Genomic DNA, 115,343 nt, shown 5'->3' with positions numbered 1-115,343 from the left:
GGTCACGGCCAGGGTGTTGCCGTTGATGATGTCGCCAGTGAGGCTGGCGTAGTTTTGCAGGGTGACGTTGAGGGTACTGGTGTCATCGGCGAGCAGATTGCCATAGAGGGTGCTGTCATCCACTCTAAAGTTCGACGTGCTGAGCTTAAAGCTTTCGAGAAGATTCCCGTTACCGGACAGCATTATGGAGTCGTTGAAAACGTCTATATCAGCCAAATGAGTGATGCCGTCTCGGCCTTCAACCCGAATCGTTGCGCCGTCCAGCGCCTCGAGAACCGAGTGATCCACTTTCAGGCGGCCTTCAATGAACCCTCCGCCGTCGCGACTGAACGTATGGGTCATATTGGCCGCGTTCCCATCACCTGTCACATGGCTGTTTATCACTTCTGCATCACCTCCATATACGCCAATCCCCCAAGCTGCCTTTCTATCTTGTTGAGTGCCGACAAGCGTGGAGTCCTTAACAGACACCTTGCTCGCAATCACGCTGAGCGCCGTGCTGAAAGAGGCATCGACGTTATTGATGGTAGCGTCCTTGACTCGATCCAGAACGATAGCGCCCTCGGTTTTGGAGTCGGACATATTCAGACTTCCGTGATACACCTGCAGCTTGTTCTTGAACGTGGTTCCAGGCTTCAACACGACATGTGAATCTTCGGCAAAAAGACTGTCTATCCTCGCACCATTGGATACAACAGTAGAACCATTACTCACCTTGTACTGAGCCGGCGCACTGGCGCCAGCGATGTAGACCAGCCCCCCACTATTAATATAAATGATCGGCACCTCCGGGACTCGTGCCACCTGACCTCCCGACAATACGGAATCAGCGCACACCAATTGAGATAACGCCACTCCTGCCACACCGACTGACACACGCAAACCATCAAAAACAATCTTCACAATAGATAACTCCAGGCAGTAAATACACCAAGAGCTTACAAACACTGAACGTAACGAAGGCCAAACTTCAAACGTAAAAATGTAATCCTTTTCCTTATCCAACAAAGAAAACTCTTACAGACGCTTCTTAAAGACTATCAGCCAAAAATAAATACCATAAAAGGCACTCGCAACCTATTGACACACCATTAAAACCTCTATTACTTCCGTACTCAGATAGCGCATCTTCTATCTCACGGCATAAAGACATACCTGCCTCTCTGCCAGTATTAATACTTATTAATCCCTCATACACAGAAGAGAATTACATGTTTAACAAGCACCTACGCTACCTCGCTTACCGCCCCAAAAAGCAAGGTCCCATTACTCTTTTGCCCCCCGTCGTCCCCCTTGCAGATGACGTTGACGGCCTGATCAAAACAGTCGATCTGGCGTCTGACGTTACCGTAGAGTTCCCGCTTTGGGACTTACCAGCCTTAGGCGACAAATATAGTCTCTTGCTGAACGGCTTGTCAGTTGGCGATGAACAAACACTGTCCGTCATCCCCTCCCCAGGCACAACACTTAACCTGACCATTCCCGTTGATGTGGCCCTCAAAACGGACGGAATGTATCAGGTTCAATATCGATTAATCACGTTCCCTGGATTGGATGAAATTACCTCCCCAGCCGTTCCCATCATCGTGGACAGAACCCCACCCGGCGCGTATCAACTGGGTTACATGGCGTTCCCGGATGAGGCAAAGGATGGCCTTACCCTGGAAGAACTGCGCCTGATGGGCGACACCCTGACAGGCAGTATTTTTGGTTATTCAGGCTTAAAGCGAGGCGATCTGATCAAGACGTACTGGGGCACAGTGCCCGGTCCGGAAGTTGAGTTGAGCGGTGATGAGGATGAAGAAAAGCCTATTGAAGTCCCGTTCTCAAAAAACTTTCTCATCGATCTGAAAAGCCCAGCAGGCGCTACCTATTACACCGTGACGGATCGAGCAGGTAACGTTTCTGCTGACTCGAAAAAAGTCACCATCCCGCTGTTTCTGACCGAGGTCGTTCCTGGCCTGCCAGCGCCCGTTATTGAAGATTTTGACGGTGTTATTGATTACAAAGACGCGAAAGCCGGCGTAGAAGTCCTTATTCCCGGCTCCAGCACTGTCGTTGAGGGTGACCAGATACTCCTCCATTGGGGTTCGGAAAAACTTGGGCCTGAACCCGTTGCAACAGACGACCTGAATGAGCCGTTCGTGCTTGTTTTCAATGTCCAGTTCCTCACGATCGAGACGGCGCAAAACGGTACCCGTCAACTCAAGTATGAAGTCATCCGAAACGGACAGGTCGCCGGCGTCTCCGACAACCTGATGGTGGATGTCAATATTGAACTGCCTGTGCCCTCACCGCTGAACAAACCTACTGTGAGAGGCAGCAGCAGCACGCCAAGCAATGAAGACAATGTCATTGATGAAAATGACTTTGAATTAAATGCCACCGTGCTGATTGACTGGAATACCGACTTCAAAGCCCTGCAAACCATTACCGTGTTCTGGGGTGATCAGGAAGTACTCGACCAACCTTATACCATTACCAACTCCGACGTTGTCACAGGCCGCCCATTGTTGCTCACAGCGCTGAACAGCAAGTTCAAACCGGTGGGTACCGGTGACGACATTAAAGTCCACTACACCCTCAACGCCACAGGAAATCCCAACATGTCTATTTCTGCTGATCAACGCATCGTTGTACGATCCAAAGAAGAACTGCCAGGCGGCGTTCAAGGACCGAACGCTCCCGTATTCACCGATTTGAATGTCAATGGAGCAATCAATGCTATCAACGGCGCCAACGGTGCTCCCGTCTTCATTGAACCCTATGACAATATTGAAATCGGCCAAACCATTACATTTTTGTATGAAGGTTACGACAGCCTGGTAGGTGGCAACAAAGTGCTTGAATGGACTTACCTGTCAGAGCCTCTTACCCAAACCCATGTTGAGAACGGCTTTCACCTGACTGTTCCCCGCGACACGCTGGATGAACACTATTACGGCCATGTCGAGGCCAGTTTCCAGGTCAAAGGCGATAAAGGCCAAGGCAACTCGAAGCGTGGTGGCGCATTGATCGATATGCGCACTGGCAGGCCAAGCTCCGTTTAATCCCCAAAGGGCGAGGCTTGCCTCGCCCACTTTATAATCAAGGAAGAATCAATGAACACACTTCACGCTCTCAAACCGCTCCCGGGTCCTGTCGTTCTCAGCCACAACGTTCAAGGTGTGGGTGATGTGGACGTCGCCGACCCGTCAAAACCGCTCGAAGTTATCATCGGGCCTATCGACATGAACCAACGTGATCGGCTTGACCTTTTTTGGGGCGCAAATGATGACGTCATCGATAGCTACACTCATTCGCCCGACGCACCCAATACCAATGGTCTGTTTTCGCTTTATGTCAACACCCGATGGATCAAATCCGGGCTCACGGACGTCAGGTATGCCTACACCCGCTTTCCGTCTGAAATCCAGGAACATTCACCCGTCCAGAAAGTTATCGTAAAACTGGACATCCCCGGCGGGCGGGATCCCGATCCTGCGACGCCTTACGAAAACGAAAAACTGGAACCGTTGCTCATCAACCCGGCGGGTATCATCACCACCCCGGAAAACGTGTCGGTCATTGTTCCTCCCTACGAAAACATGAGTGAGGGCGATGTCATTGCCGTTTACTGGCACGGCATTGAAGTCGAATGTCCGCCGTTGACCAATGCGCAGTTAAATAGAGCTGTCAACGTCGATATCCGCAAGGAAGTCATTACTGAAGCGGGGGATTCTGAAAACATTATCGTGCGTTACGAGATCCGCGACGTCGTCAATAATTGGTCGAGGTTTTCACTCCCCGCCCATACCGAGGTGGAAATCGGTCTCTCGAGCCTGCCCGCTCCTATTGCGCCACAAGCCCCCAATATGGAGCTCGATCTCGACAAGCTCGCGGGGGGAGATGTACAGGCTCTGGTGCTTTCCAACCCGAACATCGTTACGGGTGACACCATTCGTTTCGTGGTGGAACGTAGTACGGCAGAAGGCATTTCGCTCGAACCTTATGTCGCTACCAAGGTGGTACAAACCCCTGGTAGTTTCATCGAGTTTCTGATCGAAAATGAACAGTTTCAACCGATCGCACAGGGCCGAGCGCGTCTGAAATATACGGTCACCAAGGCATCCGGTGAGCTTCTGCGCTCCAAAAGCCTGCCGTTGACCATCCTCGGACAGGCTCAGCAACTTGAACCACCTCGCGTGCCCGCAGCCGTCAACGGCCTGCTGGACCCTTCACTGCGCAATGTTATCGCCGAAGTGCCGCCTTACCACTTCATGGCGGATGGCAACGACGTCACGCTCGTCTTGATGGGTAGAACGCCAAGTGGCGAAACCGTGATGCACGACGAGTTGAAGAACCTTAATCAGGACGACGTTAACAAAACGATTGGATTCCTGATTCCGGATGAAAAGGTCAGTGTTCTCGCAGGTGGCTCGCTGGAGGTCTATTACACCGTTAAGACTTACACAAAAGCATTTTTCAAATCCCCTGTGCTGCAATTGCTCGTAGATGTCGACAACCGTACGCCGCTGCCTGCACCTCTGGTTGATCGTGTCGGAGCCGACGGCATTCTGGATCCAGCTAACGTCGTGCTTGAAGCGACTGTCCGCATCCAGCCTTACCAGCCAATGGTAGAAGGTGACAAAGTTATCGTGCATTGGGATGGACGCGCGACGGACGGAACCTACAGTACCTACACGGTGATCAACAGCGGCACGATCAATCGTGAAGTTATCTTCAGGGTTCCCAAGCGCTATGTTGATGCCAACATCGACGGCATCATTGAAGCCTGGTACGAAGTAAAGCAAGGCAATCGGACTGCTCAGTCAGCGAAGCTGCTGATCAGTGTCCGCGAAACGAACGTCCCGGATGTCCCCACCCCCACCATCAAAGAAGCCACCGGCGACACCCTCAACCCGGTCAACGCCCCTCACGGCGCAACTGCGGTCATCGCCGCCAGTGCCGGCTTCAAAGCCGGTGATCGAGTCACGGTGCAATGGAAAGGTCCCAAGGGCAGCGACACCAAAGAAAAGACCATCGTCGGCAGTGAAGCGGGCAAGCCGCTGGAGACGGTGTTTGCCGCCGCGCTGGTCGTCGCCAATGCCGGACAGGTCGTGCAAGTGTCCTATACCGTCAACCGCGCCAACGGTCTGGTCCAGACTTCCGGGACACTGACCTTGAAAGTGCTCGACGGACTGACTGAACTCCCCGCGCCGCGTATGGACTCGGTGGGAGGGGACGGGGTCGTGACGCCTTCGCTGATTCCAGATTCCGGGGCAACGGTCCGGGTCAGCTACCCAGGCATGAACAATGCCGACAGCGTGGTGCTCAACTGGCGCGGCCGCACCAGTTATGACACACCGGCACAGGCTGGAAACTCCAGCGAGCTTCATTTCACTGTGTCCAAGGCCCTGATCCTTGCGGTGGAAGGCGGCTCTGCCAGCATCACCTATACGGTGACGCGAGCAGGCACAGCGAAGAAATCGGTTCCGCTGTGGCTCACGGTCAAGAAGGAACTGAGCTTCGGCACCTCGCCCGTCAAACTGGCAGGCAAGGTCTATCTGATTCCGAGCATGCCGGATTTTCTGCCGGCATTTCCAGCCGGGACCAGCGTTCAACGCCAGGCCTCGGGTGGACAGGCGCCTTACCGCTACGCAACGAGCAATCCGTTGGTGGCGAAAGTGGACGGTAATGGTCTGACGACGGTCCGGGGCAACGGGTCGGCAACCATCTCGGTGACCGACGCACTGGGCTCGACCAAAAGCTATGAGGTCACCGTCACAGGCGTTATCCATTGCCTTGGGCTGGGCAGTGGCAGTCTGGCGCAAATGAACAGCGCCGCGCATGCCAAGAACGCAAGGATTCCGTCCATTCAGGAACTCAACGAGATCTATGCCGCCTACCGCAACCGCTGGCCGCTGGGCAAAGGCAACTACTGGTCCTCGACCGTTGCGGCGGTGAATCTGCTGGGCTGGAAGTGGTACTTCGTGAAAAATCTGGTCACAGGCGCAGACTTCAAATTGTTGCACCACAATGCCAGTCTTGGCATCGCCATCCGCTAAGCCATCGCTGAAGCGTTAGCCAGGAAACCCCAGGGGCGTTACGTGAAGACGTAGCGCCCTCCTTTCATGTCTGCGCACAGGTTTACCGCCATCCTGCTTCAAGAGCCAGCCCATGCGCCGCACCGTCATTCCCGCCAAACGCTTCGTCCGCCCTCCTTCCAGCGAAGGGACCTTTGCGGCGAGCGTCAACCAGAAGCCCTTTGTCCTGTCGTCACTCGTGGGTCGGCTGACCAAACGTCCCGAGTTGTCCCACGCTCCCGATCACTGGATCTGGAAGGTGATTGCTGATGGCAAGGTCGGCAGAAAGCGCACCAGTATCGGCCTGTTCTTTGACCATGATTTGCGGTTGGGCAGCCATAACCTGATCGGTCATAACCGAATCAAGGTGATCTACAACGAGACGCCTCACTGGCAGAGCGTTATCTATCACTCGGGGCACTTTCAGACCGGCGTGCTCACGCTGATCGAAGCCAACCCCCACACAATGCGTCTGAAAGGTCATTTCAGCTTTGCCATCTCGGCCATGGCATTCGAGGTCACGGAGGGTACCTTCGATGTGCAGTGCAAATGATTCAGGCACGCAGGAATGCGGCAATCGCCTGAGCGGATTCGACCAGGTATTGCTCGTGGGTGGCACCCGAGGCCTTGAGCGGCTTAAGGTCGTGATTGGCCGTCGCCAGCCAGTGCAGGTCAATGGCGCCGGACAACTCATACCCCTCAACCGCCTTGCGATCACCCAACGCGTCACGCTCACCCTGAACGATCAGGGTTCGGGTCTGCAGATCGGCCAGATGCGCCACACGCGGCTTTTCCGGTTTGCCCACGGCATAGAACGGATAGCCCAGACACACCAGTGCATCGACCTTCGACTGATCGGCTATCAGACTGGCCATCCGGCCGCCCATGGACTTGCCGCCAATGGCCAGACGCCCCTCTACATGCGGTCTTAGCTGTTCACACACCTTGCGCCAGCAATCAAGCAACTGTGCCTGCTGATTGGGTGGACGTTTGCTGCCGCCATCACGTCGCTGGGCCATGTAGGGAAACTCGAAACGCATGACGTTCACGCCCAGCGCTGCGAGGTGCGCGGCCATACGGTTCATGAAATCGCTGTCCATGGGTGCTCCGGCCCCGTGCGCCAGCACCAGCGTGACGGGTTCCTGCGTCGTATCTCGCTGCCCGGCCGTCCACAGCCAACCATGGCTCTGCGCCAGCTGTGCGCACTGAGCCTGTGCTGCGTCATGAGTCATGCGTGCTTCCTTTTGATGGGTCTTCGATGGCCGGAACTATACCCGACAGCAACCGTTCAGCCGCAGCGGCGTAACGTATCCATGCCATGCATTTACAGGTGCCAGGACCCTGAACGCCCCAACACCACGCAACCGGGCGGTTTACTCGTGACACCCTGATCGCATGGCAGTGAAGCATGGCGGTTTGGTTGCCAGGTCATTCGCCTGCTCAGGCCAATTTGCTGGGCAATGACACAGGCAATCATCGACCGCAGGCGTGCGCAGCTTTCCCTTGGAGTCCTGATCAACTCCTGCATCGGGACAGGCTGTACTGTTAACGCCGCATGAAGTCCGCTCCTTGCAATGGGGTGCGGACTTTTTTTGACCACGCGGACAACTTTTACTCATCGACTTCCCACACTCATCTTTCAAAGTTAAGCTTGCCGACGGCGGTCTGCGGCGAACACCCTGTTCCAGAGCGCCTTGCCTGCTCCACTTGCCCCGCCCTTTCGGTCTGCCCTGGCGCTGTCCTGCGACGATGCCCGGCTTCGAATGCGCCTGTAAATCTGAACCCTGGAAGTGTGTAATGAGCGCAGCAATCAGCCCAACGGCCTACAACTACAAGGTGGTTCGCCAGTTTGCCATCATGACCGTGGTCTGGGGCATCGTTGGCATGGCACTGGGTGTGTTCATCGCCTCGCAACTGGTCTGGCCCGAGCTGAACTTCGACCTGGAATGGACGACGTTCGGACGCCTGCGTCCCTTGCACACCAACCTGGTGATCTTTGCCTTCGGCGGCTGCGCGCTGTTCGGTACCTCTTATTATGTGGTCCAGCGCACCTGCCAGACCCGGCTGATTTCCGACCGCCTGGCAGCCTTCACGTTCTGGGGCTGGCAAGCGGTCATCGTCAGCGCCATCGTCTCGTTGCCCATGGGCTACACCACCACCAAGGAATACGCAGAACTCGAATGGCCCATCGCAATCCTGCTGGCCATCGTGTGGATCGCCTACGGCGCGGTGTTTTTCGGCACCATCGTGCGACGCAAGACCCGCCATATTTATGTCGCCAACTGGTTCTACGGCGCATTTATCGTCGTAACCGGGATGCTCCACGTGGTCAACCACATCGCCCTGCCGGTCAGCCTGTTCAAATCCTACTCGGCCTACGCGGGTGCCACCGACGCGATGATTCAATGGTGGTACGGGCACAACGCGGTCGGCTTTTTCCTGACGACAGGCTTTCTGGGGATGATGTATTACTTCGTGCCCAAACAGGCCGAACGCCCGATTTACTCGTATCGCCTGTCCATTGTGCATTTCTGGGCCTTGATCACCCTGTACATCTGGGCGGGCCCGCACCACCTGCATTACACCGCGCTGCCCGACTGGGCACAGTCGCTGGGCATGGTCATGTCGATCATCCTGCTGGCCCCGAGCTGGGGCGGCATGATCAACGGCATGATGACCCTGTCCGGCGCGTGGCATAAGTTACGGACCGACCCGATTCTGCGCTTTCTGGTGGTCTCGCTGGCGTTCTACGGCATGTCGACGTTCGAAGGGCCGATGATGGCCATCAAGACCGTCAACTCACTGTCGCACTACACCGACTGGACCATCGGTCACGTGCATTCCGGCGCACTGGGCTGGGTGGCGATGATCACCATCGGCGCGACCTACCACCTGATCCCCAAGGTTTTCGGGCGTCCGCACATGCACAGCATCGGCCTGATCAACGCGCATTTCTGGCTGGCAACCATCGGCACCGTGCTGTACATCACCTCCATGTGGGTCAACGGCCTGACCCAAGGCCTGATGTGGCGCGCGATCAACAACGACGGCACCCTCACCTACTCCTTCGTCGAAGCCATGCAGGCCAGCCATCCGGGCTATGTCGTGCGCGCCATTGGCGGTGCGATCTTCACCAGCGGCATGCTGTTGATGGCGTACAACGTGTGGCGCACCGTGCGTGCGTCCAGCCCTGAAGACGCAGCGGCGGCGGCCCGCATCACCGTTGCGGGGGCGCACTGATGAAACATGAAGTGCTGGAAAAAAACATCGGTCTGCTGGCCTTTTTCATGGTGATTGCCGTCAGTATCGGCGGCCTGACGCAGATCGTACCGCTGTTCTTTCAGGACGTGACCAACCAGCCCATCGAAGGCATGAAGCCGCGTACCGCGCTGGAGGTGGAAGGCCGTGACGTCTACATCGCCAACGGCTGCGTGGGTTGCCACTCACAGATGATCCGCCCGTTTCGTGCTGAAACCGAGCGCTACGGCCATTACTCGGTCGCAGGCGAAAGCGTCTGGGATCATCCGTTTCTGTGGGGTTCGAAACGTACCGGGCCTGATCTGGCACGGGTTGGTGGTCGCTACTCGGACGACTGGCATCGCGCGCACCTGTATAACCCGCGCGATGTCGTGCCTGAATCAAAAATGCCGGCTTACCCGTTTCTGGTCGAAAAGATACTCGACGGCAAGGACACCGCCAAAAAGCTTGAAGTGCTGCGAACGCTGGGTACGCCCTACACCGATGCAGACATCGCCGGCGCCGCCGCGGCCGTACAAGGCAAGACCGAAATGGACGCGCTGGTCGCGTACCTGCAAGGCCTCGGTACCCTCATCAAGAGCAAACGGTGAACGATATGGACATCGGAACGATTCGAGGCCTCGGCACACTGGTGGTGATGGTGGCGTTCATTGGCCTGACGTTATGGGTGTTCAGCCCGAAGCGCAAGGCTGAGTTCGACGACGCAACGTTGTTGCCTTTTGCCGATGATCCAGAGGCCATCAGCAAGGTCGAGCCGTCCAGGAGCGACAAGCGATGAGTACCTTCTGGAGCCTGTATGTCACGGCACTGACGCTGGGCACGCTGGTCGCACTGATCTGGTTGCTGATGGCGACGCGCAAAGGCGAGCGCAAGGATCAGACCAACGAGACCATGGGCCACACCTTCGATGGCATCGAGGAATACGACAATCCCCTGCCTGCGTGGTGGTTCAAGCTGTTCATAGGCACCATTGTGTTCGCTGTGGGTTATCTGGTGCTGTACCCGGGATTGGGTAACTGGCAAGGCCTGCTGCCTGGCTACACCTATCTGGACACGGACAAAAAGCGTGAATTTGCTGACGGCAGGCAAGGCTGGACCGGTGTTCATGAATGGGAAAAGGAAGTGGCAAGTGCCGAAGCCCGTTTCGGGCCGTTGTTTGCCAAATACGCCGCCATGCCCATCGAGGAAGTCGCCAAGGATCCCAAAGCGTTGGGTATGGGTGCGCGGCTGTTCGCCTCCAACTGCTCGGTCTGTCATGGCTCGGATGCGAAAGGCGCCTATGGCTTTCCGAACCTGACCGACGCGAACTGGCGTTGGGGTGGCGACACAGAATCCATCAAGACCTCCATCCTGAACGGCCGTCACGCGATAATGCCCGCCTGGGGCGAGGTGTTGGGCGAGCAAGGCGTGCGCGACGTCTCGGCATACGTCATGACGCTCATGAACGATCGAGCCCTGCCTGAAGGGGCCAAGGCTGATCCGGTTGCCGGGCAAAAGCTTTATGCCACCAGTTGCATCGCTTGCCACGGGGCAGAAGGCAAAGGCCTGGCGGTGCTCGGGGCTCCAGACCTGACACAGCCTGGCGGCTTTATCTACGGATCGAGTTTTGCCCAGCTTCAGCAGACCATCCGTTATGGCCGTCAAGGGCAGATGCCGGCGCAGCAAGCGACGCAGGGCGATGACCGCGTGCATATTCTGGCGGCGTATGTGTACAGCCTGTCGCGTCAGGAAAAACCGGCGGCCTCTCAATGACCGCGCATTGTCAGCAAGCGGCTCGACGGCGGCCCGTTGAATACTTTCGCTGCTGGACCGCGCAATGAATGAACGGATCCCGGTACACAACATCACGCCCCCAACGGATGGCGAAGACGCTTTCGTCGACCTGTATGCCTCGCACGAAAAAATCTATACCCGTGCGTTCAAGGGTTTGTATCGCAACCTGCGTATGACGGCCGGGGCGGTGCTGCTGCTGATTTACTTCGGGACGGTCTGGCTCAACCTTGATGGGCATCAGGCCGTGTGGTGGGACCTGCCTGAGCGGCGGTTCTACATTTTCGGCGCAACCTTCTGGCCACAGGACTTTATCCTGCTGTCCGGCCTGTTGATCGTTGCGGCGTTCGGACTGTTCTTCGTGACGGTTTACGCAGGGCGCGTATGGTGCGGTTATACCTGCCCGCAGAGCGTGTGGACGTGGATCTTCATGGCGTGCGAGAAGCTCACTGAAGGCGACCGTAACCAGCGCATCAAACTCGACAGCTCGCCCATGAGCAGCGAAAAACTGCTGCGCAAGCTGGCCAAACACAGCCTGTGGCTGTTGATCGGCTTTGTCACCGGACTGACCTTCGTCGGTTATTTTTCGCCCATTCGGCAACTGAGCATCGACCTGTTCACCGGCCAGGCCGATGGCTGGGCGTATTTCTGGGTCGGGTTCTTTACCCTTGCGACCTACGCCAACGCGGGCTGGCTGCGCGAGCAGGTGTGCATCTACATGTGCCCGTACGCGCGCTTCCAGAGCGTGATGTTCGACAAGGACACCCTGATCGTGTCCTACGACCCGCAACGCGGTGAGCAGCGCGGTGCGCGGAAAAAAGAGGCGGATTATCAAGCGCAGGGGCTGGGCGATTGCATCGACTGCACGATGTGCGTTCAGGTGTGCCCGACCGGCATCGACATTCGCGACGGTTTGCAGGTCGAGTGCATCGGTTGCGCAGCCTGTATCGATGCCTGCAATACGGTCATGGACAGAATGGCGTATCCACGCGGGCTGATCAGCTACACCACCGAGCACGCGCTGTCGGGGCAGGCAACGCGTACATTGCGTCCGCGCCTGATCGGCTATGCGCTGGTACTGCTGCTGATGATCGGTCTGCTAATCAGCGCCTTCATGACCCGCTCGCTGGCGGGACTGGATGTCAGCAAGGACCGCACGCTGTATCGGGAAAACGCCGAGGGGCGTATCGAAAACGTCTACAGCCTCAAGGTCATGAACAAGGATCAGGTCGCTCATAACTACGTGCTGGAGGCCCGCGGACTGCCGGATCTGAAATGGCAGGGACTTCGTGAAATCACTGTCGAGGCAGGCGAGATCATCAGCATCGCGGTGCAATTGTCCAGCGCGCCTGAAGCCCTGCCGTCGAGTTCGCAGGAGGTCACCTTCATTCTCACGGATAACGACCACGACGACACCCGTGTCGAAACCCGCAGCCGGTTCATCGGCCCGTCCATTCGCTAAGAGCATCGCCATGCCAGCCGCAACCGCTGCACGTCCCTGGTACAAGCACCTCTGGCCCTGGATCATCATTGGCATGTTGAGTTGTTCGGTGCTGCTCAGCCTGACCATGGCGGGCATCGCGATCAATCATCCAGACAACCTGGTCACCGATAACTATTACGAAGCGGGCAAAGGTATCAATCGCTCCATCAACCGCGAGGTACTGGCCCAGACCCTCATGCTGCGTGCCAGCCTTCATCTGGACGACGTCACCGGCGAAGCCGAACTGCGCCTGAGCGGCAACAGCAACCCTGAAAGGCTGGAGCTGAACCTGATATCACCGACCCGGCCGGACATGGATCGCCGCGTATTCCTGACCCGCAGCCCGTCAGAAGCAGGTCGCTACATCGGGCAACTTCAGGACCGGGTCGAAGGCCGGCGCTTCGTCGAATTACTGGGCACCGAAGGCGGCCAGACATGGCGCCTGTTCGAAGAAGAATGGATCAGGCCGGAGCGAACGTTGACGCTGGGCGACGAGCCGTTGCAGGCGGCTCAAGGCCGAAAGGACTGACGTGAACGCGCCCCTGCTCTGCTATCACTGCGCCCTGCCCGTTCCGGCGGGCAGCCGCTTCACCGCCGTGGTGCTTGGCGAAACCCGCGAGCTCTGTTGCCCGGGCTGTCAGGCGGTGGTCGAGGCCATCGTTGCAGGCGGGCTAGAACACTATTACAGCCATCGCAGTGAGACCTCCACGAACCCGGAAAACCTGCCCACGCCAGTGCCCGACGAACTGGCACTCTACGATCGCCCGGACGTACAGGCCCCTTTTGTGCGTCATGACGCAGATGTGTCGCAAACCACCCTGCTCATCGAAGGCATCAGTTGCGCGGCCTGTGGCTGGCTGATCGAACAGCGGCTCGGCAGGCTTGCAGGCGTGGTCGAAGCGCGGCTGAACCTGTCCAATCATCGCCTGACGGTGCACTGGATCAGTCATCAGGTCAGCTTCAGTCAATTGCTGAACGCGCTGCGCGGCATCGGCTACGTCGCACATCCCTGGCAGGCGGATCAGGCCGCCGAGCGGCTGGCCTGCGAGAACCGGCGGGCGCTAAGGCAATTGGGCGTCGCCGGTCTGCTGTGGTTTCAGGCGATGATGGCAACCATGGCAACGTGGCCGGAATTCAACCTCGACCTGAGCCCGCAGATGCACACGATCTTGCGCTGGGTGGCGCTGTTTCTGACCACGCCCATCGTGTTCTACAGCTGCACGCCGTTCTTCCGTGGCGCATTGCGCGATCTTCGCAGCCGCCACCTGACCATGGATGTGTCGGTATCGCTGGCCATCGGCACCGCCTATGTCGCAGGTATCTGGACCGCCATCACCGGAACAGGAGAGCTGTACGTCGATGCCGTCGGCATGTTCGCGCTGTTCCTGCTGGCCGGGCGCTATCTGGAGCGCCGGGCACGTGAACGTACTGCCGTTGCGACGGCACAATTGGTCAATGTGCTGCCTGCCTCGTGCCTGCGACTGATCAAGGACGGCCAGACCGAGCGCATTCTGCTCAGAGAGTTGGGCCTGGGTGATCGCGTGCGGGTGCAGCCCGGCACGGTGATACCCGTCGACGGTACGATTCTCGACGGTCAGTCGAGTGTCGACGAATCCCTGCTGACGGGTGAATACCTGCCCAGGCCAAGAACCGCAGGCGACCGCGTCACGGCAGGCACCCTCAATGTCGAGAGCCCGTTGACGATTCAGGTACTCGCCCTGGGGCATGACACCCAACTGTCCGCCATCGTTCGCCTGCTGGAACGTGCACAGGCAGACAAGCCACGACTGGCCGGCATGGCAGACCGCGCAGCGCAGGTCTTTCTGCTGCTCTCCCTGATCGCCGCCGCCGTTATCGGTCTCGTCTGGTGGCAACTCGATGCGTCACGCGCCTTATGGATCGTTCTGGCAATGCTGGTCGCCACTTGCCCCTGCGCCCTGTCGCTGGCAACGCCCACGGCACTCACTGCAGCCACCGGCACGCTGCACAGGCTGGGCCTGCTGCTGACCCGCGGTCATGTGCTGGAGGGCCTGAACAGGATCGACACCGTCATCTTCGACAAGACCGGCACACTGACCGAAGGACGCCTGACGCTACGAGCGGTTCTTCCTCTGGGAAGACTCGACGCAGACACCTGCCTGGAACTGGCCGCCGCGCTGGAAAGCCGATCCGGGCACCCTATCGCACGCGCCTTCGGCCAGGTGCCTCTCGTCGCTCGGGATGTACTGAATACACCCGGACGCGGTCTGGAAGGCTGCATGGGTGATCAACGGTTACGCATCGGCCAGCCAGCGTTTGTCTGCGCACTGAGCAATACCAAGGTACTGCAGATGCCGGACGAGACCGGCCAATGGCTGCTGCTGGGCAACACTGAAGGCCCGCTCGCCTGGTTCGGCCTGGACGATCGACTACGCGACGACGCCATTGAGCTGCTGCAAGCCTGCAAGGCACGCGGCTGGAACACCCTGCTGCTGTCCGGAGACAGCTCGCCCATGGTGCAGACGGTGGCAACGACGCTGGGTATCGACGACGCACGCGGCGGCCTGCGACCCGAAGACAAGCTGGCCGTGCTGCAGCAATTGCAGGCACAAGGGCACAACGTGCTGATGATTGGCGACGGTGTGAATGATGTACCGGTGATGGCGGCCGCCAACATCAGCGTGGCCATGGGCTCGGCCACCGACCTGACCAAGACCGGCGCTGACGCGGTGCTGCTCTCCAACCGCCTTCACAGCCTGATCGACGCCTTTGAACTGGCGCGCCGCACCCGTCGGGTGATTATCGAAAACCTGTTGTGGGCCGGCTTGTACAATGGCGTCATGTTGCCGTTTGCCGCGCTGGGCTGGATCACCCCGATCTGGGCGGCCATCGGCATGTCCGCAAGCTCGCTGATCGTGGTGCTCAACGCCCTGCGCCTGACACGCCTTCCACACGCGGCACGATTCGCCCAGGAGGTCTCATGCCCGCGCTCTACATCATGATTCCTGCCGCTTTGCTGCTGGTCGGCGTGGCGATCTATGTGTTTTTCTGGGCGGTGGACGATGGGCAATACGACGACATGGACGGTCCGGCCCACAGCATCCTGTTCGACGATCAGGATCCCGACCATCAGGCTGCAGCACAGAACACTCCATCTGATCACAAACGGTCAGACAGCGACGGAAAACCCCATGCCTGAAGCTCATCATGTCTGACCTGATACCCCTGCTGTTTTCCGCTCTGATACTGGGGCTGCTGGGCGGCGGGCATTGCCTGGGCATGTGTGGCGGGCTGATGGGCGCATTGACCCTGGCCATTCCCCGAGAACAGCGTACACAGCGGCTGCGGCTGTTGATGGCCTACAACCTGGGGCGCATCGTCAGCTACGCGATTGCCGGTTTCTTCAGTGGCCTGGTCGGCTGGGCAGTCGCCAACAGTCCAGGGGCGACCACCATGCGCGTCGTCGCCGCGCTGTTACTGATCGCCATGGGCCTGTACCTCGCCGGCTGGTGGAGCGGCCTGACCCGCATTGAACGCCTGGGCCGGGGCCTGTGGCGCCATCTGCAACCCATCGCTACCCGTCTGCTGCCCATTTCGAGCATCCCCCGCGCCCTTCTTCTGGGCGCACTGTGGGGCTGGCTGCCCTGCGGGTTGGTCTACAGCACCCTGCTCTGGGCCGCGAGCCAGGGCAACGCCATCGACAGCGCCCTGCTGATGCTGGCGTTCGGCCTGGGCACCTGGCCCGTACTGCTTGCCACTGGCCTGGCCGCCGAACGCACTACCGCACTGCTGCGTAAACGCAGCGTGCGTGCGACAGGTGGCGTGCTGGTGATGCTGTTTGGAATATGGACGTTGCCGGGGCCTCATCAGCATTGGTTGATGGGGCACTGACTGATCAGGCTTGCTCGCTGCAAAACCGGTTGACCCACATCAACATCCCATAAATACGCCCCTCGTATGCTCCTGCCCCAATTACCCCATCCGGGAAACATGCGCATGCTGGACGTCATTCGTTGGGATTCAGACCTGATCCGCCGTTACGATCTCACCGGGCCGCGTTACACCTCGTATCCGACTGCCGTGCAGTTCAAGACCGATGTGGGGGCCTTCGAGCTGCTGCATGCGCTGCGTGACAGTCGCAAGGCGATGCGCGCGTTGTCGCTGTATGTGCATATCCCGTTCTGCGCCAACGTGTGTTACTACTGCGCCTGCAACAAGGTCATCACCAAGGACCGTGGTCGGGCTCAGGTTTATCTGCAGCGCTTGATGCAGGAAATTCAGATGCTCGGGTGCCACGTCGATGCGGGTCAGGTCGTCGAGCAGTTGCATCTGGGCGGCGGTACGCCGACGTTTCTCAGCCACGACCAGTTGCGACAGTTGATGGCGCATCTGCGTACGCACTTCACTTTGCCGGACGACGACTCGGGCGACTACAGCATCGAGATTGATCCTCGCGAAGCCGATTGGGCGACCATGGGGCTGTTGCGTGAACTGGGGTTCAACCGGATCAGCCTGGGCGTCCAGGACCTGGAGCCGGCCGTGCAGCGGGCAATCAATCGCCTGCAAAGCCTGGAGGAAACCCGGACGTTGATCGAGGCAGCACGTACGCTGCAGTTTCGCTCGATCAACATTGACCTGATCTACGGTTTGCCCAAACAGACCCTCGACAGCTTCGCCCAAACGGTCGATGAGATCATCCAACTGCAGCCGGATCGGCTGTCAGTGTTCAGTTACGCTCACCTGCCAGAGCGTTTCATGCCGCAACGGCGCATTGACAGCGCTGACCTGCCCAGTCCCGAAAACCGACTGTCCATGCTGGAGCGCACGGTTTCGCAACTGACCCGGGCGGGTTACCGGTATATCGGCATGGATCACTTCGCCCTGCCCGATGATGACCTGGCCGTCGCGCAGGAAGAACGCACACTGCATCGTAACTTTCAGGGCTATACCACGCATGGACACTGCGACCTTGTCGGGCTGGGTGTGTCGGCGATCAGTCAGGTGGGGAATCTGTACAGCCAGAACAGCAGCGATCTGAACGACTATCAGACGCTGCTCGCCAGTGATCAACTGGCAACCAGGCGCGGGCTGGTCTGCAACGAAGAGGACCGGATCAGACGTGCGGTGATTCAACAGTTGATCTGCCATTTTCAGCTCCACTTCGCCGGTCTGGAGCAGACTTTTGCGATAGATTTCGAGCGCTACTTCAGCGCGATCTGGCCACAACTGATCGAGATGGCCAACGACGGGTTGATTGCTCTGGAGGCGGAGAGGATCAAGGTCTTGCCTGCTGGACGCTTGCTGGTTCGCTCGGTATGCAGCGTGTTCGATGCCTACCTCACCCGGCAGAATCGCCAACGATTTTCCCGGGTGATCTGAGCGGGCAGCAGTTTTACATTTTTTCAAGAACCAGCAAGCCCGCCTTGACCTTGTCGCCGTCGCTGGATTTGAGCTGGTTCATCAGCACCGAAAGATCGGCAGTCGAATTGCTGACCTGACTTTGCAGCATGCCCAGCACGGCCTGTAACGCCGTAGCACGCGTCTGTCGTTCGTCATAACTCAGGTTCCTGTCGTTGAGAACTTTCTGAATCTGATCCATCGTCTCCTCGATCCTGCGTTGCAACTCGCGAATGGCCTTGAGGACTTTCTGGACCGAGGTGGGCAAGCCGCTGTTCTCTATATCCGAGTGAGCGGACGATGATCTGGCCGCAGCCTTGCCTTCTGTCGACAGGTGAACTTCGATGCCCCTGGCGTCGCTCGAAGCCTGTGGTATGGCGTCCTGATCGGCAGAGTACGTGGTCTGCGAGGTCGGGGTACGCACCGTAACGCTGGTGAACAACGGCCCTGAAATGGACATGAAGGGTCATCCTGCGCAGATTAAGGGAATGAGAGGCTATCGGCAAAGCGACGGCAACCTTGATGTCACTCCCAGACTGGCCCTACTTGCCTTGCGTGAGTTACCCTTACAACCTATGTGTGATTTCCCACAAGGAATTAAGTGATGTCCGAGCCCGCCAAGTCACGTGCTTCAACCCAGGCTCATTGCAAGGATTGCAGTCTCGCCCCGCTCTGCCTGCCGCTTTCATTGAACCTTGAAGACATGGATTCGCTTGACCAGATCGTCAAGCGGGGTCGTCCCTTGAGGAAGGGCGAATTCCTGTTTCGCCAGGGCGATACCTTCGAGTCGGTATACGCCGTTCGCTCCGGGGCCCTGAAAACGTTCAGCATCAGTGACGCAGGTGAAGAACAGCTCACCGGTTTTCATTTGCCCAGCGAACTGGTGGGCATGTCCGGGATGGACGCCCAGGCGTACCCGGTCTCGGCGCAAGCGCTGGAAACCACGTCGGTGTGCGAGATTCCCTTCGAGCGCCTGGACGAATTGTCCGTGCAGTTGCCCCAACTGCGCCGCCAGTTGATGCGCGTCATGAGCCGCGAAATCCGCGACGATCAACAGATGATGTTGCTGCTGTCGAAGAAGACGGCTGATGAGCGCATCGCCACTTTTCTGGTCAATCTCTCGGCGCGCTTTCGGGCACGAGGCTTTTCCGCCAATCAGTTCCGCCTGAGCATGTCGCGCAACGAAATCGGCAACCACCTGGGTCTGGCGGTCGAAACCGTCTCCCGTGTGTTCACGCGTTTTCAACAAAACGAGCTGATTAGCGCAGAGGGCAAAGAGGTGCATATTCTGGACCCGATTCAGCTCTGCGCGCTGGCGGGCGGTGCCATTCAAAGCTGAGGGGTGCGATCCGGGACGGGTGGGCTTAAACTGTCGGCCAATCTTGCACCGGATCACCTCTGATGATTTTCGATGAATTGAGCTTCAAATCCCTGATACGCCCGGTTGTGGACTTTCCCAAGCCGGGTGTCGTCTTCCGCGACATCACCCCGCTCTTCCAGTCCCCCAAGGCCACCCGCCAGGTGATCGACAGCTTCGTGCAGCGCTACATCGAGGCCGACTTCAGCCACATCGGCGTCATGGACGCGCGTGGATTTCTGATCGGTTCGGTCGTGGCTTACGCCTTGAACAAGCCATTGGTGCTGTTCCGCAAGCAAGGCAAGCTGCCCGCTGATGTGCTCTGCGAGGCTTACCAGACCGAATACGGGGAAGCCTACCTGGAAGTCCACGCCGACAGCCTGTGCGATGGCGACTCGGTGATCATGTTCGATGACCTTATTGCGACCGGCGGCACGCTGATTGCCGCCGCCAACCTGATTCGCCGCATGGGCGCGCAGGTTCACGAAGCCGCTGCGATCATTGATCTGCCGGAACTGGGGGGTTCGAAGCGTCTGCAGGCGATGGCGGTTCCAACCTTCTGCCTGACTGAATTCGCGCTGGACGAACAGTAAGGCGTTGCTGGAAAAGCGGCCCGAGAGAAGGAACGCCTGATCGCGAATGTATCAGGCGGGGTCAATACGGCGGTCAGCCCGCCGTATTGCCGTGCAACTTGGTCATCAACTGCGCTTCAGCCTGAGTCAGTCCGCAGGACTGGGTCAGCTCGTCGATGCTGGCGCCCATGCCGACCAGGCGTGCAGCCTGAGCGAAGGACAGCGTGGAGGGATCGCGCTGTTCCAGTGCCGTCAGCTTGTCCGGCAACGGCGCAACGATGGCGCGCAGTTCGTGAAGGGCTTCACCCATGCGTACCGTGCCGCTCTGAAAGTTGTCCACGCGCCTGGCCAACTCCTTGATACGCTGATCACGCAAGGCAGCTGCCTCGTCACGCTCGGCGTCGAGCTTGCGCTGACGCTTGGTATGGGCCAGAAACATTCCCAGGGAAACGACCCAGAGAATGCCCAGGAAGACGACAGCTACCTCAAGAATCAATCAGATGTTCTCCAGCTCGGACCACTCTTCTTCGGACATCATTTTGTCCAGCTCGACCAGAATCAACAGTTCGCCGTTCTTGTTGCAAACGCCCTGAATGAACTTGGCCGATTCATCGTTACCGACGTTAGGTGCGGTTTCGACTTCGGACTGACGCAAGTAAACCACTTCCGCCACGCTGTCGACCAGAATCCCGACCACTTGCTTGTCGGCTTCGATGATGACGATACGGGTGTTGTCGCTGACTTCGACCGGTGCCAGGCCGAAGCGCTGACGGGTGTCGATGACGGTTACAACGTTACCGCGCAGGTTGATGATGCCCAGCACGTAGCTTGGCGCACCCGGTACCGGAGCGATTTCGGTGTAGCGCAGCACTTCCTGGACCTGCATCACGTTGATGCCATAGGACTCATTGTCCAGGCGGAACGTAACCCATTGCAGGATAGGATCTTCAGAACCTTGTGCAGACGACTTATTCATACCCCTAACCCCTCACGTGTGTACTCTGCGGGCGACGCGACTGGCGACGACCCATGATTATTTTGACTTGTTCAACTGCTTGACCGCGCCACTGGCAATCAGCTCGGCCAACTCTGCAACATCCAGCAATGCACACATGTGCTCAATCACTGTGCCCGCCAGCCATGGGCGTTGACCACGGTGTGTACGCCACTTGATTTCATTCGGGTCAAGGCGCAGCGAGCGACTGACCTGATGCACCGCCAACCCCCACTCGTAACCCTGAACCGAAATCACGTACTGCAATCCCTGGCGAAAATCATCGCGGTAGCGATCAGGCATGATCCAGCGCGCGGTATCCAGCACCTTCAGGTTGCCCGCCTGACACGGCAGGATCCCCAGAAACCAGTCCGGCTGACCGAACAGAGGCGTCAGCTCCTGCCCTGCCAACGGATAAATCGACCCGAGGCATACCAGTGGCACTGCCAGTGTCAGCCCGGCCACATCGAACAACAGGCACTCAAACGGCTCGGCAGCCCAGGCCGGACGACCATCACTGGTCGGCGGCGGCGTTGGTGTTAGCTGAGCCACCAGCGTACTGAGTTCGGCAACAGGCTCGACCCAGTCAACGGCCGGTACAGCGACCTCCACAACGGGCTCGGCCACGATCACCGGCGCAACTTCCACCACCGGTGCAGGCGTCACCACCGGCGCAGCGACCGCGACAGGCACTGCCACTGCGGCAGGTGCCGCCACCGCGACAGCAACCGGCTTGATCTGCGCCTTCATGCGCGCATCAAAAGCCTGTTCTTCGAGCACCGCTGCCTGAAACTCATCGATGGTGCTTTCAGGTTCTTGCAGTTCTTCGGTCGCGTCCTGAAGCAAGGCATCCAGATAAGACTGCAAAGCCAGCTTGGGTCGCGTTGCAACTTCTACAGGGCGGTTCATACCGGGGCCCAACAATAAATAGAGCGAGTGCAGCCTGATAGAGTTATCGGCCGCATTGAGGCATCACTTGAGCTGACAGCAAAGAAAGAATAAGTGCGCATGTCAGGCCACCTGAGCATTGAGTTGCTCGGCGAGCATATGTTTGAGCAGCGCCCGATAGGCGATCACGCCACGGCTCTTGCTGTCGTTCTGCGACGGCGTGAGACCCGCCCGGCTGGCATCGCGCAAACGCGTGTCTACCGGCACGTAGGCCTGCCAAACATGTTCGGGGAAGCTGTCGCGCAGCAGTTTCAACGTGCCCATCGATGCCTGGGTGCGACGGTCGAACAGTGTCGGCACGATGGTGTAAGGCAACGGCACTTTGCGTGAACGGTTGATCATGGTCAGGGTATTGACCATACGTTCCAGGCCCTTCACGGCCAAGAATTCGGTTTGCACCGGAATGGCCAACTGCTGACTGGCCGCCAGCGCGTTGACCATCAACACACCAAGCAACGGCGGACTGTCGATCAGCGCATAGTCAAAATCCTGCCACAACTGCGCGAGGCTCTTGGCGATGACCAGCCCAAGGCCGCTCTGGCCAGGCGACTGACGCTCCAGTGTCGCCAGTGCCGTACTCGACGGAATCAGCGAAATACGCTGGTCGCTGGTCGGCAACAGTAGCTGCCCCGGCAAACCTTCAGGCACCTGGCCCTTATGCAGGAACAGATCGAAGGCGCTGTGCTCCAGTTCGTCAGGATTGTGCCCGAAATAGCTGGTCATGGAGCCGTGGGGGTCGAGATCGACCACGACGACGCGCTTGCCCGCATCGGCCAGCAAACCGGCCAGAGCAATGGTCGTGGTGGTCTTTCCGACTCCACCTTTCTGATTGGCGACTGCCCAGACTCTCATTGATGATTTTCCTTCCGTACAGCGACGATCATACCGAGACGACAGTCAGGGAGCGGGTGACGGAGAATTGACAGTGTTCGCACGTACCGGCGGCTTTGCTGGCACCGGTGCAGTTTGTGTGCCAGCACGCCTCAAAGCGGCGTCCGGCTGCGCATTGGCCGTGCCGGTGCTGGTGAGACTGCGACGTACATCCAGGTTACGCGAGATAACCAGCACCACACGGCGGTTCTTGGCGCGCCCGGTGGCCGTGGTGTTGGGTGCAATCGGCTGGAACTCGCCATACCCCACGGACGCCAGGCGCGCAGGGTTCACACCGTCCATGGCGAGCATGCGTACGATGCTGGCCGAGCGGGCGGAAGACAGCTCCCAGTTGGTCGGAAACTGCGACGTGCTGATCGGTTGATCATCCGTGAAGCCTTCGACGTGGATCGGGTTGTCGAAGCGCTTGACGATACCGGCGACCTTTTCAATGATCGTGAACGCCTTGTCGCTGGGCATCGCATCGCCGCTGCCAAACAACAGGCTGGAATTGAGTTCGATCTCGATCCACAGTTCGTTGCCGCGCACGGTCATCTGGTCGGACTTGATCAGATCGCCGAACGCGTCACGCACATCCTGAGCGATGGTCTGCAGCGGGTCGCTGGCCGACGAGGCGATGCCTGCATCGGTTTCTTCACTGTCCTTGAGCAATGGCTCGGACGGTTTGACCGACACAGGGCGCTGCTCGCCGATGGGGATTGGTTTCATGGTCCGCTCGGCGTCGTTAAAGACACCGACCAGCGCCTGGGACAGGATCTTGTACTTGCCTTCGTTGATCGACGAAATCGAGTACATCACCACGAAGAACGCAAACAGCAACGTGATGAAGTCGGCATACGACACCAGCCAGCGCTCATGATTTTCGTGTTCTTCGGGCTGACGACGTCGAGCCATGACGGGTTACTCCATGAAGCCTTGCAGCTTGAGTTCGATGGAGCGCGGGTTTTCACCCTCGGCAATGGACAGCAGACCTTCGAGCAGCATCTCGCGATAACGCGCCTGGCGATGGGCAATGGCCTTGAGCTTGTTCGCCACCGGCAGCAGGATCAGGTTGGCCGTTGCAACGCCATAAATGGTGGCAACGAAGGCCACGGCAATGCCGCTCCCCAGCTGACTCGGATCGGCGAGGTTGCCCATCACGTGAATCAACCCCATCACCGCACCGATGATGCCCACGGTCGGCGCATAGCCGCCCATGCTTTCGAAGACCTTCGCGGCCTGGATATCGCGGGTTTCCTGAGTGATGAAATCCACTTCCAGAATGCTGCGAATCGCTTCGGGCTCGGCGCCATCGACCAGCAGTTGCAGGCCTTTGCGGGCATAGCTGTCGGGCTCGGAATCGGCAATCGTCTCAAGTCCCAGCAGGCCTTCCTTGCGGGCCGTCATGCTCCAGCCGATGACGCGGTCAACACCACCCGGCAGATCGACGCGCGGCGGGAACAGCACCCAGCGAATGATTTTCATGGCGCGCATGAAGGCGCTCATGGGCGATTGCAGCAAGGACGCACCCAGCGTGCCACCGATCACGATCAGCGCCGCTGGGCCATTGAGCAACGCGCTGAGATGACCGCCTTCGAGAAAGTTACCACCGATGATCGCAACGAACGCCAGGATAAGACCGATAAGACTCAGTACATCCATCAGAGACACGCCTCGACCAGATGACGACCAATGTCGTCCAGGCTATAGATCGCGTCCGCGAGCTCCGCCTTGACGATGGCCATCGGCATCCCGTAAATCACGCAGCTTGCTTCGTCCTGCGCCCAGACCGTGCTGCCGGCCTGTTTGAGCAGACGGGCACCTTCTCGCCCGTCCGCGCCCATGCCGGTCAACACCACGGACAGCACCTTGTCGCCATATGACTTGGCAGCCGATCCGAAGGTGATGTCCACACAAGGCTTGTAATTGAGGCGCTCATCGCCTGGCAGAATCTTCACCGCGCCACGACCGTCGATCATCATCTGTTTGCCGCCAGGGGCCAACAAGGCCAGCCCCGGACGCAGCACGTCGCCATCCTCGGCTTCCTTGACGCTGATCTTGCACAGCTTGTCCAGGCGCTCGGCGAACGCCTTGGTAAAGGCGGCAGGCATATGCTGGATCAGCACCAGCGGTGCCGGAAAGTTGGCGGGCAGTTGCGTCAGCACGCGTTGCAACGCCACCGGGCCACCCGTGGACGTGCCAATGGCAACCAGCTTGTAAGCCTTGCGCTTGGGCGCACCCGACGTCGTCGGATGAGCAGGCGCATGAGCGTGAGGCTGAGCAGCATGAGGCGCAGGCGCTGCGGTGCGTGGCGCAACCGTGCGGGCAGGCGCAGACGACGTCGGCGCAGGTGCGGCAGCACGAGCGGCAGGCGCTACGGCTGGAGCAGGTGCCGCCGGCGTCGATCCCGCACCGGTAAAACGACGATTGCTGCGCGAGATGCTATTGATCTTCTCGCACAGCAGTTGCTTGACCTTCTGCGGGTTGCGCGAGATGTCTTCAAAATTCTTGGGGAGAAAGTCCACGGCACCAGCGTCCAGTGCATCCAGCGTGACGCGGGCACCTTCGTGCGTCAGCGAGGAGAACATCAGTACGGGAGTCGGGATGCGCTGCATGATATGGCGAACCGCCGTGATGCCATCCATCATCGGCATTTCGTAGTCCATGGTGATCACGTCAGGCTTGAGTGCAAGCGCCTGTTCGATCGCTTCCTTGCCATTGGTTGCCGTGCCGACAACCTGGATGTTGGGGTCCGAAGAAAGAATTTCCGTAACGCGGCGGCGGAAGAAACCCGAATCATCCACCACCAGGACCTTGACTGCCATAAACACTCCAATAGGTGTTGCAGGCAGACCAGGCTGCCCGCAACCCCAGAATCAAATACGCCGTGCGGCGTAACGCTTGAGCATGCTCGGTACATCGAGAATCAAGGCAATGCGACCGTCACCGGTGATGGTGGCGCCCGACATGCCTGGCGTACCTTGCAACATCTTGCCCAGCGGTTTGATCACCACTTCTTCCTGCCCGACCAGTTGATCGACGACAAAGCCGATGCGCTGAGTACCGACAGACAGAATCACCACGTGCCCTTCACGTTGTTCTTCATGCGCGGCCGAGCTGATCAGCCATCGCTTGAGGTAGAACAGCGGCAAGGCCTTGTCACGCACGATCACCACTTCCTGACCATCGACGACGTTGGTGGTCGAGAGGTCCAGGTGGAAGATTTCGTTGACGTTGACCAGCGGGAAGGCAAACGCCTGATTGCCCAGCATGACCATCAGGGTCGGCATGATCGCAAGCGTCAGCGGGACCTTGATGACGATCTTCGAACCCTGCCCCTTGGTGGAGTAGATGTTGATCGAGCCGTTGAGCTGGGAAATCTTGGTTTTCACCACGTCCATGCCCACGCCACGACCGGATACGTCGGAAATTTCCGTCTTGGTCGAAAAGCCCGGCGCGAAGATCAGGTTGTAGCAGTCGGTGTCGCTCAGGCGATCGGCTGCATCCTTGTCCATCACGCCGCGCTTGACGGCAATGGAACGCAGAACGTTAGGGTCCATGCCCTTGCCGTCGTCGGAGATCGACAGCAGGATGTGATCGCCCTCCTGCTCGGCTGACAGAATCACACGCCCGCCGCGGGACTTGCCCGTAGCCTCGCGCTCTTCCGGCGTCTCGATGCCGTGGTCGACAGCGTTACGCACCAAGTGGACCAGCGGGTCGGCCAGTGCCTCGACAAGGTTCTTGTCCAGGTCGGTTTCTTCACCCACCAGCTCCAGGTTGATCTCTTTCTTGAGCTGGCGAGCCAGGTCACGAACCAGACGCGGGAAGCGGCCGAAGACTTTCTTGATCGGCTGCATCCGGGTTTTCATCACCGCGGTCTGCAGATCAGCGGTCACCACATCCAGATTGGAGACCGCCTTGGACATGGCTTCGTCGCCACTGTTGAGCCCCAGACGAACCAGTCGGTTACGCACCAGCACCAGTTCGCCGACCATGTTCATGATCTCGTCCAGGCGTGCCGTATCAACGCGTACGGTGGTTTCGGCTTCCGACGCGGCAGGCTTGTCGCCACCGGCCGCCGGAGCGCGCGCAGGTGCAGGGGCTGCCGCGGCCGGCTTGGCCGGCGCAGGCTCGGCTTTCGCTGCAGGCACAGGCGCTGGAGCAGGTTTGGCGACGGGTGCCGGTGTCGGTGCTGCAGCAGCCGGCGCAGGTGCTGCCGCCTTGCCGACGACAGCATCCGGCTCGAATTTGCCCTTGCCGTGAAGCTCATCCAGCAGGCTTTCGAATTCGTGATCGGTGATTTCGTCAGAGGCAGCAGCAGGTGCCTTCGCAGCAGCGGCAGGCGCGGCAACCGGTGCGGCTATCGCGGCATCGAACGAACCCTTGCCATGCAACTGGTCAAGCAGGGCTTCGAACTCGTCATCAGTGATTTCATCGCTCGCCGGCGCAGCGCTGCCCGTCTTGGCTGTCGGCGCTGGAGCCTGAACCGGGGCGGCGTCAGGGGCGAACTTGCCTTTGCCGTGCAATTGATCGAGCAGGGATTCGAACTCCTGATCGGTGATCTCGTCGCTGACCGGTGCTTCAGCCGCTGGCGCGGCAGCAACCGTAGCGGCAACGGGGTTGGACCCGTGCAGCGAGTCGAGCAGTTGCTCGAACTCATCATCAGTGATGTCGTCGCTGGCCGAGGAATCGGCGACCGGAGCGGCAGCCTCGGCAACCTCTTCCACCACCGGTTCTGCAACCGCGACCACATCGGCAGACTGTGGCTCGGCCAGACGTGACAGCGCAGCCAGAAGCTCTGGCGTTGCAGGCGTTACGTCGGACCGTTCACGCACCTGGCCGAACATGCTGTTGACCGTGTCCAGTGCTTCCAGAACCACGTCCATGAGCTCGGAGTCAACACGTCGCTCACCCTTGCGAAGGATGTCGAACACGTTCTCGGCGATGTGGCAGCACTCCACCAGCTCATGCAGCTGGAGGAAGCCGGCGCCCCCTTTAACAGTGTGAAAACCGCGAAAAATTGCATTGAGCAGGTCAGCATCATCCGGTCGGCTTTCCAGCTCGACCAATTGCTCTGACAACTGCTCCAGAATCTCGCCGGCCTCTACCAGAAAATCCTGAAGGATTTCTTCATCGGCGCCGAAGCTCATGGGGTGCTCCCTATAATTATCCGTCAACAGACCTAGAAGCCGAGGCTCGATAGCAGATCGTCTACATCATCCTGTCCGGATACGACGTCTTCACGTTTATCGGCATGAATCTGCGGACCTTCACCCTTGGCGAGATGTTTTTTAGGATCTTTTTCAGCAAGGATGGATTGTTCGTCATGTTCGATGCCTGCAAAGCGATCGACATGGCTGGCCATGAGCACCAGTTTGAGCAAATTGCCTTCTACTTCAGTGACCAACTGCGTGACGCGCTTGATGACCTGACCGGTGAGGTCCTGGTAATCCTGGGCAAGCAGAATGTCATTGAGGTGCGCGGAGACCTCATGGGTTTCCTTCTCGGTACGCGTCAGAAATCCATCGACCCGCTTGGCGAGATCACGGAATTCTTCAGCACCGATTTCGCGGCGCATGAAACGTCCCCAGTCTTCGCTCAACGCCTTGGCGTCGGAACTCAGGCCGTTCATGAGCGGCGTGCTTTCCTCGACCAGATCCATGGTGCGGTTGGCCGCATTTTCGGTCAGCCGAACGACGTACGACAGGCGCTCGGTGGCATCTGTGATCTGCGACACCTCCTCGGCCTGAGGCATGTGCGGATCGATCTGGAAGTTGACGATTGCACTGTGCAGCTCACGAGTCAGCTTGCCCACTTCCTGATAAAGGCCGCGGTCGCGTGTCTGGTTGAGCTCATGGATCAATTGCACAGCTTCGCCGAAACGACCTTTTTCAAGGCTGGTGACGAGTTCCTGCGCGTGTCTTTTCAGGGTCGACTCAAAGTCGGCCATCGAATCAGTGTTATCCATAGCGCCCTCACGGCTTGCATCAGCTATTGACGCGTTCAAAGATCTTTTCGATCTTTTCTTTCAGCGCTTGAGCCGTGAATGGCTTGACGACATAACCGTTCACCCCGGCCTGGGCAGCTTCGATGATCTGCTCACGCTTGGCTTCAGCAGTGACCATAAGCACTGGGAGGCTCTTGAGGCGCTCGTCCTGACGGACCTGACGCAACAGATCGATACCGGACATGCCAGGCATGTTCCAGTCAGTCACCAGGAAATCAAACGCGCCGCTTTGCAGCATCGGCAATGCGGTCAACCCGTCATCCGCTTCCGAGGTGTTGGTAAACCCCAGGTCACGCAACAGGTTTTTGATGATCCGCCGCATCGTTGAGAAGTCATCAACGATGAGGATTTTCATGTTCTTGTCCAATTCGACCTCCAAGCAGTCTTTAACGCGTTCAGCACCTGAACGCGCTGTTCAATCAATACCGGCAATACTGGCACAGCACACCCCCGGCTGTACGAAACGACGACGGGCTTGGCAAAAGACAGGCACAACCCCTGACCGGCAGGCCCTTGAGCACTGCCGACAAGCCTATGCCTTGTCTATCCTGTTACCACGTAACGCTCTGCACAGCCGGCTTGCAGACAACCCGCGGCCTTGAGCCGCGCATTGACTGTCAACGCGCTCGCCACTCCCCCAAACGCCCTCGCAAACGAGCTGCGCACTGGCTGTGTAACTGACTGACCCGCGATTCACTGACCCCCAGGACCTCTCCGATTTCCTTGAGGTTCAGCTCTTCGTCGTAGTACAGCGCCAAGACCAGACGCTCACGCTCCGGCAGATTGGCAATCGCATCGGCCAGGGCGGCCTGGAAGCGCTCGTCTTCCAGGTCCCGTGACGGTTCAAGCGAACCGCTGGCACCATCCTCATGCAGCCCTTCATGATCGCCGTCCTGAAGCAGGTCGTCGAAACTGAAGAGGCGGCTGCCCAAGGTATCATTCAAAATCCCGTAATAATCATCGAGACTTAACTGGAGTTCGGCCGCAACCTCGTGATCTTTAGCGTCACGCCCGGTTTTCGCTTCAATTGCGCGAATTGCGTCGCTCACCATGCGGGTATTACGGTGGACCGAGCGCGGCGCCCAGTCACCCTTGCGAACTTCATCGAGCATTGCACCACGAATGCGGATGCCTGCGTAAGTCTCGAAGCTCGCCCCCTTGGTGGAGTCGTATTTGGTCGACACTTCCAGCAGACCGATCATGCCGGCCTGAATCAGGTCCTCGACCTGCACGCTGGCAGGCAGGCGCGCCAGCAGGTGGTAGGCAATGCGCTTGACCAGCGGGGCGTAGCGCTCGATCAGCTCGTACTGGGAGTTACGCGAAGCCTTGCTGTACATCTGGTAGCCGCTCGCAGTCATTGGACAGGCCCCGCGCTGGTCTGGTGAACGAGTCGCTCAACGAAAAACTCCAGGTGACCCCGTGGGTTGGCCGGAAGTGGCCAGGTGTCGACCTTCTGAGCGATGGCTTTGAATGCCAGTGCGCACTTGGAGCGCGGAAAGGCTTCGTAGACGGCACGCTGCTTCTGTACGGCCTTGCGCACGCACTCGTCGTACGGCACGGCACCTACATACTGCAGCGCCACGTCCAGAAAGCGGTCCGTGACTTTCGTGAGTTTGGCAAAGAGGTTGCGACCTTCCTGCGGGCTCTGGGCCATGTTGGCCAGGACACGGAAGCGGTTCATGCCATAGTCGCGGTTCAACAGCTTGATCAGCGCGTAGGCGTCGGTGATCGAGGTCGGTTCATCGCAGACCACCAGCAGCACTTCCTGAGCCGCGCGTACGAAGCTGACGACCGACTCACCGATACCGGCGGCCGTGTCGATGACCAGCACATCGAGGTTGTCGCCGATCTCGCTGAACGCCTGGATCAGGCCGGCATGCTGCGCAGGCGAGAGATGAACCATGCTCTGGGTGCCGGACGCAGCCGGCACGATACGAACGCCGCCCGGCCCCTGCAAGAGCACGTCACGCAGCTCGCAACGACCTTCTATGACATCGGCGAGCGTACGCTTGGGCGTAAGCCCCAGCAGAACGTCAACGTTGGCCAGACCCAGATCGGCGTCCAGCAGCATGACGCGCCGGCCGAGCTCGGCAAGGGCCAGTGAAAGGTTCACTGACACGTTAGTCTTACCGACGCCACCTTTGCCGCCGGTCACCGCGATAACCTGTACGGGATGCATGCTGCCCATGTTATTTCTTTACCTTGTCTTGCGTAGACCGAAGCCACATTGGGGGCTGCACGTTCGCGAGCGAACAATGCCTGGCAGACCATCGATGCAGGGACATTTCAATGATATCCATCACTTAACCCACCCTTTTGCCAGGTGTGTGATAGAGGTCGGCAAACATATCAGCCATCGCTTCCTCGCTCGGCTCGTCCTGCATCTGCACACTCACTGCACGACTCACCAACTGGTGACGGCGGGGAATGTGCAGATCGTCCGGAATGCGCGGCCCGTCAGTCAGGTAGGCCACCGGTAATTCATGACTGATCGCCAGGCTCAGGACTTCGCCCAGACTGGCGGTTTCATCCAGCTTGGTCAGAATGCATCCGGCCAGGCCACAACGCTTGTAACTGTGATACGCCGCGGTCAACACCTGCTTCTGACTGGTTGTCGCCAGCACCAGGTAGTTGCGCGCCTTGATACCGCGACCTGCCAGGCTTTCGAGCTGCATGCGCAACGCCGGGTCACTGGCTTGGAGACCTGCGGTATCGATCAACACCACGCGCTTGCGCAGCAAAGGCTCAAGTGCCTGCGCCAGCGACTGCCCCGGGTCGACGTGAGTAACCGGTACATTGAGGATCCGGCCCAGCGTTTTGAGTTGCTCCTGAGCACCGATGCGAAAACTGTCCATGCTGACCAGTGCAATATTCTGTGCGCCGTACTTCAGCACATAACGGGCTGCCAGCTTGGCGAGAGTGGTGGTCTTGCCCATGCCGGCAGGACCGACCATGGCGATCACACCGCCCTCTTCCAGCGGCTCGACGTCAGGTACGGCGATCATCCGCGCCAGGTGAGCCAGCAACATGCGCCAGGCCTGACGAGGCTCGTCGATATCGGGAATCATCGACAGCAGATCGCGCGACAGCGGGCCGGAGAGACCAACACGCTGCAGACGACGCCACAGGTTGGCCTGCTGCGGGCGGCTGCCTTGCAACTGGGTCCAGGCCAGAGAGCCCAGCTGGACTTCCAGCAGCTCGCGCAGGCCATTCAATTCGGAACGCATCGAGTCGAAGGCACGTTGCCCGCCAGCAGACTCGGCAGCCGGGGTCGGCGCGTAAGCGGACGGGCGTGGCGGCTCTTCGAGCGTGGGCTCGATGTGCGTGTCAGCGGCACTGATCGACTTGCCGGAAAACAGCTGAAGATTGACCGAGGCATCGCTGTCGCTGCGGTTGTTCAATTCAGCCTGAGCGGAGACGATGCGCGACTGGGTTTTGCGCAGCTCGTCTTCAAGCTCCATGTTCGGAACGCGTGGGGCCAGGGCCGACAGCTTGTAATCCAGCGCGGCGGTCAACTCGACGCCACCGGCGATGCGGCGGTTGCCAATGATGGCCGCCTCAGCGCCCAGCTCATCGCGAACCAGCTTCATGGCTTGACGCATATCGGCGGCGAAAAATCGCTTAACTTGCATGACTCACTACCTCAGCCGTTGGGCCCGACAGTCGCTACGATGGTAACTTGCTTGTTGTCAGGAATTTCCTGATATGCCAGAACATGCATGTTCGGTACAGCCAATCGTCCAAATCGTGACAGCATGGCCCGAATCGGACCCGCTACCAGGAGTATTACCGGCGACCCTTGCATTTCCTGACGCTGGGCGGCCTCAATCAACGAACGCTGGAGCTTTTCAGCCATACTCGGCTCAAGAAGAACGCCTTCTTCCTGACCCTGACCAGCCCTCTGCAAACTATTGAGCAATATCTGTTCCAACCTTGGTTCCAGCGTGATGACAGGCAGCTCCGGCTCAACGCCTACAATGCTTTGGACGATTGCGCGACTCAAACCAACGCGCACCACCGCCACCAGAGCGGCGGTATCTTGACTCTTCCCGACGTTGTTCGCGATGGCCTCGGCGATGCTGCGGATATCACGCACCGGCACATGCTCGGCCAGCAGCGCCTGCAGCACATTGAGCAGCGCCGACAGCGACAGCACACCCGGCACCAGCTCCTCAGCCAGCTTCGGCGAGCTCTTGGCGAGCAACTGCATCAGTTGCTGAACTTCTTCATGGCCGATCAGTTCATGCGAGTGCTTGTACAGAATCTGGTTGAGGTGGGTCGCCACCACGGTGCTGGCGTCCACCACGGTGTAGCCGAGGGACTGCGCCTGGCTGCGCTGACTGATTTCAATCCACACCGCTTCCAGACCAAACGCCGGGTCTCTGGCGGTGATGCCGTTGAGCGTGCCGAACACCTGACCCGGGTTGATCGCCAGCTCGCGATCCGGGTAGATCTCGGCCTCGGCCAGGATCACGCCCATCAGCGTCAGGCGGTAGGCGCTGGGCGCCAGATCGAGGTTGTCGCGAATGTGGACGGTGGGCATCAGAAAGCCCAGTTCCTGGGACAGCTTCTTGCGCACACCCTTGATCCGCGCCAGCAGTTGACCACCCTGATTGCGATCCACCAGCGGAATCAGGCGATAGCCCACTTCCAGACCGATGATGTCGATGGGCGTGACGTCATCCCAGCCCAGCTCCTTGGAGTCCTGGATACGGGTTGGCGATGGCAGCAGGTCCTGTTGACGCTGAACCTCGGCCAGCGCCTCGACTTTCACCTTGTTCTCTTTCTTCCACAGCAGGTAAGCACCACCGGCCGCCACCAGACCGAGGCCGATGAAAGCGAAGTGCGGCATACCCGGCACAAGGCCCATCACGATCATGATGCCTGCGGATACCGCCAGCGCCTTGTGTGAGGCGAACATCTGACGATTGATCAGCTTGCCCATCTCTTCCGAACCGGAAGCACGGGTCACCATGATCGCGGCGGCAGTGGACAGCAGCAGTGATGGCAATTGCGCCACCAAACCGTCACCGATGGTCAGCAAGGTATAAACACGGCCTGCGTCGCCAAAAGTCATGTTGTGTTGCAGGATGCCGACCAGCATGCCGCCAATGAGGTTGATGAACAGAATCAGCAAACCGGCAATCGCATCGCCGCGCACGAACTTGCTGGCACCGTCCATGGAACCGTAAAACTCGGCCTCCCCGGCCACTTCAGCACGACGGCGCTTGGCTTCCGGCTGATCGATGAGGCCGGCGTTGAGGTCGGCGTCGATTGCCATCTGCTTGCCTGGCATCGCATCAAGGGTAAAGCGTGCGCTCACCTCGGAAATACGCCCGGCACCCTTGGTGATTACCACGAAGTTGATGATCATCAGAATCGCGAACACCACGATACCGACGACATAGTTACCGCCGATCACCACCTCACCGAAGGCCTGGATCACCTTGCCCGCAGCAGCGTGCCCGTCCTGGCCGTGCAGCATGACCACACGGGTCGATGCGACGTTCAGGGCCAGACGCAGCAGCGTGGCGACCAGCAGAATGGTAGGGAAAACCGAGAAATCCAGCGGCCGCAGGGCGTACACACAGACCAGCAGCACAACGATGGACAATGCGATGTTGAACGTGAACAGCACGTCCAGCAGGAACGGCGGAATCGGCAACATCATCATTGCCAACATGATCAGCAACAACAGCGGCACGCCCAACTGGCCACGGCCCAGGCCTGCGATATTGCTGCGTGCGCTACTGAATATCTGAGAGCGTTCCACTGATTCTTTACCTGCGCACTAGATCAAAACTTTGACGCCTTAGGCGACCTTGAACTGACCTATTGCAAGAAGCTGTCCAACTTTACGAAAGCCAGCAATTGCAGGCACAAAACGCAAAAAAACAGAGGTAAGAGACAGGCATTGCGGGAGGCGGAGCAGAATATCCGGCTGATCAGGTGACACGCCTGCGACCGGGCTGGCGCCAACGCCAGCAAGCCGCGCCTGAACGCCCGATGTTGACGGCGAAACCGAGTGCTATCAGGAATCGCGCTGCAGATCTGGCGGAATCGTGATATCGCCCAGCGGATCGGGCCGCTTGCCCTGGCCCGCATGGTACTGACGGATCTGATACACGTAGGCCAACACCTGCGCCACAGCCAGATACAGCCCCGCCGGGATCTCCTGATCCAGCTCGGTGCTGTAATAGATAGAACGCGCCAGACCAGGCGACTCCAGGATCAGGATCTGGTTGTGCGCGCCGATTTCGCGGATCTTCAAGGCCACGAGGTCGGTGCCTTTGGCCAACAGCATCGGCGCCCCGCCCTGCTCGGGATCGTATTTGAGCGCCACGGCAAAGTGGGTCGGGTTGGTGATGATCACGTCCGCCTCGGGGATCGAGGCCATCATCCTGCGCTGGGACATCTCGCGTTGCAGCTGACGAATGCGCTGCTTGATCTCGGGACTGCCTTCGCTGTTCTTGTGTTCGTCACGCACTTCCTGCTTGGTCATCAGCAGCTTCTTGTGCGCTTCCCACAACACGAACGGCACATCGGCAGCTGCAATGAATATCAGGCCGCAGGCCATCCAGAAGCTACTCCAGCCCACCACCTGAAGGCTGTGAATGATGGCCTGCTCCAAAGGCTCGTGCGCGATCGCCACCAGGTCGTTACGCTCCTTGCCCAGCACCACCAGGGCAACCGCAAGAATGATCAGAAACTTGGCGAACGACTTGAGCAGCTCGACCAGCGCATGGGGCGAGAACATGCGCTTGAGCCCCGCCGCCGGATTCATCCGGCTGAACTTGGGGGCCAGCGATTTGGTTGCAAACAGCCAGCCGCCCAACATGATCGGGCCGACCAGCGCAGCAACGAGCATGGCAATCAGAAACGGCAGTACGACTATCAGGGCGTGCAGACCGGAACTGAGCAACGCCTTGCCCATGTAGTCCTGATCCATGATCGTTTCGCGGGTGATGGTGAAGTTGTCGCGCATCAGCTCGAACATCATGTGCGCAATGCCACCGCCGAACATCAACAGCCCGCCCGCGCCCATCAGCATTACCACCAGCGTGGTCAGTTCCTTGGAGCGCGCAATCTGACCTTCGGCCCGGGAGTCCCGGACCTTTTTCTCCGTGGGGTCTTCTGTCTTGTCCTGGCCATTCTCGTTTTCTGCCATCTCAACGAGCCCTCACCATGTCGCGCACCGCTTGCAGGGCCTCGACGGCCATGGGCTGATACTGGTTGAGAATGTCGCCCATGGTCATCCATAGAATGACCATGCCCAGCACCAGTGTCAGCGGAAAACCAATGGAAAAGATATTGAGCTGCGGTGCGGCGCGCGTCATCACACCGAACGCGATGTTGATGATCAGCAGTGCAGTGATCGCCGGCAGCACCAGCCTGAGGCCGGAACTGAGCACCCAGCCAAGCCCGTTCGCCAGTTCCCAGAAATTATTGACCAGCAGACCGCTGCCCACCGGCATGGTCGTAAAGCTCTCGACCAGGATTTCCAGCACCACCAGATGGCCGTTCATGGCCAGAAACAGCAGCGTCACGAGCATGGTGAAAAACTGCCCGATGGTGGCCGACGAAACGCCGTTGGTGGGGTCGACCATCGACGCGAAGCCCATGCCCATCTGCGTCGAGATGATCTGCCCGGCCACCACAAAGGCGTGAAAGAACAACTGCAACGAGAGCCCGAGCCCGGCACCGATAATGATCTGCTCGCCAATCAGCAGCAGCGCGCTGAGATCGAGAGCTTGCACCGGCGGCATAGCAGGCAACACCGGGGCCACGACCACGGTGACGGCAACCGCAAAGTAAAGGCGTACACGTCGGGGGACCAGCGTGGTGCCAATGATCGGCATGGTCATCAGCAACGCAACGATGCGAAACAGGGGCAGCATGAAGCTCGCAACCCAGGTACTGATCTGGGTGTCGGTCAGCGCCAGCATCGGCTGCACGCAGCGTTAACCGATCAGTGTCGGAATACTGTTGTACAGCGACAGCATGTATTCCATGAAAATTTTCAACAGCCAGGGGCCGATCACGATGAGCGTCACCAACATGACAATCAGGCGCGGCAGAAAGCTCAGGGTCTGTTCGTTGATCTGGGTGGCCGCCTGAAACATGGCCACCAACAGACCGCAGATCAGGCTCGGCACCACAAGAATCGCAACCAGCACCGTGGTCAGCCACAACGCCTCACGAAACAGATCGACCGCTACTTCCGGCGTCATCGGGCAGACTCCTCAGCAAAACGATTCATACGCCACCAAAACTGCCAGCCAATGTGCCGACGATCAGCGCCCAGCCATCCACCAGCACAAACAGCATGATCTTGAACGGCAGGGAAATGATCAGCGGCGACAGCATCATCATACCCATGGCCATCAGCACACTGGCCACGACCAGGTCGATGATCAGAAACGGAATAAAGATCATGAAGCCGATCTGGAACGCGGTTTTCAGCTCGGAGATCACAAAGGCCGGAACCAGAATGGTCAGCGGCGCGGCATCTGGAGACGCAATGTCAGTACGCTTGGACAGGCGCATGAACAGCTCAAGGTCGCTGGTACGTGTCTGCGCCAGCATGAAATCCTTGATCGGCACCTGCGCCTTGGCGACCGCATCCTGCGCCGTCAACTGCTCGGCCAGATAAGGCTGCAAGGCATCCTGATTCACCCGATCAAAGACCGGCGCCATGATGAACATGGTCAGAAACAGCGCCATGCCGGTCAGAATCTGGTTCGACGGGGTCTGCTGCAAGCCCAGGGCCTGACGCAGAATCGAAAAGACAATGATGATCCGCGTGAAACTGGTCATCAGCATCACGAACGCCGGGATGAAGCTCAGCGCGGTCATGATCAGCAGGATCTGCAGACTGACCGAATACTCCTGCTGCCCGTTGGCGCCATTGGACAGCGTGATCGCCGGGATCGACAGCGGATCGGCCGCCAACGCAACAGGCGCGGCCATTGCCACCAGCAGCAGTATCAGCAAACGCAAGGCGCCCATTACTTCTTGTCCTTATCCTTGCCCATCAATTCCAGCAGACGCTGAGCGAACTCAGGCGTGGTCTGTTCACGGACCGGTACCTGCACAGGCTCCTTGAGCACATGCAGGGTGGTGATGTTGCCAGGGGTGATCCCCAGCAGAACCTGCTCACCGCCCACCTGAACCAGGACCAGACGATCACGCGGCCCGATAGCCCGAGAGCTCACCAGTTCGATAACCTGGCTGTTGTTCGGCCCGACCCGCTGCACCCGACGCATGACCCACGCCAGTACGAAGATCAGACCGACCACCAACAACAGGCCGAACAGCAACTGCGCGACCTGCCCGCCCATCCCGCCGGTGACAGTATTGGCCACCGCAGGACCTGCCTGTGCAACCGGTTCGGCCGCCCACACCAACGAAGGCAGGAGCGGCAACAGCGCCATTAACCGCTTCATTTAGCGCAGCTTCTTGATGCGTTCACTCGGGCTTATCACGTCGGTGAGACGGATGCCGAACTTCTCGTTGACCACAACCACCTCGCCATGGGCGATCAGCGTGCCGTTGACCAGCACATCCAGCGGCTCACCTGCCAGACGATCCAGTTCGATGACCGAGCCCTGGTTGAGCTGCAACAGGTTGCGGATGTTGATATCGGTGCTGCCCACTTCCATGGAAATCGACACCGGAATATCCAGAATCACGTCCAGGTTGGGACCGTCCAGCGTCACAGGCGCCGTGTTTTTCGGCACGCTGCCAAACTCTTCCATGGTCAGGCGACTGGTCGAGTTCCCGGCATCGGCTGCCAACAGCGCGTCGATATCAGCCTGACCGCCCTCACCTGCTTCACCCAGCGCCGCAGCCCACTCATCGGCCAGTGCCTGATCTTCAGCAGACGTCATATCGTTTTCATCAGCCATCGGTAATCCTCTGCGAGCAATGATTCAGTTACGCAATAAAGTTGCAACGCCATCCTGACAGGTCAGCGTCGCGCTATGGGTTCGATGACCTGCAGGGCCATCTTGCCCTTGTGCGAGCCCAGCTTGACCTTGAAGGACGGCACGCCGTTGGCGCGCATGACCAGCGAGTCGGAAAGCTCTATCGGGATCACGTCGCCAGGACGCATGTGCAGAATGTCGCGCAGCGGCAACTGCCGTTGAGCAATGGTGGTATTCAACGGCACGTTGACATCCAGCACGTCCTCCTTGAGCGCGTTGACCCAACGCTCGTCCTGGTCGTCCAGATCCGACTGGAAACCGGCGTCGAGCATTTCGCGGATCGGCTCGATCATCGAGTACGGCATGGTCACGTGCAGGTCGCCGCCACCGCCATCGAGCTCGATGTGGAAAGTGGAAATCACCACGGCCTCGCTCGGCCCGACGATGTTGGCCATGGCCGGGTTCACTTCGGAGTTGATGTACTCGAAGTTCACTTCCATGATCGCCTGCCAGGCTTCCTTCAAGTCGATGAACGCCTGATCCAGCACCATGCGCACCACGCGCAGTTCGGTGGGCGTGAATTCACGACCTTCGATCTTCGCGTGACGGCCATCGCCGCCGAAGAAGTTATCCACCAGTTTGAACACCAGCTTGGCGTCGAGAATGAACAAAGCCGTTCCGCGCAGTGGCTTGATCTTGGCCAGATTGAGGCTGGTGGGCACGTACAGCGAATGCACGTACTCACCGAATTTCATCACCTGCACGCCGCCCACGGCCACATCCGCCGAACGGCGCAACAGGTTGAACATGCTGATGCGGGTGTAACGGGCGAATCGCTCGTTGATCATTTCCAGGGTCGGCATGCGACCCCGCACGATCCGGTCCTGACTGGTCAGGTCATAACTTTTGACGCTGCCGGGCTCGCTGGCGCTTTCGGTCGGGACCATACCATCGTCAACGCCATGCAGCAGCGCGTCGATCTCATCCTGGGACAGCAGGTCTTGCACGGCCATGTCAGGGTCCTACTGCAATACGAAGTTAGTGAAGAGCAGCTGTTCGATCACAGTCTTGCCGAGTTCTTTCTGTGCCACTTCCTGAATACTGGCGGTCGCCTTCTGACGCAGCATTTCCTGGCCGATTGGCGAGGCGAGCGATTCGAAAGGGATGGCGGCAAACAGCATGACCAGGTTGTTGCGGATCACCGGCATGTGCACCTTCAAGGCCTCCATGTCGGCTGCATTGCGGCCCAGCATGGTGATGCTGACCTGCATGTAGCGTTGACGGCCATTGGCGTTGAAGTTGACGACGAAAGCAGGAGTCAACGGTTCGTAAACCGCCACTGGCTTGACGTTGGCAGCCGCAGCAGCCGCTGCGGGGTCGGGCTTGGTTTCGCCCTTGTGCATGATGAACCACGTAGCACCCACCGACAGGCCAACAGCGAGCAGCAGCGCCACAACCGCGACGATAATGAGCTTGAGTTTGCCTTTGGAAGCGGGGTCTTTAACTTCTTCGCTCTTCGCCATGCCAATAATCCGTCACTATTCAAGGAGTCTTCAATACGTGACAGGGGAAGAGCAAGTGTTATGCCAGAGTTGTATCGGAGGGGGCGTATTGGACACAAACAGTTACCAGCCGCTTGATCACCCCGCCCGATGCACAACGGCATTTCTGATGAGTCCGCACACGAGCGAGTGAAGAAACCCGGTTGTATGGGCGAGCGCGCGCCGGATCATGGCGGCAATCCGACGACGAGCGCGACGCGGTCTTATCCGCCATACCGAGTCATTGCTCATCGCCGTCTGATGCGCGCCCAAGGCGCCCTGTTTGCTGCGAAGACCAGGACACGGTCAAGCGTAGTAATCGATCTCGCTGGTGCCAATCACTCGCGCCGCCGGCTGGCTGACAGCAACGGCAGCGTCGGCGATACCGCCGTCATCGGAACCATCACCCGAGCCCATTCCTCCACTGCGCCCGCCACGCTGAGCCCTGCTGGCCTGTTCCTGCGCCTGCTGCTGAGCCTGCTGTTGGGATTGATCGGAGACGTTCACATCAACCTGACCGAGGCCCTGCTGGTTGAATGACTCGCGCAGACGTGACATCTGGTTCTCAAGCGCTTCACGAACGCCCAGGTGTGCGCTCATGAACGTGACCTGAGTCTGCTGGTCCGGCGCCATGCTGACGCGGATGTCCAAGCGGCCCAACTCGGCCGGCTCAAGCTTGATCTCGGCCGATTTCAGGTTTTGACTCGACAGGTACATGACGCGATCCACCACGCCTTCGGTCCAGCCGCTCTGGTGCATCGCCAGTGGCTGGCTCATCAACGGTGTGGACGCAGGCGCGGCTGCGACCCTGGCGGGTTGCGCGGCCTGGCTCAAGGCGGCCAGGCGGTCGGCGAAGTTGTCGACACGGGTATCGCCCGCTGCAGCTTTGACATCTTTGAGGCCCTCACCAATCAGGCCGCTGAAGGACTTGTCGCTGCTTTCGGTGCTGCTGCCTTCGGAGGGAAGCTGCTCGCTCAATGCCGACAGGTTATTGGCGATATTCTGTGAGGGATCCGCTTCTGCGTTGGAAGGCGTCGCTTTGCTGGCGGCTTGAGCATTCTGGCTGGCCAGGTGAGTTCGGGCACCGGCGTTTTCCAGAGCGAGCTGCACCGCCTCCAAACCATCCAGCGGATCGGCGTCGGGATTGAACGCTTCTTCCGCTGCTGCCGGTGCGGCAGGCAAGGTTGCCGTGGTGCCGGCAATCAGCTGGGTTGCAGAGGCCGTCTTGGGATCGGGACTGACCGGCTTGGCGGCAGCGGATTGCAACGGCAGCGTCGGTGTCTGTGCTACCAGCGCTTGCAGCGCCGGGTCCAGCACAGGATCGGTTACAACCAGCGTGGCCTCTTCGGACGCCTGGGCATCCGCCTGCGCGGCATCAGCGTCTGCCTTGTCAGCATCGACAGCAGTAGCCTGCGCAGGCAAACCATTGCCGCTATCGGCAACGGTTGACGCGTCGGCGGCAGACGAGGAGTCGGTGGAGGCGTTGTCCTTGCCAGCCGCTACCTTGTCCTTATCCGGACCTGGCTTGTCACGGGTCGATTTAACAGGGGCGTCGTCGCGTGCCGAAGCCGCGTCCTTTGCCTGCTTGGCATACACGTTAGAGAAGCTCGCGGCCTCGTCCTTGCTGCTGTCCGCAGGTTTGATCGCATTGCTGGCCGCACCAGACCGGGCGGTCGAGGTGGCAGTGGCCTGAAGAAGCGCGTTGGTGGCGAGGGGCATTTCGGTCTCCGCATGAGCAGCTGGTTACCGAACAGGATTGCAAGAGTCGGGCCAACACGCAGACTGCGTTTCAGCGAGGGGCAGATACCTCGTCAGCCGACGAACAACTGGCGTTCTGCGGCGAACAGTCGGCGGATGGTGACGTACTCGCTGTCGATCTTGCCGATCAGTTCTTCGAGCCCTGCGGTCTCCTGCTGCCGGGCACGCTCTTCCAGCTGACGGCAGAGCTCGGAAAGGTGCAAGGCACCCATATTGCTGCTGCTACCCTTGAAGCTGTGAGCCGTCAGACTCAGCGTTTCAAGATCCAGGCCCTGAGGCTCCAGTGCCATGCGCAGATGCGAAAGGCGCTGCTCGGAGTCCTTCAGAAACACATCCAGCAATGTCGGATATTCATCCTCCATGACTTCCTGCAAAGCGCTCAGCACGCTGTAATCCAGATGAACCGACACTTGCTCACTCCTTGATCAAGACTTAAGGGCGCGATTATGCCACTCACTCCCAGGAAAATTCCACGCAGGCGATCCTGCCGTCCGTGGACCATCTGGCCTCTCGGCTCAATTCACACACAAGTCTGATACCCCGACCATACAGGCCGTCGTCGACAGGAACATGCCCCACCACCTGCTGCGCATCAAACCCGTTGCCACTGTCTTCGACACTCAGCGTCAGGAGACCGCCACGCCCTGCCGGCTCGATCTGCAGGTTCACGCGAATGAACCCCGCCTGCAGCCTGCTCAGACGCTCGGCACGCAACTCATAGTAGCGAGCAAAACCCGAGGCATCCTGTTTGAGCGCCGAGTCCAACCCTAGCACACCATGCTCCAGGGCGTTGCTGTACAGCTCGCCCATGACCGCATGCAACGCGCCGCCCTGATTACGCAGGCCGTGTACTTCAAGCAGCAATTGCAGGAGATAAGGCACCGGATTGAAACGCCTGAGCGTCGAGGCCCGGAATTCGAAACTGGCAGACCAGTCCAGAGGACTCGACGCACCGCTGTCGGAATAGGTGGGGCTGGGCAGCGGCCCCTGTGCCTCGTCGATGATAGTGATTTCCAGCAGGCTGACGTCGTCGCGGGCCTTGCCGCCAAAATCATTCAGCGCCTGAAGAATTTCCTGAATGAGCAGCGATGGCTGATGGTTGGCCGCCAACACATCATGGAGTCGCTGCACGCCGAATCGCTGATCGCGACTGTCACTGGTATCGAGCACACCATCGGAAAGCAGAAATATCCGGTCACCAGGGGTCACGGGATAGACGTCGGTGCGCACCTCGAAGGCCTCCACACTCAACACGCCCAGAGGCAAGTGCCGGGAAACCAGCGGCACTGCATCGCCCTCAACCCCGCGCAACAGGTAGCCGTCCGGCAAGCCGCCACTCCAGACCTCTACCTGTCGCTGTTCGGAATTGACGCACAGCAAGGTCGCGCAGCAGAACATGTCGATCGGCAGAATGCGCTTGAGCTTGGCATTCATTTCACGAAGGATTTCGACCAGCCCGAAGCCCTTCGCAGTCATGCCGTAAAACACCTCAGCCAACGGCATCGCACCCACCGCAGCGGGCAGCCCATGCCCCGTGAAGTCGCCCAACAGGACGTGCATCTGCCCGGCAGGTGTGTAGGCCGCCAGCATCAGGTCACCGTTAAAGAGCGCATAAGGCGATTGCAGATAGCGAATGTTGGACGCCCCCAGACACCCCGAATGCGCCACCTGATCGAACACCGCCTTGGCGACACGCTGCTCGTTGAGCAGGTACTCATGGTGAGTGGCAATCAGATCCCGCTGCTGCAGAACAGTAGCCTGCAGTATCCGGAGCCGGTTCATGGCATTGATCTTGGCGGCCAGTACGGATGGGTTGTAGGGCTTGGACAGAAAATCGTCGCCACCGGCATCCAGACAACGCGCCAGTGCTTCGCTTTCGGTCAGGGACGTGAGGAAGATGATCGGCACCAGCGACTCGCCCGCCATGGCCTTGATCCGCCGTGCGGCCTCGAACCCGTCCATGAGCGGCATCATCGCGTCCATCAGAATCAGGTGCGGACGCTCGACATTGAAGATGGCGATAGCCTCCAGCCCATTGGCCGCACTCAGCACTCTGTGGCCCTGACGACCGACAATGGTCGACAGCAGCAAGCGGTCACTGGCGCTGTCGTCGGCAATCAGAATGCACAGGCCTTTCGACGGAGACTGCAAACGTCAGCTCAACTGAAAGAGCTTGGAGAAATTGGAGATCGTCAGAATCTTGAACACATCGGCCGTGCAGTTGATGAGCCGCACCTTCGCCCTGTCGCCACCGGCATGGTCGCGCAGCAACAGCAGCATGCCCAGCGCCGAGCTGTCCAGATAGTGAGTGTCGCGAAGGTCGACGACATAGCTGAGGTCTGCGGATTGTCCCTCGTAGGCACTGCGAAAGGCCTGATGCGTGGCGAAATCAAAACGCCCCGCAATGTAGAGGGTCAGTTGCCGCCTGTCCGGGGAAAGCTCGGAAGTGACTGTCATAGGGATTCCTGAAATGTTTCATCGCCGAGACACTGAAGAGCGTAGACCAGTCGGCGACAGTCAGTATTGTTCGTGTCTAGGCAAACGCTGGGATAATTCGTCCAGCAACTTCTGCTCGCGCTTGTCTTCAAGCTTGCGCGCCTCGTCGATGTAGCGCTGGACCAGTTTGCGCAGGCCTTCAACGCGCGCGTAGGCCTCCTGCCATGAACCACGGGCCTTTTCCAGGTTGACCTTGTGCCATTCCAGACTCTTGTGCTGCTGGGCAACCGCAACGTCGAGCTGACTGAGAAAGCGCTGATAACCCAGCAACCATTGACCGGAGACGCCCGCACTGCCGCGCTGCAGCCATTGCTGCTGATAATCGTGGCGAAACTGGTCCAGCTCCTGCAGCTTGTTGTTGGCCAGATTGACCTGCCCCTGGAAATGCCCGAGACGCTGCGCCGCCGAACGTTCGGCGGCTTCCGCCATCTCGACCACAGGCGCCAGACGCGCCGCTCGACTCTGCGCCATGGTCTATCAGCCGCCCGGAGCCGGGCCGAACACCGCAGCCAGCGCCTCGCCACTGGCCTGCATGCTTTCGTTATCGTGCAGACCCTGACGCTGATAGCGCACCAGCATCGGCTGCAAGGCAATGGCCATGTCCGTCTCGCGATCACCGCCGGCGACATAAGCGCCCACACTGATCAGATCCCGAGCCTGTTGATAACGTGACCACAGTTGCTTGAAGTGCTGCGCCCGCGCCATGTGCTCGGCCGTCACCACCGCAGGCATGACCCGACTGATGGACGCTTCGATATCGATAGCCGGGTAATGCCCCTCCTCGGCCAGTCGCCGCGACAGCACGATATGACCATCGAGCACGCCACGCGCAGAGTCGGCAATCGGGTCCTGCTGATCATCGCCTTCTGACAGTACGGTATAGAACGCGGTGATCGAGCCGCCGCCCGCTTCAGCATTACCGGCGCGCTCCACCAGTTTGGGCAAACGGGCAAATACCGAAGGCGGATAGCCTTTGGTGGCAGGCGGTTCACCAATGGCCAGCGCGATTTCACGCTGGGCCTGGGCAAAACGGGTCAGGGAATCCATCAGCAACAGGACGTTCTTGCCCTGATCACGAAAATATTCAGCGATGCGCGTGCAGTACATCGCCGCACGCAGACGCATGAGCGGAGCGTCGTCGGCTGGCGATGCCACAACCACAGAGCGTTTGAGGCCTTCCTCGCCAAGAATATGCTCGATGAACTCCTTCACCTCACGACCCCGCTCACCGATCAAGCCCACCACGATGATGTCCGCCTCGGTAAAGCGCGTCATCATGCCCAGCAGCACGCTCTTGCCAACGCCCGTACCGGCGAACAGCCCCAGACGCTGGCCGCGGCCGACCGTCAACAAACCGTTGATGCAACGAATACCGACATCCAGTGGCTGACTGATGGGATTGCGCTTGAGCGGGTTGATGGTCGGGCCATCCATCGGTACCCAGTCTTCGGCCTTGATCGGCGGACGCCCATCCAGCGGGCGGCCCGCACCGTCCAGTACGCGACCCAGCATGCTCATGCCCATCGGCAATCGCCCGGTATCGGCCAGCGGCACCACGCGCGCGCCTGGCGCAATGCCTGCGACACTGCCAACCGGCATCAGGAATACCTTGCCACCGGAAAACCCCATCACTTCGGCCTCGACTTCGACCGGATGATGGCTGTCGTCGTTGATCACGACACAGCGACTGCCCATGGCAGCACGCAAGCCTTCGGCTTCGAGCGTCAGGCCGACCATGCGCAGCAGTCGCCCCTCCACGACTGGCTGTACCGGCAGGCTGATGGAATCGGCATACGAACCGAGCCGTTTGCCGAAACTCGTGCGATCAAGGCGCATCGAGGTTGTCCACGTCAGGCGCAGCTGTTGTAGGAGCCGGCTTTGACGCCTCAACCGGCGCGATATCCAGCTCGACACTGACATCAGGCGCAGCAGGATGCGTCACCTGCTCATGCAATTGATCGTGCATTTTCGAAATCGCCAGGGCAATCCGGGTTTCGACACTGGCATCGATACGGCTGTGCTCGGTTTCAATCCGGCAGCCGCCCGGCAACAGCGCTTCGTCCTCGACGATCTTCCAAGCCTCCTCATGACGCTCGCGCATGGCTTTGACCAGCGCAAAATCCTGAGGGTTGATAAAAATGCGCAGATTGTTGGCACCCATCGGCAGCAGCTTCAGGGCGTCGCGCAATACATGGGCGATCTGCGCCGAATCGGTCGACAGCTCACGCTGAATCACCTGGCGAGCGATGTGCTCGACCAGGTGAATGACCGCTTTTTCAATCTGGGTATCCTGCTCGGCAATCGGATCGAGCAGGCTGACCATCAGCTTTTCAAGGCTGCCGATCTTGCCTGCCAATGCCACTTCCGCTTCCTGCCTGACCTTGAGCTGAGTGCTGTGGAAGCCCTCTTTTTCACCCGTGGCGAAACCCTCGTTCCAGGCTTCCTGGCGAATGCTTTCCAGCTCTTCCAGGGTCAGCGGCTGGACTTCATCCAGCGGCACTTCTTCCATCTCGGCCGGTTCGTCAACCGCTTCAGGTTCGGGCTCAGGCTCAGGCTCTACATGCGGGTCGAAGCTGGGCAATGCCCAGAGATCGAGACCGCTGACGTCCTTGGCCCGAATGAGGTCGCTGGCCGATTCTTTATTGGAACTGGACATGAGTCGGCTGAATCCTTAGATCATTTCCTCGCCACCCTTGCCACCGAGCACAATCTCGCCGGCTTCGGCCATGCGACGCGCAATGGTGAGGATTTCTTTCTGGGCAGTTTCCACATCGCTGACGCGCACCGGACCCTTGGCTTCCAGGTCGTCGCGCAACAGTTCTGCGGCTCGCTTGGACATGTTCTTGAAGATTTTTTCCTTGATCGCCTCGTCCGAACCCTTGAGCGCCAGCACCAGAACGTCCGAAGACACTTCGCGCAACAGCGCCTGGATACCGCGATCGTCCACGTCGGAGAGGTTGTTGAAGACAAACATGAGGTCTTCGATCTGCACGGAGAGGTCTTCGTCGACCTCGCGGATCGAGTCCATGAGTGCGCCTTCGATGGAGCTGTCGAGGAAGTTCATGATGTCGGCCGCACGCTTGATACCACCCAGGGTCGTACGCGACGTGTTGGCGTTACCGGAGAACTGCTTCTCGAGAATCTGGTTGAGTTCTTTAAGTGCTGCGGGCTGCACGGTGTTCAGCGACGAGACGCGCAGGATGATGTCCAGACGCACCTTATGGTCAAAGTGCCCGAGCACCTCACCCGCCTGGTCAGCATCCAGATACGCCACCACGATGGCCTGGATCTGTGGGTGCTCGAAGCGGATCACATCGGCAACCGCACGCGGCTCCATCCACTTGAGGCTGTCCAGGCCGCTGGTATTGCCACCCAGCAGGATGCGGTCGATCAGGCCGTTGGCCTTGTCTTCGCCCAGTGCCTGAGTCAGCATTTTGCGAATGTAGCCATCGGAACCGACGCCCAGACTGGTCTGGTCGCCAACGATGTCGACGAATTCGCTCATCACTTCTTCGACCTGCTCGCGATGCACGTTGCGCATCTGAGCCATGGCCACGCCCACTTTCTGTACTTCCTTGGGGCCCATGTGACGCAGTACCTGCGCCGCATCGGTTTCACCCAGAGAAAGCAGCAGCACGGCTGCCTTCTCGACCTTGCTGAGTTTGGCTACGAGGGCTCGATCATTCATCAGTGTTAATCCACTCTTTCACGACCTGGGCCACACGACCCGGATCTTCGGCCACCAGACTCTTGATTGCGTTCAACTGCGCGTCATAACCCTCGGTCGGGCTAGGCAACAAAATGCTCTGCGGACCACCCAGGCTGACACGGTCGTTGGACAATTCGCCATCCAGACCGCCCATGCCACCCAGCTCTGCATCGCCGCCGAAACCGGCCAGCTCACGGCTCTTGCCGGTGGTGATGTTGTTCAACACCGGACGCAGTACGCCAAACACCAGAATCAGGATGAAGATGACGCCCACCGCCTGTTTGACGATGTCCCAGAACCAGGGTTGCGAGTAGAACGACGCCTCGGGCAGCACTTCAGCACGCTCGCTGGAGAACGGCACGTTGATCACGCTGACGCTGTCGCCACGGCTGGCATCGAAGCCCACCGCGTCCTGCACCAGACGCGTGAAGCGCGCCAGATCGGCAGCACTCCACGGCGCGCGGGTCACTTCACCGTTGGCAGCGTTGGTCTTGACCATGTCATCGACGACCACGGCAACCGACAGGCGGGTCAAACGACCCTGCTGTTGTTTGGTGTGGCTGATGGAGCGGTCGAGCTCAAAGTTCTTGGTGGATTGCACACGCTTGTCGGCCGGGTACGGCGCCAGCGCAGGCTGACCGGTGGCCGGATCCATGATCTGCTGACCGTTGGCGTCAAGCAGCGGCTGACCTGGAGCAATCGCAGCAGCGGCACCGGCGGCACCTGCAGCAGCGTTTTGCGGTGCAGTCGCAGGTCCTGGCGGCTGGTTGCTCAAGGCACCCGGAACACCTTGCGGCCCCAGGCTGCTGGAGCGCTGTTCGTTCACCGATTGCTCGCTGCGCAAGGCCGGCTGGTCAGGGTTGAAGCTTTCGGCTGTCGACTCTACGGCACTGAAATCAACCACAGCAGACACTTCGGCCTTGTAGCGGTCAGCGCCAAGGATCGGTTGCAGAATGTTCTGGACACGCTGCGTCAGCATGCCTTCCATGCGGCGGCTGTAATCGAACTGCTTGCCGGCCATGGTGAGTTCGGAGTTCTCACCCTGATCCGAGAGCAGGTGGCCCTTCTGATCGACGACGGTAATCTGTGATTTGCTCAGTTCAGGAACGCTGGTTGCCACCAGATTGACGATAGCCAGAACCTGACTTGGCTCCAGCGAACGACCGGCATACAGCTCGACGAGTACCGACGCGCTTGGCTTGCGATCATCGCGAACAAACACCGAGCTCTTCGGAATGGCCAGATGCACACGCGCACCCTTGACGTTGTTCAGGGCTGAAATCGTACGTGCCAGTTCGCCTTCAAGACCACGGCGATAGCGCGTGGCTTCCATGAACTGACTGGTCCCCAGACCCTGGTCCTTGTCGAGGATTTCGAAACCGATATTGGCGTCGTTCTGCACCACGCCCGCCTGGGCCAGCTGAATGCGTGCGCGCTGCACGTCATCGGCCTTGACCAGCAGAGCGCCAGAGTTGGGCTCGACGGTGTAGTTGATGTTCGCAGCAGTCAGCGTGTCCATGATCTGTTTGCTGTCCATGCCCGCCAGGCTGCCGTACAGCGGACGGTAGTCCGGCTGCTGCGACCACAGCACCACGGCAAAGCCGATGGCCACGCTTGCAGCCAGACCGACCATAAGGCCGATCTGACGCAGCATGGTCATTTCGGAAAGGTTTTCCAGAAAAGAAAGCCCGAACAACGGCTTCTTGTCAGGTGCGCCCGCTCGTGCTGGAACAGGATCGGCTGTTGCTTCGGCCATGACTCAGTACGTCCCTTAAACCGGCATCTGCATGATGTCTTGATAAGCCTGAACCAGCTTGTTACGAACCTGGGTCAAGGCCTGAAACGACACACTGGCTTTCTGCGAAGAAATCATGACATCGGTCAGATCGACGCCGCTCTTGCCGACTTCAAAGGCGTTGGCCAACTGGCTGGACGCCTGCTGGGTGGACGCAACCTTGTTGACCGCCTGACCGAGCAAATCGGCAAAGCTGCTGGCGCCTGCTTCCTGAGGACCGGACACAGGCTTGGGTGCAGCCATGGCATCCATCTGCATGGCCCGCATATCCAACATCAAGCGATTAAATTCAACACCTTGGCTCATGGACATTTTCTCTCGTAAGGCCCGCAAATTTTTGACACTGATTCAGCGGATACAGAAGACATAGCAACAACGGTGCCAGCTAGATAGCGGCAAAATGCCACACTTCGTTTGAATATCATGTCGCTCGACATGACTCCGGCACCGAAAACTCCCTGCACTGCGGGTTTGCAGCCATACAGCGCAAAGGGGGCATACGAAATTTCAGGGGCAACAGATCATTGCCGCCCGCCTCCACCCTTCATCAGGTGGCAAATAAATAGCCTTCCACATCCATGCCGGCGTCACGCATCTGCGCCAGCTTGTATCGCAACGTGCGCGGACTGATGCCCAGGCGCTCGGCAGCTTCCTTGCGACGACCCCGCTCGGCACGCAAGGTGTCGATGATCATCTGAAACTCACGACGCCTGAGGTCGTCCCCCAGCGCCCCCGCGGATTCCGCCACACTGCCGGTCGCCGCCGTATTGTCCGCCACCAACGTGACAGGCGTGGGTGGCGCACTGGCCTGCACCGTGACCGAAGGCGCAAGGCCGACCGGCCCCGAGAGACAGAAATCCTGCGCCTCAATCACCCCGCCCTGCTGCAGAATCAGTGCGCGCTGGACGGCGTTGTCGAGTTCGCGCACATTGCCAGGCCACGGATAACTGACCAGACATGACTGAGCCTCGGCAGACAGACGCACTGGCGCGTGCTTCATTTTATTGACGTGTCTGGCCAGCAGTCGCTCAGCCAGCGGCAAAATATCGGCAGTCCTTTGACGCAATGCCTGCCAGGCCAACGGAAACACCGAAAGCCGATAAAACAGATCCTCACGAAAGCGCCCCGCCGCCACTTCCCCGGCCAGATCACGGTTGGTGGTGGCCAGCACGCGAATATCCAGAATGATCGGCTTGCGCGCTCCAACCCGCTCAACCTCGCGTTCCTGCAACACACGCAGCAGCTTGGCCTGCAGGCCCATGGGCATTTCGGAGATCTCGTCGAGCAGAATCGTGCCGCCATCGGCCTGTTCGAACTTGCCCGCCTGCGCCGCGATCGCGCCGGTGAACGAGCCCTTTTCATGACCGAACAGGGTCGCCTCAAGCATGTTGTCAGGGATGGCCGCACAGTTGATGGCGATAAAAGGCTTATCGGCACGCGGTGAGTTTTGGTGAATGAATCGCGCCAGAACTTCCTTGCCGGTGCCGGACTCGCCGGAAATCAACACGGTAGAGTCGCTTTTCGCCACGCGGCTGGCCAGGTTCAGCAACTGAATGCTGGCCGGTTCAACGGCGATAGGCCCTTCTCCATCGGCAGGTCCCAAGCGGCCCAGGGCATGACGGGCGACCAGCGCGAGCAAAGCCTTGGGCTCGAAAGGCTTGACCAGATAGTCCGCCGCCCCCTGACGCATGGCATCGACGGCACGCTCGACAGCGCCATGCGCCGTCATCAGCAGCACCGGCAATTGCGGGTGGCGATTGCGCAACAACGCCAACAACTGGTGGCCGTCCATGCCAGGCATGTTCACGTCGCTGATCACCAGGCTGAACGGTTCGGCATCGACCGCAAGCAGCGCCTCTTCGGCAGACCCGACCGCGCGATAACCGTAGCCAGCCAACTCAAGGGTCTCACCCAGCGCTTCGCGCAATGAACGGTCATCCTCGACCAACAGCACTTTGATCGACATCAGGTATCACTCACTGAACTGGACGCGGGAATCAACGGCAGGCTGACAATCGCACAGGTGCCACGCCCTACGCGTGAGCGGTAATGCACGCCGCCCTGATGCGCACGTGTCACCGCCGTCACCACCGCAAGCCCGAGGCCTGTGCCAGTTGTTTTGGTGGTGAAGAATGGCTCACCGATACGCGACAAGGCGGCCTGATCCATACCATCACCGTTATCACTGAAGCACAGCCGCAGGGTATTGCCACGGCTGTACGCATGAATTTTCAAACGCGTGCGACCGGCGCTGGCCTGCACGGCGTTTTCCACCAGATTGAGCAACGCCCCGACCAGCGTGTCGCGGTTGCACAGCAACTCGCCGTCGATGTCCTCGCACTGCCAGCGCACCGAGACACCCTGAACATGGGTCGCGGCAGCACTCTGCAGCGCCTGGAAAAGCTGTCCTGCCGAAAGCCGGTCCGTCAACGGCAGCTCACCCCGGGCAAACACCAACATGTCGCGCACCTGATGCTCAAGCTCATGCAAACGCTCCTTGAGGCGACCGGCGAACCGCTGCTGGGTCTCCACAGGCAGCTCCTGCTCGGCCAGGTGACTGGCGTAAATCATGGCGGCCGACAGCGGCGTCCGAATCTGGTGGGCGAGCGAGGCAACCATCCGCCCCAGCGACGACAGACGCTCATGACGCGCCAACTGCTCCTGGAGGCGACGGGTTTCAGTTAGGTCATTGAGCAGCACCAGTTGGCCCGGCTCGGCATCCAGCGAGCGCGTTGCAATGGACAGCCTGCGACCATCCTTCAAAGAGACTTCATGTCCGTCATCGTCACGCGGCGCGAAGCAACGGCTGATCACATGCCGCCAGAGCATACCGATCAACGGCTGACCCAGCAGGTCGATGGCCGCCGGGTTGGCCTCGCGGACCACGCCCATGCCGTCGATAACGATCACGCCGCCAGGCAACAGGTCGAGCAGGTTCTGCAGCCGATTGGCCAGGCGCTCCTTTTCCGCCAGCTCCTGCAGGCGCTGAGCACCGGCATGAGCCAGCTCGCCCTTGAGCTCGGTGACCCGCGCTTCCAGCAATCCGTAGGAATCGGTCAGTTGCGACGACATCTGGTTGAACAGCGAGAACGCCTGCTCAAGCCCCTGACGACTTTCCAGCTCCGGGGTGAGCAGTACCTGAACAGATAGGTCGGAAGACATGTGAGCAGCGTTGGACATGGTCATCTCTCGCGTGGCGGACCGTCATTAAACGGTGTGTTAAGAGAGACTTAGCAATCCCCGTGCCGAAAAAAAACCTCTGAAAATTCAGAGGTTTATTTTTTGACGGTTTGGCCAGGCGTCAATCATCTGCCTGTTCATCACCCTCACGACGGCTCATACCGTACTTGCGCATCTTTTCCACCAGCGTCGTACGACGGATCCGCAAGCGCTCGGCGGCACGCGCCACGATGCCACCGGCATCGTCCAGCGCCTGCTGAATCAGGCCCTGCTCAAGACCACCCAGGTAGTCCTTCAGGTCCAGACCTTCAGGCGGCAGCAAAGCGCCAGACGCGAAGTTGGGCGTGTGACCGTTGATGGCGACGCGCTCCTCGATGTCGCTGCGCAGGCTGTCGACCATCTGCTCGTCTTCGTCATCGACGTAGCGAAATTTCTTCGGCAGCTCGGCCACACCAATCACCCCGTACGGGTGCATGATCGCCATGCGCTCAACCAGATTGGCCAGCTCACGGACGTTGCCAGGCCAGGCATGGCGACACAGCGACATGATCGCCGCCGAGTTGAAACGAATCGAGCCGCGTTTTTCGTGCTCCATACGCGAGATGAGTTCGTTCATCAGCAAGGGTATATCTTCAACGCGCTCGCGCAGCGGCGCCATTTCAATCGGGAATACATTCAAACGGTAATAAAGGTCTTCACGGAAACTGCCAATCTCGATCATGTTTTCGAGATTCTTGTGCGTCGCCGCGATAATGCGCACATCAATACTCTGGGTTTTGTTGCTACCCACACGCTCGAATGTGCGCTCTTGCAACACGCGCAACAACTTGACCTGCATCGGCAACGGCATGTCGCCGATTTCGTCGAGAAACAGAGTGCCGCCATTGGCCAGCTCGAAGCGACCGGCACGACTGGTGATCGCGCCGGTAAAAGCACCCTTCTCGTGGCCGAACAATTCGCTTTCCAGCAACTCGGCCGGAATCGCACCACAGTTGACCGGCACGAACGGCGCGTCGCGGCGCTTGGAATGGTAATGCAGGTTGCGCGCAACGACTTCCTTGCCGGTGCCCGACTCACCCAGAATCAGGACGCTGGCGTCAGTGTCCGCCACCTGCTGCATCATCTGGCGTACGTGCTGGATGGCACGGCTGGTGCCTACCAGGCTGCGAAACAGGTTGGGCTCGCGATGACGGCCGCGCTCACGCGCCTGGTCGTACATCTCGCGATAGACCTGGGCACGGTGCAGGGAATCCAGAAGTTTGCTGTAGCTGGGCGGCATTTCAAGGGCAGAAAGCACGCGCCGGCGAAGGTCTTCAGGCAGGTCGATGGAAGAATTTTCGCCCATCAGCAAAACAGGAAGGAACTCATCCCATGCAGCCACTGTCTTAAGAAGCCCTTGCAGACTGCCGGGAGCGCTTACGCTGCCCACGAGCACGCACAGTACTTCTCGAGTGGACCCAAGGGAACCAACCACCTGCTGCCAGTCCTGACTTGAGCAGGACAGATTTTCTTCGCCAAGAAAATTGAGGATGACCGCCAGATCCCGGCGGCGCTGGCTATCGTCATCAATTAGCAGAATCTTGATTTCACGCCACATGCAATAGCAACTTCCCTAGTCAACTCAATGCCCATGATTGGGGGGGCAGCTTGGCTTCTCAGCCTGTGTATAAAGGTTGAGACGCCAGAAAATAGTAAACATCACTAGTTAAGTCAAAAAAACGCACACAGTCAAATTTATGGCGAACTTATTGTCGGATATTTAAAACGACAATTTAAACGCTAGCCGAACAGATGGTATACCTTCGTTGCGTTTTTGGCATTCTGCATTTGCGTCATTTCATCGACGATTGCTTGACGCTCGCCGGTTGCAACGTCAATCAACTGCCGATAAACCCCTAATAACTCTTCAAGATTGCTGCGCAAGGCAGATTCATCTGCGGGCGCTTCGCTCACCACGGCCTCGACACACTCTCGACAGGCCAGGTCAAGTTTGCCGATCGTTTCCCAATCGCGCTCGGCCAATGCCCCAACCAAGGCTTCACGGGTTTCTTCGATACGCTTGAGCGCAGCACTCATGGTGTTCATCTCCTCAGGGTGCAGCAGACTTATTGCGCAGCGCCGATTGCGTCCCAGCCTTCCTTGACCGTGATCAGCAGACCTGCAACTTCATCGAGCATTTTCTGGTCATTGCGCGCGTTGGCTTCAGCCAGACGCGTCATCATGTAGTGATAGAGGCTGTCCTGCCTGATCAACGCTTCGGAAGGCTCGTTTTCCAGGTCCAGACCTTCGCGCAAGCCACCGACAATGCCGATGGCCTTGCTGATGAAGATACCCTTGTTGGCGATGTCCTTGCGCGCCATGGCGCCCTTGGCCTGAGCGATGCGGTCCAGACCGCCTTCCATCAACATCTGGACCAGACGATGAGGGCTGGCTTCCGAGGTCTGTGCCTGGGAACCAATCTTCTGATACTGCCGCAACGCTAACATCGGATTCATAAGGGGCCTCGTGACAAATCCAGATTACTCATACCCACGCTATCGACGCCCGACGAAAAAACTTTAGCCCAAAAGCAACAACCCGACACAGGGTCGGGTTGTTGGCAAGCTTAATAAGCGGCAAAAAAGAATTATGAAGCGTTCTTCTGCGCGTTCATGGCTTCGAAGATCGACGTAATGTTATTACCCGTGGCCTTGAGCTGACCCACGATAAGGTCCATGGCGTTGTACTTCTTGGTCAGGGTCGCGGTCAGGCTCTCGATCCGACGATCCAGGGCGTCCTGATCGTTGGCCAATCGCTTTTGCGCCGCGGTCAGGGTGCTTGTCTTAAGGGCAAGAACGCCCTTGCCGTCTTCGCTGTACGGTTTTACTGCCTTGGTGATGCGCTGAAGCAAACCACCCTCGCCGGTGAACAGGGTCTGAATCTCGCTACCCAGCTTCTTGTCGCTCAACGCCGCCGTGAACGTGGCAGTGTTCAACGACAACGTGCCGTCACTCTGCTGCGTCTGGATGCCCAACTGAGCGAGAGAGCCAAGACCTGTGGTCTTACCCGGTCTTGCGATCTCGTCGCGAATCGTCGCCAGCAAGCCGCGAGGCGTTGTATCACCGGTCAGCGAGGCTGGGGTGAACACGTCCTTGCCATCGACGGTGCTGACCGAACCTTTGGTCAGGGTGGTCACAAGCTTGGCCAAGGTGTTGTAAGAGTCCACAAAGCTCTGCAGCGAAGCTTTCAAACCGTCCGTGTTGGTGGCCACGGTAATGTTGGTATTGCTGGTGCTGTTTGCACTGGGCGCGATCAGCTCGAATGTCAGCCCCGAAATGGCGGTGCTGACCTTGTTGGATGGGCTGGTCATGCTCAGGCCGTCAACGCTGAATTCGGCATCCCCTGCCAACGCAGTAATCGCGCCAGCTCCACCAATGGGCTTGCCATTGGCATCGGTACTCGTACTGGTGGCCGACATCAACTTGGAGCCGTCGATGTTGAACATTTCCAGCCCGGAACTGCCCGATACCGAAATGTCAGTGCCCAGGCCAGTGGTGGTCGAGCTGAACACAAGACGCGCGCCGTTGTTGTCATTGATGATGTTGGCGGTAATACCCTTGCCCTGAAGCGTGGTATTGATCTTGTCGCGAGCCTGCTCAAGCGTCGAATTTGCGTCAATCACGACACTCATCCCCGTCGAGCTAGTGCCATTCTGAGTGATAGTCAGGGTACCACTCGGAATAGCACTGGTCTGCGCAGGGGTCAGTACGGCTGTCGCAACTTTCGAAGGCGTCGCCAGCTTGGTGACATTAAGAGAATAAGTACCGCCGACTGCGGTATTGCCTGCCGTCGCCTTCACCACCGCTTCATTGGCCGAAGAGGCCGCAAAGCCGTTGAACGCAAGCGTGGTGGTGCTGTTCAGCGTGTCCATGGTTTTCTGGAACGCAGCCAGCGCCGACGTCAACTGACTGACACCCGACAAGGATGCAGTAGTCGAGGCGGTCTGCTTGTCGATCTGATTCTGCTTGGGTGCCTTCTCGGCCCCCACCAAACCCTTCACGATGTCACCAATCGCCAGACCCGAACCAATACCTACACTCGATGTAATCGGACTTGCCATTTCGCTTCTCCCTTCCTAGTGTGCTGCCGGATTCAGAACCCTTGAAGGGCGCTGAAAACCTGCAACCAATACCTTACCGGCGGTCACGCCCTGGCGCGGAACAACAAACTGTTCGCATCACTCAGGCTATCGGCCAGCTTCAGGATTTCTGCATTCGGAATCTGCCGGATGACTTCACCGGAATCACTGGCAATCACCTTGACGATCACTTTGCCAGAACCCTCATCAATCGAGAATTCAAGATTACGCTTCACCGAATGAAAAAACTTCTGAATATCTTCCGCAGCCGCTTTGACCTTTGCCTCTTCCTGAGGGTCGTCCTTTTTGAGATCAGGACCTTTACTTTCTTCAGTGGCCGTAACACGCTCCACCGAAGGGCTGTCGACAGGCTTATCAACTGGCTTGTCCACGACTGAAGCCTGGCCAGCCGGTTGAACGGCAGGATAGGACAGGTTCAACTTTACACTCATATCCATGACCATCACCTCCGAAAGCAAAAAAGCGAGAGAGCACAATTAAGCACTCCCCCGCCAAAACTCATTCCGATATTACTGAAGCAGTTTCAGTACAGCGGATGGCAGCTGGTTAGCCTGAGCCAGAACAGAGGTGGAAGCCTGTTGCAGAGTCTGTTGCTTGGTCAGCTGTGCAGTTTCAGCAGCGAAGTCGGTATCTTGTACGCGACCCAGTGCAGCACTGGCGTTTTCGTTGATGTTCTGCAGGTTGGAGATGGTGCTCGACAGACGGTTTTGAGCAGCACCGAGGTCAGCACGTGTGGAGTTGATGGTCTGCAGAGCAGAATCGATCGCGGCCATCGCTGCGGAGAATTGAGTCTCTGCATCTGTGCTGTCGGTACCGGTGATGGAGATCGTCGAACCCACACCCAGAGTTTCTGCGTCGAAGCTTGCGCTCAGGGTCAGAGTGATCTGGTTCGAAGCACCGGTGTTGGAACCCACCTGGAACGTCATAGTGCTGGCAGTGCCGTCGATCAGGTTCTTGCCGTTCAGGTTGGTGCTGTTGGCGATACGAGTCAGTTCGGAACTCATCGCGGTGAATTCTTTGTTCAGCGCTTCACGGTCAGTGGCGCTGTTGCTGTCGTTTCGGGACTGAACAGCCAGTTCACGCATACGCTGCAGAATGTTGGTCGATTCCTGCAGAGCGCCTTCAGCGGTCTGAGCCAGGGACATACCGTCGTTGGCGTTCTTGATGGCCATAGTCTGGCCTTTGATCTGCGAGTTGATCTTGGTAGCGATCTGCAGACCGGCGGCGTCGTCTTTGGCGCTGTTGATTTTCAGGCCGGAAGACAGGCGAGTCATGGAAGTCGACAGTGCATCAGAGGCGCGGCCCAGGTTCTTCTGAACGTTCAACGATGCAACGTTGGTGTTTACTGTTAAAGCCATGATGAATTCCTCGTGGGTTGTGTACTACGTGGCTTCCGGCCCCTGCAAGCGCCGGGTGTGCCTAGAGAACCTTCGTAATAGTTATCGTCGCGATGGCAGGTTGCTTGAGTGTTTTTTTTGAAATTTTTGCTAGCAGTCTGCCAGCCCTTGTAAAACAAGGGTTTGAAGCACAACCCGGAATAAAACCAGAGCACCTGAATGGCCGCCATGCGCTTGATACACACAACTTGGCCCAGGTATTTAAACAATAGCCCATAAAAAAAGACGCCTGCGCGGTCATTCGCAGGCGTCTTTTTATAGCGGCAACAATCAGGCTTTATAGATAATCGCCGAACCCCACGACAGACCGACACCAAATCCGCTCAGCGCAACGCGCTTCCAGGAGGAGTCGAGCACATGTTTCTCGATCAGCAGAGGAATACTCGACGACACGGTGTTACCGGTCTCGACCATGTCCTTCAAAAATTTCTCGGGTTTGTCTTCAAAACGACGCGCAACGGCGTCCACAATCGCTGCACTGCCTTGATGAATACAGAAGGCGTCGATGTCATCCGGCTGCAGGCCTGACTCATCCAGTAACTCGTGCAGGTGCGCAGGCACCTTGAGCAGGGCAAAGTTGAATACCTGGCGGCCGTTCATGAAGAACACCCCATTGCTGACTTTCAGGTGCGGCGCACCTGAGCCGTCAGTACCGAACCTGGCCTTGCCCAGCTGCCACGGCGCGTCTTCGCCCATCCAGGTCGCGGTGGCCGCGTCGCCAAACAGCATGGTGGTGTTGCGATCTTCGGTATCGACGATCTTCGAATAAGGATCAGCGGTCAGCAGCAGGCCATTTTTCAGGCCCGTCGCCTCCATGAAGCCCTTGATGGCATAAATGCCATAGACGTAACCCGAGCAGCCGAGCGAAATGTCGAACGCGGCCACGTTGGTCGACAACCCCAGCTTGTCCTGCACGATGGCCGCCGTGTGCGGCAGGCCTTCCTCGTCGCCATTCTGGGTGACGACGATCAGCACATCGATACTTTCGCGCGTCAGCTGCGGATTATTGGCAAACAACGCATTGGCCGCTTTGACACACAGATCCGAGGTTTCCTGACCGTCGTCTTTGCGCGGCAGGAACGTGGAGCCGATTTTCCCGAGAATGAATTCTTCATCCTTGCCGAATTTGGCACCTTGAGCATAGTTATCCACGCCGGCAGTGGGCACGTAACTCGCTATGTTTTTTATGCCAATCATCATGGCTTCCCGATCAGTAAACAGGTAAATGTTCGTCCCAAAAAAATCAGGGCGCTATCGAATAGAGGCGATTTTGCGGACATTTTCAGGGGTCGGGGCGCGTTTAGGCAAGTCAGGCGCTCGTCATTCCCTGTAAAACAATACAGTGGAGATGCACTTTATGACCTGCAGGTCACTCAGGTTCGCACGCTTTGCGATCTTTGGTCACCGAAAAGAGTGACCCGTGCCTGGCTGGCGACCCAAGGCAGGTCCGCGTTGCAGGGGTAATCCGGCTGGCCGCCAGCCGGACCCAGGGGAAATGTGCGCTCTAGAGCGACGCGAGGGTAAAGCCAGGGCCGCTGAGCGACAGGTTGGCGCTGTAGGCTTCATCCTGAGCGAATTGAGCTGACCACCTATCGAGCAGCGCGGCCAGCGCCCGATCAGTCGTAATCACGTGTCCCGAATGAACCACCCGAACGTGCGGCGTCCAGACCGTCAGATAACCCGCCTGGCCAGCCTTGAGACACAGGTCGACATCGCCTAGCACCTCTGCGAATTCGCCTTCATCAAGGCCACCCACGGCATTGAAGAGCTCCTTAGCGATCATCAGGCATGCCGAGGACACCGCCGAATAATTCTGCTCGACCACCAGGCGCTGCATGTAGCCTCGGGATTTCTTCGACTCGCCCACGAACGCAGAACCAACGCCGCCGTTGAACCCCAGAATCAGACCCGCCTGCGTCACCACGCCATCCTTGTCCACCAATCTGACACCGACCACGCCCACTTCCGGACGCTGAGCCTGATTGAGCAGCGACTCGATCCAGCCCACATTGACAATCTGGCTCTCGGCATCCAGCAGTATCAGGTACTCGCCCTTGGCCTCCTGGCTGACAAGGTTACGCAGTGCCGCCGTGCTCATGCGCTGAGGCGCCTTGAATACGCGAACGCGACCGGACTGCTGCTCCTGCTGATCGAGCCAGGTGATCAGCTCGGGAGTTTCACTGCAGTTATCCGCTATCAGCACTTCAAAGCGCTGATAGCGTGTGCGTTGCAGAATGCTTTGCAGGCAGCGCTGCAACTGCGCGAGATTGTCCTGGCTGTGCAGCAGGATTGACACCATCGGGCGATGCGCATGACGGTAGTCGATCCTGTAGGTGCCCTTGAACGCAGAGGTGACCTCGGCCTGATAGCCACGCTGCCCCAGATGGCGGGTCAGCGCCTTCTGCTCATCCTTGTTCTCTTCAAGCTCGGGCGCGTCGCAGATCAGTAACGGTTCGCTCAGGTGTGCCAGACCGCTCATCCCACCATGCTCGACCAGACGCAGAAGCAGGTCGAACTCAAGCGCCTTCGGATAATCGCGGCTATAACCCCCCGCCTCGACCAGCAGGTCGCGACGAACCAACCAGTGACGGGCCATCAGGGTGGGCACGCTTTGCAGCAGGTCGAGGTTGAAGCCAGGACGGAACAGCGGTGCAAGGGTGCCATTGGGCTGACGCTGAATCTCGTCCACCGCCACAGCGCGGCACTGTGCAGCGTCGACCAGTTCGGCACTGGCGAGCAGCAGGCCACTGCGGGTGAACTCGTCACCGGCCTGCGCCAGCATCAACCAGTCACTGGGTGACTGCTTCACGATCTGATTGATCTTGTCGACGTAGTTGCTCTCGGTGACTTTTACGAAGTGCAGCGTATTCTGCAGCGTGGTTGTAGCGGGCAACTCGCCTGTGGTGAAGACAACCACCTTGAAGGCCCGATAATAACCATTCATGAGGCTGTCGAACGTGGCCTGCAACTTGAACACATCGGCGTCCAGATCCAGCAACAGAATGCCGATCCGAGAGCCCGCGGGCTGTTTCGACAGCCGGGCAACAAGCTTTTCCAGCTGCACAGGCTGCGGATCGCGCGCCTCCAGCCAGGTGAGCAACTGCCCGGATGGCATGCCGTCGAGCAACCTGCCGTTATCGGCACTGGAAACCGCCTGCACACGCTGCCCCCAGGCGTTGATGTCTTCAAGCTCTTCGTGACCGTCTTCGACATGGGTCAGCGCTCGCGCCAGCTTCTGGACGACGTTAAGACTGAAAGCGTAAGTGGCATAGGCTTGCCACAGACGGCTCAGCTCCGTTTCGGCATCAGGGTTGCTCTGTGGGCGCAACAGTTCTGACTGCTTGAGCAGTGCCGCTTCCAGCCCCTCCAATTGCACGCGCCCTGCGGGCAGAACGTGAATCAGAAACTCGATCCTGGCCAGCTCATCGAAGAACGGCTGAGTGTAGAACGGCATTTCGACAAACTGCCGAGGCTCGAAGTGCGCCTCAGACTTTTCCAGCCCGACCTTCCAGACGGCACTGAACAGCTTCTCGTCAGCCTGATAGCGTTGAGTCTCCAGGCATTGCGCCATGGCGCGTAGCCCGGCCAGAATCTGCTCCACGCCCTCTTCGCCTTCAAACCCGAACGCCTTGCCCAACACAGACACCAGCGACTGAGCAAACGCTTCGCGCCCGGCACGGGCCTTCGGGTCGATATGTTTGACCGCACCCGCTATGGCCGCGCCGTGACGCGCCTGCAGGTCTTTGCCCAGCGTGTGGTGCAGTGCATAAGGGATTGGCAGGATGCGCAGTTTTGCTGCAGCAACCAGGTAGTTCATGTGCCCCAGCTCCTGCCAGTGCAGGTCGGTCTGCCCGGGGACTGAAGCGAACCCGCGACGCGCCAGATCGGTTCGCGTGACGGCACTCAGCAGCGACATGCCCTGCCCCATGAAGCTCAGCAGCCGGTCAGCGGCCTGCTCTTGCGCGTAATCCTCATCAATCTTGCGATCCCGGCGAAAGAAATCGACATGGCCGACATGGGCCTCATAGCTCAGGCTATAGCCTTGGCAGGCGCCGTAAGCATCATGGGTCTGGAGAAAAACCAACGCTTCATGCAGGGCGTCCGGCAGCAGAAAGCTGTCGACACTGGCATACGCCACGAACGGCGTGGTCACGCGCTCAAGGCCATGGGCAATGAGCGCGCTCAGGTCTTTGCCTGACAGTGCTACATCGTGCACGTAGTCAAGATGGGGAGCACTTGAGACACCCGGACAAGGCTGAGCGGATACGTCCACGACCACCAGGCTGCAGGGGAAGCCACTGTAGTAGCTCAACGCCCGGCGCAGGAAATCCGGCTGATCCTGATTCAGCAACAGCAGTGTCAGACGCTGATTCAAGGGTGTGGCTTCATTCCCGACGTGGCTTTGCATACTTTTTCCCATAGCGAACCGATAACACCCTCAACCCGGTCAGACCCGGCGTTGAAGCAAGAACAGAACATAGCAGCTCAAGCGAGCCCGACCCGGGTTCAGCTCAAGCATATCCTTTTACAACGTCAGTCCGGCAGCCAGCCGTTGGCCCAATATTGCAGATTGTCCCCGCGCAACATGAAATCGCGCAACACGGTTTCACGCAGCTCGTCACCCATGCGATAGCTGGCATTAGGGTCAGACAAATGCATGCGGATCGCCTGCAGCCACTCTTCCGGGCGATTGGTCAATACGCGAGTGGCAGGCAGGTGGCCGCGGTAGGCTTCAGTGTCCGAACAGATCACAGGGTAGCCGCACGCGCCGTATTCAAGCAGCCGCAGGTTGCTCTTGCAGTCATTGAAAATATGAAATTCCAGCGGTGCCAGCGCCAGATCAAGGTCCAGGCTGGCCAGCTTGGCGGGATAACTATTCAAGCTCACGGCAGAGTGGAACTCGTGAATGTATGGCCTGAGCAAATCGGGGCACATGCCGAAAAATATCCATTCGACTTCGTCGGCCAGTTCGCGCACGACATCGGCAATCAACTCGAGATCCCCACGGTGACTGGTGCCGCCACCCCAGCCGACACGCGGTTTACTGGAGGTGCGACGCTTGCTCTTCAGGTTGCTCCACAGATGCGGGGCCAGCATGTTGGGCACCACCCGAATATCGCTGTGCATGTCGGCAAGCACCTGGGCCAGAGGGTGGGTCGACACCACCACACGATCACACAGACCAATACCTTTACGCAGCATTTGCGCAATGTTGTCCGGCATGTTGCGGCGATGCTCATTGAGCAGCGGAATGTCGGCGATGTAGTCGTCCAGCTCAAAGATCCGCATCGCGCTGGAGAAATTTTTCACCTGAATGATGTCGAGCACTTTGGCTTCGCTGTAACGCCCCTGGAAAACCACGACGTCCGGAGATTGACGCTCGACCTCTACCACCGTAGGTGTGTGATACGCCAACTGTCCCACTACACGTCCGGCGGCCATCAGCTCGATAAGCGGTTGACTGAGACGATAGTGCCCCACCGCCGAGGAGTTGACGACCATCCCCAGGATGGAGGGAAGATGCCGGGAGCAAAACGGGTTCCAGCCTTCCAGCAACCCAGGCTCAAGGCTGAACGAGAGCGCCTCGTGCAGACTCTGGTTAGGGTTGTAGGCCGGATCCAGCGCGACTTTTGGCAACCATTTGCGATAGAACGCGTTCTGCTCATCCTTCAGCAGGTCGCGCGACACGTTCGAACGCTCGACAGCCGCAGGCTCGGCCAGTACCACGCTTGCGTCTGGCGTGCCGACAATCAGATAGCCCTCGCGCCCGACTCGCATGCACAGATCCAGGTCGTGCAGGCCCTGGGTGAAGGTCGTTGCCTCCAGTGCGCCAACGCTGTCAAACACCTCCTTGCGAATCATCAAGCAGTTGCCGATGACTGCTGACCAGTTCTGCGTCAGTTGCAGACGCTGCATGTAGCTGCTGGCACCTGCCGGGTAATTGAAGAACGGCCTGCCGGCCAGCCCCTCCATCCCCATGACCATGCCGGCATACAACACGTTGCCCTGGGGGTTGATGATGCGCGGGCCGACCACACCGACTTCCGGGCGCTGGGCATGACCGAGCAGCGCCTCCAGCCAGTCAGCCTGGAGGATGACAGTATGCGGGCTGAGCATGACCAGGTAATCACCACGCGCCTGACCGGCGGCAACGTTCAGTGCTGTCGCGTCACTCCCCAATTCAGGCAGTGTGATGATGCGCAACTTGTCGGTGCCCAGCTGGTTCATGGCCGCAAACCAGTCCCGCGCCTCGGCAGTCTCGCTGGCGTTGTCGACGATCAGCACTTCGTAGTTCAGGTAGGTCGTTTTGCTGAGCAGGCTGTCGACGCAACGCTCCAGCGCAGCCAATTGGTCGTGCGTGGTAATGATGACGGACACGGCCGGGCGATCCGGGTGCAGGTATTCAATACGATTGAGCAGCGGCATCTCGTCATGATGAATGACGTGATCTCTGCCGATGCGCGTGAGGTGAGCCGAAACAAGCGGCTCATTGCGCTCGATCACTTCCGGCAAGGACAGCCACTGGGCTAAGGAAAGGCGTGATTCGACCTGAATCTCGGCGATGTGCTCGATCGTCTGCAGGCCTGCGCCTTCTACCAGACGCCAGATCACGTCATGGGGCGCCAGCTCGCCATGCATGGAGTCGAACCCGCCCATGGCCAACAGGTTGCTGCGTTCGAAGGCCAGGGCTCTTCCGACATAGGGGTAGGCGCGCATCAGATCAAGATTGAAATCTGGCTTGAAGACCGGCTCCTGCGGCTCATCGTCAACGCGGGCACCCTCATCACTGTACACACAGAGCACGCCGGGCAGGTGGGCGATACGTTCCGCCAATACCAGCAAGGCAGGAGACGTCAAGGTGTCACCGGCACGCAGCAGGTACACCCAGTCCGCCTGCTCCAGCAGAGGCAACACGTCGTTCAGTTGCCGCGCCCAATCCGCTTGCAGGGCGAAACGCAGCACCTGCGGATCGCTGAGGCTGGTCGCTGTGGTCAGTACGACGACGGCTTCGGCGGCGTAGTCCTGCTCGGCAATGCTGCGCAGCGTGGCATCCAGGCGCTCGGCATCGCCCTCGGCGTCGATGATCACCGGGACAATACGCGGCTGCCAAGGCCAGCTTGCCAGGCGTCGTTCCAGAAGCTTTTTCTGCGGCTTGGAGAACTGCCTGCAGGACAACCACTCGGCATAAAGCTCGGCATAGCTTTGGCTTTCAGACCCGACCCGACTGCGCAACACGCCTTGGCGATTGGCCGTGATGCCGTAAATCCCCACCTCGTCCCACTCTTCGCGGGGCTCTTCTGACGCCTTGCGCAGTGGCAGGAAACGCACCCAGCCCTTTGCAGGGGCTTGCTCACCACTGCGCACCTTGAGCATTTCTTCGAGCCAGCCCCACTCGATAGTTGCCTTCTGATACATATCAGGCTGACTGCTGAGGCGGCCGGGGTGCAAACGCTCGACGTTTTCGACACTGTGCAGCGCAACCAGATTGCCGCGCCGCAGCAGACAGACGAACAGTGTGAAATCCAGCAGGGCGACAAAACCCTGACCGGTTTGGGCAATGGATGGCAGATATTCAAGCACCTCGGCACGACGCATCAGCGCACTACTGAACCCCCCCAGATTATTGCGTGGCGCGCTCTCGAAAATGGCGAGCATGTCGTCGCCTTTATACAACGCGTCGTAGGGCGCCAGCCCGATGTTCTCCAGACGCACAGGCAGCACATAGTCGTTGATGTCCACCAGATGACGTTTGCTTACCACTAACTGCACGTCAGCAAGGTCCTGCAGCACGCGCGCCTGGTTCTTGACACAATGAGTGTAAAGGCGATCGTCGTCGCACAGAAACTTGATGTATTCGCCCTGGGCTTCTTCCAGGCAGTTGAGAATGTTGCTCTGAAACCCCAGCCGCTGAGGGTTGCGCACATAGCGCGCCCTGACATCGGAGGCTGGCACCAGATCATCAAAAATTACCTTGATGTCATCGTTACGGCAGTCGTCGCAGACGATGATCTCCAGGTTTTCATAAACCTGATCCAGCGCGCTCTGCAAAGCGGCACGGAAAAAGCGGGGGTTGTAGGCAGGGATGACGAGGCTGACGAGGGGAGCTGGATTCACTATTGCAAACTCGTGAGCGGCGGAGCGACAGCCAGACGGCTGCCGCTCCTCACCGCTGAAAAAAGACGGCGGATGCTCAACGCCCGTTCGATTACAGCTGGCTGAACAGATTCAGCCTGGACAGCTGGATGAAGACCTGCTGCGAGGCGTCCAGCATGGTTTTCTGCAGTGTCAGCCGGGTCGTGGCTTCGACCAGGTCAGCGTTCACGTACGTGCCCTGCTCTGTGGTGTTGTTGCCCTTGAGCAGGTCGTTGGTCACGCCTTGCGCGGTGGCCGCGAGCTGACGTGCGCCGCCATTGGAGCGCGCCGTGGACGCCTGGTCGATGCTGCTGGTCAGGTTGCCCAGCGCCGAGGTCAGCGAGGCGTTCAGCTTTTGCGACGCGACGAGGTTGCCATCGGTGGGTGTCGAGAGCGCCTTGATGGCGGCCGACAAGGTGTTCAGGATGTTTTCAGTCTGGCGCGTACCGGACTGGACCACGAACTGATCACCCGCAGCCGGTGTACCGCTGACGGTGAAATTGACACCCGAGGCATTGGCCGTGGTGCCGCTCATGGTACCGGTGGACACGGGTGTGCTGCTGCTGGTCAAAGGTGTTGCGTACAGCTCGTAATCAGTCGAGCTGGTGAACTTCAGAATGGCGCCGCCACTGGGGAACGTGGTGTTGAACGCGGTCAGGTCAGCGGCCGTCGTGCCTACGGCGGAACTGCTGATCGCCGCAGCCGACGTATTACCCGGACTGCGGGCAGTCGTGATCGCGTCCGGCGTGGAGGCCAGACGATATTCGCGGTTCGCCAGAACGGTATCGGCCGATGAAGGCGCGGTGGTATCGGCGGCAGTCAGGTTGATGTTCATGGTCAGTTCGACGCCACGGAACGTGAACGTCTGATCAGCGAACGAACTGGAGCTGAACTTGCCGGCTGACGACGCTTCGGTGGTCACGTCGGTACCGCTCGCGTCGGTGATTTTGAACTGCGTACCGCTCAGGAACGACAAGGTGTACGGCTCACCCGCCTGATAATTGGCGTTGTAAGCGGCAGTGGACTTCACCAGCCCACCGGTCAGCCCAACTTTGCCGTCATCCACGACCGGCGCGGTCGGCGTTGCAGCCGGAGGCAGCAGGGTCGAGGACGTGCGCGTGGTATTGACCGCCTGCTCGAACGCTTCGAAACCGGTGATGTTGCTGGCCAGAACCAGGCCATCGCCAACAGCCAGGTTGATGCTGGTCTGGTCACCGTTGTAGCTGTAGGAACCATCGGCATTCGCCGTGTAGGGCGGTGCCGACGATTTTGAGCCGCCGAAAATGTACTGCCCATTGGAGTCCTGACTGTTCATCAAGCCCAGAATCTGGCTCTGGTACTGCTTGAGTTCGCCCGCCTTGGCGAGACGATCGGCATCGGTATAAGCACCGTTGCCCGACGACACAATCACTTCACGCGCCGCCTGCATGGTATCGACGATGCTGGTCAGTGCAGTCTCGGAGTTGACGACGCTGGTGTTGATGATGCCGATGTTCGACTCGTACTGGGTCAACATCGAATTCTGCTGAGCCAGTTGCAATACGCGCGCAGCCCCCACCGGGTCGTCACTGGCGGTGTTGAGCTTGATGCCGCTGGACACTTCTTCGCTGGTCTTTGAGACGTTCGCGTAGCTGCGCTGATAGTTGGCAGCCGTGGACTCGTAGAACTGAGTAGTTGAGATACGCATGGTTCACGACTCCTTAAAGACTGTTGATCAGCGTGCTGAAAATGGTTTGCGCCGCCTTGATGATCTGCGAAGAGGCGGTGTAATACTGCTGGTACTTGATCAGGTTGGCCGCTTCTTCATCCAGCGACACGCCCGATACGGCATCGCGTGCCGCCTTGTTGGTTTCGACGACTGCCGTAGTGGCGGTCACATCGCTTTTTGCCTGGGCGGAGCGTGCGCCCATGGTGGACACCAGATCCGCGTAGGCGCCAGACAGGCTGGTGCCAACGCTGCCGTTGGTGACATCGACGCTCTTGGCGGTCTGCAGGCCAACCACTGCCAGCGCGTTGCGGTTATCGGCAGAGCCGGCACCGGTCAGGCTGATGTTGAAGGTGTCATTAACGACGGGCGTGCCCGACAGCGTCATCTGAACTTCATAAGCGGTCTTGGTGCTCGGCGTGGTCCGGGTGTCGTCATAGCCGATGCTCAGTTTGACCGTGTTGCTCTGCCCCTGAATGATCGTGCCGCCTATCGCGTTGCCGTTCTGGTCCAGCACGGCAGCGCCGGTTGCACTGACCAGCGTGTAGCTCTGAACGCCGCCACTGCCGACCGCGCCCATCACCAGCTTCATGGGTGTGGAATCTTTGATGGCGTTGCGCAGGTCGGCGGTCTGGGTGCTGTCGTAGACGTTGGATTTGGTGTTAAGCACCGGCTGAGTAAAACCGCCCGTGCCCGAGTTGCTGGCACCGGCTGCTGCGGTCAACGGTGCAGCGGCCGCAATGTCCTTGGAGTCGGTCAATGCCACGGCGATACCGCTGGCACCGTTGCGGGTCGGGGACACCTTGAACACGTCATTGGCAGAAATAGCGCTGCCATTGAGGCTCACGCTGAAGCCTTCGAACTGGTCTGGCGGAGTCTTACCCAACACACCGGTGCCCACGCTTTCGCCATTGGGCAAACGACGCACGGTGAAATTGGTCGCGTCGCTGAACGTGACTTCGTAGTCGTCAGCGGTCAGCTTGCTGGTGTCGGAAATCGTGACATCCAGATTGCCGGAGCCCGACTGGTTGGTCGACTTGCCGATGCTGCGCTGGGAAATGTTTTCAGCGCTGTTGATGCTGGTATACAGGCCGGAACCAAAATTGCCTTTGCTGTCGATACCCTGGCTCATCTGGCTGTTGACCTGATCGGCCAGCACCATGGCCACACGGCCCAGTTCGTTGGCCGACGGGATCAGCACCTCGGAACGGTAGTTCAGCAAGCCGCCCATCGCGCCATGCTCAAGCACTGACGTGACGTCGGTCTGGGTCTGGCCGTAGGTGATCTGCACGTTGTACTGCAGCGGGTCGGTGCTGCTCGGCGTGGCGGACATCTTGTAGGACGTCGCGTTGCTGACCAGAGACTGCCCGGAACCGGTGTAGATGTCGTAGTTGCCGTTGTTCTCGACCACTTTGACGCCCACCAGCTCGTTGAGCTTGCGAACCGTCTCGTTGCGCGTGTCCAGCAGCGAGTTGGGGCTGGTGTTGCCCGCCGATGCCTGGGTGATCTGCTTGTTCAGGCTGGCAATGGTGGTCGTCAGGTCGTTGACCTGAGTGGCGTAGGTATTGAGTTGCGCGTTGACGTTGTCATTCTGCGAGGACAACTGCGACGCCACGGAATTGAACCGTGCACTCAACGCCGACGCCTGGGTCAGGAACGCAGAACGCTCGGCCGACTGGGTGGAGTTGGTGGCAATGGCCTGCATCTTGGTGAAGAAGTCAGCCATCTGCGCGGCAACACCGGTGGTGTTGTCGGACAGCAGCTTGTCGGTCTTCGACGCCTGCCCCGAATAAGCGTTGGCCTCGGCACTGAGCGCGGTACTGGTTTGCAATTGGGCATCAAGGTAGCTGTTGTAGATGCGACGCACGTCGGACAGCGTGGTGCCGGTGCCGATGTAGCCGACCCCCAGACCGATGTTGATCTGTGCCGACGCCGTGGTCATTACCTGCTGACGCGAGTAACCCGCGGTGTCCACGTTAGCCGTGTTGTTACCGATGGTGTTGATCGCGGCACTGCTGGCATTGATACCTGAGAGCCCAATTGAAATCAGCGACATGATTAAAACCTTATAAAGTCGTGGAAGAGCCCGTTGCTGCGGCGTACGTCTGGTAACTCTTCATCTGCTTCGCAATCTGCGAAATCTTGCTGGCATAGTCCGGGTCTGTTGCGTATCCGGCCTTCTGCAACTCTTTTACAAACTGTTCCGGTTTATCGGCCGAATTGACCACTTCTTTATAACGATTGTTGTTCTGTAACAGGCTGACAAGGTCGTGGAAGCTGTCGGCGTAGGAATTGTAGGAACGGAAGTCTGCCGTTTCCTTGACCATCTTGCCGTCGCGGAACTCGCTGGTGATCGCCCGCGCCTCAGGGCCTTTCCAGCTTCCGGCGGCCTTGATCCCGAACAGGTTGTGACTGCTGCTGCCATCCTGCTGACGCATGATGGATTTGCCCCAGCCAGTCTCCAGCGCAGCCTGAGCGACGAGCATCACCGGATCGACGCCAATGCGCGCAGCGGCTTCCTTGGCGAGCGGCAACATGGTTTCGACGAACTGGTCAGCGTTGCTGAACGCGCGCTTGGCCGGAGCCAGCGGCGGCTGGGCCATGGTGCGTACATATTCCGGCGCAGGTGCCAGGTTGGGGTCCATTGTCCAGTCGCCATTCTTGCCGCTGGTGCTGGCAACCGCACGCGACGGCATCGGGCTATTGGCAACGTTGGCCGTGGCCGACGGCACGATACCCGCCAGCAGCCTGTCGGTCAGTTTGGTCGGCAACGACAGACGACGCGAATTAAGCAACGCCATGTCATTACGACCTTCACCTGAAGCCGACGCAGCGGCTGCCGCCTGATCCGCTGCCGCCGAACGCGTGGCCCAAAGCGGACGCTGATAGACGCTGGTCGCAAGCCCGGTTTTGGCGGGCGTAGCGGCATCGGCAGGTGCAGCAGCCTGATCGGCAGGCGCGTGCTGAATGCCCTTGTCCTTCGACAACTGGCGCATCAACACATCCTGCAGGCCGATGCCGTTGCCACGGGTCGACAGGGTCACGGCCAACTGCTGGTCGTACATGTCCTGATACTGCCGCGTCGCGGCAGTATTCATCGGGTTGTCCTTGGCCAACACCTCGTTGGCCGAGCGCATGGCCTTGAGCATCTGGCTGACAAACAGCGACTCGAATTCCTGGGCGACCTTTTTCTGGTTGGCCACACTGTCCTTGTCGCCGTGTTTCAGCGCTGCCAGACGATTGACGTCGGTGTAGGCACCCGAGTCAACCGGCTTGGAAATTCCGCTCTTGAGCATGTCCATGTGCCAGTCCTCAGATCACGATCAGGTCGGCTTGCAACGCGCCGGCCTGCTTGAGTGCTTCAAGGATGGCCATCAGGTCGCCCGGCGCAGCGCCGACCTGGTTGACCGCGCGAACGATCTCGTCAAGCGTGGTGCCAGGACCGAACTTGAACATCGGGTGCAGTTCCTGCTGAGCGTTGATCTTGGAACGCGGAACGACAGCGGTCTGGCCACCGGACAACGCGCCCGGCTGGCTGACAATCGGATCTTCAGTGATGGTCACCGTCAGGCTGCCGTGAGTCACGGCCGCGGGCGACACTTTCACGTTCTGGCCGATCACGATGGTGCCCGTGCGCGAGTTGATGATGACCTTGGCGGCGGTCTGGCCTGGATCGACTTCCAGGTTTTCCAGAATCGACAGGTAGTCAACGCGCTGGCCCGGATCCAGCGGCGCGGTGACACGCACCGAACCGCCGTCCAGTGCCTGAGCGACGCCTGGGCCGAGCAGGTCATTGATCTTGTCAACGATGCGCTTGGCAGTGGTGAAGTCGGAACGGTTGAGGTTCAGGGTCAGTGTGTTGCCCTGATTGAAGCCGCTCGGCACCGAACGCTCGACCGACGCACCGCCAGGAATACGACCCGAGGACGGCACGTTTACCGTGATCTTGGAACCGTCGCGGCCTTCGGCGTCGAAACCGCCGACCACCAGGTTGCCCTGAGCGATAGCGTATACGTTGCCGTCGACACCTTTCATCGGCGTCATCAACAAGGCACCGCCACGCAGGCTCTTGGAGTTACCGATCGATGACACGGTGATGTCCACGGTCTGGCCTGGCTTGGCGAACGCAGGCAGGTCAGCGTACACCGCAACCGCTGCAACGTTTTTCAGCTGCACGGTGCCGGAACCTGCTGGCACCTTGATGCCGAACTGCGACAGCATGTTGTTGAAGGTCTGTAGCGTGAACGGCGTCTGGGTGGTCTGGTCGCCCGTACCGTTCAGACCCACCACCAGACCGTAACCGATCAGTTGGTTGGCACGCACGCCGGAGATGCTGGCGATGTCTTTCAAGCGCTCGGCGTGAGCGCCGAAGGCGGTGGACAACAACAGAGTTGCTGCAATTAATTGCTTGAGCTTGATCATGTCTATCCCGCTATCAGAAAGGGAACAACGGGCTGAGGAAGAACCTGTCGAACCAGCCAGGCTGGCTGCTATCGGCAAAGGCTCCGGTCCCCGAATAGGTGATACGGGCATCAGCAATACGTGTCGAGGAAACCGTGTTGTCGGTCGCGATATCGTCAGCGCGCACCAGACCTGCAATACGCACCAGCTCATCACCGGTGTTGAGCGTCATCCACTTCTCGCCGCGAACCGCCAGAATGCCGTTGGGCAACACATCGGCGACTGTCACTGTGACAGAGCCGGTCAGGCTGTTGCTTTGCGCAGCCTTGCCATCGCCCTTGGTGGTGCGCGCACCGGTGTAACCGGCGTTCAGGCTCAGGTCATTACCGCCAATCGGGTTGTTGGTGGTCAGGCCAGAACCGAACAACGAGGTCAGACCAATGCTGTTGGTGCTGTTCTTGTTCATGTCGGAACTGGCAGCCTTGCTCGCCGCCATACGCTCGGACAGCGTGATGGTGATGATGTCGCCGACGCGGAACGCCTTGCGGTCGCCATAGAGGTTCTGCTCGAAGCCGGCCTGATAAATCGCACCGTTGTTGGCGGCAGCCGACATCGGTGTGCGCGGCAACACCGGCGCGTAATAAGGGTCATTGGGCTTGGCGGACGGAGCCACGCAGCCCGACAGCAAAGCGATCCCGCACAATGAAGCGATCAACACTGAAAAACGCGGAACAACACTTAGGTGTTTCATGACACTTGAAACCTCGCGGTGTAACAGACGCTTATCAGGCGCCGCATCGGATTGAGCATGTGCAACAACAAATACGTCAGGGGCTTACAGATTCTGAGTCAGGTTCTGCAGCATCTGGTCAGCCGTCGAGATCACCTTGGAGTTCATCTCGTAAGCGCGCTGAGTGGTGATCATGTTGACCAGCTCCTCCACGGTGCTCACGTTGGAGTTTTCCAGGGTGTTCTGCAGCGTCGGGCCCAGACCGTTCAGGCCAGGCGTACCGATCTGCGGCGCGCCGCTCGAACCGGTTTCCAGGTACAGGTTGCCGCCGATGGCTTGCAGGCCAGCCGGGTTGATGAAGTCAGCGGTCTGGATGTTGCCGATGATTTGTGGCGTAGCGGTTGCGCCTGCCAGGGTCACCGACACCGTACCGTCCTGGCCGACCGTGAACGTCTGGGCATTCTGCGGAACGACGATTGCCGGCTCCAGCGCGTAACCGTTGGCAGTGACGATCTGGCCGTTGGCATCCAGGTGGAACGTACCGTCACGGCTGTAGGCGATGGTGCCGTCAGGCTGGGTCACCTGGAAGAAACCACGACCATTGACCGCCAGGTCCAGCGGGTTGTTGGTGGTCTGCAGGCTGCCCGCCGTGAAGTTCTTCTGCGTGCCGACAATGCGCACACCGGTACCCAGTTGCAGGCCGGAAGGCAATTCGCTGTCCTGTGTGGACTGCGCGCCTGGCTGACGTTTGATCTGGTAGAGCAGGTCCTGAAATTCGGCACGGTCACTTTTGAAACCGGTGGTCGACACGTTCGCCAGGTTGTTGGAGATCGTGGTCAGGTTGGTGTCCTGAGCGGCAAGGCCGGTTTTGGCGACGTATAGTGCAGGAAGCATGTGTGTTCTCCTCGAGCGCCGGATTGTCGGCGCAAGCTGTCAATGGTTAGCCGAGTTGCAAGACGCGAGCCATCGACTGATCGTCTTCTTCAGCGGTCTTCATCATTTTGACGTGCAGCTCGAACTGGCGGGACAAGGCCAGTACCGACGTCATCTCTTCAACCGCGTTTACGTTGCTGGCCTGCAGAAAACCGGACTCGACCTGAACGTTCGCATCCACCGCCGCAGGCTGGCCGCTCTTGGTGTGGATCAAACCGTCTGGGCCTTTTTCCAGGGTGTTCAGATCAGGATTGACCAGCTTGATACGGTCGACCTGCGCCATCACCTGCGGGCTCTCACCCAGCGAGCGAACGCTGATGGTGCCGTCGGCGCCAATCTCGATCTGCTGTTGAGGCGGCACGGCAATCGGACCACCGTTGCCCATAACCGGCAAACCGCTGCCGTCGCGCAACACGCCGAGTGCGTCGATATTCATGCCGGAGCTGCGGGTATAAGCCTCGCCGCCGTCGGGTGTCTGGACCGCGATCCAGCCATTGCCCTTGATGGCGATGTCCAGTTCGCGACCGGTTTCAACCATGGCACCGCCGGAGAAGTCAGTACCCGGACGCTCACTCATGGCATAGGCACGCGACGGCATGACCTCGCCAAACACGGGCATCGAGCGGGCCTGTTCAAGGTCACGCATGAAGCCGTTGGTCGAAACGTTCGCCAGGTTGTTGGCATGAGCCTTTTGCGCTATCGCGTTTTCGGATGCACCGCTCATTGCGACGTAAAGCAACTTGTCCACAGTCTTCCTCCTCCGACAGACGCTTGCCGCCTGTAGCTGTTCTGAGAGGGAGAAAGCAATTTTTGAACCAACTTGGCCAGATCAATATAAATGTTTGATTAGCCAGTAAAAACGGCGACATGCGAGACAGCGCTTGCAACGTGAATCGGCGAGAGCGGCGGCGGACTGCCGCCTGACCCGCTTGCAGCCGGGAACACCGCCAAAAAAACTTCACATGCACGCCGTGATCCACAACGCGCAGTGATAATCTTGCAGCCATTGTCCTTCGCACACGGAAATCGACATGCCTGTTCGTGCCTGCATCCTCGGCATCGTCACCGCCAGCCTGGCCACGCTTGCCCTGCTCGCCCAGGCCGCGCCCGCCCATTACTACAAATGGCAGGGTGACAGCCGGATCGTCTGCGCCCAGACCAGCCCGGGGCCAGGCTGGACGCGATTGAAGGGTTACTTCATCAAGTCCGACTGTTCGATCTGATCAGGTCGACTGAATCAGCGTCTGCATGAGCGTCACCTCTGTCGAGATGGCCTTGGAGTTGGCCTGATAGGCCGTCTGCGCCTGAATCAACGCAATCAGCTCATCGGCCAGAATGACGTTAGAGCCCTCCAGCGCTCCCCCGATGATACTGCCCAGCGTACCCACGCCTGGCTCGTCAAAGTCCGCCACCCCCGACTCGCCGGTTTCACCCCAGCGCGTATCGCTGCGCGGCTGCAGGCCGTGGGGATTGGCAAACGAGGCCAGCATGACCTGACCGATATTCTTGCTCATGCCATTGGTGAATCCGGCGCGCAGGATGCCGTCACGGCCCACTGCCAGGCTGCTCATCTCGCCCGCCGAATTACCGTCGACCTGCTGCGACACGCGCGAGGACGCGGCATTGTGCTGACGTAACTGGGTGAAATCGATCGTGATGCCGTTTGCGCTGCCCGCCGCACCGTTGGATAACCATTTCTCACGCCGGGTACCAGGATCAGTTGCCATCGCTGGCACCCACCCATCCAGTTGCAAGCTGTTGCCAGTGCTGCTGCTCAGGCCGGGAGAGCCCGCCAGTGACTGAATCGAGCCGTCAGAGCCGAACACCACAGTGGCGGTCAACGGATCCGTGGATTCCGGCCTCTGCGGATTTCGCCCATCGACCAGAACATGCATGCGCCAGTTGTTGGTCCCCTCTTTGACAAAATACTGCGTCAGTTGGTGTCGATTACCCTGGCTGTCATGGATGGGTGTATCGAAGGCCCGCGTGTACGACTTCACATCTGAAACGCGGAACGCCGGAACAGGACGCGCCATCACGGCATCACCCGGATCGAGCAGGTTGGCAGCGCCATCGGTCAAAGGCAGAGAAACCGCAGCAGCACCCGCCGCCCCGCTGCTCACCCAGTCGCCATTGACCTGCGTCGCAGGGCGCCAGCCGAGCAGGGAAAACTCGCTGTCAGATACCTTGTGAATGTGCTGGTTATTGCCGTGGTAAGTCAGTGTTCCGTCCGCTCTTTGCTCAAGTGCAACATGCAACGGCGTGACACTGGCCGGATCCACCGGATTGCGCCCGTCGACCAATACATGCATCGACCATCGGTTAGCGTCGGTCTTGACGAAATACTGTTTGAGTTCATGATCAGCGCCCGGCAACGAACCCACGCCCTGATCCTGAACAGTACGACTCGCCACCCGGGTATACGTCGTCGGGTCAGCCGGGTCGAACACCGGAAGTTGCGCGAGCGATGGGGCTGAAGCATCCAGATTGATGGTTTCGGCAATGCGTGTCGTTGCCTTGGGCGCGACATTGGACGTATCGATCTTCAGGTCCGTACGGATACCGCTGATCACTTCGCCCTGTTCATTCGCCGCATAGCCCTGCAACCGCCCGCCCTCGCTGTCGACCACAAAGTCCTCTGCATCCTTTATAAAGGCACCGGCACGGGTATAGGCCAACGACCCACGATCACTGACCACAAAGAAACCGTTGCCCTGAATGCGCATGTCCAGCGGATTGCCCGCCGTAGTCACGCTGTCGCCCTGATTGAAGTTCTGCTGCACCCTGGCCAGACGAACCCCATCGCCGACGGCATGCTGCCCACTGCCCAGATGGGCGGCAGAATACAACGCGGCAAATTGCGCACGGGATGATTTGAAACCGATGGTGCCCGCGTTGGCGATATTGTTACCAGCCACCTCCAATCGCTTGTTTGCCGCATGAATACCACTGATCGCTATATTGAATGACATGAGTACTCCCTTGCCGTAAACGGCACTTCAAATAGGAGTTTTGATTCTCACATCATTGGGTGTAGGACGTTTCTATGTAGGCTGCGGGACTGCTCTGCAACTTACCCAACTAATAATTTATCCCGAAAAACAAGAAGCCCCTATTTAAAGGGGCCTCTTATTAGTTGCACTATCGACGTATCAAGTCAGACACTATCACGTCATCTGAATAGTGGTCTGCATGATAGTGCTTTGCGTCGAGATGGTCTTCGCGTTCGCCTGATAGTTGCTCTGCGCCTTGATCAGGTTCACGAGCTCCATGGTCAGGTCAACGTTGGACTCTTCCAGCGCCTGGCCGGTGATGTAGCCCAGCGTACCGGACTCCGGCGTGCCGCTGACCGGTACGCCGGACGCGAAGGTTTCACGCCAGTTGGTGCCGCCAGCCTGTGCCAGACCCTGAACGTTGGCGAAGTTGGTCAGCGACACCTGGCCGATCACCTGCGACTTGCCGTTGGTGTAAGTGGCGAACAGGTTACCGGTCGCGTCCACGCTCATTGCGCTGAGCTGGCCAGTGGCGTAACCGTCCTGGTCCTGAGTGATCAGGCCGGATACCGAAGCCGTCTGGGTGATGCCAGACATGTTGAGCTTGATATCAGCAGCACCCGTGGCACCGTTTGCCACCCAGGTCGCAGTCGTGCCCGAACCGGTCTGTACGCCCGGCACCCAGTTGGCAACGGTGAACGTACCATCGGTATTGAACGTGATGTTGGCGCTATCGGTTGGCTTATCGATAGGCGGCGTGGACGTCGACGGTGTACCAGGCGTAGCGATCACCAGTTTGCCGCCGGAGTCGAAGCTCAGGTCGTTCTTGTCGGGCACGGTCGACGTCGGATCGGAAATGCTGCGACCGTCCATCAGCGAGTACATGGACCAGGAGTTGGTGCCGGTCTTCACGAAATACTGATCCAGGGTATGCGCATTGCCCTGAGAGTCGTAAGTCGGGGTGCTGTACTTCATGTTGTAGGTTTTGGTGTCGGTCGCATCGAACGTCGTGAGGCTCGGCAGCGCCGTCGTCGAGTTCAGGTTGGCGACGTTGGTGATCGCGCTGGTGGCTTTAGGATCAAGGTTCGACGAGTCCACGCGCAGGTCACTCAACGCACCGGTCACGACGTTGCCATTGGCATCAACGTTGTAGCCTTGCAGTTTCATGCCGCCGCTGTTGACGACGAAACCTTCCTTGTCGGTGTGAAATGCACCGGCACGGGTATACAGCTTCTCGCCGTTGTTGCTGAGCTGGAAGAACCCGTTGCCGTTGATGGCAAGGTCCAGGCTGTTGGCGGTGCCGGTGGTCAGGTTGCCTTGGGAAAACTGCTGGGAAACCGCTGCGGTGGTCACACCACTGCCCACGTTGGTCTGGCCGGAAGTACCGCGAATCGACTGTGCGTACTGGTCAGCGAACTCCGCACGGGAAGACTTGAAGCCAGTGGTCGCTACGTTGGCAATGTTGTTGCCGGTAACATCAAGACTCTTGTTCGCAGCATAGAGCCCACTAAGACCGATATTGAAAGACATATTTCACTCCTGCGCCGTCTGGTCGGCTCTATATTCCGATCGTTTGAACTTTGGACAGGGCAACACTGCCGCTGGCCAGGTTGAGCATGGTTTCTGCGCCGTTGACGCCCAGCGTGACGCTGTTGACCGTCGCTGGCAGGTACGTCGACAACTGGGTGTTCTTGCCGTCAATCGAGCCTTCAGCCTTGAAGGTATAATTGCCGGCCGGTGCCACGGTTCCATCGCTGGCCATACCGTCCCAGGCAAAGCTGGCGGTGCCGGCTTTCTGAGCACCCAGATCGACGGTGTCGACCAGGTTGGACTGCGAGTCGTAGATCTTGACCGATGTCAACGAGCTGGCGCCCGGCACCACGATCGAGCCGGTCATGCCCTTGGCGGTGTCCACTGTGGTGGAGCCCGAATCGATGATCACCGAGCGACCCACCAGCGACGAAGCCTGCAGGGCCTGCGAGGACTTGTAGCTGGTGGCGATGGAATCAACCGTCGACGTCAGGTTCTGCATGCTTTCGAGGCTACTGAACTGAGCCAGCTGCGCCACGAACTGCGTGTTGTCCTGCGGGTCCAGCGGGTTCTGGTTCTTCATCTGCGTGACGAGCAGTTGCAGAAACGCATCTTTGCCCAGCGTGCCGGTCGAATCAGTCTTCGTCGGCGTCGGGTTTTGCAGCGTATTCAGAAACTTCGTCGAGATATCGTTTTCAACGGCCATGTCGTTCGCCTTCTATCACTGACCGAGGGTCAGAACCTTCTGCATCATGGATTTTGCGGTGTTCATGATTTCGGCGTTGGTCTGGAACGAACGGCTCGCAGAAATCATGTCGGCCATTTCTTCCACAACGTTGACGTTGGGGTAGTAGACATACCCGTTCTTGTCAGCCGAAGGATGATTAGGCTCGTAGCGCGCTTCAAGGTTGGAACTGTCTTCGATGATGCCGTTGACCTGAACGCCCTGCCCGGCTTCGCCTTGATCCTGAAACAGCGAGCCGCCCGTGGATTGCTGGTTCTGCATTACCGTGGCAAACACTGGGTGACGGGCCCGGTAGGTCTGGTCCATGCTCGAGGAAACGGTCTCGGCGTTGGCGATGTTACTGGCCGTGGTGTTCAGACGTGTGGTCTGGGCACTCATGGCGCTACCGGCAATGTTGAACACATTGGCTAGGGACATGAATTATTCTCCGCGAAGGGCTGCAACCAGCCCTTTGAACTTACTGTTGAGCAGTGTGAAGCTGGCCTGGAAGCCCATGGCGTTCTCGGTGTAGCTGGCCTGCTCGACCTGGGAATCAACCGTGTTCTGGTCCAGCGACGGCTGCGACGGCGTGCGGTACATCAGCGTACCGTCCTGATTGCTCATGCCCTCGGCTTCGATATGACGGCTGTTGGTCATGCTCAGCGAGACGCGGCCGTTCTGAACCTTGTCATTCTCGGCAGCCAGCACCGAGGAAAAGTCCAGGTCGCGGGCCTTGAAGTTCGGGGTGTCGGCGTTGGAAATGTTGTTGGCCAACACTTCTGCACGCTGAGCCCGGAAGTTCAGAGCCTTTTCGTGGATGCCTAATGCTTTGTCGAAGCTGATGCTCATGTCGGGAAACCTTTGCCGGTTGACCTGATTCTGTTGTCACTGACAAAGCAATCGGCGTGCCACTTCTCAAAAGCCAATGATTACGGGGCTCGCAGCCCCCGGCAAAGCGGCAATGCCAGAAAAGCGGCAAGGCATTTCCGCTATGGCGAGGTAAAGCGGCAAGGCAGGTGCCGTTTTTTTGCCAGTATTGGGTGGCAACCCGACGCTGCGGGGCCTTATCCATTCAGCCACTGAGTACTCCAGATAGGGGTCGCGTGGCCGATGTACTTGAGTGTTCACAGGAGCAACATACAAAGGGAGCTTCAATCTTGGTCAATTCAGTCAACACGAACGGCCTCTACAGCCCGACAGCCTCCAGTGCCTTGAAAGCAACACCCTCAAACGCGATCAGAAGCCTCAACACAGATCTGCCTGCTACGGGCGACTCGCCGACAAACAACGGGTTTTCTTCACTTTCACTGCAACTGAGCGAAATCGCTACGCGTGCAGCGTCCAGAGACTCGACATCCAGTTATAAAGAGCTGAACGCAACGGCTGAACGGCAATTGAGCCAGATCGCTGGCGCTGGCTACAACGCAAACAAAGCCCGCTACGATGCAGAGACGGTTGATACTGAAGACCCTGACCGCCTGGCTCGTGCCAAAACAGCGACGCAGTTCGTGAATGGCGGTCGCGACAACCCGTTCGCAGGAATGCCTCGCAGTCAGCTCTCACTGATCGCCTATGACGACAGCGGCACCTTTACGGTGAACGAGAGAAGAGCGGCCTGGATGGAGGACTTTCAGCAGGAATCTCAGTGGCGGCAACAATTTGCAGCCAGGGCCATCGCCGAATACAACGCAACCGGAAAGCTGACTCACGCATTCGCCGAATCACTCCAGCATTTCAAGAGCCTCCCCGCCATCGAGCAGGCTCAGTACCCGCAGGATTACGAAGCGAAACTGCAGGACTGGATCAATCAGGATTTCAATTACCGGACTCATGTTGCCGAAGGCACAGGCGATGCTCAGCGTCTGGTCAACACGCTTCTGAAGCTGGATAAAGAGCCGCTCGACGAAAGCGCCGTCCGCGCCGAAACCCGAGATCAGACCCTTGGTCGCAAAGCGCTGGGCGAGAAAGCCAGGCAACTGACAGAGCAATTGACAGGCAGCAGCTACGACAACAACAAAACCCGGCACGATGCAGAAGTCCCTGACAGCGTCGACCCTGTTCGCCTTGAACGCGCAAAAAATGCCACCCAGTTTGTCAACGACAGCGGAAAAAACCCGTTCGCAGGCCTGTCAAGAGAACAGCTTTCTGTCATCGCCTATGACGAAAGCGGAGACTTTACCGTCAACGAGAAAAAATCCGCCTGGCTGGAGTCGTACCGCCAGGAACGAGTATGGCGCCAGCACGTTGTGGCCCAAGGAAGCGCCGAATACAGCGCGACAGGCAAACTGACCGATTTCTACAGCGCCGTGCTTGAGCACTACAAGGGGCTGCCTGCCATTGAGCAGTCCAAGTACCCTGATAGTTACGAAACCAGGCTTCAGGACTGGATTGATCAGGACTTCAATTACTGGACCCACACGGCCGAGGGCACGGGCAGCACTCAGAGCCTCCTGGAAAAGGTTCTGGACCCCGAGAGCACTTTGTTTGCCGACCAGAGCGCACCGGGCGTATAAAGCCTGACCACTGAACAGATGGTCATGTCACTTCGACAAAAAACATGCCCCAAAAAAAAAGAGACTCGAAAGTCTCTTTTTTGTTGATATCCAGCCCGTGATCACTTGGCTTTGTAGATGATCCCCGGACTGCACTGAACCATCTGATAATGATCCGGCAAACCATTGAGCGCTTCGGAGGCCCCGAGGAACAGATAGCCGCCTGGCTTGAGCGTGCCATGGATACGCAGCAGGATGTCTTTCTTCACTTCGGCCGAGAAGTAGATCAGCACGTTGCGGCAGAACACAATGTCGAACTTGCCCAGTGCGGCGTAGCTGTCGAGCAGGTTGAATGAACGAAACTCCACGCGGCTCTTGATCGGCGCCTTGACCACCCAGCGACCCGGGCTCTTGACGTCGAAGAAGCGCTGCAGACGATCCGGCGACAAACCGCGGCCGATGGCCAGGCTGTCGTATTCACCGGTCTTGCAGTTGTTGAGCATTGCACCCGACAGGTCGGTGGCAACGATCTGTGCGCCGGACTTGAGCTGGCCGGGGTTGGCGCGCTCGAATTCATCAATGGACATCGACAGCGAGTACGGTTCCTGACCCGACGAGCAGGCAGCGGACCAGATGCGCAGGCGCTGACCAGGGCTGGCCTTGATCTGCTCCGGCAACACCTTGTTCTTCAGCACTTCAAAGGGATAGGTGTCGCGGAACCACAGGGTTTCGTTGGTCGTCATCGCATCGACCACTTGCTCACGCAAACCACTGCGCGGCTGAGTCTGGATGCGCTGAACCAACTCGCCAAGCGACTTGATGCTTTGCTGCTCCATCAATTTGTTGAGGCGGCTGGACACCAGGTACTGCTTGTTCTCCCCAAGCAGAATGCCACAGGCTTTTTCCAGAAATACCCGGAACTGATCAAAATCCAAATTACCCGTAGACAAGGTGCCGCCTCTCAAAATCAGGTGAATCACCGTGGGCGACGCCCACGGCTGATTATTCTGCTGCCTTGATCCGTGCCACAACCCTGGCTGCCAGATCATCAGGCCGGAATTTCGCGAGGAAATCGTCAGCACCGACTTTCTTGACCATCGCCTGGTTGAAAACACCGGAAAGCGAGGTGTGCAGAGTGATGTGCATTTTCTGCATGCGCGGATCGTTACGTATCGCAGCGGTTAGGGTATAGCCATCCATCTCCGGCATTTCAATGTCGGAGATCATCATCAGAAATTCTTCGTGAGGCTTTTTGCCCTCTTCGACCATCTTGCGCAAGTAATCCAGTGCCTGTCGACCGTCATTCAACGCGACCACTTCCACGCCGACGGTTTCAAGACAGCGACTGACCTGCTTGCGCGCCACCGACGAATCGTCGACGGTCAGCACTCGCATCGAAACAGCCTTGTGATGAACCTCTTCATCAATGACGCCCACCGACACTTCTTCGGAAATGGGTGCGACCTCGGCGAGAATCTTCTCGACGTCGATGATTTCCACCAACTGATTATCCACCCGCGTGACCGCAGTCAGATAATGGTCGCGCCCGGTGCCCTTGGGTGGTGGATGAATCTCTTCCCAGTTCATGTTGACGATGCGCTCGACCGAGTGCACCAGAAAACCCTGAACCTTGGTGTTGTATTCAGTGATGATCACAAAGGAGTTGGGCAGCGAAATCATGCCCTTGCCGCCAGTCGCCATCGCCAGATCCAGGATCGGAATCGTGCCGCCGCGAATGTTCGCCACACCACGCACGATCGGGCTCGACTTGGGCATGATGGTAAGTTTCGGGCACTGCAGTACTTCTTTGACCTTGAACACGTTAATCCCGTAGAGCTGCTTGCCGTCGAGACGGAACAAGAGCAACTCCAGGCGATTCTGACCCACCAGCTGAGTTCGCTGGTTTACCGAATCCATTACACCTGCCATGCCGACCCCCCTTACCAAAGCGACCGTTCTCCACACACCAGACTGGTAAGCGGCACGGGCTTTGCTTTTTATACGTCATGAACGCACAGACGACAATTTCTCGACACATCGCATTAGAAACCCGCAGGCTCCTGTGCGCAATCGGCTTGCTGTGCCTTTTCAGCGCCGCAAATGTCAGCCGCGCAGAGAATTTCACACTGCCTGAACAGCTTATCGGCGTCACCCAAGGGTTTCTTGAGTTCACAGTAGAAGACTATTTGGCGACCAACCAGATTGACGGCCGTCACGACATTCAGGTCAAGCAACTGGACCCGCGGTTGCGTATGGCCTCGTGCGACAAGGATTTGACAGCAACCCTGGAAAGCCCGCGCCCGGTCGGCAGGGTGACCGTGAAGGTGCGCTGCGAAGGGTCCTCACCCTGGACGGTGTTCGTACCCGCGCAAGTGCAGCTGTTTCGCAACGTGGTAACCGTGGTGCGCCCCATGAAACGCGACGCGATTGTCAGTGAAGAGGATGTTGCCCTGCGCGAGCGGGATGTCAGCAGCCTGGGGCTCGGGTTTCTCGCTTCGCTGGACCAGGCCGTGGGACAGAAAGTCCTCCGACCAATGGTCATTGATCAGGTTGTGACCCCGGTGGCATTGGAGCAGCCACAAATGATTCACAAAGGTGATCAGGTGATCATCATTGCCCGAAGCGGCTCGCTGGCCGTGCGCATGCCGGGCGAGGCGCTGTCGGACGGCAGCTTCAACGAGCAGATACGAGTGAAGAACCTGAACTCGAATCGGGTCATCAAGGCCAGCGTTACCGGCCCCGGACAGGTGGAAGTTGCCATGTGAGCATATTGATGCTGGCGTAGAACGAGCGTTTTTTCTAGACTGCGGTGACTATCCGACGGTGAAAGCCTCTATTGAGAAGCTTTATCACGACGAGCCTAAAGTTTTATCGGGGATGGCCGAAAACAAGGCAAGCGTCCAAACACCCAGAGGTTTTTCAGTCATGGTCATAGATTTTAATCGCCTTAACAGTTCCCAGCCCGTCGGTGGCGCATCGCGTACCGGCGCTCCAAAAGAAACCAGCAAGACCGATGCAGCGATCCCTGCCGGCAGCACAGCAGGTGTCAAAAGCACCGGGGAAACCGTTTCATTGAGCAGTGAGGCTCAACAGTTGCAGAAAATCACTGACAAGCTCGCCGATCTGCCGACCGTCAACAGCGCTCGCGTTGCCGAACTCAAGCAAGCCATCGCAGACGGTACTTACACAGTGGACAGCAACCGCGTTGCCAGCAAGTTGCTGAATTTCGAAACCCAACGCTAGCCCCGGCTCGCGCTGGATATTCTGGACGCTTAAAAACCAGAGCATGCGATGCAAGACACTATTTTGCTTCAGATGATCACCGACGACATGATTCCTGCCCGACAGCTGCATGAGCTGTTGCTGGCTGAATCATTGATCCTGCAAGGCCGCAACATGGCCGACATGGAACATGTGCTGGCGCAGAAACAGGCGCTGGTGATCCTGCTCGAACAGCACGGCCGCAGGCGCAGTCAGGTGTTGGCAGGCCTTGGGCTGCCCGCGAACAGGAAGGGGCTCGAACAACTGGCCAGCCAGTCGGAAGTTGGCGAGCAGTTGCTTGCAGCGGGCGATGAGCTGAACGCGTTGATCGCCGAGTGCCAGACACTCAACGAGCGCAATGGCAGCCTGATCCAGTTGCAACAGGTGAGTACCGCCCATCAGCTTCGCATTCTGAATGGCGGCGAGACGCCGACCCTGTACGATAGTCGCGGATCCACTGCTGGAAGAGCAAAACCACGCCCCCTAAGTCAGGCGTAACTTCCTGTATAAAGGTTTCGTGCGTAGTGGCAGAATGCCCGCTGTTGCGTTGCCGTAGTATTTTGCCTGGAGATGTAAGAACGTGAATGGCTCAAGCGCGGATGATGCTCCGCAGCCCCCAAAGGTACTGAATACATCTTTGGAAATCGCCGCTAACCTGCGGTTACTCCTCGAAAGTCATGATCCCTTGATCATTACCTTTCACGAGCGCGCCCAGCGCTTTCAGAGCTACGTTATCGAAGTCGACCGTGACAACAATGTCCTGGCGCTCGACGAAATGATCCCCCGCGATGGCGAACGGTTCCTGACCAACGGCGAGTCCTTCCGTGTGGAAGGTTTTCACGATGGCGTGCGCATCGCCTGGGAAAGCTCGGAGCAGATGACCATCGTCGATAACGACGGTCAGCGTCTGTACCGCGGTCCTTTGCCCGAAGAAGTCATCTACCACCAGCGTCGCAATGCCTTCCGCGCCGCCCTCAAGCTGGCGCAACTGGTCGATGTCGAAATCGGCGGCGACAAGCTCAAATCCCCGCTCACCGGCAAACTGCTGGATATCTCGGCGACCGGCTGCAAACTGCGCTTTGAAGGCGACGTGTCGGAACGCATGCAACTGGGGCAGGTGTATGAGCGGTTTATCGCCAGGCTACCGTTCGGGGCGATGACCGCGCCGGTGGAGTTGAGGTACCTGCACTTCGAAGAAAGAGTCCACACCACCTTTGCCGGCGTACGCTTCCACAACATGAGTGGACTGGTACAGCGTCAGGTCGAGCGTTTCGTGTATCAGCTGCAGCGAGAAGCCCGACGCTTCGATAAAGACGACGATTTCTGATACCACGCTCGCTTTCCCGTGATCGCGGCACGCTTGCCGCGATCACAGGCTTATCCCGCCAGAACCCCTCGTACCTTCCCCGGTTTTACCCAGGCACCGTACCCATCGGTATTCTCACGCCTTCCAGGTCTCATCCTCACGCTCACCAGCGGCCGACTCGGTCTCGACAACAGGCTCGGGCTCACGCTCAGGCTCCGCGACTGCCGTTTCGACGTCAGACTCCATCTCCGGATCGGCTGTGGTCTGCATCTGTTCCTGAACCACCTGTTCATCCACACGCGGGTCGAGCGCCACCACCAACGGCGAACTGGACATACTGTCCGGCATGGCGACGTGATGCAGCGGTGCGTTTTCGACCTGGTGCAAATGCGTGACCGCCTTCGGGCGAATCAGCAAGACCAGAATGCCTGCAGCGCCACAGACGAACACGTACAACATATGCCCGCCAAACATCTTCATGACCACACCTGCTGCCAACGGGCCGATGCTTGCGCCAATACCGTAGGTCATCAACAGCATCGCCGTCAGCGACACCCGGCGCTCGGCTTCCACATGGTCATTGGCGAATGCGACCGCCAGTGGGTACAGGCAGAACTGCATCAGGGACGCCAGAAACCCGATCCCGAACAGCACCTCTACCGGCACGCTGGGGAAAATCGCCAGAGGCAGTGAAGCAACCACCAGTGCAGCCGCGAATACGCGCATCAGCACCGAACGGTCGTAGCGATCGGACAGCAGCCCCAGCGGCCACTGCACCAGAAACCCCGCCAGAATGCAGCAGCCCATGAACAGACCGACCTGTTCGGTGGTCAACCCCTGCTCGGCCGCGTAGACCGGTGCCAGACCGTAGAACGAACCGATGATCAGACCTGCGCCCAGCACCGCCGTCAGCGATTGCGGAACACGCTTCATGAAGAAGCGCGGCTCCAGCGGCGCAGGATGCAGCGGCGCCGGGTGAATGGCACGGGTCATGGCGACAGGCACCAGACACAGCGCAAAACACAGCGCGACCAGCATCAGCAACTCAGGACCAAGCTGCGGATGCACCACCAGCACCAGCTGCCCCAACACCAGGCCCAGGTACGACGCGATCATATAGCCACTGAACACCATGCCCCGCTGCTTCGCGGCGGCCTGCTCGTTCAGCCAGCTTTCAATGACCATGTACTGACACATCATGCCCAGACCGACAATGACCCGCAGAATAAGCCACGCCGGCAACCAGCTGATCAGGCCATGTCCCAACACCGCCGCGCCGACGATCCCCGCACAGGTGGCGTAGGCACGGATATGCCCTACCCGGCCAATCAGCCGGTGACCGATCTTGCCGCCCAGCACCAGGCCGAAATAGTTGGCGGCCATCAAGGCACCCACCCACAGACTGTCCACCTGATCGGCAGCCAGGCGCAGGGCCAGATATGTACTCAGCAGACCGGAGCCGATCAGCATCATCAACGAGGCAAAATACAGCGCTCGAAAGGACTTCCAGATTTGGCGCATCGACTTTCCAAAAATAGGGAGTCGCCCGATCGGGCGAGCCCCAAACAACGTTCTTTAAATCTGGGCAGCCAGAACGCGCCGTTCCCAGGGGGTGATCTCATCAAGAAAACTGGTCAGTTCCAGGGTCTTCGATGCGATGTAGCCTTCGATGAACTCATGACCAAACAGTTCCTTGGCCAACTGACTGCAGTTCAGACGCTCCAGAGCCGCCTGCAAGGTACACGGCAGGGACAATTCTTCGGGCACCTTGATCTCGCCCTGCATTGCAGCCGTTGGCTCGATCCCCTTTTCAATGCCATACAGGCCCGCAGCCAGGCTGGCGGCGATGACCAGATACGGATTGGCATCGGCTCCCGGCAAACGATTCTCCACGCGGCGGGCGGCCGCCACGCTGGCCGGAATGCGCAGACCGGCCGCGCGGTTGTCGTAGGACCAGCACGCGTTGTTGGGTGATGCAAACGGATGGAACAGACGCTGATAGGAATTTACGTTCGGTGCGAACAACGCCGTGAAGTCGGCCATGCACGCCTGCAAACCGCCAATGAAGTGACGGAAGGTTGCCGTCGACTGGCCCTCCTCGTCGCTGAACACATTGCGCCCGGAGACAGCGTCCACCACGCTCTGATGCAGGTGCATCGAACTGCCCGGCGTATGGGCCAGAGGCTTGGCCATGCAGACCACAATCACACCGTGCTTGAGCGCCACTTCCTTGAGCAGGTGCTTGAACAGAAACGTCTGATCGGCCACCTGCAGAGGGTCGCCGTGCAACAGGTTGATCTCGAACTGACTGACGCCCATCTCGTGCATGACGGTGTCGCGGGGCAGCCCCAGCGCCGCCATGCAGGCGTACACCTCTTTGAAAAATGGCCGCAGTCCGTTGTTGGAGCTGATGCTGAACGCCGAGTGACCCCACTCGCGTCGACCGTCGAGACCCACCGGCGGGACAAACGCCTGCAAAGGGTCGGGGTTGGGCGCGAACACGAAGAACTCCAGTTCGGTCGCCACGACCGGCGCCAATCCATACTCCGCATAACGGGCAATGACCGCCTTGAGCTGCCCACGGGTGGACAACGGGCAACGGGCACCCGACAACTCCTCGGCGTCGCAGATGGCCAGCGCTCGCGGCTGGTCGCTCCAGGGCAGACGGTGAACATCAGCAGGGTCGGCAACCAGCGCGACATCGCCGTCGTCAGCGCCGTAAAAACGCGCGGGAGGATATCCACCCATGATGCATTGCAGCAGAACACCACGCGCCAGCTGCAGACGTCGTCCTTCCAGAAAGCCTTCACCGCTCATTACCTTGCCGCGCGGCACGCCGTTCAGGTCCGGCGTCACACACTCCACTTCATCAATGCCCGTCAACAGCTGGGCCAGCTGGCGGGGTTCATTGCGGGTCATCTTTCAATCCTTGGTATTGGTCCGGGCCGCCGAGCGGCAGTGCGTACAAAATACGCACCGGGCGTTCGGAATTTCAAGCACTGAAACGAGTTCGTGCGACCGCGTCCTCCACCTCAGGAGGGGGAATTGTTCACCGCAAGGTTTTTGGCGGGCTTCTTGCTTTTAGTCCTGACAAAACAGTTCGGCTGCCATTTTTACGTCAAGCCCTGCGAATGGACGCTTGAGCGCCTGAAAAATGACCTGGCGAACCGCACTCTCTCTTGCGACACGAGTCGAGAATTCTTCATGAGCGCACCCATTCCTGTCACTCGCCCTCTGCTGCCGCCCCTGGAGGAGTTCATTCCCTATCTGGAGCAGATCTGGGAGAGCCGTCAGTTGACCAACGGCGGACCGTTTCACCAACAGCTGGAATTGGAACTGGCTGACTATCTGGGCGTGGAACACCTGTCGCTGTTCTCCAACGGCACCCTGGCGCTGATGACCGCGATTCAGGCACTGCGCATCAAAGGCGAAGTCATCACCACGCCCTACTCGTTCGTGGCCACCGCTCACTCATTGCTCTGGAACGGCCTCACCCCGGTCTTCGTCGACATTGAGCCTGGCACCTACAACCTGGACCCGGACCGTATCGAGGAAGCCATCACGCCTGCGACCACGGCCATTATGCCGGTGCATTGCTATGGCATCCCTTGCGACGTGGACCGCATCCAGCAGATCGCCGATCGGTACGGCCTGAAGGTCATCTACGACGCCGCCCATGCGTTCGGCGTTCAGCATCGCGGTGAAAGCCTGCTCAAGCACGGCGACCTGTCGATCCTGAGTTTTCACGCCACCAAGGTGTTCAATACCTTCGAGGGCGGCGCGATCATCAGCCCTGATCTGAAGACCAAGCAGCGAATCGATTACCTGAAAAACTTCGGCTTCGCAGATGAAGTGACGGTCGTGGCGCCCGGCATCAACGGCAAGATGAGCGAGATCAACGCCGCGTTCGGCCTGCTTCAGCTCAAGCATATCGATCAGGCGCTGCTCAAGCGTCAGCGTATCGACGAGCGCTACCGCGATGCGCTGGCGTCAATTCCGGGTATCGAGATCGTCTGGCAGACCTGTGAAAAGCACAATTATTCCTACTTCCCGGTATTGATCAGGGAAGGCTTCCCGCTGTCCCGCGATGCGTTGTACCAGCGCATGCGTGACCACAACATTCTGGCCCGCCGCTATTTCTATCCACTGATTTCGACCTTCCCGATGTACCGGGGCCTGGACTCGGCCAAGCCGGAACGCTTGCCCATCGCCACCGGCCTGTCGAATCAGATTCTGTGCCTGCCTATTTACGACAGCCTGACCGATGAAGCCTTCGACAGCATCATCAAGGTCATCGCCACTGCCAGTAACGAGAACTGCTAATGCGAACATGCCCGGTATGCGCTTGCCGATTTCCGAATTTCTATCCGATGGAAAAAGACCATCTGAAAATCTTCCACCGCCTGAACGTGTTTTACAGCGTGGACGATTTCGAGACCCTGAACGTTGGCCAGTACAGTTGCCCTGAGTGCCAGGCCTCGGACCGCGATCGCCTTTACGCACTGTTCGCGATGCACCTGCTGAACCACCCGCCGGGCCAGGCGTTGCGCATCCTCGACATTGCGCCAGCCGTCGTGCTTTCGAAGTTTCTGCGCAGTTTGCCCAACGCCCGCTATCGCTCGGCCGACCTGTTCTCGCCGCTGGCTGATGATGTGGTGGACATCATGGACATGCACCTGTACGCCGACGAGTCCTTTGATTTCATCGTCTGCTCGCATGTGCTGGAACATGTACCCGACGACCACAAGGCCATGTCCGAATTGCATCGGGTTCTGGCCAAGGGCGGTTCTGCGATCCTGATGGTGCCGATTCTGCTGACCGCCACCGAAACAGACGAAGACCCCGACGAGAAAAGCGTCGATGAACGCTGGGCGCGCTTCGGGCAGGACGACCATGTGCGGATGTATGCCAGACACGATTTCGTCTCACGCCTGGAGGCGTCCGGTTTCAAGGTCGATGCCCTGGATTCAGGTTCCTTCGGCGAAGGCGTCTTCCACCAGCACGGCATTACTGATCAGTCGGTTCTGTACGTAGGCCGCAAGGCCTGACGACCGCTGCCGGTCATGAATACCGACCGAGTTGCCCGGTCGGCTCACAACACTTTTTCACATGTGGTATTGCGATGAGTTCTTCACGCCTGGTCAGTATTGTCATCCCTGCTTACAAACCGGCTTTTTTCGAAGCGGCGCTGGCCAGTGCTCTTCGCCAGAACCACGACGACATCGAGATCATTGTCACCGACGACTGCCGTGACGATGGCATCAGGAACATTGTCGAAAAGCTCAGGCCTGCCAGCCGCTGGCCGATCCGTTACGAGAAGAATGAAACCCCGCTGGGCGAGGCCCATAACAACGCGCGTGCGATCAGCCTGGCGAAGGGGCCGTACATCAAGTTTTTGTATGATGACGACATCCTTCTGCCCGATTGTGTGCGCCTGCTGTTCGACGTTCTGCACGACAGCCCCGACATCAAGCTGGTCTCGGCGGCGCGCAAGCGAATCGACAGCAACGGTGATCTGCTGCCGGACAACCTGTACACCGCCTACCCGTTCGGCAAGAACGTGATTCTGGACGGCCCGGAACTGGTTTCGTTTCTGGCGCAATACCCGGTCAACTTCGTCGGCGAGCCAGCATCGGTCATGTGTCGACGCGAGGATGTGCTCGCCTTCGGACTGGACATCATGTCCCTCAAGGGCGTGTTCATTTGGGGACTGGGTGACGTGGCGATGTACCTGAAGCTGCTTCGCCAGGGGAATCTGGCGATGCTGGTGCGTCCGCTCTCCTACTTCAGAGTTTCGGATCAGCAAACCAGTGAACAAGGGCGCACGATCCCTCATCTGTCTCAGGAAGGCCACGCCAATCATTTCCGCCTGACACGCGAGCTGGGCTGGGTGCGTCCCGACGAATTCAACGGCAAGGTCAAAATCGCTCCGCTGTCGCAGCGCGATAATGTCCAGGAGCTGGACCTGCTGGCCCATTTTGATCGTCGCCCCCAGGCAACGGTACGCAACACCGGGATCGCCCACTGGCTCGGGCAACGCAGACCCTCCACAGCCGAGCAATCGTTGCTGGGCGACTATATCCGGCAAAACGATGGCGGCCCGGCAATCGCCATCGTGGTCTCGGATTTCGATCAGCAGCCAGAGCATGTGCTGAGCACCCTGCAGAGCCTGGCGTCCGACGCGCCGCTGCTGGACAAACTCAAGGTGTTCATCCTCGCCGACTACGATCAGGATGAGCAGACGCCGTTACAGGCTCAACTGCCATGGCTGCAAGCCAGTAGGGACAACCGTGCCATCGTCATCAATGACCTGATGCAGGCACACCGTCATGACTGGTGGATCCTGGTCGATGCAGGCGCGACCTTTACTCCGAGCGGCCTGCTTGGCGCTGCGATGAAAATGATCGAAGCCCCCCAGGCCTGCGCGGTGTTCGGCGACGAAGTAACGCTGCACGCACAGCAAGGCGCGAGCCTGGGGTTTCGTCCGGACTTCAGCCTGGACTATCTGCTCGCCTGCCCGGCAGCGACCAGTCGCAACTGGCTGTTCAACCGGGAGAAGGCACTTTCAGTAGGCGGCTTTGACCCAGGTCATGCTCAAGCCATCGAGCTGGACCTGATCCTGCGCATGATCGAAGACGATAGCTTCACCGGTTTCGCGCACTCGCCCGAGCCACTGGTCATCTCACCGCTGTGGCAGCCCGGCCACAACCACGATGAAGTGCGTACCCTGCAACGCCATCTGCTCGCGCGCGGTTACAGCAACCACCATGTACACAGTGGCGAGTCAGGACATTACCGGATCGAATATGGTCATGCAGACCAGCCGCTGGTGTCTATCCTGCTGACCTCGCAGGACAATCTGGACACGCTGCTGCCCTGCGTCGAAAGCATCCTGGAACACACCGACTATCCCTTTTATGAAATCCTGATTTGCGACAACGCCAGTCAGTCAGTCCAGACCACGCAATGGCTGGCGACACTTGAATCGATGCAGTCGGACAGGATTCGCATTCTTCGTAATGAAGAGGCCTTGAGCCCCTCAGCCCTGCTCAACGCCAGCGCTGCGCAGGCAAACGGCGATTACCTGCTGATGCTGGCCAGCCATGCCTCGATCATTCAGAACGACTGGCTGACTCACCTGCTCAACCATGCCATGCGGCCCGAGGTAGGGGTGGTCGGGGCAAAAATCATCTCGCCAGACGGCAGCGTGATCGACGGCGGTCTCATTCTGGGACTCAATGGCACTGTAGGCCCCGTCACGTCCAGAGACATCGCCTCCTCGATAACCCAGCAGCAGCGCCTGGAAACGGAGCAGAACTATAGCGCCGTCAGCGGCTCCTGCCTGATGATCCGCAAGACACTGTTCGATGAAATCGACGGCCTGAACGAGCCTCTGTTCCATGAGCACTTCAACGATGTCGACCTGTGCCTCAAGGCAGGTGAAACCGGCCACCTTGTGGTATGGACGCCACACGCGATCATCGCACTGCGCCCCCTGCAACCCACTGTTGATGCGCAGTCGATGGACTTTGCCACCCAGGCGCTGAACCATCGCTGGCTGCATTATCTGGCCTGGGATCCAGCCTATAACAAAAACCTGACGCTCCAGGGCGCAGGCTTTGTCACCCAACCCGTACAGGAACTGAGCTGGCGTCCCTTGAGCCATCGCCCGTTACCCGTCGTGCTGTTGCAGCCCGCCGATCATGACGAAGCCGGCAGGCGCGTAACAGCGCCCCTGCAGTCGCTGCGTGCCGACAAGACAGTGGATGGCGTCGTCTGCCACACGCCGCTCAAGCTGGTCGAGATAGCACGGCTCAGTCCTGACACTGTCGTCATCCAGAGCACGGTCAATGAACGACTGGCCGGTACGATCAACGCGATCAAGAACCACACCAATGCGCGGGTCATTTACGACTTGCCTGAATATCCGGTGTTCCACGACGTCGACCCGAGCGCCCCCACTTTCGAGGCTGTTCAGGCCTCTCTCAGGCACGGTCTGGCGCACGCTGACAGAGTCATCGTTCCCACTGCAGCGCTCGCCGAATTGCTGCAAGACGTGCATCCGGACATTCACGTCATTGAAGCCCGCCTGGATCCAGGTGTATGGCTGAACCTGGACAGTCAGTCCAGGCCCCGTCAAAAACCGCGTGTCGGCTGGGCAGGGACGGTACGACAGCAGAACGATCTGCTGATGCTTTCAGACGTGATCAAGGCGCTGGCCGACAAAGTGAACTGGGTCATCATGGGCCCATGTTCAAGATGGTTGCGACCTTACATCCACGAGTTGCGCTCGCCTGTCGAAGGTGCGCTGTACCCAGGCGCGCTGGCCAGTCTTGACCTTGATCTGGCACTGGCGCCTGCCATGCCCCATGCGCTCAATGCCAGTAAAGGGCCGAACTTGCTTCTGGAGTACGGCGCTTGCGGCTTCCCGGTCATTTGCAGCGATGTGTTGAGCAGCCCGCACAACCTGCCGGTGACACGTGTCAGCAATGAAGCGCAGGCCTGGATAGCAGCCATTGAGGCCCACATCCAGGACCTTGATAACTGCGCGCGCAAGGGCGACGCGCTCAAGCATGAAGTGACTCAACACTGGATGATGGATGCTGCCTGCCTTGAGCAATGGCGTGAAGCCTGGCTGAACGTGCCGGGCTGATGCGAAAGCGCCGTGCCGATCAAGACGGTCGGCACGGCGCCAGCAGGCCAGAAGCAGCGGCCGGGGATTGTCTTACACAGCGTGCTCGATACTGCGGGCTGGCACGCCGACAACCGTCAGACCGGGGGCCACAGATCGATTGACAACGCTGCCCGCGCCAATGCAGGCCTTGTGACCCACATGCACCTTTGGCAGTACCGAGGCCCGCGATCCCAGAAACACCTCATCTCCCAGAATGACGCCTCCCGTGATATCACACTGCAGACTCAGGGTGACGAACCGGCCCATTCGCACATCATGGGCGATGGTGCAGGCTGAATTGATCGTAGCGAACGCACCGACCTCAAGATCCACGGACAGGATGGCGTACGGGCAGATGACCGTCCCTTCCCCGATGATCACGTTCTTGCCGACGATAGCGGTCGGATGGATCAGCGTGAAGAATTGCGCTCCCCTGCCCAGCAATTTGTTCACGACCGCCTTTTTCCCCGCCGGTGTAGCGATGGCGCACACCAGGTACTCGTCGGCAGATGGCTGGTAGCTTTCGATGGAGGACAGTATGGGAGAGTAGTTACGAAACTCTCCCATGTCGGACTTGGTGTCATCAATGAATCCGGCGATTGACCAGTCAGGATTGAACACTATCCAGTCTTCGAGCCATTGGTGGACTTCACGCCCAAAACTGCCCGCGCCAACGATGATCAACTTGTTGAGGCTCATGCTCCGACCCTTCCTTCACCTAAGACCGACGATCCGCTTTTCATGACTGGTCCTGTCATGAAGCGCCGAGGTTGAAACGATTCGTGCTGCCATTCTGGCAATCCATACAGCGCAGCCAGCCCTGTACGTCACGCCCTACTCATACGCCTTTACCACTGCAAGCGATAGCCATAATCAGCGCGGCAAGACGCTGGCTACCTGGGCTCGGTACGAAAAGTCGGCGAGCGCAGCCGCTTTTCGTACAGAACCTAAGGCAGATAGATACTAAACAACCCACCCCCAAGCGCGCCGCCATTGGCGATCTCGATGTGGCCCTGCTTGCCATTACGCACATGCAGCCGTGCAATGTGCGAGGCGAAGTAAAGCCCAAGTCCGGTACTGCCGCTGCCCTGATGGATACCCAGAACATAGTCGGTCTGGTGCTCGATCAGGTGCGCCGGATAGCCCGGACCGTCATCGTTGATCGAGATTTTCAACTGGCCGTCGTCGTCGCCGACGTGAATGAAAATGCTCTCGCGCGCGAACCGGATGGCATTGATGATGATGTTGGCGACCACCGAACCGACCAGTTCGCGATCAAAGAAACCCAGCGGGTTCAAATCGTCGATTTCGTAGCGTGCGACGATGCCACGGCTGGTCAGCACTTCCTCCTGATGCGCCAGTTGCGCTTCGATGAAGTCGTCCAGCTCGTGGTAATCCGGACGCAGCGGCAACTGGTTGACGCCCAGTTTGTAGAGGCCGAGCAACTGCACCAGCATGCCGTTGAGGCTGGCGAACTCATAGTCGATCACGCCATGCTCCGGCGTATCGCGCTGTTCGGCGCAAAGCCGGCTTTGCCACTCGCTATGGGCCTGGGTCAGCTTCGCCAGCGAGTTCTTCATGTCGTGCACGGTGGAAGCAATCACCATGGAAAAGTCGAGTCCCTGCTGCAGCTCTTCACTCATGCGCCAAACGCCCTTTCCCTGAGTTTCTGATAACGCTCGTAACGCGGATCGCTGTCCGGGATCATGCCGACCATTTTCAGGCTGGCGCGGCATTCGTCGAGCCCGGTCTGCCCCAGATTCTGCCCCGGATGCAGCAACGACTGCGCCATGTTCAGCGCGATACTGATGTTCTTGGGTTGCAAGGCCAGCGCACGACGGAAGTACTCCTGCGCTTCAGGCAGATTGCCAGCCTTGTAGCTGCGCACACCTTGCAGGTTGAAGTCGATGGCCGCCTTGTTCGCTCCGAGAATCGCCGGATCATCGGTCATGCTGGCCACGCTTTTCATCACGGCCGGGTCATCGCCGTAGACTTCGGCACAGTTTTTCAGCACGCCTGCCCCCGCCTCTTCCTGACCCAGTTGCTTGAGCTGCGAGGCCACCATCAGGGCGGCGTCGGCGCTCAGGAACTGTTCCATGCCCTCAAGACGGGCCATGGCCTGTTCGGTCAGTTTGGCAGCGGTTTCAGGATCGGAGTGCTGCAGGCTGGCAGCCTTCATCAGGCGGGTACGCACCTGCAGGCCTTCGTCGTTGGTGTGCTCCTTGGCCACATCGACCAAGGCGTTGTTGATCTCGACCCGGGTGCGTGCATCCAGCCCCTGATCGCCGCCCTTGCTGATGAGCGCATGGGCCAGCCCGAGGTTGGTTTCAGGGTCTTTAAAGCGCGAATGCGCGCCCTGAGACACCGCCTGACGATAGGCCTTGGACGCACTTTCGAAATCTTCGTTACCCAGCGCCAGCTTGCCCAGCAGTTTCTGACGACGCACGGCCAGTGGCGAGAGGCGCACGGCGCTCTCCAGCACAGTCTGCGCACGCTTGGCATCGCCACGCGCCACCAGCACCTCGGCCAGACCATCGAACAGCGCGGGCATGGTCGGGAAGGCTTTGATCGCTTGCTCGAACACCGCCTCTGCCTCCGTGACCTTGCCGCGTTTGAGCAGCAAGTTGCCCAAAGCGCCGTACGCCCAGGGCGTGGCACGATCGGCCAGGATGGTCCTGAGGAAGGCCTCGAGCGGCTCGTTCTGTTTCAGGTCACGCAGCGCATCGGCCTTGTAGCGCAGGCACAGCGGCGCAAAACGCGGGTCCTGTTCAATCAGTTTGTTGCAGGCGGCCAGCACTTCGGCGGGCTTGCGACGGTCCAGCGCCTGCAGGATCGGCTTGAGCAATGTCTTGCGCTGAACCAGCTTTTCCAGACGCTGAGCCAGGCCTGCGCGGTTGAAGGGTTTGGTCAGGTAGCCATCGGGCTCCCACTCAAGGGCGCTCATGACCATCGCCTGACTGTTCTCGGCGGTCACCATGATGAACACGCTTTCATAACTCAGCAGCCGCTCGACCATCAGGTCTTCCAACACTTGCTGGCCGTTCTTGCGGCCATCGCCCAGGTTGAAATCGTGCAGCACGAAGTCGTAACGCTTTTGCGAGCACATGCGCAGGGCTTGCTCGCCGTTGTCGGCAGTATCCACTTCCTTGACGCCCAGCTCACGCAGCATCGAACGCACCGAACTGCGGAAGTCGGAGAAGTCGTCGACGATCAGAAAGCTTTTTTGGTTGTACGCCAGCATCGGATTCCTACACAGGAGAGGGTGAAAATATGAGACCCAAGGGTTGAACCATGTTCAGGCCAAGGGTTGCAGCCGTTTTCGGGACGCGCATGGTAACTAATGGCAACGTGCCATAACACAGCTTTGCGCGCGCCGACTGCACCAAGGTGCCAACTCAACGGACAGCACACGTCAGTTTTTCGACCATTCACACAGAAACTATAGAGCGAACATCAATTTCGCGGGGATTACACGCCGAATCAGCGCGCAGATTGAGAACCAGATCGAAAACGCTGGGGTGAGAGGGACGGAGTGAGAGGAAGGCAAGCGCAGGCAAATCACATCACGAGCAGGCCCACACAAAAGCGCCGCGTCAGGCGCGGCGCTATTACAGGCGGTAAGGGTTATACCCAGCCGTCGTTCTTTTTGCGGCCACGGGTCAGGGCCGGGAGAATCAGGCCGACCAGCAGCCCGGCACCGGCGATACTGCCGCCGTAAACCAGATAACGCATCATCACCTGTTTGTTCTCGTCACCCAGTCGCGCCTGAGTGGAACGCAGCTCGGCCTGGGAGTCGGCCAGCTGGTCATTGAGCGTCTTGGTGCGCGCTTCCAGCTCATCGATCAGCTTCTTGCGTGCATCCAGGGTTTCCTGCATGCCTTGCACGCGGGTTTTCCAGGTGTTGTCGATGCCGTTCAATTGTTCGGTCAGTTCTGCAACCTGTTGCGTCAACTGCGGAACGCGCTCGGCTTGCCCCGGGACTTCCTGCAGGTCACTGGAGGGGATCCATACGGTGCTGCCGCCCTCGCCGCGTACCTGGCTGAAATTGCCCGAGGTGCTGAGCAATTCGACTTTCTGCCCGGACTTGAGCGTACCCACGATGCGGTGCCCGTCAGTCGGGCCACTGCGTACATAGGTGGTCAGGCTGTCACTCACCCAGCGGTCACTCTCCGCCGCTTGAGCACTGACAGGAATAATGACCGACAGAACGGTGCCCAGCAGACCGGTGCCGATCAGACGACGCGAAACGGAGAACAGGCCAGGGGCACGAGAAAGCAGTGCGGAAAGATGACGAGACATGGCAATGGTTATCTTTGTCTGGAATGAAAATAAAGCCCCGGTGTACGGGCCGGCTAACGATGGCAATGGCAGGCGGCAAATGCATTGCAACTCCTGCGCGGACAGGCGGTCTGCCTAACAGGCGAGTTGAAAAAAACGCCTGAGACTTCAATGGTCGGCAGACACTTGCGGAGGCTGTCCACAGAGTCCATCAGCTAACAGACCCTGTTAAATGGGTCAGGTTCACTATTGGCCTGCATAAGCGTCAAAATTCAGCCACCGGGTGCTGGTCATCAAGTCCCTGCTTTACATGACATTCAGCCAGCAAAACGATGCCCATGACCCTGAACCTGCGTCAGGCGAGGCTCTACATTTGCATTCGCGCTCAAGTGCTGTAGAAAATAGCCGTCAGGCGTGAACGTCTTCGATGCTCACCATCCTGATGCGCAGGCCCTGCCGGCTCGAGTGCATCGCTCTAATGGAAAATAGAATGATCCCAAGACAAGTGATTAACGCCACGGTAAGCCCAAAAGGCAGCCTTGAAACCCTGTCCCAGCGTGAAGTCCAGCAGCTCAGCGCTGCCGGTTCTGGCAGCACCTATACCCTATTCCGCCAGTGCGCCCTGGCCATTCTCAATACTGGCGCCCATGTCGATAACGCCAAGACCATCCTTGAGGCCTACGAGAACTTCGAGGTGCGCATTCATCAGCAGGACCGCGGCGTGCGCCTGGAGCTGCTCAACGCTCCGGCCGACGCCTTCGTCGACGGAGAGATGATCGCCAGTACCCGCGAAATGCTGTTCAGCGCCCTGCGCGACATCGTCTACACCGAAAGCGAGCTGGACAGCCAGCGCATCGATCTGAGCAACTCGCAAGGCATCACCGATTACGTGTTTCACCTGCTGCGCAACGCCCGCACCCTGCGCGCTGGCGTCGAACCGAAGATGGTGGTGTGCTGGGGCGGCCACTCGATCAACACCGAAGAATACAAGTACACCAAGAAGGTCGGCCATGAACTGGGCCTTCGCAGCCTGGACATCTGCACCGGTTGCGGCCCGGGCGTCATGAAAGGCCCGATGAAAGGCGCAACCATCGCCCACGCCAAGCAACGCATCGTCGGTGGCCGCTACCTGGGCCTGACCGAGCCTGGCATCATCGCTGCCGAAGCGCCGAACCCGATCGTTAACGAACTGGTGATCCTGCCGGACATCGAGAAACGTCTGGAAGCCTTCGTGCGCGTCGGCCACGGCATCATCATCTTCCCGGGCGGCGCAGGCACGGCCGAGGAGTTCCTGTACCTGCTGGGCATCCTGATGCACCCGGACAACAAGGACGTGCCGTTCCCGGTCGTCCTGACCGGTCCGAAAAACACCGAACCCTACCTGCAACAATTGCACGCGTTCGTCGGTGCCACGTTGGGCGAAGAAGCACAGCGTCATTACGAGATCATCATCGACAACCCGGCAGAAGTGGCCCGCCACATGGCCAAGGGCTTGAAGGAGGTGCGTCAGTTCCGCCGTGAACGCAACGACGCGTTCCACTTCAACTGGCTGTTGAAGATCGAAGAAAGCTTTCAGCATCCGTTCGATCCGACCCACGAAAACATGGCCAGGCTGCAGCTCAACCACGACATACCGTCTCACGAGCTTGCGGCCAACCTGCGCCGGGCGTTCTCCGGCATCGTGGCCGGTAACGTGAAGGACAAGGGTATCCGCCTGATCGAGGAACATGGCCCTTACCAGATCCATGGTGATCCATCGATCATGCAACCGCTGGACAAGCTGCTGCAGGCCTTCGTCGATCAACACCGTATGAAACTGCCAGGCGGCGCGGCCTATGTGCCGTGCTATCAGGTCGTCACCTGATAAACCGATCGCACGCAAACGGGGCGCTGAACAGCGCCCCGTTTTTATTTCTGCTGACGAAACTGACGGGGTGACTGCCCGGTGGCGCGCTTGAAGAATCGGGAGAAATACGCCGGCTCGGAAAACCCGAGGCTGTCGGACACCTGATTCACCGTCATGGTCGTGTAGACCAGATTGCGCTTGGCCTCCAGCAGTAACCGCTGGTTGATGATCTGCAACGCCGACTGATTGCACAGCCGACGGCACAGGGCATTGAGGTGCGCTGCGCTGAGCCCCATCTGCTGCGCGTGCTGCTCGATGGACCAGTGCTCGCGAAAGCTGGCTTCCAGTTGATGCATGAACACCTGCAAATGCTCGCGTCCACGATCCTGTACCTGCGCATCATCGCCGCGCTGCTCGCTGCCTCGTCGGCTGAGCCAGACCATCAGCACGTTGATCAACGACTGCAACATCAAGTCGCGCCCCGGTTGGCGCTGACGGTACTCGCGGGCAATCGCGCTGAACAGCGTGTCCACATAAACGCTGTCTTCACCCAACGCATGACAACGGGCCGTGCCGATGGCCGAGATGTCCAGCGCCGCCTCCAGCTGTTCCACCAACGGCCGCGCCAGGCTGAGGATGTGCCCTTGAATGTCTTCGGCAAACTTGAAGGTGTGCACACTCAGCGCGGGAACTACCTGCAGGGACGGCGTATCGACCTGATGCACCACGTCTTCGACCTTCAGCACCGCCCGGCCTGACTGCACGTACAGCAACTGGACCAGATCGCCATGACGATGGGGCTTGATCTCCCATTCATGCATCTTGCTGCGCTCGGGAATCGACTCGCAGTGAATAAGATCAGGTGTCGGCCAGGCCGTGGTCTCGCCATAAAGCTTGAAGACAGGAATGGAAGCAGGCGCTGTTCTGGGCATTGATCAATCCTCGCCAGACCCTCGAAAAGTCCAGGTAATGCGCTGGATATTGCCTTCTTATCTCGATGGCATCCATTAAAAATGCAGGAGACAAAAACAAACACATCCCGCACGCCTCGGCTGGCAGGGATTACAAAACAGGACGACACCCATGAAAACCCAAGTCGCCATCATCGGCTCAGGCCCGTCCGGGCTGTTGCTGGGCCAATTGCTGCAACGCGCCGGCATCGACAACGTCATCGTTGAACGCAAGGACCCCGACTACATCCTTTCCCGCATCCGCGCCGGCGTGCTTGAACAAGGCATGGTCGATCTACTGCGCGAGGCCGGCGTCAGCGAGCGCATGGACGCCGAGGGCCTGACTCATGATGGCTTCGAACTGGCCTTCGACGGGCGCTGCGAGCGCATCGACCTCAGGCGTCTGGCCAATGGCCGAACCGTAATGGTCTACGGCCAGACAGAAGTGACCCGCGACCTCATGCAGGCACGCGCAGCCAGCGGCGCGATGACTGTCTACGAGGCTGAAGATGTCCAGCCCCATGACCTCAAGACTGACCACCCGTACCTGACCTTCGTCAAGAATGGCGAAACCGTGCGCCTGGATTGCGATTACGTGGCCGGCTGCGACGGCTTTCATGGTGTGTCGCGCCAGGCGATCCCGGCCGAGGCGCTGAGCGTCTTCGAACGGGTCTATCCGTTTGGCTGGCTCGGCGTGCTGGCTGATACGCCGCCGGTCAACGAGGAACTGGTCTACGCCAATCACCCCCGCGGCTTTGCCCTGTGCAGCATGCGTTCGGCCATCCGCACGCGTTACTACGTGCAGGTGAGTGCAGATGAACGCGTCGAGGACTGGTCGGATGAGCGTTTCTGGGATGAACTCAAATCGCGTCTGCCTGCCCATCTGGCCGAGCGTCTGGTGACCGGTCCATCCATCGAGAAAAGCATCGCCCCGCTGCGCAGCTTTGTGGTCGAACCCATGCAGTACGGCCGCCTGTTCCTGCTCGGCGACGCCGCCCACATCGTCCCGCCGACCGGCGCCAAGGGCCTGAACCTGGCCGCCAGCGACGTGAGCACGCTGTACCGCATCCTGCTCAAGGTCTATCAGGAAGGCCGCACCGACCTGCTGGAAAAATATTCGCAGATCTGCCTGCGCCGGGTCTGGAAAGCCGAGCGCTTTTCCTGGTGGATGACCTCGGTCCTGCACAACTTCCCCGACACCGACGCCTTCAGCCAACGCATCCAGCAGACCGAGCTGGACTACTACGTCGGCTCCGAGGCCGGGCGCAAGACCATTGCCGAGAACTATGTGGGGTTGCCTTACGAGGCCATTGAGTAAAGGCACTTCGAACTGATGACCTGCCCGCTCTCCGCATGGACAGGCATCCCGGACGCAGAGCGTCCCGAGCGGCGTTACCACGCGGGAGCATGGGAAATCATCAAAGTGTCTGACTGAATGCGTACCCCGTGGGAGGCGGCTTGCCGGCGATGGCGTCAGCTCAGTCACTGATAGTCGCTTCAGAAAAAGCATCGCCGGCAAGCCGCCTCCCACACTCACGTCGGTTGCAGCAAGACCTATGGATAACGCCGGGCACAGCGCGTGAGGAACGATCATGCATGGTGTGATTGATCGCATGAAGCCACATACCGGCCCGTCCTTTGTGCAATGACACAACACTCGCCCACGTCAGCCGTGCAAAACCCCAAAGCGTTTTATCTGCAGGCTCCCTATGATCGGGAGGCCCCCGGCAAGCTGCATAAAAATAACAAGCTCTGAGGAACTGACGCCATGTCCAACTCTCCGGTTCGCGAGGTTGGCGACGCTGACGGCAATCATGTCTATCGTCGCATCACCCTGCGCCTTATCCCGTTCATCTTTATCTGCTACCTGTTCAACTACCTGGACCGCGTGAATGTCGGATTCGCCAAGCTGCAGATGCTCGATGCCCTGAGTTTCAGCGAAACGGTCTACGGCCTGGGTGCCGGTATCTTCTTCATCGGTTACGTACTGTGCGGCCTGCCCAGCAATCTGGCGCTGAACCGCTTCGGCCCACGGCGCTGGATCGGGCTGATGATGATCACCTGGGGCACGTTCTCCACCTGCCTGTTGTTCGTCACCACACCGGTCGAGTTCTATGTGCTGCGCTTTTTGACCGGCATGGCCGAAGCAGGCTTCTTTCCCGGTATCGTCCTTTATCTCTCGCGCTGGTACCCGAACCAGCGACGCGGTCGGATCATGGCGCTGTTCATGTCGGCCATTCCGGTGTCCGGGCTGCTGGGCGGACCGTTCTCCGGCTGGATCCTCAACCACTTCGCCGCAGGTCAGGGCGACATGGCAGGCTGGCAGTGGATGTTCCTGATCCAGGGCCTGCCAACCGTCGCACTGGGCGTACTGGCATTTTTCCTGCTCTGCGACAAGGTCGAAGACGCACGCTGGCTCACGCCAGAGCAACGTCAACGGGTCAAGACCGACATCACCCAGGACGAACTCAACCGCCCTGTGCACGGCAAAAGCTCGGTGGCCTCGGTCCTGACCATGCCCTTCATCTGGATTCTGGGCTTCATTTACTTCTGCATTCAGAGCGGCGTGTACGCGATCAACTTCTGGCTGCCCTCGATCATCAAGAACCTGGGCTTCAGCGACGCCCTGGTGATCGGCTGGATCAGCGCCGTGCCGTACCTGATGGCGGGTGTGTTCATGCTGCTGGTGGGCCGCTCTGCCGACTTGCGCAACGAGCGCCGCTGGCATCTGGTGGTGCCCATGCTGATGGGCGCAACGGGCCTGATCATCGCCGCCAACTTCGCCACCGTGCCGCTCATCGCCATCCTCGGCCTGACCATCGCCACCATGGGCGCACTGACCAGCCTGCCCATGTTCTGGCCGCTGCCGACCGCCCTGCTCAGCGCCAGTGTCGCAGCGGGCGGACTGGCCCTGATCAACTCGATCGGGCAGATGGCAGGCTTCCTCAGCCCTTATCTGGTGGGCTGGATCAAGGACCAGACCGGTTCGACGACCATGGCGTTGTACTCCCTGGCTGCACTGACCATCGTTGGCAGCCTGGTCGCCCTGCACATCAGCCGTCAGTCGGCAGTCAAGGTCAGCGCAACAGCCTGACCCCGCTGCCCGCTCCTGAAAGCCAGACCTTGTGTCTGGCTTTTTTTCGCCTGCGGAACATGCCATCAGCCTATCCGAACTCATCCGGCACTGCGCCGCCGTCGCCGACGCTTGCGAGCTGACGCTCAGGCCGGTTCAAGACGCGCAAGACTATTCAGGTGAACATCGCCCTCCCGGAAACGCTCTCGTGAGTCGATGCAACTGACCTCCATCCATCGGTCCACCTGAACAACGCCAGTGCGCAATTTTTTGCACGCTGATGACAGTCCAAAACGCACATGACCCTTGCCAGCCAGTGGCATGACTTGTTTCGCAAACACTTGCGCAAGTGCGCAGAGTATTGCGCAGTCAGGGCGACCATCCTGCTCAAAAAACCATCAAGACCATCCTGAAAAACCAATAACCTATTGTTTTAAAACAATAAAAAAGATCAGGCACGTATCTTGAAATAGCGCTTTCCATTCGATGGGCACGGTTGCCTGTTCCTGAGGAGGTATTCGAGATGTCTGCCCACCAGACTTTTTTCACGCTCATCCTGGATGGCGTCGATCATGACTTCAAGGTACTCGCCTTCAGCGGCCATGAAGCGATCAGCCAGCCGTTTGCTTTCACGGTGGAACTGGTCAGCGAGTCTTCCGGGCTGGATCTCGAGAGCCTGCTCAACCGCCCTGCCTTTCTACAGTTCGCGCCTGACAATGGCGGCATTCACGGGCTGATCGACCGCATCGCCCAAGGCGATTCCGGCCATCGCCTGACACAGTACTCGATCACCTTGCGCCCGCATCTGGCCCGCCTCGGCCACCGCATCAACCAACGCATCTTCCAGCGCCGCACCGTGCCGCAGATCATCGCTCAGGTGCTGGAAGAACACGGGCTGCTCGCCACCACCTACCGTTTCCAGCTCGCCAGTGTGTACATCGAACGCGAATACTGCGTGCAGTATCACGAGTCGGACCTGCACTTCATCCAGCGCCTGTGCGAAGAAGAAGGCCTGCATTATCACTTCGAACACAGCCTGAGCGCCCACCAGTTGGTGTTCGGCGAAGACCAGGCGGTGTTCCCGACACTGGCGCCTGTGAGTTATCGACAGGACAGCGACATGGTCGCCGACACGCCAGTCATCAAACGCTTCAACCTGCGTCTGGAAACCCGACCCAGCCGCACCACCCGCCGCGACTACCACTTCGAAAAGCCGCGCCTGACCATGCAGGGTGCAGCGCCGGGCGACGCCCGACCCGACCTTGAAGATTACGATTACCCCGGCCTGTTTAGCCACCGCGACCGCGGTGCTCACCTGGCCAGTCGCGCACTGGAACGCCATCGGCACGACTATCGGCTGGCCGAAGGTCAGAGCGACCAGCCTCGGCTGCTCAGCGGCCATTTCCTGCCGCTGAGCGAACACCCGAACGGCGCCTGGAATGTGCTCTGGCTGCTGACCGACGTGCGTCACGAAGGCAGGCAGCCGCAGGTGCTGGAGGAAGCCGCGCCAGCTGATGCCTCCAGCGCAGGCGGATTGCGTCAGGGCTATCGCAACACCTTCAGGGCCACACCCAAAACCGCTACGTACCGCCCGCCGATCCAACATCCCAAACCGCGTATTGCCGGCAGTCAGACCGCCGTCGTGACCGGGCCTGCGGGCGAGGAGATTCACTGTGATCGGCATGGTCGGGTCAAGGTGCAATTCCACTGGGACCGCGAAGGCCAGGCCAATGACCAGAGCAGTTGCTGGCTGCGGGTATCGTCGAGCTGGGCGGGTAATCGTTACGGCAGTATGGTCATTCCCAGGGTCGGCATGGAAGTGCTGGTGACCTTCCTGGAAGGCGATCCCGACCGCCCCTTGATCAGCGGCTGCCTGTACCACGCCGAACACACCCCGCCCTACCCGCTGCCAGCCCATCAGACCCGCAGCGTGTTCAAGACCCTGAGCAGCCCCGGCGGCAAAGGCAGCAACGAACTGCGCATCGAGGACCGCGCCGGGCAGGAGCAGATCTACATCCACGCCCAACGCGACTGGGACCAGAACATCCAGCACGACCAGAAAATCCGTGTCGGCCACGAACGCCACGACCGGATCGAAGCCAACAGCTACAGCGAATTCAAGGCCGAGGAACACCACGCGGTCGACGGCAACCGGCTGACTGAAGTCCGTACCGACGATCACCTGACCGTCAGTGGAACGCGGCACATCAAGGTCGGGGAAGCCTTGCTGACAGACGCAGGCCAGGAGATTCACTTCAAGGCGGGCGACAAAGTGGTGATCGAGGCCGGGATGGAAGTCACCCTCAAGGTGGGGGGTAGTTTCGTCAAGATCGATTCGGGTGGGGTGACGGTCAGTGGGCCGTTGGTGAAGCTGAACTCGGGAGGCCAACCGGCCACCGGCAGCGGCGCATTGCCGAGCCTGCCTGGGCTGGTCAAGGAAGTCCTGACAGAAAAAGCAGGCGAGTTGCTGAAGCAGCGTCTGACGGAAACAGCTCCGATCGTCGAACTCTGCCAGAAGCCTGAAGGCGGCACACCCATGGACTGTCCGCTACCCGACTGCGGCTGTCGCAAGGCCTTGCAGGAAGGAGACAGAAAATGACCACCTCCCTGCTGCTGGAACGCACCGATCACCTGCTGGAAAAGCTCTACCAGCTACTGCCTGATCCCAGGCCCAAAGTGCTGTTCGACAAGACCGAACTGGCGCCTCATCGCGAGAAAAGCCCGCTGTGGCTGGTGGCATCTGCCGACTATAGCTTAGTGCAGGCCGTGCACAGCGCCCCGGAAGACTGGCCCGGGCTGATCATCGAAAGTCCGTTTTCGAACGACACCCTGCTCGCACATCTCAGGCACCTGCTGATCATCCACTTTGACGGAATACGCAGGGGCGTTCTGCGTTATTCGAACCCTGTAACAGCGAGCTACTTCTTTACATCCGGTGCGCCCGAAGAGAACGCGCCGTGGCTGGGGCCCATTTTCCGATTGTCGTGGTACGGCGGAACCTGGGCAGATCTTGCACAGGGTACTCAGCGCTGGATAAGCCTCGACAATCCTCACGTCTCCCGCTGGACACCTGCGGCCCAGCCGACCACGCCACGACTGCGCGACATCCATGAGGACGCCTTTCGCCGCCAGGAGCGAGAACGCTTTGCCTACGGCTGGTGGAAAAAGCAGACCGGCACAACGTTTCCAGACGCACTCGCTTATCTGGACGAGGGCATGGCGCACGGCTTTGCAACAGACCCGGCGCTCATGAATCGCTACCTCTCGTTGCGCGCACAACACCCGGACCTTGAAACGCCACCGCGCCAGTACGGCGGCACAGGAGAAGAACGCCTGAATGCCTTGCAACGCCTGCTGCAACAGCCTCACCCGAACAAGGAGTTCACTCAATGACCATTGGCAACATGAGTGCCGGCCCCTCCTGCGAAACCGGCAAACTCATCGTTCAGATTATCGGCAAGGATCATGAGGCCAGTCAGAAACTGGTACTGAGCAGTGCGGATGGCTCACGCACCTATCCATCCCGACCAGAAGCCCTGGAAGACGAGCAATGCAGTTGCGTTCTGCAGGTATGGGATCACGTCGCCGGTGCGCAACTTGAACTCGAAATCGTCAGCACAGAGGGCGAACCGATTCGGCTGCCATTGCTCGGTGACACACGGATCACGCCACGACAGGCCGACGCGCAATTCAATCAGGTCGTACCGGTGCTGCCTTTCGCGGCGCTGCCCGGTTCGAACCTGCCGTACGATCTGGGCACACCCGTGCTGGCCCGCGCCGGTTATGTGTACGTGTTCTATCGGCAAAAGCTCTGGCGAGAAGTGGAAGTACGGATTAGCAATACCGTTACGACCTACCATGACATTGACGTCGCTCGTTATCGTCATGACGATGGCTTTATACCCGGAGAACGTAACGCTACCGGCGTGGCGCTGGACGATATCTGGCTGCCGGCCATCTGGAACAATCAGCGCGTGCTGGACGTCCAGCTGTGCTTTTCGGAGATACAGCTCAGCGCTGCCCGGCTGGAACGTCTGGAGCGTGATGCCGCAGCGAGGACCCAGCGCTGCACCAGCCCTGATCTCACGTGTTCAAAAGAGCGCTTCAAAAGGCTGTATAAGGGCAAGCCCGACGGCGAGGCCATGCTCAAGGCCTTTTCCGGCTTCAATGCTCAACACCAGATCACTCAGAGCTTGATGGCTCCGATTACGGCAGCACGACTGAACCTGGATCAGTCGGTATTCCCTGTCAGCCTCGTAGCGCCCCAGCGTGTGCGACAACCTGGTTACGAACGCCTGCTGGATCACCCCGCCTTGTATCTATGTGATCTGTTGGGCCAGTTTCCAGCCAAGGCTCGCGAACAGGCAAACGCCTTCCTTGACGAGGCCGACAACGGCAGAACGCTCAACGACACACTGTCTCTGGAGTTGTCTGCACTTGCCGATGCCATGCAGGCCAGATTGCCTGCTGATGACGAGGACGCCAGCGACAGTCTGGCGCTCTGGCAAGCTCAGCCAAATGCGGCCGACGTACTGAACAAGGCCCGCCAGCGTCAAGTCTGCGGCGTGTTGCTGGATGACTCGAACCATCGCATACGCCACCTGCGCCAGCGTATCGACAGTCATCAACAACTGTTTGGCATCTGTGCCCGCTACGCCATCCAGCATCCCCACCACGCCAGCGCGCTGCTGGTGCACCAGTTGATCATCCCACCAACGATAGGAGGCTCGAAGAATCCACTCAATGAAGTGATCACCTCGCTTTCCGATAGCGGCCGACAGGCGATCAATCAATGCACAGCCGCTGTCCAGCGTATGCGTGTGTGGCGCGACATGATCAGCGTTCAAAACGCGCTGGTCGAAAGCCTCAAACGCGTCACTACGCTCCAGACCCTGGCCGACCACTTGAGCCTGGATGGCTTCGAATACGTCGCCGCACTGTATGACCTGAGCAGGACACTGACGACCCTCGCACTCTCCCCCTCAAGCGTGGATCCGCTGGCACCCGGCGGCAATATCGTGGATGCGGTTACGCAAGTCGGTTTCTGGGAACCTCAGGTCAGTCAGGGCCAGACACTGCTGTCGCAGATCACCAACGACCGCAAACACCCGCTGCATGTCATGCTCTGGCCCGAAAGCGATCTGGAAACCGTCTGCAAGCCCTACGAAGCCCCCATCGACGAAGACAAGAACCTGGGCGACGGCCGCTTTCGCGCGACTGAACTTGCGCGTTTCGAAGACTTTCCAGTACCGGTCCCCGACACTCAAGTCACACTGGACGCGGCACTGTTGGCCAGCCTGTTGGCCGGCGACAGCCTGCAGAACTTCTTTCTCATCAACAGCGGTAAGGCCACCACCGCTGCGCTGGTGGGGATCTTCGAAAACCTGCAAGGCGCAGTCGACGCAGCCGAGAATGCCGTCGGCAAAGCGGAACAGACACTTGCGTCGAGCAAAGCCAAGGTCGCCAGCGCCGACGTCCAAAGCCAGTCGGCTATCAATCAACTGGCCCAAGCCCGCGACCAACCCCTCTCCAACGCGCGCCGAATCAACATCAACCGCCAGGGTCGTGGTGTCCAGCAACTGCGCAGCATGATGCCCAAGCGTTTTGGCCCCGCGTTCCTGCTGAAACGCAATCGGGTCACACCACAGCATTACGTGTTCGGCCTGGAAGACCTGCCCACCCGAAGCTCCATGCCCAACGCACGCTACGGTGAATACCTTGACCCGGATGGCAACCCATTCCGAGACATCGATCCCCCTGTCACCCCACGCGGCCCCCTGACCTCCGGCGAACACCACGTGCTGGTGATCCCACGCGGCCACAAGACCGCACAGATGATTGCCGACATCAACCGAAAACTGAAAGCCGCCCAGGAAGCAGGCCATGCGGTTCGAGAGACCGAGCAGGCTTTTGTCCGGGCGAGAAGCGGGCTGAGTCAGGCCATTGAAAACCTGGATGCGACGAAAAGCGGGCCTGTTTACCGGCTTTTGAGATCGACACGGTTTTGTGTAGGGGTGTTGATGTTGGAGATTTGGAATGTGGGTTCGGAGGGTGATGCGTTAAGACAAACCATTCGCGAGAAAAACTCTGTACGCGCAGGTGCAGGACTCATCGCAGCAATTACGGATTTAGCGATTGCAGGAGAAGCGTTATCGGTTAAGTTAGCAGGTACTCAATCAACACAAATATTAAGTAGAAAAATTTTTTACACGATCTCTGACGAAGCCGCAGCCAGATGGCTGGGAGCGAAGCTCGGAACCGCACTGACCAAGCAACTATCACTTCGACTCAGCGCACAACTGTTTTCAGGCGCACTTTTGGCCGGAGTTAATTTATACGATGCATGGCATGCGTCGCAGTGGGACGACCCGGCCATGTACGGCTACCTAATTATGTCTGCAGGGGGACTGGCAACTGTAGTAGGCTCAGCATTCGGAGGGACGACAGTATTTATGGGGCTTACCCCGCCTGGTTGGCTTGCGTTGTTATTGCTAAGCATAGGTATTGGGCTAGTTTTAATCCTAAGTGCAACTCCGTTGGAGACCTGGTTGAAAAGCGGACCGTTTGGCAAGGCGGACACTATTGATCAACACCTACAAGATCCAACGGAAGCCCTGTACCGTCTGATCAGTTTGCTAGCAGGCATCCGCATCAGCATTAGTAAAAACCCCGTTTATGAACCTCAAGCCAAATTAAATTTTCGAGCCGAAATACCTCAATCCATAAGGAGTGCCGATACAATAATTCGCATTGAAAGCCGCTTGCCAGGCCTGATCGGCAGTCTGGACGGATTGAGCATAAACGCAGACTGCCGACTGGTTCGAATCAACGGAAATCTGGACAAACAAGGAATGTATTACAAAACAGCAGCTGAAGTAAGAAAATTGGCCGAACTCCCAAAGGGCCAGCGGATATCTACTGGATCGTTAGAACTTTTCTTTTCCACACCTGAAAGAGTGGGCACAAACAATTGGTCGAGGCATTCTCATCATTTCCAATGGGCAATCAGGGCACAGTTTATTCTGACGCGCGGCGAAGAAGTACGATATTTTCCAGCACCTGCAATAAAGGATAAAACCCGATACAGCTCCGCCCATGCAAAGCCAGATTTCACTAAAACCAACCAACCTTTCTGGGCTGATGAAGTTATCTACGGAGACACCTCTAATGAATAAGCCCGAAAAACAGACCTACTATAGCAATGAATCTTATCGGCCCGACAATATCATCGCGCAGAAACCCTGTCTGAGGCGTCGACCATTCGGCTCGACTTCAGTGCGGCTACCTTGGGGGTCAACTCAACCAGTGACGTCAGATGGGATCATGGAACAATCCTCTCCCGCAAGCATGAGATTCTGGGAAAAAACGGAGAAAGAAAGAGAAGAAAAACGATCAAACGGCGCTTATACACCAAAACTATTTGAAGGCGTAGAGCTTTACCAAAAATACGATCACGAACGTTTTAAACATTCACAGCTACCACTCAAATCACAGCTATGGCTATTCATGCTTCACCTTGGAAAATGGGGTTTTCTAATGCTTTCCCCCATCACTTTTATTTCACACATCGCAGTGGTCTCCGTAGCTGACGACTCTTGGCAAGTAGTGACAACTGAGCTATTGACCGGCTTATATCCATTAGTGCTTGGCATACCTTTATTCTTATGGCTCATCGGCCACATCGTCATCAACCACTGCCCCAGCATCTGGTTCCGCCCTCCCAAAGGCCCGCTTTGGGAACTGAACCGCCGAACCGGTCTGGTCACAATATTCGATTACAAACGCCAGCGAAAAGAAGGCGTGATAGACGAGTTCATTGCGCCGTTCTATGAGTTCGATGCCTTCATGATTGCCACTCGGGATCGATACGGCTCCAACTATGGATTGCTGCTCCGTCATCGCTATGAAGACCGGCAGATCAATTTTCATTCACTGCTCGGCCCCGACGATTTCAAGCATCGCCCCTGCGCGCTGTGGGATTTCCTGCAGAACTACATGGATGTCAGTCGACCGATCCCGGATATCCCGCTTTTCGAACCCTATAGGCACCTGGATCCGGTCACTGCGAGATACGACAAGGAAAACTCCCGCGACCCGCGCTACTGGATCGACATGGACGACGACACATTCAAGCAGCGAGTCGATGAGATGTGGCAGCGTGCATATGCCATCGATACGTTCACACGGCCGAACTTGATGGAAAAGTATGTCAGCTATAATGATTGAGATTTTATGAGTACGACAAAGAGCGACCAATCGTATTACGAATCACAAGCCTACAGGCCTTGCAGTATTCCTGAACAAAAACCCTGTCTGAGGCGTAAGTCATTCGGTTCTACCTCAGTTCGTCTACCTTGGGGCTCAACCCAACAAGTGGCATCGAACGGAGTCATGGAGCAGTCAACCCCTATGAGCATGAGATTTTGGGAAAATACAGCAAAAGAAAACGAAAAACAGAAAACAGAAGGAACCTATGTCCGCAAACTCTTCGAGGATGTAGAACTTCACCAAAAATATGACCAAGAGCATTTTAGATTCGCACAACTACCCTTCACATCTCAACTATGGCTTTATTTACTGCAACTGGGAAAAATTGGATGCATACTATTTCCACCCATACTGATCTATATACATTTTCTTTCTATATATCAATCTAGAGAATCTTGGCAGGCTGTTACCCTTGAGCTACTCCAAGAGGTCTACCCCATTTTTCTTGGAATACCCCTGTTCTGCTGGGGGCTAGGTCACATCGTCGTAAACTATTTCCCCAAAATCTGGTTCCGCCCCCCCAAAGGCCCACTCTGGGAGCTGAACCGCCGAACAGGACTGGTAACAATCTTCGACTACAAACGTCACCGAAAGGAAGGCGTGATAGACGAGTTCATCGCACCGTTCTACGAGTTCGATGCCTACATGCTCACCACTCGGGATCGTTACGGCTCCAACTACGGATTGCTGCTCCGCCATCGTTACGAAGACAGGCAGATCAACTTTCATTCATTGCTCGGCCCCGACGATTTGAAACATCGACCCTGCGCGCTCTGGGATTTTCTGCAGAATTACATGGACGTCAGCCGACCGATCCTGGATATCCCGCTGTTCGAAGCCTACCGGGCTCTGGACCCTGTAACAGCAAAATACGACAAGGAAAACGGCCGCAACCCACGTTACTGGATCGACATGGACGAGGACACATTCAAACAGCGAGTGGATGCAATGTGGCAGCGCGCGTACGCCATCGACACGTTTACACGGCCAAATCTGATGGAACGCTATGTCAGTTACAACGACTGAAAGAAGTCAGCAAAACAGCGGTCGGGAGCGAGTGTTCCTCACTCCCGACACACTCACTCCGCCCGAGGCACCGTAAACCGGAATTCACTGCCGTGCCCGACTTCGCTCTCCGCCGCCAGCACGCCGCCGTGGGCCTTGATGATGCCTTGAGAGATGTAAAGGCCCAGCCCGGTGCCGCTCGGGTTGCCTTCTTTCACGGTCCAGTAGCGCTCGAAGATGTGCGGCAACTGGTCGGGCGGGATGCCTTCGCCGGAGTCGCGCACGGTGAAGACGATTTCTTCGCCGCTGGACATGGCTGCCACGCCGATCTTGCCCAGCTTGGGGGTGAATTTGATGGCGTTGCCGATCAGGTTCGACAGCACCTGAAACAGGCGCTCGGG

General features: G+C 58.8%; 99 protein-coding genes and 1 pseudogene (2 of these 100 cut by a window edge). 32 read left to right on the top strand and 68 right to left on the bottom strand.

All coding sequences use genetic code 11. The annotated features are described in order from the left end of the window. On the bottom strand, positions 1-582 hold the start of the coding sequence (locus tag BUB69_RS12195) for an autotransporter outer membrane beta-barrel domain-containing protein (protein WP_084537089.1). Its footprint begins 1,299 nt before the window's first position; the window shows 582 of its 1,881 coding nt (coding positions 1-582); its start codon is at positions 580-582; the stop codon falls past the left edge of the window. Positions 583-1,211: 629 nt separating this feature from the next. Here BUB69_RS12195 and BUB69_RS12190 point away from each other — a divergent pair. The 3 genes from BUB69_RS12190 (at position 1,212) to BUB69_RS12180 (ending at position 6,618) form a co-directional block, all read left to right on the top strand. Beyond that, positions 1,212-3,050 carry a hypothetical protein gene (locus BUB69_RS12190; protein WP_073166697.1) on the top strand — a complete coding sequence of 613 codons (1,839 nt, stop codon included), beginning with the start codon at positions 1,212-1,214 and terminating at the stop codon, positions 3,048-3,050. Positions 3,051-3,101: 51 nt separating this feature from the next. Then, on the top strand, positions 3,102-6,047 hold the full coding sequence (locus BUB69_RS29385; RefSeq protein ID WP_073166694.1) for an Ig-like domain-containing protein: 2,946 nt from the start codon (positions 3,102-3,104) through the stop codon (positions 6,045-6,047). 112 nt (positions 6,048-6,159) lie between these two features. Beyond that, positions 6,160-6,618, top strand: coding sequence for a hypothetical protein (locus tag BUB69_RS12180; RefSeq protein WP_073166690.1), 459 nt, complete (start codon positions 6,160-6,162; stop codon positions 6,616-6,618). Position 6,619: 1 nt separating this feature from the next. On the opposite strand, the gene BUB69_RS12175 is transcribed toward BUB69_RS12180, so the two are convergent. Then, positions 6,620-7,297, bottom strand: coding sequence for an alpha/beta family hydrolase (locus tag BUB69_RS12175; protein ID WP_073166687.1), 678 nt, complete (start codon positions 7,295-7,297; stop codon positions 6,620-6,622). Positions 7,298-7,862: 565 nt separating this feature from the next. On the opposite strand from BUB69_RS12175, the gene ccoN reads away from it, so the two are divergent. From ccoN to hemN, 10 genes are all read left to right on the top strand, one after another. Beyond that, positions 7,863-9,305 (top strand): cytochrome-c oxidase, cbb3-type subunit I, encoded by a 1,443-nt coding sequence (gene ccoN / locus BUB69_RS12170; protein WP_073166683.1) that lies wholly within the window; start codon positions 7,863-7,865, stop codon positions 9,303-9,305. After that, a complete protein-coding gene (gene ccoO, locus BUB69_RS12165) occupies positions 9,305-9,913 on the top strand; it encodes a cytochrome-c oxidase, cbb3-type subunit II (RefSeq protein WP_073166680.1) in 609 nt (202 codons plus the stop codon). Before ccoN ends, ccoO begins: the two co-directional genes overlap by 1 nt. Positions 9,914-9,918: 5 nt before the next feature. Further along, a complete protein-coding gene (locus BUB69_RS12160; RefSeq protein WP_073166779.1) occupies positions 9,919-10,101 on the top strand; it encodes a CcoQ/FixQ family Cbb3-type cytochrome c oxidase assembly chaperone in 183 nt (60 codons plus the stop codon). Next, complete coding sequence (gene ccoP / locus BUB69_RS12155) at positions 10,098-11,075, top strand: cytochrome-c oxidase, cbb3-type subunit III (protein WP_073166677.1); 978 nt, start codon at positions 10,098-10,100, stop codon at positions 11,073-11,075. The genes BUB69_RS12160 and ccoP overlap by 4 nt, the downstream gene beginning before the upstream one ends. A gap of 64 nt (positions 11,076-11,139) precedes the next feature. After that, positions 11,140-12,555, top strand: a complete 1,416-nt coding sequence (ccoG, locus tag BUB69_RS12150) for a cytochrome c oxidase accessory protein CcoG (RefSeq protein WP_073166674.1) — start codon at positions 11,140-11,142, stop codon at positions 12,553-12,555. Positions 12,556-12,565: 10 nt separating this feature from the next. Then, complete coding sequence (locus BUB69_RS12145; RefSeq protein WP_073166671.1) at positions 12,566-13,105, top strand: FixH family protein; 540 nt, start codon at positions 12,566-12,568, stop codon at positions 13,103-13,105. Between the two features lies 1 nt (position 13,106). Continuing rightward, positions 13,107-15,557 carry a heavy metal translocating P-type ATPase gene (locus BUB69_RS12140; RefSeq protein ID WP_073166669.1) on the top strand — a complete coding sequence of 817 codons (2,451 nt, stop codon included), beginning with the start codon at positions 13,107-13,109 and terminating at the stop codon, positions 15,555-15,557. After that, positions 15,536-15,754, top strand: coding sequence for a cbb3-type cytochrome oxidase assembly protein CcoS (gene ccoS / locus BUB69_RS12135; protein ID WP_073166666.1), 219 nt, complete (start codon positions 15,536-15,538; stop codon positions 15,752-15,754). The genes BUB69_RS12140 and ccoS overlap by 22 nt, the downstream gene beginning before the upstream one ends. Before the next feature lie 8 nt (positions 15,755-15,762). Further along, positions 15,763-16,446, top strand: coding sequence for a sulfite exporter TauE/SafE family protein (locus BUB69_RS12130; protein WP_073166662.1), 684 nt, complete (start codon positions 15,763-15,765; stop codon positions 16,444-16,446). A gap of 105 nt (positions 16,447-16,551) precedes the next feature. After that, positions 16,552-17,934: an oxygen-independent coproporphyrinogen III oxidase gene (gene hemN / locus BUB69_RS12125; protein WP_073166659.1), complete on the top strand. Its 1,383-nt coding sequence runs from the start codon at positions 16,552-16,554 to the stop codon at positions 17,932-17,934. 13 nt (positions 17,935-17,947) lie between these two features. On the opposite strand, the gene BUB69_RS12120 is transcribed toward hemN, so the two are convergent. Continuing rightward, positions 17,948-18,412 carry a chemotaxis protein gene (locus BUB69_RS12120; RefSeq protein ID WP_073166656.1) on the bottom strand — a complete coding sequence of 155 codons (465 nt, stop codon included), beginning with the start codon at positions 18,410-18,412 and terminating at the stop codon, positions 17,948-17,950. Positions 18,413-18,556: 144 nt separating this feature from the next. Between BUB69_RS12120 and fnr the strand changes: the two genes are divergently transcribed. Next, a complete protein-coding gene (gene fnr, locus BUB69_RS12115; RefSeq protein WP_073166654.1) occupies positions 18,557-19,291 on the top strand; it encodes a fumarate/nitrate reduction transcriptional regulator Fnr in 735 nt (244 codons plus the stop codon). A 62-nt stretch (positions 19,292-19,353) separates the two neighbouring features. Next, positions 19,354-19,902: an adenine phosphoribosyltransferase gene (locus BUB69_RS12110; RefSeq protein ID WP_073166651.1), complete on the top strand. Its 549-nt coding sequence runs from the start codon at positions 19,354-19,356 to the stop codon at positions 19,900-19,902. A gap of 73 nt (positions 19,903-19,975) precedes the next feature. On the opposite strand, the gene BUB69_RS12105 is transcribed toward BUB69_RS12110, so the two are convergent. From BUB69_RS12105 to BUB69_RS11860, 50 genes are all read right to left on the bottom strand, one after another. Further along, on the bottom strand, positions 19,976-20,377 hold the full coding sequence (locus BUB69_RS12105; RefSeq protein WP_073166647.1) for a DUF2802 domain-containing protein: 402 nt from the start codon (positions 20,375-20,377) through the stop codon (positions 19,976-19,978). Further along, on the bottom strand, positions 20,378-20,857 hold the full coding sequence (locus BUB69_RS12100) for a chemotaxis protein CheW (protein ID WP_003370201.1): 480 nt from the start codon (positions 20,855-20,857) through the stop codon (positions 20,378-20,380). A 57-nt stretch (positions 20,858-20,914) separates the two neighbouring features. After that, complete coding sequence (locus tag BUB69_RS12095) at positions 20,915-21,784, bottom strand: CheW domain-containing protein (RefSeq protein ID WP_073166644.1); 870 nt, start codon at positions 21,782-21,784, stop codon at positions 20,915-20,917. Between the two features lie 102 nt (positions 21,785-21,886). Continuing rightward, positions 21,887-22,675 carry a ParA family protein gene (locus tag BUB69_RS12090; protein ID WP_073166641.1) on the bottom strand — a complete coding sequence of 263 codons (789 nt, stop codon included), beginning with the start codon at positions 22,673-22,675 and terminating at the stop codon, positions 21,887-21,889. A 45-nt stretch (positions 22,676-22,720) separates the two neighbouring features. Continuing rightward, positions 22,721-23,608 carry a flagellar motor protein MotD gene (motD, locus tag BUB69_RS12085; RefSeq protein ID WP_024689495.1) on the bottom strand — a complete coding sequence of 296 codons (888 nt, stop codon included), beginning with the start codon at positions 23,606-23,608 and terminating at the stop codon, positions 22,721-22,723. Positions 23,609-23,614: 6 nt separating this feature from the next. Then, the gene (locus tag BUB69_RS12080; RefSeq protein WP_073166638.1) at positions 23,615-24,355 is read right to left on the bottom strand and encodes a flagellar motor protein; all 741 of its coding nucleotides are present in this window, start codon (positions 24,353-24,355) and stop codon (positions 23,615-23,617) included. Next, positions 24,355-25,518: a protein-glutamate methylesterase/protein-glutamine glutaminase gene (locus tag BUB69_RS12075; protein ID WP_073166634.1), complete on the bottom strand. Its 1,164-nt coding sequence runs from the start codon at positions 25,516-25,518 to the stop codon at positions 24,355-24,357. The genes BUB69_RS12080 and BUB69_RS12075 overlap by 1 nt, the downstream gene beginning before the upstream one ends. 51 nt (positions 25,519-25,569) lie before the next feature. Further along, on the bottom strand, positions 25,570-27,843 hold the full coding sequence (locus tag BUB69_RS12070) for a chemotaxis protein CheA (protein ID WP_073166631.1): 2,274 nt from the start codon (positions 27,841-27,843) through the stop codon (positions 25,570-25,572). 32 nt (positions 27,844-27,875) lie between these two features. Continuing rightward, a complete protein-coding gene (locus BUB69_RS12065; protein ID WP_073166627.1) occupies positions 27,876-28,661 on the bottom strand; it encodes a protein phosphatase CheZ in 786 nt (261 codons plus the stop codon). Positions 28,662-28,680: 19 nt separating this feature from the next. Further along, on the bottom strand, positions 28,681-29,055 hold the full coding sequence (locus tag BUB69_RS12060) for a chemotaxis response regulator CheY (RefSeq protein ID WP_161627625.1): 375 nt from the start codon (positions 29,053-29,055) through the stop codon (positions 28,681-28,683). 262 nt (positions 29,056-29,317) lie between these two features. After that, entirely contained in the window at positions 29,318-30,058 is a 741-nt protein-coding gene (gene fliA, locus BUB69_RS12055) for an RNA polymerase sigma factor FliA (RefSeq protein ID WP_002554271.1), read from the bottom strand. Continuing rightward, positions 30,055-30,888 (bottom strand): flagellar synthesis regulator FleN, encoded by an 834-nt coding sequence (fleN, locus tag BUB69_RS12050; protein WP_003412391.1) that lies wholly within the window; start codon positions 30,886-30,888, stop codon positions 30,055-30,057. The genes fliA and fleN overlap by 4 nt, the downstream gene beginning before the upstream one ends. 115 nt (positions 30,889-31,003) lie before the next feature. Continuing rightward, complete coding sequence (flhF, locus tag BUB69_RS12045) at positions 31,004-32,332, bottom strand: flagellar biosynthesis GTPase FlhF (RefSeq protein ID WP_073166624.1); 1,329 nt, start codon at positions 32,330-32,332, stop codon at positions 31,004-31,006. An 11-nt stretch (positions 32,333-32,343) separates the two neighbouring features. Beyond that, positions 32,344-34,473 (bottom strand): flagellar biosynthesis protein FlhA, encoded by a 2,130-nt coding sequence (flhA, locus tag BUB69_RS12040; RefSeq protein ID WP_073166621.1) that lies wholly within the window; start codon positions 34,471-34,473, stop codon positions 32,344-32,346. A 258-nt stretch (positions 34,474-34,731) separates the two neighbouring features. Beyond that, positions 34,732-35,868: a flagellar biosynthesis protein FlhB gene (gene flhB / locus BUB69_RS12035; RefSeq protein ID WP_073166618.1), complete on the bottom strand. Its 1,137-nt coding sequence runs from the start codon at positions 35,866-35,868 to the stop codon at positions 34,732-34,734. A gap of 1 nt (position 35,869) precedes the next feature. Next, positions 35,870-36,646 carry a flagellar biosynthetic protein FliR gene (fliR, locus tag BUB69_RS12030; RefSeq protein WP_073166614.1) on the bottom strand — a complete coding sequence of 259 codons (777 nt, stop codon included), beginning with the start codon at positions 36,644-36,646 and terminating at the stop codon, positions 35,870-35,872. Between the two features lie 15 nt (positions 36,647-36,661). Beyond that, positions 36,662-36,931: a flagellar biosynthesis protein FliQ gene (gene fliQ / locus BUB69_RS12025; RefSeq protein ID WP_024689504.1), complete on the bottom strand. Its 270-nt coding sequence runs from the start codon at positions 36,929-36,931 to the stop codon at positions 36,662-36,664. 25 nt (positions 36,932-36,956) lie between these two features. Then, positions 36,957-37,709, bottom strand: a complete 753-nt coding sequence (gene fliP / locus BUB69_RS12020; protein ID WP_073166611.1) for a flagellar type III secretion system pore protein FliP — start codon at positions 37,707-37,709, stop codon at positions 36,957-36,959. Beyond that, entirely contained in the window at positions 37,709-38,146 is a 438-nt protein-coding gene (fliO, locus tag BUB69_RS12015; protein WP_073166608.1) for a flagellar biosynthetic protein FliO, read from the bottom strand. The genes fliP and fliO overlap by 1 nt, the downstream gene beginning before the upstream one ends. After that, positions 38,147-38,608, bottom strand: coding sequence for a flagellar motor switch protein FliN (gene fliN, locus BUB69_RS12010; RefSeq protein ID WP_024689507.1), 462 nt, complete (start codon positions 38,606-38,608; stop codon positions 38,147-38,149). It lies immediately after the preceding gene. Between the two features lie 62 nt (positions 38,609-38,670). Beyond that, complete coding sequence (gene fliM, locus BUB69_RS12005) at positions 38,671-39,639, bottom strand: flagellar motor switch protein FliM (protein WP_073166606.1); 969 nt, start codon at positions 39,637-39,639, stop codon at positions 38,671-38,673. A 9-nt stretch (positions 39,640-39,648) separates the two neighbouring features. Continuing rightward, positions 39,649-40,149: a flagellar basal body-associated protein FliL gene (gene fliL, locus BUB69_RS12000; RefSeq protein ID WP_024689509.1), complete on the bottom strand. Its 501-nt coding sequence runs from the start codon at positions 40,147-40,149 to the stop codon at positions 39,649-39,651. A 324-nt stretch (positions 40,150-40,473) separates the two neighbouring features. Next, positions 40,474-41,886, bottom strand: a complete 1,413-nt coding sequence (locus BUB69_RS11995) for a flagellar hook-length control protein FliK (protein WP_073166603.1) — start codon at positions 41,884-41,886, stop codon at positions 40,474-40,476. Positions 41,887-41,978: 92 nt separating this feature from the next. Next, a complete protein-coding gene (locus BUB69_RS11990) occupies positions 41,979-42,335 on the bottom strand; it encodes an Hpt domain-containing protein (RefSeq protein WP_073166600.1) in 357 nt (118 codons plus the stop codon). A gap of 43 nt (positions 42,336-42,378) precedes the next feature. Further along, positions 42,379-44,076 carry a fused response regulator/phosphatase gene (locus BUB69_RS11985; protein ID WP_073166597.1) on the bottom strand — a complete coding sequence of 566 codons (1,698 nt, stop codon included), beginning with the start codon at positions 44,074-44,076 and terminating at the stop codon, positions 42,379-42,381. A 3-nt stretch (positions 44,077-44,079) separates the two neighbouring features. Then, complete coding sequence (locus tag BUB69_RS11980; RefSeq protein ID WP_024689512.1) at positions 44,080-44,382, bottom strand: STAS domain-containing protein; 303 nt, start codon at positions 44,380-44,382, stop codon at positions 44,080-44,082. A 60-nt stretch (positions 44,383-44,442) separates the two neighbouring features. Beyond that, positions 44,443-44,892, bottom strand: a complete 450-nt coding sequence (gene fliJ, locus BUB69_RS11975) for a flagellar export protein FliJ (RefSeq protein ID WP_024689513.1) — start codon at positions 44,890-44,892, stop codon at positions 44,443-44,445. A gap of 6 nt (positions 44,893-44,898) precedes the next feature. Continuing rightward, entirely contained in the window at positions 44,899-46,257 is a 1,359-nt protein-coding gene (fliI, locus tag BUB69_RS11970) for a flagellar protein export ATPase FliI (protein ID WP_073166593.1), read from the bottom strand. After that, a complete protein-coding gene (gene fliH / locus BUB69_RS11965; RefSeq protein ID WP_073166590.1) occupies positions 46,247-47,077 on the bottom strand; it encodes a flagellar assembly protein FliH in 831 nt (276 codons plus the stop codon). The genes fliI and fliH overlap by 11 nt, the downstream gene beginning before the upstream one ends. A gap of 15 nt (positions 47,078-47,092) precedes the next feature. Beyond that, on the bottom strand, positions 47,093-48,109 hold the full coding sequence (gene fliG, locus BUB69_RS11960; protein ID WP_004880752.1) for a flagellar motor switch protein FliG: 1,017 nt from the start codon (positions 48,107-48,109) through the stop codon (positions 47,093-47,095). Further along, positions 48,102-49,886 carry a flagellar basal-body MS-ring/collar protein FliF gene (fliF, locus tag BUB69_RS11955; protein WP_073166586.1) on the bottom strand — a complete coding sequence of 595 codons (1,785 nt, stop codon included), beginning with the start codon at positions 49,884-49,886 and terminating at the stop codon, positions 48,102-48,104. The genes fliG and fliF overlap by 8 nt, the downstream gene beginning before the upstream one ends. Before the next feature lie 15 nt (positions 49,887-49,901). Beyond that, positions 49,902-50,231, bottom strand: a complete 330-nt coding sequence (gene fliE / locus BUB69_RS11950; protein ID WP_024689518.1) for a flagellar hook-basal body complex protein FliE — start codon at positions 50,229-50,231, stop codon at positions 49,902-49,904. A 241-nt stretch (positions 50,232-50,472) separates the two neighbouring features. After that, complete coding sequence (locus BUB69_RS11945; RefSeq protein ID WP_073166583.1) at positions 50,473-51,891, bottom strand: sigma-54-dependent transcriptional regulator; 1,419 nt, start codon at positions 51,889-51,891, stop codon at positions 50,473-50,475. After that, positions 51,891-53,105 carry a sensor histidine kinase gene (locus BUB69_RS11940; protein ID WP_073166777.1) on the bottom strand — a complete coding sequence of 405 codons (1,215 nt, stop codon included), beginning with the start codon at positions 53,103-53,105 and terminating at the stop codon, positions 51,891-51,893. Before BUB69_RS11940 ends, BUB69_RS11945 begins: the two co-directional genes overlap by 1 nt. Before the next feature lie 121 nt (positions 53,106-53,226). Next, positions 53,227-54,702 (bottom strand): transcriptional regulator FleQ, encoded by a 1,476-nt coding sequence (gene fleQ / locus BUB69_RS11935; RefSeq protein ID WP_024695952.1) that lies wholly within the window; start codon positions 54,700-54,702, stop codon positions 53,227-53,229. Positions 54,703-54,884: 182 nt separating this feature from the next. Next, positions 54,885-55,181: a flagellar protein FliT gene (gene fliT, locus BUB69_RS11930; protein ID WP_024689522.1), complete on the bottom strand. Its 297-nt coding sequence runs from the start codon at positions 55,179-55,181 to the stop codon at positions 54,885-54,887. Positions 55,182-55,210: 29 nt separating this feature from the next. Beyond that, complete coding sequence (gene fliS / locus BUB69_RS11925; protein WP_024689523.1) at positions 55,211-55,600, bottom strand: flagellar export chaperone FliS; 390 nt, start codon at positions 55,598-55,600, stop codon at positions 55,211-55,213. A gap of 131 nt (positions 55,601-55,731) precedes the next feature. Beyond that, the gene (gene fliD / locus BUB69_RS11920; RefSeq protein WP_073166580.1) at positions 55,732-57,204 is read right to left on the bottom strand and encodes a flagellar filament capping protein FliD; all 1,473 of its coding nucleotides are present in this window, start codon (positions 57,202-57,204) and stop codon (positions 55,732-55,734) included. 83 nt (positions 57,205-57,287) lie between these two features. After that, entirely contained in the window at positions 57,288-57,680 is a 393-nt protein-coding gene (locus BUB69_RS11915) for a flagellar protein FlaG (protein WP_175561706.1), read from the bottom strand. A gap of 72 nt (positions 57,681-57,752) precedes the next feature. After that, positions 57,753-58,601, bottom strand: coding sequence for a flagellin domain-containing protein (locus BUB69_RS11910; RefSeq protein WP_073166574.1), 849 nt, complete (start codon positions 58,599-58,601; stop codon positions 57,753-57,755). Positions 58,602-58,910: 309 nt separating this feature from the next. Next, positions 58,911-59,837, bottom strand: coding sequence for a ketoacyl-ACP synthase III (locus BUB69_RS11905; protein WP_073166571.1), 927 nt, complete (start codon positions 59,835-59,837; stop codon positions 58,911-58,913). Positions 59,838-60,144: 307 nt separating this feature from the next. Next, the gene (locus tag BUB69_RS11900; protein WP_073166568.1) at positions 60,145-63,048 is read right to left on the bottom strand and encodes a TIGR00180 family glycosyltransferase; all 2,904 of its coding nucleotides are present in this window, start codon (positions 63,046-63,048) and stop codon (positions 60,145-60,147) included. Positions 63,049-63,173: 125 nt separating this feature from the next. Next, positions 63,174-66,755, bottom strand: coding sequence for a glycosyltransferase (locus BUB69_RS11895; protein WP_073166564.1), 3,582 nt, complete (start codon positions 66,753-66,755; stop codon positions 63,174-63,176). A 91-nt stretch (positions 66,756-66,846) separates the two neighbouring features. Next, positions 66,847-68,460, bottom strand: a complete 1,614-nt coding sequence (locus BUB69_RS11890) for a flagellar hook-associated protein 3 (RefSeq protein WP_073166561.1) — start codon at positions 68,458-68,460, stop codon at positions 66,847-66,849. A 13-nt stretch (positions 68,461-68,473) separates the two neighbouring features. Continuing rightward, on the bottom strand, positions 68,474-70,534 hold the full coding sequence (gene flgK, locus BUB69_RS11885; RefSeq protein ID WP_073166558.1) for a flagellar hook-associated protein FlgK: 2,061 nt from the start codon (positions 70,532-70,534) through the stop codon (positions 68,474-68,476). Positions 70,535-70,544: 10 nt separating this feature from the next. Next, positions 70,545-71,780, bottom strand: a complete 1,236-nt coding sequence (flgJ, locus tag BUB69_RS11880; RefSeq protein WP_073166555.1) for a flagellar assembly peptidoglycan hydrolase FlgJ — start codon at positions 71,778-71,780, stop codon at positions 70,545-70,547. Positions 71,781-71,790: 10 nt separating this feature from the next. Next, positions 71,791-72,900, bottom strand: a complete 1,110-nt coding sequence (locus tag BUB69_RS11875) for a flagellar basal body P-ring protein FlgI (protein WP_073166551.1) — start codon at positions 72,898-72,900, stop codon at positions 71,791-71,793. Between the two features lie 13 nt (positions 72,901-72,913). Further along, positions 72,914-73,630 (bottom strand): flagellar basal body L-ring protein FlgH, encoded by a 717-nt coding sequence (gene flgH / locus BUB69_RS11870; protein WP_073166549.1) that lies wholly within the window; start codon positions 73,628-73,630, stop codon positions 72,914-72,916. Between the two features lie 84 nt (positions 73,631-73,714). Beyond that, on the bottom strand, positions 73,715-74,503 hold the full coding sequence (gene flgG / locus BUB69_RS11865) for a flagellar basal-body rod protein FlgG (RefSeq protein ID WP_003412455.1): 789 nt from the start codon (positions 74,501-74,503) through the stop codon (positions 73,715-73,717). A 46-nt stretch (positions 74,504-74,549) separates the two neighbouring features. After that, positions 74,550-75,290, bottom strand: a complete 741-nt coding sequence (locus tag BUB69_RS11860) for a flagellar basal body rod protein FlgF (protein ID WP_073166546.1) — start codon at positions 75,288-75,290, stop codon at positions 74,550-74,552. Positions 75,291-75,573: 283 nt separating this feature from the next. Between BUB69_RS11860 and BUB69_RS11855 the strand changes: the two genes are divergently transcribed. Beyond that, the gene (locus tag BUB69_RS11855) at positions 75,574-75,765 is read left to right on the top strand and encodes a hypothetical protein (protein ID WP_073166542.1); all 192 of its coding nucleotides are present in this window, start codon (positions 75,574-75,576) and stop codon (positions 75,763-75,765) included. Here the strand turns inward: BUB69_RS11855 and BUB69_RS11850 are convergent, their stop codons facing one another. From BUB69_RS11850 to flgB, 5 genes are all read right to left on the bottom strand, one after another. Next, complete coding sequence (locus BUB69_RS11850) at positions 75,766-77,514, bottom strand: flagellar hook-basal body complex protein (protein WP_073166537.1); 1,749 nt, start codon at positions 77,512-77,514, stop codon at positions 75,766-75,768. A 195-nt stretch (positions 77,515-77,709) separates the two neighbouring features. Beyond that, a complete protein-coding gene (gene flgE, locus BUB69_RS11845; RefSeq protein ID WP_073166534.1) occupies positions 77,710-79,065 on the bottom strand; it encodes a flagellar hook protein FlgE in 1,356 nt (451 codons plus the stop codon). 28 nt (positions 79,066-79,093) lie between these two features. Then, positions 79,094-79,771, bottom strand: a complete 678-nt coding sequence (flgD, locus tag BUB69_RS11840) for a flagellar hook assembly protein FlgD (protein ID WP_073166530.1) — start codon at positions 79,769-79,771, stop codon at positions 79,094-79,096. A gap of 15 nt (positions 79,772-79,786) precedes the next feature. After that, positions 79,787-80,227 carry a flagellar basal body rod protein FlgC gene (gene flgC, locus BUB69_RS11835; protein WP_024689540.1) on the bottom strand — a complete coding sequence of 147 codons (441 nt, stop codon included), beginning with the start codon at positions 80,225-80,227 and terminating at the stop codon, positions 79,787-79,789. Positions 80,228-80,230: 3 nt separating this feature from the next. Continuing rightward, on the bottom strand, positions 80,231-80,638 hold the full coding sequence (gene flgB, locus BUB69_RS11830) for a flagellar basal body rod protein FlgB (RefSeq protein ID WP_073166528.1): 408 nt from the start codon (positions 80,636-80,638) through the stop codon (positions 80,231-80,233). A 545-nt stretch (positions 80,639-81,183) separates the two neighbouring features. Here flgB and BUB69_RS29120 point away from each other — a divergent pair. Continuing rightward, positions 81,184-82,302, top strand: a complete 1,119-nt coding sequence (locus tag BUB69_RS29120; RefSeq protein WP_245825275.1) for a hypothetical protein — start codon at positions 81,184-81,186, stop codon at positions 82,300-82,302. Between the two features lie 101 nt (positions 82,303-82,403). Here BUB69_RS29120 and cheR read toward each other — a convergent pair whose 3' ends face one another. Continuing rightward, entirely contained in the window at positions 82,404-83,231 is an 828-nt protein-coding gene (cheR, locus tag BUB69_RS11820; RefSeq protein ID WP_163032083.1) for a protein-glutamate O-methyltransferase CheR, read from the bottom strand. 52 nt (positions 83,232-83,283) lie between these two features. Next, positions 83,284-84,210, bottom strand: a complete 927-nt coding sequence (locus BUB69_RS11815; protein WP_073166525.1) for a chemotaxis protein CheV — start codon at positions 84,208-84,210, stop codon at positions 83,284-83,286. Between the two features lie 77 nt (positions 84,211-84,287). Here BUB69_RS11815 and flgA point away from each other — a divergent pair, with 77 nt between their 5' ends. The 4 genes from flgA (at position 84,288) to BUB69_RS11795 (ending at position 86,869) form a co-directional block, all read left to right on the top strand. Further along, positions 84,288-85,046: a flagellar basal body P-ring formation chaperone FlgA gene (gene flgA / locus BUB69_RS11810; RefSeq protein WP_073166522.1), complete on the top strand. Its 759-nt coding sequence runs from the start codon at positions 84,288-84,290 to the stop codon at positions 85,044-85,046. A gap of 160 nt (positions 85,047-85,206) precedes the next feature. After that, entirely contained in the window at positions 85,207-85,524 is a 318-nt protein-coding gene (gene flgM, locus BUB69_RS11805) for a flagellar biosynthesis anti-sigma factor FlgM (protein ID WP_073166519.1), read from the top strand. A 48-nt stretch (positions 85,525-85,572) separates the two neighbouring features. Further along, a complete protein-coding gene (locus BUB69_RS11800; protein ID WP_073166515.1) occupies positions 85,573-86,040 on the top strand; it encodes a flagella synthesis protein FlgN in 468 nt (155 codons plus the stop codon). A gap of 82 nt (positions 86,041-86,122) precedes the next feature. After that, a complete protein-coding gene (locus tag BUB69_RS11795) occupies positions 86,123-86,869 on the top strand; it encodes a flagellar brake protein (protein WP_073166512.1) in 747 nt (248 codons plus the stop codon). A 114-nt stretch (positions 86,870-86,983) separates the two neighbouring features. Here the strand turns inward: BUB69_RS11795 and BUB69_RS11790 are convergent, their stop codons facing one another. Together BUB69_RS11790 and BUB69_RS11785 are read right to left on the bottom strand one after the other, a co-directional pair. Further along, on the bottom strand, positions 86,984-88,369 hold the full coding sequence (locus tag BUB69_RS11790) for an MFS transporter (protein ID WP_073166510.1): 1,386 nt from the start codon (positions 88,367-88,369) through the stop codon (positions 86,984-86,986). Between the two features lie 54 nt (positions 88,370-88,423). Then, positions 88,424-89,665, bottom strand: a complete 1,242-nt coding sequence (locus tag BUB69_RS11785) for a glutamine synthetase family protein (RefSeq protein WP_175561718.1) — start codon at positions 89,663-89,665, stop codon at positions 88,424-88,426. A gap of 387 nt (positions 89,666-90,052) precedes the next feature. On the opposite strand from BUB69_RS11785, the gene vioA reads away from it, so the two are divergent. The 3 genes from vioA (at position 90,053) to BUB69_RS11770 (ending at position 95,501) form a co-directional block, all read left to right on the top strand. Next, on the top strand, positions 90,053-91,171 hold the full coding sequence (gene vioA / locus BUB69_RS11780) for a dTDP-4-amino-4,6-dideoxy-D-glucose aminotransferase VioA (protein WP_073166767.1): 1,119 nt from the start codon (positions 90,053-90,055) through the stop codon (positions 91,169-91,171). Next, positions 91,171-91,896, top strand: coding sequence for a methyltransferase domain-containing protein (locus tag BUB69_RS11775; RefSeq protein WP_073166504.1), 726 nt, complete (start codon positions 91,171-91,173; stop codon positions 91,894-91,896). Before vioA ends, BUB69_RS11775 begins: the two co-directional genes overlap by 1 nt. A 74-nt stretch (positions 91,897-91,970) precedes the next feature. Next, positions 91,971-95,501, top strand: a complete 3,531-nt coding sequence (locus BUB69_RS11770) for a glycosyltransferase (protein ID WP_073166501.1) — start codon at positions 91,971-91,973, stop codon at positions 95,499-95,501. A 72-nt stretch (positions 95,502-95,573) separates the two neighbouring features. Here the strand turns inward: BUB69_RS11770 and BUB69_RS11765 are convergent, their stop codons facing one another. The 4 genes from BUB69_RS11765 to BUB69_RS11750 form a co-directional block, all read right to left on the bottom strand. Next, positions 95,574-96,221 carry an acetyltransferase gene (locus tag BUB69_RS11765; protein WP_073166498.1) on the bottom strand — a complete coding sequence of 216 codons (648 nt, stop codon included), beginning with the start codon at positions 96,219-96,221 and terminating at the stop codon, positions 95,574-95,576. Between the two features lie 248 nt (positions 96,222-96,469). Next, positions 96,470-97,165 (bottom strand): sensor histidine kinase, encoded by a 696-nt coding sequence (locus tag BUB69_RS11760; protein ID WP_073166495.1) that lies wholly within the window; start codon positions 97,163-97,165, stop codon positions 96,470-96,472. Next, complete coding sequence (locus BUB69_RS11755) at positions 97,162-98,763, bottom strand: tetratricopeptide repeat-containing response regulator (protein WP_073166491.1); 1,602 nt, start codon at positions 98,761-98,763, stop codon at positions 97,162-97,164. The genes BUB69_RS11760 and BUB69_RS11755 overlap by 4 nt, the downstream gene beginning before the upstream one ends. A 383-nt stretch (positions 98,764-99,146) precedes the next feature. Further along, a complete protein-coding gene (locus tag BUB69_RS11750; protein WP_073166488.1) occupies positions 99,147-99,821 on the bottom strand; it encodes a TIGR04211 family SH3 domain-containing protein in 675 nt (224 codons plus the stop codon). Positions 99,822-100,290: 469 nt separating this feature from the next. Between BUB69_RS11750 and ppnN the strand changes: the two genes are divergently transcribed. Next, positions 100,291-101,664: a nucleotide 5'-monophosphate nucleosidase PpnN gene (gene ppnN, locus BUB69_RS11745; protein WP_073166485.1), complete on the top strand. Its 1,374-nt coding sequence runs from the start codon at positions 100,291-100,293 to the stop codon at positions 101,662-101,664. A gap of 44 nt (positions 101,665-101,708) precedes the next feature. Here the strand turns inward: ppnN and BUB69_RS11740 are convergent, their stop codons facing one another. After that, positions 101,709-102,578: a helix-turn-helix domain-containing protein gene (locus tag BUB69_RS11740; protein ID WP_073166481.1), complete on the bottom strand. Its 870-nt coding sequence runs from the start codon at positions 102,576-102,578 to the stop codon at positions 101,709-101,711. Between the two features lie 151 nt (positions 102,579-102,729). Here BUB69_RS11740 and pobA point away from each other — a divergent pair, with 151 nt between their 5' ends. From pobA to BUB69_RS28210, 7 genes and pseudogenes are all read left to right on the top strand, one after another. Further along, the gene (gene pobA, locus BUB69_RS11735) at positions 102,730-103,914 is read left to right on the top strand and encodes a 4-hydroxybenzoate 3-monooxygenase (RefSeq protein ID WP_073166478.1); all 1,185 of its coding nucleotides are present in this window, start codon (positions 102,730-102,732) and stop codon (positions 103,912-103,914) included. A 450-nt stretch (positions 103,915-104,364) separates the two neighbouring features. Then, entirely contained in the window at positions 104,365-105,690 is a 1,326-nt protein-coding gene (locus tag BUB69_RS11730) for an MFS transporter (RefSeq protein ID WP_073166475.1), read from the top strand. Between the two features lie 502 nt (positions 105,691-106,192). Beyond that, complete coding sequence (tssI, locus tag BUB69_RS11725) at positions 106,193-108,268, top strand: type VI secretion system tip protein TssI/VgrG (protein ID WP_073166472.1); 2,076 nt, start codon at positions 106,193-106,195, stop codon at positions 108,266-108,268. Beyond that, a pseudogene (locus BUB69_RS29380) lies at positions 108,265-108,810 on the top strand (DUF4123 domain-containing protein); the annotation flags it as partial. The gene tssI and the pseudogene BUB69_RS29380, both read left to right, overlap by 4 nt. A 248-nt stretch (positions 108,811-109,058) precedes the next feature. Next, positions 109,059-112,844 (top strand): hypothetical protein, encoded by a 3,786-nt coding sequence (locus BUB69_RS11715; RefSeq protein WP_073166466.1) that lies wholly within the window; start codon positions 109,059-109,061, stop codon positions 112,842-112,844. 148 nt (positions 112,845-112,992) lie between these two features. Next, on the top strand, positions 112,993-113,895 hold the full coding sequence (locus BUB69_RS11710) for a hypothetical protein (RefSeq protein WP_084537088.1): 903 nt from the start codon (positions 112,993-112,995) through the stop codon (positions 113,893-113,895). A gap of 165 nt (positions 113,896-114,060) precedes the next feature. Then, entirely contained in the window at positions 114,061-114,963 is a 903-nt protein-coding gene (locus BUB69_RS28210) for a hypothetical protein (protein ID WP_084537086.1), read from the top strand. A gap of 53 nt (positions 114,964-115,016) precedes the next feature. Here BUB69_RS28210 and BUB69_RS11695 read toward each other — a convergent pair whose 3' ends face one another. Next, positions 115,017-115,343, bottom strand: the 3' portion of a protein-coding gene (locus tag BUB69_RS11695) for an ATP-binding protein (RefSeq protein ID WP_073166453.1). The gene runs 1,911 nt beyond the window's last position; the window shows 327 of its 2,238 coding nt (coding positions 1,912-2,238); its start codon lies beyond the right edge, outside the window — the gene reads right to left on this strand; its stop codon occupies positions 115,017-115,019.

The sequence above is a fragment of the Pseudomonas asturiensis genome (assembly GCF_900143095.1).
Taxonomy (GTDB): domain Bacteria; phylum Pseudomonadota; class Gammaproteobacteria; order Pseudomonadales; family Pseudomonadaceae; genus Aquipseudomonas; species Aquipseudomonas asturiensis.
This window is presented reverse-complemented; position numbering and strand designations above follow the sequence as displayed.

Coding starts and splice junctions, on each gene's coding strand:
- BUB69_RS12190 (WP_073166697.1), top strand. CDS start 1,212: ATGTTTAACAAGCACCTACGCTACCTCGCTTACCGCCCCAAAAAGCAA.
- BUB69_RS29385 (WP_073166694.1), top strand. CDS start 3,102: ATGAACACACTTCACGCTCTCAAACCGCTCCCGGGTCCTGTCGTTCTC.
- BUB69_RS12180 (WP_073166690.1), top strand. CDS start 6,160: ATGCGCCGCACCGTCATTCCCGCCAAACGCTTCGTCCGCCCTCCTTCC.
- BUB69_RS12175 (WP_073166687.1), bottom strand. CDS start 7,297: ATGACTCATGACGCAGCACAGGCTCAGTGCGCACAGCTGGCGCAGAGC.
- ccoN (WP_073166683.1), top strand. CDS start 7,863: ATGAGCGCAGCAATCAGCCCAACGGCCTACAACTACAAGGTGGTTCGC.
- ccoO (WP_073166680.1), top strand. CDS start 9,305: ATGAAACATGAAGTGCTGGAAAAAAACATCGGTCTGCTGGCCTTTTTC.
- BUB69_RS12160 (WP_073166779.1), top strand. CDS start 9,919: ATGGACATCGGAACGATTCGAGGCCTCGGCACACTGGTGGTGATGGTG.
- ccoP (WP_073166677.1), top strand. CDS start 10,098: ATGAGTACCTTCTGGAGCCTGTATGTCACGGCACTGACGCTGGGCACG.
- ccoG (WP_073166674.1), top strand. CDS start 11,140: ATGAATGAACGGATCCCGGTACACAACATCACGCCCCCAACGGATGGC.
- BUB69_RS12145 (WP_073166671.1), top strand. CDS start 12,566: ATGCCAGCCGCAACCGCTGCACGTCCCTGGTACAAGCACCTCTGGCCC.
- ccoS (WP_073166666.1), top strand. CDS start 15,536: ATGCCCGCGCTCTACATCATGATTCCTGCCGCTTTGCTGCTGGTCGGC.
- BUB69_RS12130 (WP_073166662.1), top strand. CDS start 15,763: ATGTCTGACCTGATACCCCTGCTGTTTTCCGCTCTGATACTGGGGCTG.
- hemN (WP_073166659.1), top strand. CDS start 16,552: ATGCTGGACGTCATTCGTTGGGATTCAGACCTGATCCGCCGTTACGAT.
- BUB69_RS12120 (WP_073166656.1), bottom strand. CDS start 18,412: ATGTCCATTTCAGGGCCGTTGTTCACCAGCGTTACGGTGCGTACCCCG.
- fnr (WP_073166654.1), top strand. CDS start 18,557: ATGTCCGAGCCCGCCAAGTCACGTGCTTCAACCCAGGCTCATTGCAAG.
- BUB69_RS12110 (WP_073166651.1), top strand. CDS start 19,354: ATGATTTTCGATGAATTGAGCTTCAAATCCCTGATACGCCCGGTTGTG.
- BUB69_RS12100 (WP_003370201.1), bottom strand. CDS start 20,857: ATGAATAAGTCGTCTGCACAAGGTTCTGAAGATCCTATCCTGCAATGG.
- BUB69_RS12095 (WP_073166644.1), bottom strand. CDS start 21,784: ATGAACCGCCCTGTAGAAGTTGCAACGCGACCCAAGCTGGCTTTGCAG.
- BUB69_RS12090 (WP_073166641.1), bottom strand. CDS start 22,675: ATGAGAGTCTGGGCAGTCGCCAATCAGAAAGGTGGAGTCGGAAAGACC.
- motD (WP_024689495.1), bottom strand. CDS start 23,608: ATGGCTCGACGTCGTCAGCCCGAAGAACACGAAAATCATGAGCGCTGG.
- BUB69_RS12080 (WP_073166638.1), bottom strand. CDS start 24,355: ATGGATGTACTGAGTCTTATCGGTCTTATCCTGGCGTTCGTTGCGATC.
- BUB69_RS12075 (WP_073166634.1), bottom strand. CDS start 25,518: ATGGCAGTCAAGGTCCTGGTGGTGGATGATTCGGGTTTCTTCCGCCGC.
- BUB69_RS12070 (WP_073166631.1), bottom strand. CDS start 27,843: ATGAGCTTCGGCGCCGATGAAGAAATCCTTCAGGATTTTCTGGTAGAG.
- BUB69_RS12065 (WP_073166627.1), bottom strand. CDS start 28,661: ATGGATAACACTGATTCGATGGCCGACTTTGAGTCGACCCTGAAAAGA.
- BUB69_RS12060 (WP_161627625.1), bottom strand. CDS start 29,055: ATGAAAATCCTCATCGTTGATGACTTCTCAACGATGCGGCGGATCATC.
- fliA (WP_002554271.1), bottom strand. CDS start 30,058: ATGACTGCGAGCGGCTACCAGATGTACAGCAAGGCTTCGCGTAACTCC.
- fleN (WP_003412391.1), bottom strand. CDS start 30,888: ATGGGCAGCATGCATCCCGTACAGGTTATCGCGGTGACCGGCGGCAAA.
- flhF (WP_073166624.1), bottom strand. CDS start 32,332: ATGCAAGTTAAGCGATTTTTCGCCGCCGATATGCGTCAAGCCATGAAG.
- flhB (WP_073166618.1), bottom strand. CDS start 35,868: ATGGCAGAAAACGAGAATGGCCAGGACAAGACAGAAGACCCCACGGAG.
- fliR (WP_073166614.1), bottom strand. CDS start 36,646: ATGCTGGCGCTGACCGACACCCAGATCAGTACCTGGGTTGCGAGCTTC.
- fliQ (WP_024689504.1), bottom strand. CDS start 36,931: ATGACGCCGGAAGTAGCGGTCGATCTGTTTCGTGAGGCGTTGTGGCTG.
- fliP (WP_073166611.1), bottom strand. CDS start 37,709: ATGGGCGCCTTGCGTTTGCTGATACTGCTGCTGGTGGCAATGGCCGCG.
- fliO (WP_073166608.1), bottom strand. CDS start 38,146: ATGAAGCGGTTAATGGCGCTGTTGCCGCTCCTGCCTTCGTTGGTGTGG.
- fliN (WP_024689507.1), bottom strand. CDS start 38,608: ATGGCTGATGAAAACGATATGACGTCTGCTGAAGATCAGGCACTGGCC.
- fliM (WP_073166606.1), bottom strand. CDS start 39,639: ATGGCCGTGCAAGACCTGCTGTCCCAGGATGAGATCGACGCGCTGCTG.
- fliL (WP_024689509.1), bottom strand. CDS start 40,149: ATGGCGAAGAGCGAAGAAGTTAAAGACCCCGCTTCCAAAGGCAAACTC.
- BUB69_RS11995 (WP_073166603.1), bottom strand. CDS start 41,886: ATGCCCCTCGCCACCAACGCGCTTCTTCAGGCCACTGCCACCTCGACC.
- BUB69_RS11980 (WP_024689512.1), bottom strand. CDS start 44,382: ATGACAGTCACTTCCGAGCTTTCCCCGGACAGGCGGCAACTGACCCTC.
- fliJ (WP_024689513.1), bottom strand. CDS start 44,892: ATGGCGCAGAGTCGAGCGGCGCGTCTGGCGCCTGTGGTCGAGATGGCG.
- fliI (WP_073166593.1), bottom strand. CDS start 46,257: ATGCGCCTTGATCGCACGAGTTTCGGCAAACGGCTCGGTTCGTATGCC.
- fliH (WP_073166590.1), bottom strand. CDS start 47,077: ATGTCCAGTTCCAATAAAGAATCGGCCAGCGACCTCATTCGGGCCAAG.
- fliG (WP_004880752.1), bottom strand. CDS start 48,109: ATGAATGATCGAGCCCTCGTAGCCAAACTCAGCAAGGTCGAGAAGGCA.
- fliF (WP_073166586.1), bottom strand. CDS start 49,886: ATGGCCGAAGCAACAGCCGATCCTGTTCCAGCACGAGCGGGCGCACCT.
- fliE (WP_024689518.1), bottom strand. CDS start 50,231: ATGAGCCAAGGTGTTGAATTTAATCGCTTGATGTTGGATATGCGGGCC.
- BUB69_RS11945 (WP_073166583.1), bottom strand. CDS start 51,891: ATGTCGATCAAAGTGCTGTTGGTCGAGGATGACCGTTCATTGCGCGAA.
- BUB69_RS11940 (WP_073166777.1), bottom strand. CDS start 53,105: ATGTCCAACGCTGCTCACATGTCTTCCGACCTATCTGTTCAGGTACTG.
- fleQ (WP_024695952.1), bottom strand. CDS start 54,702: ATGTGGCGTGAAATCAAGATTCTGCTAATTGATGACGATAGCCAGCGC.
- fliT (WP_024689522.1), bottom strand. CDS start 55,181: ATGAGTGCTGCGCTCAAGCGTATCGAAGAAACCCGTGAAGCCTTGGTT.
- fliS (WP_024689523.1), bottom strand. CDS start 55,600: ATGAATCCGATGTTAGCGTTGCGGCAGTATCAGAAGATTGGTTCCCAG.
- fliD (WP_073166580.1), bottom strand. CDS start 57,204: ATGGCAAGTCCGATTACATCGAGTGTAGGTATTGGTTCGGGTCTGGCG.
- BUB69_RS11915 (WP_175561706.1), bottom strand. CDS start 57,680: ATGGATATGAGTGTAAAGTTGAACCTGTCCTATCCTGCCGTTCAACCG.
- BUB69_RS11910 (WP_073166574.1), bottom strand. CDS start 58,601: ATGGCTTTAACAGTAAACACCAACGTTGCATCGTTGAACGTTCAGAAG.
- BUB69_RS11905 (WP_073166571.1), bottom strand. CDS start 59,837: ATGATTGGCATAAAAAACATAGCGAGTTACGTGCCCACTGCCGGCGTG.
- BUB69_RS11900 (WP_073166568.1), bottom strand. CDS start 63,048: ATGCAAAGCCACGTCGGGAATGAAGCCACACCCTTGAATCAGCGTCTG.
- BUB69_RS11890 (WP_073166561.1), bottom strand. CDS start 68,460: ATGCGTATCTCAACTACTCAGTTCTACGAGTCCACGGCTGCCAACTAT.
- flgK (WP_073166558.1), bottom strand. CDS start 70,534: ATGTCGCTGATTTCAATTGGGCTCTCAGGTATCAATGCCAGCAGTGCC.
- flgJ (WP_073166555.1), bottom strand. CDS start 71,780: ATGGACATGCTCAAGAGCGGAATTTCCAAGCCGGTTGACTCGGGTGCC.
- BUB69_RS11875 (WP_073166551.1), bottom strand. CDS start 72,900: ATGATCAAGCTCAAGCAATTAATTGCAGCAACTCTGTTGTTGTCCACC.
- flgH (WP_073166549.1), bottom strand. CDS start 73,630: ATGAAACACCTAAGTGTTGTTCCGCGTTTTTCAGTGTTGATCGCTTCA.
- flgG (WP_003412455.1), bottom strand. CDS start 74,503: ATGCTTCCTGCACTATACGTCGCCAAAACCGGCCTTGCCGCTCAGGAC.
- BUB69_RS11855 (WP_073166542.1), top strand. CDS start 75,574: ATGCCTGTTCGTGCCTGCATCCTCGGCATCGTCACCGCCAGCCTGGCC.
- BUB69_RS11850 (WP_073166537.1), bottom strand. CDS start 77,514: ATGTCATTCAATATAGCGATCAGTGGTATTCATGCGGCAAACAAGCGA.
- flgE (WP_073166534.1), bottom strand. CDS start 79,065: ATGTCTTTCAATATCGGTCTTAGTGGGCTCTATGCTGCGAACAAGAGT.
- flgD (WP_073166530.1), bottom strand. CDS start 79,771: ATGGCCGTTGAAAACGATATCTCGACGAAGTTTCTGAATACGCTGCAA.
- flgC (WP_024689540.1), bottom strand. CDS start 80,227: ATGTCCCTAGCCAATGTGTTCAACATTGCCGGTAGCGCCATGAGTGCC.
- flgB (WP_073166528.1), bottom strand. CDS start 80,638: ATGAGCATCAGCTTCGACAAAGCATTAGGCATCCACGAAAAGGCTCTG.
- BUB69_RS11815 (WP_073166525.1), bottom strand. CDS start 84,210: ATGGCAGGTGTAATGGATTCGGTAAACCAGCGAACTCAGCTGGTGGGT.
- flgA (WP_073166522.1), top strand. CDS start 84,288: ATGAACGCACAGACGACAATTTCTCGACACATCGCATTAGAAACCCGC.
- flgM (WP_073166519.1), top strand. CDS start 85,207: ATGGTCATAGATTTTAATCGCCTTAACAGTTCCCAGCCCGTCGGTGGC.
- BUB69_RS11800 (WP_073166515.1), top strand. CDS start 85,573: ATGCAAGACACTATTTTGCTTCAGATGATCACCGACGACATGATTCCT.
- BUB69_RS11790 (WP_073166510.1), bottom strand. CDS start 88,369: ATGCGCCAAATCTGGAAGTCCTTTCGAGCGCTGTATTTTGCCTCGTTG.
- BUB69_RS11785 (WP_175561718.1), bottom strand. CDS start 89,665: ATGAGCGGTGAAGGCTTTCTGGAAGGACGACGTCTGCAGCTGGCGCGT.
- vioA (WP_073166767.1), top strand. CDS start 90,053: ATGAGCGCACCCATTCCTGTCACTCGCCCTCTGCTGCCGCCCCTGGAG.
- BUB69_RS11775 (WP_073166504.1), top strand. CDS start 91,171: ATGCGAACATGCCCGGTATGCGCTTGCCGATTTCCGAATTTCTATCCG.
- BUB69_RS11770 (WP_073166501.1), top strand. CDS start 91,971: ATGAGTTCTTCACGCCTGGTCAGTATTGTCATCCCTGCTTACAAACCG.
- BUB69_RS11765 (WP_073166498.1), bottom strand. CDS start 96,221: ATGAGCCTCAACAAGTTGATCATCGTTGGCGCGGGCAGTTTTGGGCGT.
- BUB69_RS11760 (WP_073166495.1), bottom strand. CDS start 97,165: ATGAGTGAAGAGCTGCAGCAGGGACTCGACTTTTCCATGGTGATTGCT.
- BUB69_RS11755 (WP_073166491.1), bottom strand. CDS start 98,763: ATGCTGGCGTACAACCAAAAAAGCTTTCTGATCGTCGACGACTTCTCC.
- BUB69_RS11750 (WP_073166488.1), bottom strand. CDS start 99,821: ATGTCTCGTCATCTTTCCGCACTGCTTTCTCGTGCCCCTGGCCTGTTC.
- ppnN (WP_073166485.1), top strand. CDS start 100,291: ATGATCCCAAGACAAGTGATTAACGCCACGGTAAGCCCAAAAGGCAGC.
- BUB69_RS11740 (WP_073166481.1), bottom strand. CDS start 102,578: ATGCCCAGAACAGCGCCTGCTTCCATTCCTGTCTTCAAGCTTTATGGC.
- pobA (WP_073166478.1), top strand. CDS start 102,730: ATGAAAACCCAAGTCGCCATCATCGGCTCAGGCCCGTCCGGGCTGTTG.
- BUB69_RS11730 (WP_073166475.1), top strand. CDS start 104,365: ATGTCCAACTCTCCGGTTCGCGAGGTTGGCGACGCTGACGGCAATCAT.
- tssI (WP_073166472.1), top strand. CDS start 106,193: ATGTCTGCCCACCAGACTTTTTTCACGCTCATCCTGGATGGCGTCGAT.
- BUB69_RS11715 (WP_073166466.1), top strand. CDS start 109,059: ATGACCATTGGCAACATGAGTGCCGGCCCCTCCTGCGAAACCGGCAAA.
- BUB69_RS11710 (WP_084537088.1), top strand. CDS start 112,993: ATGGAACAATCCTCTCCCGCAAGCATGAGATTCTGGGAAAAAACGGAG.
- BUB69_RS28210 (WP_084537086.1), top strand. CDS start 114,061: ATGGAGCAGTCAACCCCTATGAGCATGAGATTTTGGGAAAATACAGCA.